This is a genomic window from Shewanella xiamenensis (assembly GCF_024971755.1).
Taxonomy (GTDB): Bacteria; Pseudomonadota; Gammaproteobacteria; order Enterobacterales; family Shewanellaceae; genus Shewanella; species Shewanella xiamenensis.
In genome coordinates this window covers 2,941,245-3,056,587 of record NZ_CP079718.1, presented here as the reverse complement: position 1 = coordinate 3,056,587, position 115,343 = coordinate 2,941,245, and the positions used below count along the sequence as shown (strand labels likewise).

The window sequence follows — 115,343 nt, the reverse complement described above, 5'->3', positions numbered from 1 at the left end:
CAGCACGCGGTTTTCGTCACTGTGGGTGCTGTGATAATTATCGAAGGCGATATTAAAATCGGCGAAATCCTGCTGATGCTCTTTATTGACTTGCGCGATCATTTCTTCTGGCGCCATGCCTAATTGCTGCGCCTTGAGCATAATCGGTGTGCCGTGGGCGTCATCGGCACAAATATAGTGGCACTCATGTCCACGAAGCTTTTGATAACGCGACCAGATATCCGTCTGGATGTATTCCAGCATGTGACCTAAATGAATCGGTCCGTTCGCGTAGGGAAGTGCGCTGGTCACGAGAATTTTACGTTGTGAAGTTGCCATCTTGTCTCAAATATCGTGGTGGGCCAAAAATAATGGTAGAGATACTAACCGATTACAGGATGATTTTCATCAAAACCTGAGTCGATTGGGTTAAATCTGCGCTAATGTTTTTGTCATTATCTGGTACACTTGGGCAAATTTATTGGTGGGGGTAATTCTTTTGTCTTCAACTCAAACTGATTATCGTTTAAGTGACGATCTTCTCGGGCCAGTTCTGGCCATTCTCGATGCATATATCGACCCGTATTTAGCGAAGGGTTTAGTGAGCGCAGGATGCGTGAATAAATTGGCGATTGAAGGTAAGCGTTTGCAGCTTGGCTTAGTCTATCCATACCCTTGTATGACTCAATACCGCGATACCGTGATGGCGCTGACCAACAAACTCGCTGTGCTGGATGCCATCGATGAGGTTGAGTGTGAAATCGATTTTCAACCTAAGGTGTATTCGGCGATTGCTTCTATCGCACCGATTGCCAATGTGAAGCAAGTGATTGCTGTCGCGTCCGGCAAAGGCGGTGTAGGTAAATCAACCACGGCGGTCAATCTTGCTTTAGCACTGGCCGCTGAGGGCGCACAGGTCGGTATTTTAGATGCCGATATTTATGGTCCTTCCGTCCCATTAATGCTTGGGATCCCCAACTTCAGGCCCGTTTCCCTCGATGGTAAACACATGAGCGCCGCCAGTGCCCATGGCATTGCCGCCCAATCGATTGGGTTTATGTTAAGTGGTGATGAAGCCGCAGTATGGCGTGGTCCCATGGCGGCGGGCGCGCTTGCGCAGCTGCTCAATGAAACCCAGTGGCCAGAGCTAGACTATTTAGTCGTCGATATGCCACCGGGCACGGGTGATATTCAATTAACCCTATCGCAAAAAGTGCCAGTAAGTGGCGCGGTGATTGTGACTACACCGCAGGACATCGCTCTCGCCGATGCCAAGAAAGGCATCACCATGTTCCAGAAAGTGAATATTCCCGTCCTCGGCATTGTTGAGAATATGAGTTTTCATTTATGTCCAGAGTGTGGCCATAAAGAACACCCCTTTGGTACGCACGGTGGCAGTAAAATGGCTGAGCGTTATCAAGTTCCACTGTTAGGCGCCTTACCGCTGCACATCAATATCCGTGAAGCCATGGATGTGGGTGCGCCGACGGTTGTGGCCGAGCCTGACAGTGAAGTGGCGGCACTTTATCGGGAAATTGCCCGTAAAGTGGGCGCCGAATTGGCACTTAAACAGAGCCAGAAAACAGTTTCTATTAGCGTATCAGATGACGAGTAAGGTTTAAGGGTATGAATTCTCAGCAGTGTGTCATTATTGCAATTGCTGGCGCGTCAGCATCGGGCAAGAGTTTAATTGCCAAGACGATTTTTGACGAACTTCGCCGCGATTTAGGCACAGATCAGATTGGGGTAATTAACGAAGACGCGTACTACCGCGATCAGAGTCATTTATCCATGGATGAGCGTGTGTTAACTAACTACGACCATCCCAAGGCGTTAGACCATCAGCTGCTATGCACGCACTTGCAGTTGCTAAAGTCTGGCGAAGCTGTTGATATCCCTTGCTATAGCTATACCGAACATACGCGTATGGCCGAAACTGTAAAAATGACACCTAAAAAAGTGATCATTTTAGAAGGCATCCTGCTGTTAACAGACCCTAAATTACGTGAATTGATGGATGCGAGCGTGTTTATGGATACGCCGCTGGACATTTGCTTCCTGCGCCGTTTAACCCGCGATGTGGCCGAGCGTGGCCGTACGATGGAGTCAGTGATTTCACAGTACAAGAAGACAGTGCGTCCTATGTTCCTGCAATTTATTGAACCTTCTAAACAATACGCTGATATTATCGTGCCTCGCGGCGGTAAAAACCGTATCGCGACCGATATTTTGAAGACTCGTATTCAACATTTACTGGCAAAATAACGACTAAAACTCAGGGAGTAAAAGGCAAGATGCGCTTAACCGATATCGAAATTGAACAGGCCCTTGATAACGGCACTATCGTTATAGAACCTCGCCCAAGCATAGATGCGATTTCTGGCGTCAGTGTGGATGTGCGCTTAGGTGGGCAATTTCGCGTCTTTAAGGATCATACTGCGCCTTTTATCGACCTCAGTGGTCCGAGTATTGAAGTGCAGGCGGCGCTCGATCGGGTGATGAGTGAAATCATCGAAATCCCCGATGGCGAAGCCTTCTTCCTACACCCCGGTGAATTGGCGCTCGCCGTGACCTATGAAAGCGTGACACTGCCTGCCGATATCGTCGGTTGGCTCGATGGCCGCTCCTCTCTGGCGCGTTTAGGCTTGATGGTGCACGTCACTGCGCACCGGATTGATCCGGGTTGGCAGGGTAAAATCGTGCTCGAGTTTTACAACAGCGGTAAGTTGCCTTTAGCGCTGCGCCCACGGATGACCATTGGTGCGTTAAACTTTGAACGTTTAAGTGGCCCAGTGGCGCGTCCGTATAACAAGCGCAAAAATGCCAAGTATAAAGATCAACAGGATGCGGTTGCTAGCCGTATCAGTCAGGACTAATACCCTTGATTTGGGTTAATGGGGTTTCACAGGCAAGTATTGCTCCTATGGACAGGGGACTTGCCTATGGTGATGGCCTCTTTGCTACGATGCGAAGTAGCGAGTGTGGTATTTTGTTTTTTGAGCAGCATCAAGCCCGTCTTACGGCTGGCGCTGCAAGACTTGGGTTTGACTGGCAAATGAGTTCAGCCCTTGCCGAGCAGCTCAATACACTTGCTGCACAGTACCCGCATCACTGTATTAAATTGATGATCACACGCGGTGTTGGAGGCAGAGGCTATGCCCCGCCTGAGCAGGTAAACGTTACGGAGATCGTTTCTGTTCATCCCATTCCTGCCCATTATGCTGCGTGGCAACAACAGGGTATTCGTCTTAAAACCTCCGCAGTCCAATTAGGTCATCAACCCTTATTGGCGGGGATAAAACACCTTAATCGCCTCGAGCAAGTGTTAATCAAATCCCAGCCCTTACCACAGGGTTTTGATGATTGGTTAGTGCTGGATTGTAATGGGCAGGTGATAGAATCTTCGATGGCGAATATCTTTTTTGTTAAAGGCCATCGAGTGATTACTCCATCTTTGGCGCGCTGCGGCGTTGCGGGTGTCATGCGCGAGCAAGTGATGTTAGCCTTACTTGCACAGCAGATGAATATTGATTGTTTGCCCTTTGGCGCCGAGCGTTTAGTGGAGTTTGACTCGGCATTTATCACTAACAGCATCTTAGGCGTGGTGGATGTACTGGCGATCGATTCGCACAGTTTCAAGCCTTCTCCTTTGACTGCCGATCTTAGACACACACTTTCACTCTCACTATGAAAAAACTCATTCTGATCGCAAGCTCTACCTTATTGGCCTTGCTGACCTTAGCTTGCTTGGCGGGTTATTGGGGTTACCGTACGATTATTGATTACAGTCAAACGCCATTAGCGTTAACCGAAGCCAAAGAATTAACCATTGCTCGTGGTACGAGTGTGCACCAGTTGGCGCAGCAGTTAGAAACCGATGGCGTTATCCAAGACAAATGGAAACTCAAATGGTTACTTAGATTGCGTCCAGAGCTGGGCAAGATCCGCACTGGTCTGTACGAGATGTCACCCTCGCAGACGCTTGCCGACTTACTTAACGACTTAGTCAATGGCAAGGTGAAAACCTTTAGCCTGACCTTAGTCGAAGGCAAAACCATTGCCGAGTGGGAACAACAACTGGCAAGTGCGCCCCATTTACAACTGACCCCAGAGGTTTTTAGTGCCGTATTAATGGAGCAGGGGGACGATTCGGCGTTGCCCGAAGGTAAATTCTTCCCCGATACTTACCATTACACCGCTGACAGTGATGCCAAGGTACTGCTGACCCAAAGTTATAAAATGATGGAGCAAGAACTCGCCAAAGCGTGGGCAGAGCGTGTGCCCGATTTACCGCTTAAATCACCTTACCAAATGCTGATCTTGGCATCGATTGTCGAAAAAGAAACTGGTCAAGCCTTTGAGCGTGATCAAATCGCCGGCGTCTTTATTAATCGACTGAATCTAGGCATGAAGCTGCAAACCGACCCCACGGTGATTTATGGCATGGGAGACAGATTTAAAGGCAATATCACCCGTAAAGATCTAATCGAAGAGACACCGTTTAATACCTATCGGATTTTCGGCTTACCGCCAACACCGATTGCGGCACCGAGCAAGGCCTCATTACAGGCCGTGTCGAAACCCGCCAAAGTCAGTTATTTGTATTTTGTGTCGCGTAACGATGGTACCCATGTATTTTCGACCACTTTGGAAGAACATAACCGCGCCGTCGATATTTATCAGAGAAAGAAAAAATGACCCAAGCATCCGCCAAATTCATCGTTGTTGAAGGACTGGAAGGCGCCGGTAAATCGAGTGCGATTGCCCTTATTCGCGATTTTATTGAAAAGCACACCGGGCTCGCGCCTGTTTGCACCCGCGAGCCAGGCGGCACGCCGCTGGCCGAGCGCATTCGTGATTTAGTGAAAATTGCCGACCCAAACGATCCTTTATGTGATGAGTCTGAATGTTTATTGATCTATGCCGCCAGAGCCCAGCTCGTCGCCAATGTCATCAAACCTGCATTGGCACAAGGCAAGTGGGTGTTGGGGGATAGACACAATCTGTCATCTTTAGCGTACCAAGGCGGCGGACGTGGCTTAATGCCTTTAGTCGAAGCCGTAAGTAACGCAACGCTCAAAGGGTTTAAACCCGATTTAACCCTCTATCTTGACCTTGACCCTAAGCTTGGACTGCAACGTGCAGCAAAGCGGGGCGAACTTGATAGAATTGAGCAGCAAGCCATCGACTTTTTTGAACGGGCGCGCGCAACTTACCTCAAGCTTGCCAGCGAAGATGAGCAAATTGTCGTGATCGACGCCAGCCAAACCATGGCCGAAGTCCATAAAGATATTCTGGCCGTGTTACAGGCGATGGCATGGTAGTGCAAAGCGGTTTTGATGTATTAACCCTGCCTTGGCTCGATGCGCCAAGACAGGCGTTTTTAACCCAGTTGCAAACTCAAAAAGTCCCTCACGCGCAGCTAGTGGGTATCGATTCTGCCTATGGCGGTGAACTTTTGAGTGTATTTATGGCGCGTGCCGCCATGTGTTCACAACCCACTCCCGCGGGCGGGTGCGGTTTTTGTAAGTCCTGCCAGTTATTTGATGCGGGTAATCATCCTGATTTTTATCAAATCGAGGCCGATGGCCATCAAATCAAAGTCGATCAAATTCGTGAGCTTTGTAGCCGCTTAAGTGCGACTGCCCAGCAAAGTGGCCGCCGTGTAGCCATTATCCACCATAGCGAGCGTTTAAACTCAGCCTCTGCCAATGCGCTACTCAAGACGCTCGAAGAGCCGGGTAAAGACACCTTACTACTATTACATTCCGATACGCCCGCACGTTTAATGGCTACGATCAGTAGTCGTTGTCAGCGGCTTCCCTTTGTGACGCCGTCTAAAATGTTGATCAAAAACTGGTTAATTCAGCAATGTCAGATCCAAGAAGATGTGACTTGGTGCTTGAGTGTGGTCGGCGGTCCATTAAAGTTGGCCGAAAGTTTGCTATCCGACGGTACGCAACCCAGTCGTTATCAAACCTTGTTAGGGTTTCGCAAAGATTGGGCGCAAAGTTTGTCGTCGGGCCATCTGTGTGCTAGTTTGTTAACGATAAGTGAACAACAAATCATTGATGCTCTTAAGGTTTTATACTTACTCCTGAGACAAGTTTTATTGAAGTACGGCGACCAAGATGCGTTTGTGCAAGCGCAAATAGGGAACTTGGCGGCGAAAATCATGGGAATGTGTCATAGCTTAAGTGCAATGCCGAGTGTCAATTATTTAGGCTTGTGTCAAAGTTATGTCTTAGAATATAAAGAAATAACAAATAAGTAACATACCATGGTCGATCTTGTCGTCAATTTTGATACCTTACATCAGCTTTACCGCGCCTATATGCCGTTTATCAAACCGGCAGGGCTGTTTGTCGCCACCGGGGAAACCCATTACCTCGGTGAGACCTTAACCATCGCCTATCGTTTACCCGGCGCGACCACCTCAAACGAATTTCGTGGCGTCGTTGTGTGGATCAATCCTTTGGGAGCATCAGGTGGACGTCCTGCAGGGATTGGTATCAAGATAGTCTCAGAGCCCGACAGCCATAAACACCATATTGAAAAATTGTTATCCCGTGAGCTCGCCTCTGGTGACTTAACCTGCACGATGTAATGCATAGAGTGGTCAGCTAGGGTCGACACTGAGTATTAAGTGCTGAGTGAAGCCTTAGCGAAATTTGACCTCGATCCCATCGCTGAGTATCCTTGTGCTCCTTTTTGTTTATCTGCTTGGACATTGTTGTGCTTATTGATTCACATTGCCATCTCGATCGCCTGAAAGCGGCTCCCGATCAACCCACCTTAGAACTCATCCTCGCCAACGCTAAGGCGCGCGGTGTCGACTATATGCTCTGTGTCAATGTGCGCCAGCAGGAATTTGAGTCGATGCGCGACAAGGTTGCGGGTTTCGAGCAGGTGTTTTTATCTTCGGGCGTGCATCCGCTGGATGTAAAAGACGGCCTCGATGTGGAGCAAATTCGCCGTTTTGCAATGGACCCCAAAGTGGTGGCCATTGGTGAAACTGGGTTAGATTATTTTTATGCCGATGAAACTAAAGCCCTGCAACAGCAATGTTTTGAGCAACAAATTGCCTTGGCGGTTGAAGTTGATAAGCCGCTGATTGTGCATACCCGTGATGCCCGTGAAGACACCATCAACATGCTTAAAGCGGGGCAGGCGGACAAAGTCGGTGGCGTGTTGCATTGCTTTACCGAAAACTGGGAAATGGCCAAGGCGGCGATTGACTTAGGTTTTTATATTTCCGTTTCAGGCATTGTAACCTTTAAAAATGCCGGTGAGTTAAGAACGGTGATCCGCAAAGTGCCGAAAGAGCGTTTATTGGTCGAAACCGATTCGCCTTATCTTGCGCCTATTCCACACCGTGGACAGGAAAATCAACCCGCCTATGTGCGTGATGTGGCCGAGTTTGTGGCAGAGCTGCGCGGAGAACGTTACGAAGATCTTGCTGAGTATACCAGTGAGAACTTCTTTAACTTGTTTAAGGATGCGGCGCGCTTGATTGGGCGTTGATTTAGGGTTGCCCCTCTCTTGTGAGCACAATTTTGCTCATATTCGTTAAAACGCAAGCCCATAAAAAAAGGCCCAAAACGATTCTAGCTGTTTGGGCCTAGGGGAATGGCTCGTTGAAGAGCCGTGCGCTACAGACGAAAGTGCCATACAGAGCACTTTACAATAGACTCAGTGTAGTTGAGTTTAGTATGAGTAACACTTTCTCTGCCCCGTTTTTTAGGTTATTTCTCGCTAAAAAATCATCTATTTATAACCATTATGTCTGCGGTGGTAGCAATAACACTTTATCTTTCACTAAGTCTCTGGGCAGGTTGTTTTTTAATTTATTGCCTAAGTGTTTCGCCATGCCTAAAGGCGCGCCGCCATAACAGACAATCACTTCACCCTGAGCTTTGCCAGCCGTATCGAGGGGAATATCTCGTCCCATCAAATACTCTTTTGCCTGCTCATCGCTCACTTCGACGACTTTAGCGCCGTTTTTTGCCCCCGCTTTAAGCGCTTTACCCGCTAGAGCAATAATCGCCTCATGGCGGACTTTAAAGCCATGTTTACTGTGATCGGCAAGCTTAACCCCAATCCGCTGAAAGCGCATTTTACCAATAAAGTCTTTAAATTCATGGGGAAATAGCCAAAACTCATCGTCGCGCACCATAATGAGATCATCGGGCAGTTCGATACCCAGATCATAGGTAAAATAGGCTTGAATGGCTTTGGCTTGTTTGGCACTCGCCTCCGTAAAGGGGAAATTCTTTTGCAATTTCGGCTCAGGCTGTAAGCGTGGTACCGAACGGGTTTTAGTCAACTTCGCGACAAAAAAGCCTTCGCTGTCGTAAATCTGTGGCCAAACGTGCAAAAAGCCTTCTGGCGTAGTGGCTTTTTTGGCACCATCAAATAATTGGCTTAAGGACTCAAATTGCACTGCATTGCCATAGGTTTGCTGCAAATATTCACATACACCTTGGTTTTCGTGCCGATTAAGGGTGCAGGTTGAATAAACCAAACTGCCACCCGGTTTTAAGGCCAAAAATGCTGATTCGATTAAGGCTTTTTGGGTTTCGCTAATCGCAAGAACCTCATCGAGCGACCAAGATTTTAACGCGTCCGCATCTTTACGGACCGTGCCTTCACCGCCACAAGGCGCATCAATTAATACCGCATCAAAACTTTCATACAGATACTCACCAAATACTCGGCCATCGAAGTGGGTTAGGGCGCAGTGACTCGCGCCCATGCGCAGCACATTGGCATGGAGTACTTTGACGCGGCTAGCAGAATATTCATTTGCCACCAATAAGCCTTGATTATTCATCAAGGCGGCCATTTGGGTGGTTTTAGAGCCGGGCGCCGAGGCTAAATCTAAGACACATTGCCAATCCGCATTCGGGGTAAATAGTGCTGTAGGGGGCAACATGGAACTGGCTTCTTGGATATAGAACAATCCCTGAATATGCTCTAGGGCATTGCCGAGCTGGTCTTCTTCATCATAGCTTATCCAGAAACCATCCTCACACCAGGGTATGGGCTCAAAGGTCCAACCTTTCGGCTGCATCAAACGCTTAAAATCTTCGCTGCTGATCTTTAAGGTGTTGACGCGAATTGAGCGACGAAGTGGTCTTGAACAGGCCGCAATAAAGTCATCCATTGACAGATGGGCGGGCAATTCTTGGGCAATTGTACTGATAAAATTTTGATTTAATTGAACCATAACGGAATTTGGCTGTGTATCAACTGCGGCAAGTATATCATAATCCCTTAGTGGGGCTGGGATTTTATCCCTCTACTATCGTTGGTTCAGATTTGCGTTAAATAAACAAAACGACACGAATAAACAGTTTGAATAACAATAAGGAAGGGGCAGAGTGCTAAATCGGGTGTGGTTAGTGTTTTTCCTCACATCGCTGTTGGCGATGGCAATACAGCTTTTTAATGGGCATATCGAGGTGCTCGCCAACGCGGTTGAGGCCTTGTTTGCCAGCGCTAAACTCGCCGCTGAAATCGCCTTAGGCTTAGTGGGTGTTTTGTCCCTGTGGATGGGATTAATGCGAATTGGTGAAAAAGCCGGTGTTGTTGGGGCGATTGCCTTTGTATTTGAGCCACTGCTGCGCCGCTTAATGCCCGAAGTGCCTAAAGGACACCCCGCATTTGGCAGTATGACGATGAACTTAACGGCCAACATTTTTGGATTGGATAATGCCGCTACTCCATTAGGTTTAAAGGCAATGCAGGATTTACAGAGTCTTAATCCGGTCAAAACCATTGCCACCAACGCACAAATTCTATTTTTAGTACTCAATACCTCCTCGGTGACGCTAGTGCCTGTCACGGTGTTTTTATACCGTGCTCAGCAGGGCGCGGCGGCTCCGGCAGACATTTTTTTACCGATACTCCTCGCAACCTCTGCCTCAACCTTAGCGGGGCTTTTGATCGTTGCTGTTGTGCAGCGCCTTTCACTACTCAATGCCGTGGTACTCGGATATGGCGCAGTGCTGCTGTCGGCATTAGTTGCCAGTGGTTTTTATTTGATGACCTTAACGGCAGACGCGATTGGCACAGTGTCGACCGCCTTGGGCAACGGGGTATTGCTACTGTTAGTCTTCAGTTTTGTGCTGGTGGCGGGCGTGCGAAAAGTAGCTATTTATGATGAGTTTATCGAAGGTGCTAAGGCGGGGTTTAACCAATCGATTCAACTGATCCCGTATCTGTTAGCCATGCTGCTGGCGATTGGTTTACTTAGGGCATCGGGCGCGTTGGATTACCTGCTGCAACTGATTGCGAGTTGCGTGAGTCTTTTCGGGTTTGATACCCGCTTTGTCGATGCTATGCCTACGGCGTTGATGAAACCCTTTAGTGGTTCGGGCGCGCGGGCGATGATGCTCGAAACCATGGCACACCACGGAGTGGACTCCTTTGCTGGTCGCTTGGCGGCGATTTTCCAAGGGAGTACTGAAACGACTTTCTATGTGCTGGCGGTTTACTTTGGTTCAGTGGGTATTCGTCATGGGCGCCATGCGCTCGCCTGTGGTCTAACGGCGGATTTTGCAGGGATCAGTGCGGCTATTGCTGTCTGTTATTGGTTCTATGGCTAAGCAGTGTTATATGAAAAAATCAGGCGCATTGGGATAAACCGAATGCGCCTTGTATTAATAGAGTTAACTGTCGGGTTTAAATGCGCTTAATCAATAGCGCGATTATTTATTGCATGGGAGCTATTGCGCCGGAGCCCATTCTTGCCATTCACGCTCGGCTTTATGCTGCAGTTTAATCACTGCGCCTTCGCTGAGGCGGTTACTCTCTTGAGTTGTTTCTTTGGTTGCGACATTAATGCCGCCCGCTAATAGGGTTTCGAGCGAACCGGCTTCAATTTGCGCACCAGAGAAAATACCTACATCGACCTTGATACCTGAGGCGTCCCAGAACTGGCTGCTCTGATTCACTAAGTGACTGTACTGGGGCTCAATGTGCGCTTGCATGAGTACACTGTTACCTTGAGACGACAGGCTATAACCATCGATTTGCCCGATTTTAATGCCACGGAAGAAAATAGGCGTGCCAACTTTCATCGAGCCAAGGTTGCTATCTTCTAAGGTAAATTTAAGCGCATCTTCGGCCACGTTAGCATAGCTACTCTCAACCAGTTTGGCTTGGAAGTGGGTGGCTTTTTGCGTGCTCTTACCCGGTAACACGCCAATATAAGGCCCGGTGATTAAGGTTTCTGGCGCTTTAATGCCTGCTAAAGATATTTGCGCTTCGACCATATGGTACTCAGTATCACTGCGGCTGAAATGCTCGGCATAGTCGCCATAGAGATAGGCGGTGGCTGTAAGGGTGGTTAAATTGGTATTGAGCTTAACTTGCGTCACTTCACCCACCTGATGACCTTGGTAACGAATGGCGGCTTTTGCAGCCAATTTTGCCGAGGCGGGTAAGGTGAGTTTGATTGCTTGAGCCTGCGCTAAGGCGAGCTGTTTACTTTCGTATAGTTTCAGTGCCGCATTAGGCTCAGTCGTTGAACTGTCCAATAAACCTAAGCTGATGCTGCCCTTTAACACGCCTTGTAGTGGAGCAACGGCGACATCAATACCCGCAAGACTGGCGCTGACATCCACGGCACTGTTACGCCAAAAGACTTTAGGTTTTTGCACTAAGGGTTGGAACTGCTTATCAATAGCGATCTTAATCGCAAAGTCTTCGGTTTTACCCTGCCAGTTGACCGACTCCACGCTACCAATTTGCATTTTTTTATAGTAAATCGGAGATCCTTGACTAACATCGGCGCCATCAGCACTGATGAGAGTAAAGTATAAACGCTGTTGACGGACAAAGAATTGCTTAGCTTCATCCATTGAGCTAAAGAGTGGCAAACGCGCATTTGCCGCCAGCGGGGTATTACTGGTACCAGGGATCAGACTCACCGCGCCTTTAGTTAATGTCGCTAGATCGCGTGCTTTGACCGATACACCATCAAGAGACGCATCGACGCTCAACGCTGATTCGGGAACAAAATAGCTATCACTGCGGATTAAGCTGGCAAATTCAGGTTGCAGCTCGAGTAGATATTCAACGGCCGACAGATCTTTGGTTAATTTCACCTCGAGCACCTGACCGATAGGTAATTGCTTGTAACGCACTTCGGCGCCAGCGGTTAAGCCCATGTTTTCGGCCGAGGTTATTGTTGCCTTAAGTTTTTTCGCTTGTAGCACATCAGGAGCTGAGGATTGCAAGGCAAAACTACTTGGCAGTGCCGAATTAGCATAGGTGCCGGGTAAAAAGTTAATCACGCTTCCTGTGAGTAAACGCTCGGGGTTTTTGATCCCAGAGAGCGAAATATCGGCGCCTTCAAGCCAAAACTGGCCGTCCCGAGTTAATAGGTTAGCGTATTCAGGCTCAAATTTTGCCACCGCAGTCACGCCTGCAGCGGTGAGTTGCTTGCTTTGAACTGCACCAATGGTGATGCCGCGATATACAATGCGAGTGCCTTTATCAATAGCATTGCCATCACTCATGGTCAGACTGACTTCAATCCCGCCAAGGGCGCTGGTTTCGGAATCATAGAGGGAAAAACTGTCGCCATTTTGTGCGGCAGGCGCTTTTTCATCGGAACTGAAACTCACACCACCCGCAAGGATAGAAGCAAGGCTTTCAGTGTTGACTTTAATACCCGCTAAACTAGCATCGACTTTAACGCCTGACACATTCCAAAAGTGAGAGTTTTTCTTCACTAAACGTGCATATTGCTCTTGGATAAAGGCGCTGATAATCACTCTAGCGTTGCCGTCTAAACGATAGCTGACCACGCTGCCCACAGGTATTTGACGGAAGAACACTGGCGAGCCCACATCTAATGAGCCGAGTTTATCGGCCGTCAGTTCAATCATTACCCCTTCGGAGCCAATTTGCATTGGTGGCGGTTGGCGTTCTGCCTCAAATAAGGTTGCGGCATTGCCTTTGCCTGGTTGGATTGCAATATAGTTGCCTGAAAACAGCGCATCCAGACCTTCAACGCCTGTGATGCTGGCCTTTGGGGTAACTAACCAGAAGAGGGTTTCTTTATTTAAGAAAGGCTTAGCGCGATAGTCCATCATCACCTTCACGTTAACGCCTTTAAGATCATCATCAATACCGATATCTTTTACCTTACCAACAGTTAAGCCTTGGTATTTGACTAAGGTTTTGCCCACGTCGATCCCCGTAGCACTGGGGAAGTGGATTTGAATTTCAATACCCGATTCTTTGATGCTCTTAATACCCAGCCATGCGCCAAGCGCGAGCGCCACAATCGGGAGCAGCCAAATCGGCGAAAAGAGCTTTTTCTTCACAACTTTTGGCGATTCAATTTGTGTCATCTTGAGGTTCCAGTCGATCCCAGAGTAAACGAGTGTCTAAAACTTTTGCGGCAAGTTGCGTCAGTAAAATCACCAATGCAAATGCCGTGGCCGCGGGTGCAGGCTTTGCATCGAGTAATTGCCCCATATTCACGAGGGCAACGGTCAGCGAGATCACAAATAAATCGAGCATCGACCAGCGGCCAATCCACTCAATAACATGAAATCCCACCATAAGTTTTTGCTTTGAAATTGGCAGGTTGAAACTGATAGCACACAGATAAGTGGCTAAGCCGATAATCTTTACCCAAGGCACTAAAATACTGGCAATAAACACAATAATGGCGATGGGTAACATATCCGATTGGACTAAATGAACAATTCCGGAAAAGATCGTATCGTGACGTACCTTTCCCTGATTGGTGAGCACCGTAATGGGATAGAGGTTGGCTGGAACCAATAAAATGGCGGCAGTAATAAGCAGCGCCCAACTTTTTTGTAAGCTGTTGTAATCGCGGACCTGTAATTCTGACTCACAACGACTACAGTGGTTATCCTCACTGCTATTGAGTTGCCTACAAACGCGGCACAAACACAGGCCTAAATCCTTTCCTTGCTGCTTCATATCAGTGATGTTCCTGCATAAGAAGACCCCACATATGCTCAATATCGTATTCACGCTGTAAAAACAGGGTGACTAAAAAAAGCATGGTGAAGCAAAAGGTACCCATTCCAAAATAAATATCCGAAAAATCAGATAATTGAAATGATGAGACGAGGAAGCTAATCACATAAATCTCAAGCATTGTCAGCTGCGAAAGGAACCCCTGAAATGTGAGTAATTGTTTGAGACTATGGCGCCAAAATGGGCTTGCAAGCCCCCATTTTATAATCAAAATTTGCGCAAGAATCGATAGGATCAATAAACCAGGGCCAACCACTGCGGCAGCAAGTACGGCTAATCCCACCACCCAATAACCTTGTTCGAAGACGGCAAAAGCGCCTTGAAATACCGTTGTTGTGCGAATACTGCCCAGAAAATGGATTTCTAGCACAGGAAAAAAGTTAGCAGGAAAATAGAACACCAACGCGGTAATGCACAGTGCCAACATGCCATTTACTGAACAGTATGGAGTGTCATAAAGTGCGGTGTTGCAACGCGGACACAATGCTCTGACCCCAGTTGGGAGGGCACGTTTCCGAATGGCCAAGTCGCAGGAACGACAGAGGATTACAGAGTTTTCTGCTGTATTGTCATGCATATAAAAATATTATATTAGCCCCAAAGCCACTGAGATTGAGCAAATAATCCGAAAACAACAAATTATAAGGTGAGATATCAAATTGATTGACCCATCTCCACAACATAAAGCGCAGTCATAATATCAGAATAATCAGAACACTTGCATCACTAGTTCACTTTATGTCATTCTGGTTACTGTATATAAAAACAGTGCGAGGGCGGTCATGGCAGTTATTACACAGTTTGTCGTGGTAAGAGAAGGGGTAGAAAAGATGACATTCACATCGAAAAAGGAGGCTGATGCCTACGATAAGATGCTCGACATCGCTGATAACCTCATTCCATTTATTCAGAAAGCGGAACTTGGGATTGATGAAAGTCTAACCGAACAGCTCGCATTCTATTTTGCTAACAATAAAGATGAGCTAACAAACTTGCTTAAAGGTGTGGTTCAAGTTAATAGTACGCCAACAAAACCAAACACAGCCAAAAAAGCGTCTAAGAAGGACGATGCTGCTGAATAATTTTTAGGAAGCATATGAAACCGCAATTTTATGAATCACTGAACCGTCAAGCGTTAGCGTTACTCGAAGGCGAAGATGATTTAGTGGCTGCCATGGCTAACTTTTCAGCCCTGCTTAATGACAACCTAACCGAACTAAACTGGGTAGGTTTTTACGTTATGCGCGGCGAACAGTTAGTATTAGGCCCATTCCAAGGTAAAGTGGCTTGTACCCGCATTCCGATGGGTAAAGGCGTGTGTGGCACTGCAGCACTGGCTAATCAAACTCAACGGGTTGCCGATGTGCATCAATTCGATGGACATATCGCCTGCGATGCGGCCAGTAATTCCGAAATTGTTATCCCTGTTCGCGCTAATGGTCAGGTGATTGCTGTACTGGATATTGATAGCCCTATTTTTGACCGCTTTGACGAAGAAGACCAAAAGGGCTTGGAATTATTGGTAAAAAGCTTCGAAAACTGCCTATTTGCTTAATTTGCGTACAATAACGCATAATTCATAGTCGCAATCGGTGGCGTGCGCCTTATAATAGCGCATGCCCTGATAAGGCTTGTTTGGGCATGGCCCGAATAAACCTGAGAGGTTTAGCCGTAAAAAATGGTTAACTGATATTTTTTAACTTTAGTTAACTCGGCGAGAATGTTAATTTGTACTTTGGCTCAATTGTGAGCTTAACCAAGATAAACGACACGTAAGAAGCTGATTTATATCACCTCGAATTCGATGTCCCTTTTTAACTGTGGAAGTAATGATGGAATCAACAGATAAGTTGACCGACACCAACGCAATTTTGGCGTATTTGTATGAAACATTTCCTTTGTGCTTTATTGCTGAAGGTGAAACTAAGCCATTAAAAATCGGATTGTTTCAAGATTTGGCTGAAAGGTTGGCTGATGATTCTAAAGTCAGTAAAACTCAACTGCGCGTGGCGTTAAGACGTTACACTAGCAGTTGGCGTTACCTCAAATCGGTAAAAGCTGGTGCCCAGCGTGTGGATCTTGATGGTCAGCCTTGTGGCGAGCTAGAGCAAGAACATATCGATCATGCTCAAGCCATGTTGAAAGAAAGCCAAGAAAAAGCCAAGGCTAAGCGTGCTGCTCAAGCTACCAAAGTGGCTCCGGCTGGCAAAGCTCCAGCGAAAAAGGCCCCTAAGAAAGTAGCTGTTCCTGCCCGCAAGACTGAGCGTCCTGCCAAAGTGGCTCCTAAGGCTGAACCTGCTGTTAACTTAGTCCAAGCGCAATTGACCGATTTAGCTAAGAAACAGCGTGTCAATGTTAAGTTAGGTATGACGCCAGTAGCCGGCGTGATCACTGACATTAACAAAGAAGACATTCATGTTCAGCTTGATAGCGGCTTAACGATAAAAGTGAAAGCAGAACATATTCTGCTGTAATCATTTAATCTAACGGAGTAACTTGTTGATGCGAAAACTCATTTTGGCTACATCCATCGCCACTGTTTTTGTCGGATTCTCGGCTTGGGCTGTGCCTCCTACGATTCAAATCAGCGAGTTACCCACTCTCAAGCAGGAAGCGCAGCATAAAGTGGCCAGTAAACGAGTGACAGATTTATACACTCGTTCGCATTACCATCGATTTGCGCTCGATGACGCGTTTTCTGCGCAGATTTTTGACCGCTATTTACAGCAACTTGATTACCGTCGCAATGTGCTGACCCAAGCCGATGTCGACAGTTTTAAGCCTTATATCAATCAGTTTGACGATATGCTGAGTTCAGGTGAACTCGACCCCGCCTACAAAATGTTTGATTTGGTTCAAAAACGTCGCTACGAAGGCTTTGTGTACGCGCTTTCTCTGCTCGATAAAGAAATGGATTTTACCGTTCCTGGTGATGCCTACGAGTACGATAGGGAAGATGTCGCTTGGCCAAAAGATCAAGCTGAAATCAATGAGCTTTGGCGTCAGCGAGTGAAATACGATGCGTTGAATCTCAAGCTTACTGGCAAAAAATGGCCTGAAATTGTTGAGATTCTGCAAAAACGTTATAACAACGCCATCAAACGTTTGACTCAGACCAATAGTGAAGATGTGTTCCAAGCGGTGATGAATGCATTTTCTCGCAGCATTGAGCCGCACACTAGCTATTTATCCCCCCGTAATGCTGAGCGTTTCCAAATGGAAATGAACTTGAGCCTAGAGGGTATTGGCGCGCAGTTACAGCTCGAAGATGATTACACTGTGATTAAGAGTTTAATCGCAGGTGGTCCTGCCGCTGGCAGTGAAAAACTGTCACCAGAAGATAAGATTGTCGGTGTTGGCCAAGAGGGCGGCGAGATCGTTGATGTTATCGGCTGGCGTTTAGACGATGTCGTTGAGCTCATCAAAGGACCTAAGGGCAGTAAAGTCGTTTTGCAGATTTTACCGAAGAAAGGTGGCTCAAATGCTAAGCCGTTTAACGTCACTTTAGTACGTGACAAGATTCGCTTAGAAGACCGTGCCGCGACTTCTAAAATCATCGAACCTAAAGACGGTGAATACGCCAATCGTAAAGTCGGAGTTATCCAAATTCCTGGATTCTATATGAATTTATCCCAGGATGTGGAAAAGGAACTCGTTAAACTCAACGAAGCAAAAGTCGAAGGTGTCGTTATCGATTTACGTGGTAATGGCGGCGGTGCATTAACCGAAGCAGTGTTACTGACCGGACTCTTTATTGACATGGGCCCTGTGGTGCAAATCCGTGACGCCGATGGCCGTGTGTCAGCTCACCGCGATAACGATGGCAAGACTACCTACGCAGGTCCGTTGACCGTGATGGTTGACCGTTACAGCGCATCAGCTTCTGAGATTTTTGCAGCAGCATTGCAGGATTATGATCGTGCATTGATTGTTGGTGAGTCCAGTTTCGGTAAAGGCACAGTGCAACAGCATAAGAGCCTAGGTCGGATCTACGATATGTACGAGAAGCCTATCGGCCATGTGCAATATACCATTCAGAAGTTTTATCGCATTAACGGTGGTAGTACACAACTTAAAGGTGTGACGCCGAATATTGCGTATCCAAGTGCGTTAGAGCCTGGTGAGTATGGTGAAGCTGAAGAGAAGAATGCTTTGCCTTGGGACAAAGTCCCGATGGCGCAATACGGTACGCTAAATGATATCACCCCTGAACTGGTGGCGAGTTTAGAGAAAAAGCACCTTGCCCGTATTCAAAACAGTGTTGAGTTTAACTATATCAATCAAGATATTGCTGACTTTAAAAAGCATCACAAAGAGAAAACGGTCTCCTTAGTGGAAAGTGAGCGTATTGCATCACGTGAAGCTGATGAGAAGAAAGTGCTCGATAGAACCAATGAGCGTCGCGTAGCCAATGGTTTAGCGCCAGTTAAATCGATGGAAGATATTAAAGATGATGTTGCTGCGCCAGATGCATTTTTAGATGAAACGGCTTATATCACTCTAGATATGGTGGATGCGAAAAAGCTAGCTAACGCTGGCACTAAATAGGCGGAAGTTACGTCTGTTTACCTTATCTTAAAACGCGCTTATGGCGCGTTTTTCTTATTTAAATCAGTGTTAAAGGGAACGAAATGACACAAGTTCAAGCAAAATACCTTAAAGACTACCAAGCTCCCCAGTTCACGATTGAATCCATCGACTTAGATGTTAATCTTAACGGTAAAAATACCGTTGTTAAGGCTATTAGCAAGGTTAAACGTAGCTCTTCCCACGCTAATCCTTTAGTGCTTGATGGTGAAGGATTAACCTTAGTCAGCGTGGCGATTGATGGTCAACAGGTAGCGTATCAAGTTGGTGAAGGGCAGTTGACAATCGAAACGACCCTAAATGAGTTTGAGTTGACCATCATCACCCAACTGGATCCTGAAGCCAACTCAAGCCTCGAAGGGCTTTATATGTCTGACGGTGCCTATTGCACCCAGTGTGAAGCTGAAGGCTTTAGACGTATCACTTACTTCCTCGACCGTCCTGACGTATTGGCTAAATATACTGTACGTATTGAAGCCGACAAGCTGGCGTTCCCGTTCCTGCTCAGTAACGGCAATTTGATTGACAAAGGTGAGCTCGATGGCGGACGCCATTATGTACGTTGGCAGGACCCTTTCCCCAAGCCGGCCTATCTTTTTGCCCTCGTGGCAGGTGATTTTGATCTGTTACAGGATGAGTTTATTACCCGCAGTCAGCGCAAAGTGGTGCTACAGGTTTTTGTTGATAAAGGGAATTTGCATAAGGCGCACCATGCTATGGCATCCCTTAAAAAGTCTATGGCTTGGGATGAGTCCCGTTTTGACCTTGAATACGATTTAGATATCTACATGATCGTTGCCGTCGACTTTTTCAATATGGGGGCGATGGAAAATAAAGGCTTAAATATCTTTAATACCAAATATGTCCTCGCCGATACTTTGACTGCGACTGATGAGGATTACCATGGTATTGAATCCGTTGTCGGCCATGAATATTTCCATAACTGGACGGGCAACCGTGTCACTTGCCGTGATTGGTTCCAATTAAGTCTCAAAGAAGGCTTAACAGTTTTTCGCGACCAAGAGTTTAGTTCGGATTTAGGTTCGCGCGCTGTAAATCGAATTCACGCCATTAAAGTCATCAAAAACCAGCAGTTCGCTGAAGACTCAGGCCCAATGGCACATCCAATTCGTCCAGAGTCCGTGATTGAGATGAATAACTTTTATACGGTGACAGTGTATAACAAGGGCGCCGAAGTTATTCGCATGATGCACACTTTGCTTGGTGAAGCCCGTTTCCAAGCGGGGATGAAGTTATACTTTAAACGCCACGATGGTCAAGCTGTGACCTGCGATGATTTTGTTGCGGCGATGGAAGATGCCAGTGGTATCGATTTAACCCAATTCCGCCTCTGGTATAGCCAAGCAGGTACGCCGGTAGTAACCGCAAGCGACAGTTTCGATGCTGCATCAGGGCGTTATCAGTTAACACTTAAACAGACTCTTACAGGCTGCACCTCGCCGCTACATATTCCTTTTAGTCTGGAGCTGTTGGATGATAAGGGACTATCACTGGTCAACCAAGTGCTCAGTTTTACTGACGCCGAACAAGTATTTACTTTTGAAGGACTCGGCCATAAACCTGTGGCGTCATTGCTGCAAGATTTCTCTGCGCCAGTTAAATTGCACTATCCCTTCGAAGTTGACCAACTTGTTAATTTGATGCGTTTTGCTTCGAGTGAAGTGGCGCGTTGGGAGGCATCTGTTACTCTCGTTAGCCAAGCAATTTGGAAAAATGTTGAACATTTACAGCAACATCAGACGATGACCTTAGATGAAAGAGTGAAGGATAGTTTTAAAGGGGCTTTACTCGATGAGAAACTCGATCAGGCATTAATGGCTGAGATTTTAGCGATTCCATCGGCTTCCGCTTTGATTGAGCAAACTGATACTGTTGACCTTGATGCGTTAGCGCTCGCGCGTGAATTTGTGCTCACCGAGCTTGCTGCTTACTGCGAAGATGAATTAACGGCACTTTATCGCTCATTAGTTAATTTGGATTACACTAAAGCCCGCGCCCTTAAAAACCAATGTCTAAATTGGCTTAGCCGAGTTAGCAATGATGCCGAAACCTTTGTGGTAGAGCAGTTTGCTAAGGCTTGTAATATGACGGATTCGCTCGGCGCATTAACGGCAGCCAATGTTGGCTCTTTAACTTGCCGTGACCAGTTAATGGCTCAGTTTGAGACGCGCTGGCGTGATACCCCGCTAGTGATGGATAAATGGTTTATGTTACAGGCGACTCATGATAGCGATGATGTGATTGATAAATTACGTCAATTACAACAACACGCGAGTTTTAGTATGAGTAATCCCAATCGGGTACGTTCGCTTATTGGTAGTTTTGCCGCTGGAAATATTTATCAATTCCACCGCGCCGATGGCAAAGGTTATGAGTTTTTAACTGAGTGCCTTATCAACTTAAATCAGCTTAACCCACAAGTTGCCGCCAGAATGGTGACACCGCTGATCCAATTCAGTAAATTCGATGAAACACGTCAGCGTAAGATTAAGGCCTGTTTAACGCGTTTATTAGACTTACCTGGACTCTCTAAGGATTTATTCGAAAAAGTCTCCAAAGCGTTAGCGAAGCCGTCATTAACCTGAGCTCGAGATAAGCAGAGCCGCTGAATAGGCTCTTTTCGAGCCTCTCTGCGTTGCTCTGTCTCACCATCGCTCGCTATGGCATACGACAGAGCGCCTTGATATGCGCACAAATCTGCGCATTCAGCCAGATAATAGATTTTTCGTTTCAAAATAATCATTTATAGCATTGATTTAGTTTATTAAATTTAGGTTTTTCGACACTCGTTACCCCGAGTTCAGGTTAATTAGAGGAGGAGGGCAGCATTTTGCTGCCCTTATCAATATGGAATTGTATTTTAAGTTAACCCTTAGCTATCAAGATTTTTTACCTTACTATCAAGGGCTGGCCGATAAAGTTGAAGTGCGTGAACGTCAAGGGCGGATCCTTTGGATTAGCGGGCGACATTTTAGGCGTTTTTTAACTGAAAATGGTATTCATGGGCAGTTTAAACTCGTGCTCGACGATAAAGGTCAATTTGTGTCATTGGAGCGGTTGTAGAAACAAATTGTTGATTTTATCTTAGAGTAATTACTTTAAACGGTCGACTAATTACAATTAATAAAACATGACAATTTCTTTGTGATTATGTTAATGAAATTTATGATTTTTTATCTTGTTTTGCCTCAGCATTCCAATCTTCTGCTTTACTAATTTAAATCCCATCTTTGTACTCGATGACATAAATGTGTCTACGTGCTTAATTCTTTAGAAAATTTTCTCTAACTGTGCCTTGCTCATAGGGATTAATTGCTGTAACAATGATGTTACCTGTGAGCTAACAAGATGTTGGTTGTAATTCCTAAAACAAAGAATCCAGCAGGGTACGGAGAGCTAAAATGAAAATTGTTAAAAAAAGTTTTAACAAGTCGGCGCTTGCTTTGGGGGTGGCGTCGGCATTGAGTTTGTTGATGATATCGAATGTTAATGCGGTTGCGTTCGATTGGGGGGAGGTACAAGGCACGTTTGACTCAACGTGGACTGCGGGTGCCAGTTGGCGTGTCGGTGAGCGCGATTGGGATGGACAAATTGGTAAAGTTAACCAGCCACAATTTGATTGGTCGAATTATACTGCGTTTGGCAATACTAAATACACATCTGCTGAGATTTGGGCACAGCCAGGTTCCTATTCAAGCAATAACGATTTAAGTAATTTGCTTTATTCTCAAGGTGATACTACTTCTGAGATCGTTAAAGGATTACATGAGCTGTCCCTGAAGTATGAGAATTATGGTCTGTTTGCTCGTGGCATGTATTTTTACGATCGTAAATTAAACGATGGTAACTATGACTTCAATGATCCGATAACAGGCAAAGAATTCGATCCTTGTGAGGATAATCGTGCTTCAGAAGTGCAATGTAAGGACATCCGTCTGTTAGATGCCTTTGTTTATGCGAATTTTGATTTAAATGACGGTGCCAACCCACTCTCTATCCGTTTAGGTAACCAAGTGGTTTCTTGGGGGGAAAGTACTCTTATCGCCCATGGTATTGGTGAGATTAACCCTGTTGATTTGAACATCCTTAATGCTCCCGGTGCAGAACTGAAAGAAGCCTTTAGACCTCAGGGCATGGTGTGGGCTTCTCTTGGGATCACAGAAAACTTATCGGTAGAAGCTTTCTATCAATATGATTGGGAACCTATTTGGGTGCCAACACCCGGTTCAATTTTTGCGACTAACGATTTTGCTGGCTTTGGTGGCTACAATCAAAACGCACAGTTAGGTTTTAACGCCAACCCTGATATCAACTTAGACTTTGTGATGCAGGAATATCAACGTCTAGCAGGGATGATTGCCAGTGGTCAGACAATTCCAACGCAACAGCTCGTCGCGATGGCATTAGCTTATCCTACTAAAGTCACTTTAGTGCAAGATGAACAAGAGCCAAGTAATGATGGCCAATATGGTGTCAAATTGGGGTATTACGCGCCTGAATTGGGCGATACCGAGTTTGGTTTCTATTTTATGAACTACCATAGCCGCCGTCCGCTGATCAGCGGTACAGCCGCCGATTTTAGCACCGGTGCACTGCTATCTGACTTAGCGGTTCTGGGGCAAAATGCGGGTGATATCAACCGCGAATTACTGCTCAGCTTAAAGAGTTTCTCTAAAGCGCAAATTGTGTACCCTGAAGACATCAAGCTTTATGGCTTCAGTTTTAACACTTCACTAGGCGATACTTCAGTTGGTGCTGAAATTGCCCACCGTCAAGATGAACCGCTGCAAATTGATGACGTAGAACTGCTGTTCGCAGGTATGCCTCAGCAGTTAGCAAATGCCGGTATTCGCCCCGATTTCGACGGTATTTCACAAATTGATGGAGTAAAGCCTGGTGATACCGTTGACGGCTTTATCCGCTTAGATACGACTCAGGCGCAAGTCACTTTCACTCACCTATTTGGTCCTACATTGGGCCTAGATAACCTGACGATGTTAGCTGAAGTTGGCGGGGTGTGGATCCATGATATGCCTGGGTTTGATGAATTGCGCTTAAATGGTCCGGGAACGGCGCGTTCTGGCGGTAATCCTGATATGCCAGGCATTATTCAAGCGTTGCATAACGGCCCTGAAACTAACCCATTCCCAACCGATTTCGCATGGGGATATCGCCTTGTAGCTAAAGCTGAGTTCAACAACTTGTTTGCGGGTGTGAACATGTCTCCACGGATGATTTTCTCGCACGATGTTGATGGTATTACACCAGATCCTATGTTCCTCTTCACAGAGGGACGCAAGTCAGTCGCTTTGGGTCTGAACTTTGAATACCAAAACCGTTGGGGGGCCGATCTGTCCTACAACAACTTCTTTGGTGGTGTAGGTACAACCAACGCGATGGCAGATCGTGATTATATTTCATTCAATATCAAGTATTCGATCTAAAGGACTATAACAATGAAGAAACTGTCGATATTGGCAAGTGCGGTCATTATGGCACTTGTAGCACCAGCAGCGATGGCTAAAGTATCCGAAGTCGAAGCCGCAAAACTGGGTAACGAATTAACCCCATTAGGTGCTGAAAAGGCTGGAAATGCTGATGGTTCTATCCCCGCATGGGATGGTGGTATTACTAAGCCAGTAGCGGGTTACACTAAGGGGATGCATCATCCTGATCCTTTTCCTGAAGATAAGATTGAATTTACCATTACCAATGCAAACAAAGTGCAATATAAAGATTTTTTGACCCCAGGTCAGATGAAATTATTTGAGCTTTATCCTGATACTTACAAGATGAATGTGTACAAGACTCGTCGTAGTGCTTCCGTACCGCAATTTGTCTACGATGCGACCAAAGCCAATGCGACCCGTGCCGAATTGGTGGCGCAAGGTAATGGTATTTCGGGTGCATCGATTGGTATTCCATTCCCTATTCCGGCTAACGGTTTAGAAGCGATTTGGAACCATATTCTACGCTTCCGTGGTGTGGATGTTGAAACCTCACGTAGCCAAGCGGCACCGACAGCTGATGGTAGTTTCACCTTAGTGGAAACTGCCGAGGAAATCCGTTTCGAGTATTCTCGTCCTGAGATTACTTTAGATCAGTTAAAAGCGAGCAACACCTTGTTTTATTTTAAACAAGTAGTGACTCAACCTGCACGTTTAGCGGGTACTGCGCTGCTAGTTAAAGAAACCATGGATCAAGAAGCTTTACCGCGCCAGGCATGGACCTATAACACAGGTCAGCGCCGCGTGCGTAAGGCACCCAACGTTGCGTTTGATACTCCGGGTACCGTATCCGATGGTCTGCGCACCACTGACGATTTCGACATGTTCAACGGCTCACCCGTGCGCTACAACTGGGAGCTTGTGGGCAAGAAAGAAATCTATATTCCTTACAACGACTACAAATTGCATTCAGATAAGCTGAAATATGATCAGATTTTAAAACCCGGTCATATCAATCCTGAGTTCGTCCGTTGGGAAAAACACCGCGTGTGGGAAGTTAAGGCGACACTGAAAGACGGTATGCGCCATATCTATAAAACCCGCGTGATGTATCTTGATGAAGACTCTTGGCAGGTATCGATTGCCGATCTGTATGACAACCGTAATGAACTTTATCGTGTGGCTGTTGCCCATGGTTTGAACTATTACGAAGTGCCTACCCAGTGGGATACCTTAGAAGTGTTCCATGATTTGCAGTCCCGTCGTTACTTAGCTATGGGCTTAGACAACCAGAGCGGTATGTATAATTTCGATGCCAAACTGAGTGAAGCGAACTTCACCCCAGATGCGCTGCGTCGCGAAGGTATTCGTTAATCAGCCACGATAAAAGGGGCGCTAAGCGCCCCTCATTAGTTTAAGGAAGTTTGTATGTCGTTTCGCATCCTTCAATGTGTCGCTGCGATAAGTGTTGGTTGTTTATTTTCTTCCCCGTTGTTTTCTGCTGTGCCAGAGCGTTTTCAACAAATCCAGCCGTTGGCCGCATCTTCTTTAGTGCTCGATATTGCACACGCTGGGCAGCATTTGGTTGCCGTTGGTGAGCGTGGTCATGTGTTAGTGTTAAATGACAAATGGCAACAAGTTCCGACGCCAACTTCAGTCCAGTTAACAAAGGTTTTCTTTTTAACTGAAAAACTCGGTTGGGCTGTTGGTCACGATGCCACCATTTTGCACACTCAAGATGGCGGCCAAACTTGGTCGTTACAAATGCAGTCGACTGAAATTGAAAAGCCTTTCCTTGATGTGTTGTTTTTAAATGAACAAGAGGGCATAGCGATTGGTGCTTACGGGCTTTTCTATCGCACCCGTGATGGTGGCGCAAATTGGGCTGAGGAATTCCATGAAGAGTTACTGGCCGAAGAAGATGTGTCCTATTTAGCTGAGTTAAAAAATAGCGACCAAGACGCTTATCTGACCGAGCGCGCCTCATTATTGCCACATTTTAATCGGATGATTGAGCTTAATGATGGCCGCTTATTATTAGTCGGAGAGCTTGGTTTAGTGGCGGTGTCGGCTGATAAAGGCCAAACCTTTACCCGCACAGGGTTTGATTACGATGGCTCTATGTTCAATGCTATCCAATTGCAGGATTCAGTATACGTAATGGGGCTTAGGGGGCATGTTTTTAAGGCGGATTTGAGTCTTGGCCAATGGGATGAGATTGAGATGCCAGTTAAATCATCCATCAACGGCGCCATGGTTAGCTCGGACACTAGCCTTTATCTAGTGGGAAATGCTGGCGTTGTTATCCAGTTAAATAAGGATGATAGTTCGAGTATTGTCACTCGTCGCCAAGGGGAAAACTTAGTTTCAATTGCCAAAGATAACCAAGGGAATGTGTGGTTATCGGGTAGCCAAGGGCTACTCACTCTGAAGCCATAAATTATAAAACAACAATAACAGGGCCGATAAGATGTTAGAAAAACTGGTCAACGGATTTGAGTCATTTTTATTCCGCAATCGTGCTTGGGTGGTGAGCATTTTTATTTTGCTGACGTTTTTTTTGGGCTACCAGGCAAGCCAATTAAAAATGGATGCGGCATTCATTAAAAATATTCCGCTCAATCATAGCTATATGCAAACCTACCTCAAACACCAAAAAGATTTTGGTGGCGCCAATAGCATTATGGTGGCGGTGGAAGACACCAGCGGCAATATTTTTAACCCTAACTTTTTTGATACCCTTAAAAACGTTCACGATCAGCTATTTTTTATTCCCGGTGTTGACCGATCGCAGGTGAAGTCCTTGTTTTCACCTTCGACTCGTTTTACTGAGGTTGTCGAAGATGGTTTTGCTGGCGGCCCTGTGATCCCCGCTGATTTTACGACCACTGAAGCGGGTTTGAATACGGTGCGCGATAACATCGAAAAAGCAGGCATTGTAGGACGTTTGATTGCCAATGATTACAGTGCTGCTATGGTGTCGGCCCAGTTGATGGACTTTGATCCACAAACGGGTAAACCCTTAGATACCATCGCCTTTGCCGCTCAGTTGGAGAAGGAGCTTCGCGGTAAGTATGAAACCGACAAGGTGAAAATCCATATCATTGGTTTTGCCAAGATGGCGGGTGACGTGGCCGATGGCGCCAAAGGCGTATTGCTGTTTTTTGTGATAGCCATTTTCGTTACGGCTGTAATGGTTTATCTGTTTTCTAAATCGATTATTCTGACAATATTCCCTCTCGTCTGTAGCTTAACTGCAGTGATCTGGCAGCTCGGTTTATTAACGGTAATTGGTTTCGGTCTCGATCCGATGTCGATTCTGGTGCCATTTCTGGTGTTTGCGATTGGTGTTAGTCACGGTGTGCAGATTATTAACGCGGTAAGACGTCGGGTGATGGATGGGCAAACGACCAAGGCGGCCTCGGCTTCGGCGTTTCGTAGCTTACTCGTCCCCGGTGGCGTAGCATTACTATCTGATACAGTGGGTTTTATTACGTTACTCTCTATTGATATTGGTATTATTAGAGAGCTAGCGATTTCGGCATCCTTAGGTGTCGGTGTGATTATTTTCACTAACCTTATCCTGTTACCGCTGGTGATTTCCTTTACTGAGCTCAAAGTTGCGCCACAAGGTGCTGCGCCATCATCGGATGAAGTGCGTGCCGAGACGATTTGGCGCTACCTAGCAAAATTTGCTACGCCTAGATATGCGATGGTAGTGATAGTGGCGACGATTGCCTTGTATTTTTTGGGGCTGCAGCAGGCAAACCAGATGAAAATTGGTGATCTACAAGGCGGCGCGCCTGCTCTGCACCAAGATTCACGTTATAACCTTGATACTTTCTTTATTACCGACCACTTCTCTATCACCACGGATGTAATGACTGTGATAGTTGAAGCTACTCCAGAAGCTTGTACCTATCACGATGTATTGACCCAGATTGATGAGTTTGAGTGGTTGGTACGTAATACTCCTGGCGTTGAGTCAACCGTTAGCTTGGCATCCGTGGCGAAAAAGGTAAACGCAGGTTTTAACGAAGGCAATCCAAGATGGGAAGTGTTGCCGCGTACAACGGCGAGTTTAGTGCAGGCGATTGGTCAAATTCCTACGACGTCAGGCTTGTTAAATGGTGATTGCTCGGTGATGCCAGTGTATTTATTTATGCAGGATCATAAAGCGGAAACCATTGAAACTGTGGTTGCCAAGGTGAAAGCGGTCGCGGCCAAAATGAATAATGATAAGCTGCAATTTAAGCTAGCCTCTGGCCCAGTGGGAGTGATGGCCGCAACCAATGAAGCCGTTGCTGAAGCCCAATTACCTATGATGATCTATGTGTATGGCGCAGTATTTGTACTTTGCCTTATCAGCTTTAAGTCATTTAAGGCAACGGTAGCGGTGATTATTCCACTTTATGTGGTCTCAACACTGGCGCAAGCGTTGATGACTCAGCTCAATATTGGCTTAGCTGTTAGTACCTTACCCGTTATCGCCCTTGGTGTAGGCATCGGGGTCGACTATGGTATCTATATCCTGTCGACCATGTCGTCCAAGTTGTCGAATGGGATGCCAGTTCAACAAGCCTACTATGAAGCCTTAGTCGAGCGGGGCAGTGCAGTGATATTCACCGGCTTAACCTTGGCGATTGGGGTAAGCACTTGGTTTTTCTCGGCGCTAAAGTTCCAAATGGATATGGGGATCCTGCTTACTTTCATGTTTGTGGTAAATATGTTGGGGGCAATAATTATCTTGCCAGCGTTGTCGGCAGTGTTTTGGCGACAAGCTAAGTAGTATCAATGAATGGGGAGTTTAACTCCCCATTTTCTTTTGCATAGATAGTCTGTTTTTACGATTGTTTGGTCATTTTGTGTGCTTTAATCGCGTGGCAACTGGATTTCAAGAGGATGTACCACTAAAATTTTCCTCGAAATACAGAGGATTTAGTAATAAACTTCGCGCGACGATCTAGATCACACTCGCTTTTCTCAGATTGTTAAGCCGAAGCATCCAAATAATGAAAAAAAGCGCTGCCATAGACGCTTAAGGAAACAGCAACATGGCCTTGAAAGATGCAATGCCTTCAGTACTACTTGAAAATGTAGTCAGTTTAATTCACGCTAAAGTCCCTAATTCACAAGCCAAGCAAGTTGAACAGTTCGCGACCTGCCTTTATGCCCACATGTCGAAAGACGACCTCAATGCGCGTAATGACAGCGATCTGTACGGTGCCGTTCTCAGTTTATGGAATGCACTGAATAAAACCCCGAAAGGGGAAACTCACCTCAGAGTATTCAACCCAAGTCAGTCTAAACACGGCTGGCAATCGACCCATTCGATCATTGAAGTCATCCAACCTGATATGCCATTCTTGGTTGATTCTGTTGGTATGGCATTGAATCGCATGGGTATTACGGCCCATATGATGTTACACACTCCGCTGGCGATTGAGCGTTCAGCGCAAGAAGTCACTAAAGTAACTTACTTGAAGCAAAGCCCTGACAGCACTGAGCAGGTCGCGGTTTTCCTGATTGAAATCGATCGTCAAAACAGTAGCGCGGATATCAAAGCCCTTGAGCGTGAAATCCAATCAGTGCTTGGCGATGTCGCCGCATCAGTTAATGACTGGGAAGCCATGTCAGCCAAGCTGAGTGAGACTATTAAAGACCTGCCTAAGCGTCCATTCCCCGGTGAGAAGCAAGAGTTAGAAGAAGCGATTAACTTCCTAACTTATCTTAATAATCATCATTTTACCTTACTGGGCTACCGTCAATACGATTTAAAACGTGTTGAAGGGGATGTTGAGTTGGTGCCGAATATGGCCTCGAGTTTAGGCTTAATGAACAAACACCATAAGGCTCAACCAGAGCAAGGTTTGTTGCTATCAAGCTTCTCTGATAGTGCGCGTAAAGAAGCCTTAGATCACAGTTTGTTGATCCTGACTAAGAGCAGCGCCAAGAGCCGTGTGCACCGTCCAGCCTATGTTGACTATATCGGTATCAAACGCTTCGACAAAAAAGGCAATGTGGTTGGTGAAGACAGATTCATCGGTTTATACGCTTCAAACGTGTATAACCGCAGCCCACGTGAGATCCCGCTGCTGAACGAAAAAGTTCAACGTGTATTAGATCGCTCAGGTTTAACGCCACGTTCTCACGATTACAAAGCCCTACTGAACATTCTCGAAAACTTACCGCGCGATGAGCTAATTCAAGCCAATGTGGAAGATTTAGCACACACAGCGCACGGTGTGCTCGAGATGCAAGACAGGGATAAACTGAAACTCTTTGTTCGTAAAGATGGTTTCGGGCGTTTCTTATCCTGTTTAGTGTATGTTTCTAAAGATCGTTACAACACTAAACTTCGCCAAGATACCCAGCGTATTCTGGCCCAGCATTTCAACAGCAAAGAAGATGTAGAGTTTACGACATATTTCTCCGAGTCAACCCTGGCCCGTACTCACTACATTGTCAAAGTTGATAACAATAATATGGATGTAGATGTGGCTGCCATAGAGAACAATTTAATTGAAGCGGCACGTTCTTGGGAAGATAAGTTAAATACTGCGCTAAATAACGCCTTAGGTGAAGAAGCCGGTACTCATCTGATGAAGCGTTACGCTAACGCCTTCGAACAAAGCTATAAAGAAGATGTATTGCCAAGCTCGGCCGTTGTGGATATGCAACAGCTTGAAGCGCTAGATGACGAACACAAATTAGGCATGTTGTTCTATCAACCGCAGGAAGCTGCGCTGAACGACAACAAAGTGCGTTTAAAACTGTTCCATAAAGATGAACCAATCCATCTTTCTGACGTACTGCCAATGCTGGAAAACTTTGGTCTGCGCGTGATCAACGAGCGCCCTTATGAAGTGACGACCTCAGACGGTTCAACCTTCTGGATCTTAGACTTCTTAATGACGGTCAAAGTCGCCAATACTGACAATATCGCCGATAGCCAAGACAGATTCCAAACGGCACTGTCTCAAGTGTGGCAAAAGAAATTAGAAGATGACGGTTTTAACCGTATCATTCTGGCGTCAGGTTTAACGGGCCGTGAAGTATCCGTACTGCGTGCTTACGCTAAATACATGCGTCAAATCGATGCGACATTCAGCCAAGCCTATATTGAAGAAACCTTCGGTCGTTATCCACAAATCGCTGATTTGTTGGTAAAAATGTTTATCCGTAAGTTCAATCCAAAACTGAAAACCCGCACATTGGGCAAGTTTATGGAGCAGATCAACCTACGTTTAGACGAAGTATCAAGCTTAGATGATGACCGTATTATCCGTCGTTACCTCGATCTGATTAACGCTACGCTGCGGACAAACTTCTATCAATTAGATGCTAAGGGTGAACCGAAGAGCTATATCTCCTTCAAGTTTATGCCTTCGATGATCCCTGAAATGCCACGCCCACTACCGAAATTCGAAATTTTCGTTTATTCGCCACGGGTTGAAGGTGTGCATTTACGTGGTGGTAAAGTGGCTCGTGGTGGTTTGCGTTGGTCTGACCGTCGTGAAGACTTCCGTACCGAAGTGCTTGGCTTAGTGAAAGCACAGCAAGTGAAAAACACCGTTATTGTCCCTGTAGGGGCAAAAGGTGGTTTCGTTTGTAAGCAGCTGCCAACTGAAGGGGGCCGTGAGGCGTTCTTCACTGAAGGCCAAGAGTGCTACCGCATCTTTATTCGTGCACTGCTCGATATTACTGACAACATCGTTAACGGTGAAATCGTACATCCAGTAGATGTGGTGCGTCATGATGAGGATGATCCATACCTCGTTGTGGCTGCGGATAAAGGCACTGCGACCTTCTCAGATATCGCTAACGCCATTTCCCAAGAATACAATTTCTGGTTAGGTGATGCGTTCGCATCGGGTGGTAGTAACGGTTACGACCATAAGAAAATGGGTATCACGGCTAAAGGTGGCTGGGAATCTGTTAAGCGCCATTTCCGCGAAGTGGGTATCGATTGCCAAACTACCGACTTTACCTGTTTAGGTATCGGCGATATGGCGGGTGACGTATTTGGTAACGGTATGTTGTTGTCTAAGCACACAAAACTTGTGGCCGCATTCAACCATATGCATATCTTTATCGATCCAAATCCGGATGCTGCTGCCAGTTATGAAGAGCGTGCCCGTTTGTTCGCACTGCCACGTTCAAGCTGGGAAGACTACAACAGCAAACTGATCTCTAAAGGCGGCGGCATCTTCCTGCGTTCATCTAAGTCGATTCCATTATCTGCTGAAATGAAACAAATGCTGGAAACTGAAAAGGCGTCGATGACACCAACCGAGTTGATGAAAGAGCTGCTGAAAATGCCAGTCGATCTGATTTGGAACGGTGGCATCGGTACTTACGTTAAGTCTTCCCGCGAAACCAATGCTGAAGTCGGCGACCGCGCTAACGATGCACTGCGCGTCAATGGTCGTGAACTGCGCGCCAAGATCGTGGGCGAGGGTGGTAACTTAGGTTGTACCCAATTAGGTCGTATTGAGTACGCGGCCAACGGCGGTCGTATCAACACTGACTTCGTGGATAACGTAGGTGGTGTAGATTGTTCTGACAACGAAGTAAACATCAAGATTCTGTTAAACGCGTTAGTGGCAGAGGGTGAATTGACACTCAAGCAACGTAACCGTTTACTGGAAGAGATGACCGAAGAAGTGGGTCAAATTGTTCTACAAGACTGTAAAGACCAAACTCGCACGATTTCGGTGACTCAAGTCCGTGGTGCAGAACAACTAAAAGAGCAAATTCGCTTTATCCAGTATCTGGAGAAAGAAGGCAAGTTAGACCGTGCGTTAGAATTCTTACCTTCGGAAGAAGAACTCGCAGAACGTCTAGCTAATGGCCGTGCATTAACGCGTCCAGAGCTATCAGTGCTGGTGGCTTACGCTAAGATGGTACTGAAAGAGCAGTTACTCACCCCTGAAATCACTGAAGATACATTGTTGAGCCAATTGTTGATTGCATACTTCCCGAAAAAACTTCAGGAACTGTACAGTCATAAAATGGTTACGCACCCATTGCGCGGTGAAATCATTGCTACATCGCTGGCCAACGAGTTGGTCAACGACATGGGGCTTAACTTTGTTCAACGTATGCAAGATGAGACAGGTGCCTCAGTTGCCGATGCGGCGATTTGTTACACTATGGCTCGCGAAGTCTTTGGTTTAGCTGAACTAACTAAATCAATCACTGACTTAAACGGTATTGTACCTGCTGTGGTTCAAGGTGAAATGTTGCACCAGTTACGTCGTAATATGCGTCGTGCATGCCGCTGGTTCCTGCGTCACCGTAACCGTAGTTGGAGCATTGAGCAAACTGTTGCTTTCTTCAAACCTGTATTTGAACAACTCAAAGCGAATGTTCATTCATACTTAGTCGAAGAAGAAGCGGCAGGTATCCAAGCTGAGATCAATGCTCTGATTAAAGAGAATGTGCCTCAGGATGTTGCCTCTACCGTTGCTAATATGAGCACACTGTTCTCTACACTTGATATTGCGCAAATTGCGCAGACAGAAGAGAAGACAGTTGCGCTTGTTGCCGAGACTTATTTCAAACTCGGTGCCCGTGTTGAGCTGCACTGGTTCCTAGAACAGATCAGTGCGCAACCAGTTACTAACCATTGGCAAGCACTGGCCCGTGCAGCCTTTAGGGAAGAGCTGGATTGGCAGCAACGTGCGTTGACGTCAGTGGTTTTAAGAACGTGCAGTGCAACCTGTAACGCACAGAGCGTGATTTCCCAGTGGATTGATACTAATCAAGCCTTACTGGAAAGATGGTTCCATATGCTAGCTGACTTTAAAACGTCGCAAAGCCATGAGTTTGCTAAGTTCTCTGTCGCCCTACGTGAACTTAACCTTCTGATCCTTCACTGCGAAGGGCAAAAGTAAACTTTTATAACAATCAGAAGCCCTGGCGATCGCCGGGGCTTTTTTTAGGTCGAGGAAAGTACATGTTTTATAAAATCGCACAGAAAGTCATGTTTCAGATGGATCCTGAGCGAGCGCATAATTTAGCCATTGGTAGCCTGAGACTGACAGGTAATAGCCCTCTGAATGCTTTTTATGCTCAGCATATTGCTCCTGCGCCAGTGAGTTTTATGGGGCTGACGTTTCCAAATCCTGTGGGTTTAGCCGCAGGTATGGATAAAGATGGTGAGTCGATCGATGCTTTTCATGCGATGGGATTTGGTCATGTGGAAGTGGGAACTGTTACTCCAAGACCACAACCCGGTAATGATTTACCCCGTTTATTTAGATTAAAACCCGCCAAGGCGATTATCAATCGCATGGGCTTTAATAACAAAGGTGTCGATAATCTGGTCAAAAATTTGATCGCAAAGAAAACCGATATCATGGTTGGGGTCAATATAGGTAAAAATAAAGACACGCCAGTAGAGCAGGGGAAAGACGATTATTTGATCTGCATGGATAAAGTTTATCCTTATGCCGCCTATATTGCGGTGAATATTTCATCACCCAATACGCCAGGATTACGATCGTTACAATATGGCGATCTATTAGATGAATTATTAAGCGCATTAAAAACCAAGCAACTTGAGCTAGCAGAGAAGCATAAAAAATATGTACCAATAGCCCTTAAAATTGCTCCCGATTTAACCACAGAAGAAATTGAAAATATTGCTCAAGCATTAATTAAAAATCAGTTTGACGGTGCAATTGCGACCAATACAACCTTAACTCGTGACGGTGTTAGCGGGCTTACCAATGCTAATGAAAGCGGTGGTTTAAGCGGTAAACCTTTAACAGAACTGTCAACAAAAGTGATTAAACAATTGGCGACTTCTTTACAGGGAAAACTCCCAATTATTGGTGTGGGCGGGATTAATAGTGCTGAAGATGCCTTAGCAAAATTTGATGCCGGTGCGACAATGGTTCAGATTTACTCTGGTTTTATTTATCAAGGTCCAAAGTTAATTAAAGAGATAGTTGAAGCTTATCGCTTAAAATAATGATCTTTAAATCTCACTAAGGATCTAAAACAAGATCTTTTATCATAACCGCGATCTAAAACGATCATCAGATCGCGGTTATGATCTCTAAATAGATCTTCTAAGTAATTGTTAATTAATTTGTATTTTATTATTTTTATTTTGATATTGCATAAAATATCTACTATGATGTGGCAGTGTTCAAATAGTAGGTAAACGTTATGTTATTATTGCCACAAAAGGATTGGCACTGGAAATATAACGATTCGTATGGTGTATTAGGCGTTTCGTTAGGTTCCGAGATAGAATTTCTGACGGCTTATAAAGCGAAATCATTAATTCCTGATGCCTTATCAAGCATGGAATTTAATATCGCGCACGCCAAATTCTATATGAGCTTACTCGACAAGTTGCCAAAAAACTTATCTCTAACCGATGCCGCAATAGTGCAAATTGCCCTTAATGCGACAGCGGCCCATTTTATGCTGACTCCCCAAATGCCTAAATCTTGGTTTTTTGATACCAGCGATGTATGCGTTTACAGTGATGTCGGTAAAGTCTTTGAGCTTAAATGCCAAAAACAACGTGCATTAGTGTTAGTCGTCGAAAACACCTTACAATCGGCGTTAGTGATGTTGCTATCACCTGAATGTGTGTTATCCGGTGCTAAAACTATGGTGCAGTTCGAAACTATTAAAGTAATGCATAATCGTTTACACCCACTTCGCGCACAGCGGCATGTGGTTGCAGCATAATCATTATGATTAGTTTGTGATGTTATTTATGTCGTTATCAAAGCCAAAGCCGCATTTCGATGCGGCTTGGTTGTTTCTAAGCCTCTAAAAAGCCAAACAAAAGCGCGATATGTGAAGTTAACGGCTTGTTTTTACAGCAGTGACTCGCTAAGGTAGCGGCAATATGCACGGGTTGCATGGGCCTGTGTGCAGTAAGGATACGGTAGGGAAACAGATGAAAACAAAATTCATTGCGCTTGTAGGCGCGCTGGCATCGATTAGCATCTTGCTTAGTGGTTGCAGTGCTTTTTTTAACGGTAACACCACCGAAAAAAACGTGGTTTCCAGCAGTCTGGTTGAATATCTCTATCCCGACGATAAACAGCGTGAGGCGCAGCAGCCCAGTATTCCCGTGTTACGTCTTCCCATCGCGGTCGGCATCGCCTTTTTACCTTCCACCCATTGGCAATCCGAAGCCCTCGATAGCAGCTCGCAAATCGCCTTGCTGGATAAAGTAAAACAGTCTTTTGTGAAATACGACTTTATTGACCGTATCGAATTAATCCCCAGTACTTACCTTAAAAATGGCAAAGGTTTTAGCACCTTGCAGCAGGTTGCCCGCTTACACGATGTCGATGTGATGGCACTGGTGTCTTACGATCAACTGTTACAAAGCAGCGAGAATAAGGCTTCACTGCTGTATTGGACTATAGTCGGCATGTATATGGTGCCCGGCAATGAAAACGCGATCCAAACCTTTGTCGATACCGCAGTATTTGATATGCGCAGCCAAAAAATGTTGTTTAGGGCGCCCGGCATCAACCAACTGACCGACACGTCAACCGCGGTGAGCGTCACCAACGTGCTACGTGAAAAATCCACCGAAGGCTTTGAACTAGCGGTAAACGATATGATCACTAACTTAGACGCTGAATTAGCCCGCTTTAAAACCCGCGTGAAAGAAGAACATATTGCAACCATTGAACATAAACAAGGTTATAGCGGCGGTGGCAGTTTATCCCTATTAATCCTCTCGCTACTGAGTATATTTGCGATTCGTCGTTTAACTATCTGCCGAGAATAGTTGAGTTGATTGGTTTGAGCCTATTTAGTCGATAGGGAAGGTGGGATAGTGAAGGTTAGTTAGGATGATATTTATGCCTTTAAGAACAATGCGTTATTGATGGCAATCTTAACTAACCATTACACGGTTAATCCGGTTAAAGGCTTTTGCCCCAAGTAAGATAAGTTTGTCGTCAGGTGTGTAGGATGAATTGTCATTGTTTCCCCTGTGACAGGCCGCCATTTTATTTCACAAGAAGCATCCCTGAGGGCTCGACGGCGGCATCCATGCCGCCAACGGTCACAGTTGCAACAATGCCAATCTTAACGACCATTGAACTGTTCATCTGGCTAAAAGCTTTTGACCCATTATGTGTTTCGGGTCGTTAGCTCAACCGAAAATTCCCACACCTGCTACCATACATATTCTTATCTATTTGCCTATGTTTGGCCTTACCAGAAATCGACTAACAATGTATGGGTATATGGGCTATCCAGTACACCTGACGACAAATTTGTCTTGAATTGAGGAATAAACTGTTAAGCCGCGAAACCATTCTATTGGACTATAAAGCAGGCTCAATGGCGATAAAAATAAAAATGCTTATCCGATCTTGAGTCTTAAGCTGAATTTAAATGGCTAAACTTTCTTTGAGCTGGTTTATTCCGCATCACAGACTCGATTTCTGCCTGTGCGTTTCGCTCGCATCATGGCCTGATCAGCATTATTAAATAGAGTCTCCAAGAGTGCTTGTGCTTCATCGGGATGATTGATTTGAGGCAAGATCAAGGATGATATGCCGAAGCTTGCGGTGCAATGAATGGTGTGTCCATCAAGGTAAAGTGGCTGTGTATCAAATCCATGGCGAATCGACTCTGCAATTTGCCATGCTTGTTCATGTTGGGTGTTGGGTAAAATCAGCCCAAATTCTTCGCCACCTAAACGAGCAAGAATATCATTTGTTCTCAGTTTAGTTTGCGTCAGCTGTGCGATATGGATAAGGGCTGCATCGCCTGTAGCATGTCCCCATTGATCATTGACGCGCTTAAAATGGTCAATATCAAACATAATAAACGCTAGCGCTTGGCCTGACTGATGTGCTGTAGGGTGCCCAAAATGGAAAAAGGCGCGGCGATTGTAGAGTTTTGTGAGTTCGTCGGTATTGGCAAGGCGTTCTGCGCTGAACTTAGCTTCGATTAATGCCTGTTCCATGTGTTTACGTTCAGTGATATCAGTGGCGATTTCTATCCGAACTAGGCGGCCATCGGTCCAACGAATCGCTTGATCTCGACACTGGTACCAACGCTTATTTTGGGTATTTTGAAACTCCCATACATGTACACCAGTGGCGTCGCCCTCGGGACCAATTAGTTTGTGGTTGGTGCAAAAAGCACAGGGACTATTTTGGCCTGCTTGGAGGAGTTGATAGCACTTTTTACCCGCGGGTTTGCCCCAAATGGCCGTTCCATAATCGTTTAAATACAGTAGCTCATAGTTGTGTAAATCAGAAACGTAGACCAGCGCATCTAGGCTGTTAAGGATGGTATGAATGGCGTCAAAGGCTTGATTCTGATCGTTTTTAATAAGAGTCATGGAATGAAATCAGCCAAATAAAAATATCATTTATGAGTCATATAGTTATTTTAGCATTTAATGGACTAACTGTCTGATATTAGTTTAGTAATGGTGTGATTAATGTGATCAAGTTGTTGGCTTTGCAACACGCTACTCGCAATGAAATTGTTAAAACAAAAAGCCCTAAGTGATTTAGGGCTTTGAGGTAAAATACTTTTTAGTGATTGTAAAGGCGCCTGCCTTCTCGCATTACTTGTATAAGCTCAGGCGCACTCATCTTCTTATGCAGTCTGTGCTCAAAGTTTTCATCGTAAATGCGGTATTTACCATGGCGGTCGATGACGGTGATTTCCGACTGTTGGTAGATAGCAAAAATGCGACTGTCACCGATGTAAATCCAGGTCTCTTGGCTCGGTTGCAATAGGCTACGGCCTGCACTGTAGTCGGTGGGGTTATTGGTGCACCCTAAGATATGGGTCATCAAGGTAGGCACTACGCCATAGTGACTGGTGCGGTATTTAACCTTACTGGCACCGACATTGGGCCAATGAATGACCATAGGCACTCTAACACTCTCGGGTGACAGATTGCGCTGGGCTTCATCGCTGTTGCTGGTGAATATCTTGCCATTAACGCCAGTGATCACCACTAAGGTATCACTGGGCAACTCACTCACAATCGCTTGGATTTGTTTATCAATAAAATTCAACGATTGGCGATATTGGTTAAATAATACCTTTTGCGCGGGTTGTAAATTGGCATTGGCTTTGACGGTTTCAATGCCAAGGAAGCCCACTGGAGTATCAAAATTCTCTGGTGCCTTCAGATTGACGAGGGCAAACCATGGTCTCTGTTGTACGCTTTGCCATTGCTTAAAGTGGCCTACGCTGCGTAAGTCCGCATCGGCACTGCCATTGGTTTCTTTGGCGATGACGGGGGTAAAGTCATTAAACATGGCCTGGGCGGAGCGTAAATTCAGATTGGTTTCTGGGATAAACAAGCCTAGTTCATAACCTGCTTGCTTAAAGCTGCGGGTGATGATTGGACTTGTAGTATTGAAGATGCGTGCATCGCCATAGCTGCCTTGTAAACCATAAAGTAGGGAGAACATGCCCGTCTTAAATTGATTGCCGCCACTGTAGTGGTGAGTAAAATGCTGATTCTGCTCGGTGTATTGATGCAAAAACGGCATGGTCTTGGCGTCCACCATGTCGGCACGTAAGCTGTCGATGGTTAGCATTAATACGTTTGGTTTATTATCCGCTTGGCATTGCAGTGGCTGGATAGGGTAGCTGAGCACATTAGTGGCATGATTCGCGTCATCATCGATTTGGGATGAACCGTCAATGCCGTGGCTTTCCATAAAACTACGAGCCGTTGCGGGGTACGACAGCGGATACGTGTCATCGAAACGGGTGATTTCGGTGATATCAGCGGCATCGGCCCAAATATGGATCAAATGGCTGCTAACAAAGCATACTCCAACAAAGGCTATGACTTTATTGCCAAGATTGAGTTTTTGGATTTTTTCAATCCGTTTCCACAGGAAGTTCGCCGCCGTTAGCTCAATCACCAAAATGGCGATGGGCGTGACGATATAGGACGTACCGTGGAGTAGGGCGCTCAAATCGGCCCAGGCTAAATCAAAGGCGAAGGGACTTAAGTGCATGCCGTAATCGGCATAAACAATCGTGTCATACAATAAAATACACAGGCTTAAGGTGGCGATAACCGCTGCTAAGCCCCTTAAAATCTTGGAGTAAGGCAAGATTAAGGTCAGCGGGAATAGGCAGATCAAGTAGGCGATAAAAGCAAGAAAACTGAACTGGCCAATGGTGCTGACGGCGAGATAGCCCCAACCAAACCAGGTTTCGGGATAACCCACACTACTTAAATAGCGTGTGCCGACGATCATAGCCAATAGGCCATTAAAGAAGGCGAACCAATGTCCCCAGTTGATGAGTCGCGATACGCGATCGCGGCTCATTTGTTTTTTTCGCTCGACCATAGTGATCCGCTTATTCCTAAAAGGCGTTGTATCTTATGCTGTTTTAATCATTGTTACTCGACTAACTTAATTGGATTTCACCGATTGTGCGAGCGCTTTCGCAAATTGTTCGGCGACCGCTTGGCGAGATTCGCTTGGCACTTTGCGCTCGAGCAGGTGAGTGACACAGTTGCCTAGCGCCATCAGGCTTAAGTCAGTAGGAGCTTTGTGCTTTTCGAGTACCGCTAAAATTTCGGCGATTAATGATTCAACTTGTGTGTTTGAGTATTTCGATTGGATTGCCATAATCAAAAAATGTTTCACTTTGGAATGGATTAGCGGCATATAATAGCGGATTTATTCCAGCATCACTATCAGGGCTTATGAGTATTAACATCGAACAAGCAATTATTCACGAGATTTCCCAGGACAATCAGGGTCAATTACGCTGCCGTTTACGTCCTCAACCTCTGCTGAACGGTCAGGCTGTCGAGATGATGCTCGAAGAGTTGCATCAGACTTATACCAGCAAATCCGGCAAAGGATTCGGTTATTTTGGTATTCACGGTGATGATGGTGAGGCTAATCCGGCGTTTGCCAATGCACTAAAGGAATACCGTGCAGGGGATTTAGGTTTTGTCGAATTTACCGGCCAAGCCAGTAAGTTGTTGCAGGAAGAGTTGGCAAAATATGATTTTAGCCAAGGCGGATTCTTGTTGATGTCCTGCTATACCAACATGGCGAGTGATTATTTGTTTGTGGCGCTGCTCAGTGCAAAATCGTCAATGACGGTACTGGATGATATGGAGCTGTCACAAAATAACCATTTGGATTTAAACAATATCCAATTGGCAGCTCGAATCGATCTCACCGAATGGCAGGCCGATAAAGATTCTCGCAAGTACATCTCCTTTATCCGTGGGCGTGCGGGCCGTAAAGTCGCTGACTTTTTTCTCGACTTTATGGGCTGTGTCGAAGGGGTGAATACCAAGGCGCAAAACAAAACCTTGATGAACGCGGTGGAAGACTTTGTCGCCAGTAGTGACCTGACCAAAGAAGAACGTCAGCAATGTCGTAATAAAGTGTTTGAATATTGCTCCGAGCGGTTCGATGAAGGCGCCGATATTGAGATCAAAGATTTAGCGGATGAGCTTGCCGATCAAGGTATGGAGTCTTTCTATGACTTTGCCCGTGGTGGCAGTTATGAGCTGGATGAAGAATTTCCCGCCGATAAATCGACCTTAAGACAATTGAAGAAGTTTTCGGGTACCGGTGGCGGTGTCACCATTAGCTTCGATGGTGGCCATTTAGGTCAACGGGTGATTTACGATCCGATTTCCGACACAATTTTGATTAAAGGCGTGCCAGCAAACTTAAAAGATCAGCTAGATAGACGTCTTAAGGGCGAATAAGCCGCTTGGGATAATATCGCTTAAGCTTTAAGCGTCAGCTTTTAAGCACCAAGCATTAAACAAAAAGGCCGAGGAGTTTATCCTCGGCCTTTGTTTTATGCTAAATGCTTCTTAGGTTTAACCTTTATTTTGCTCCCGTCGCAAAAGGTACTGGGCGCGGCGTCGCTTTATTCGATGGCGGTAGGATCGGCAGGGTGATCTGTGGCTGTTCGCCTGTCAGTGAATTTAAGAACGCCACCATTTCCTTGGTTTCTTTGTCGGTAAGCTTTTGCCCTAACTGAATATCCGCCATGGTATTTACTGCTTCTTCGAGCGTCCATACGCTGCCATCGTGGAAGTAGGGATAGGTGAGTTCGATATTGCGCAGTGTCGGTACCTTAAACACAAACTTATCCGCATCCTTACCCGTTACGCCTTTACGCCCTTCGGCGGGGTTATTGGTGTGGAATGGTTTGATTAAGCCCATCTTCATAAACATAGTGCCACCGACCGCAGGGCCGTTGTGGCAGCTGACGCAGCCTTTGTCCTTAAACAGTTGGTAACCCGCTTTGGCTTCGCTGCTTATCGCATCCTGTTTACCTAATAGATATTGATCGAATGGGCTATTTGGCGTGACTAAGGTTTTTTCGAAGGCGGCAATAGCATCGGTTAAGCGGTCAATATCGACTTTTTCATCGCCGTAAACCTTGGCAAAGCGGGCACGGTAAGCGGGCATTGAGGCAATGGTTTCGGTGGCGAGTTCATGGGTAAAGCCCATTTCTTTGGGGTTGGCAATTGGGCCCGCGGCTTGTTCTTTTAAGTCGCTAGCGCGGCCATCCCAGAATTGCGCCAGCATAAAGTCAGCATTTAGCACGGTCGGAGAGTTTATTGGGCCTTCTTGCCAATGGTGACCAATCGATGTGGGCAGGGCATCCACGCCGCCGGTGGAGAGGTTGTGGCAAGAGTTACAGGAAATAAAACCTGATTTAGACAACCTTGGTTCAAAAAACAGCATTTTACCCAGCTCCACCTTTTCGGGTTCAGTGATTTTTGCTGGGGAAATGACTTCAATCGGTTCGGCGGCAACGGCGTAGCTACTCGCTACTATAGCTGTGAGGGTTATCGCGATAGCGGTAAGTTTTGTCATCTGGTTTTCTCCCTTATTAACCTTGTTAATTGTATGGTTTATGGGGCGATAGTAACGACTAAAATAGCTTAGGGATAACGCCTTGTTTCGATTGGGTCTATCGCTGTTGTGGATTAGGTTTTTGTGAGCTAATTCGCTGTTTTTACTCGATTAACTCTGTAGGGTTTGCGGTGTTTCGTTTAGGGTTTTGCTTGCTAATCTGTAGCGTCTATTAGTGTGCGGCTGAAACTATCTGTCGGTCACGATATGGCCGATTAAACGGTTTGCGTTATTTTGTGTTTGTTACTCATGCGATAGCAAACTATGGTGGGCTAAGTTCGTTTACACATGTCTTAAGATAAAAAGTATCTAAGAAAGGATTCATTTGTCGCGGGGCGAAGCAGAATTGATTAGAATCCTTATTATTTGGGTAAGCTTGGTGTCTGTCCAAGTGAGCGTGCTCGGCCATCGCTAAGTGGCGCAATCCCTATTAAGGCGGACTGTTTTTCTGCCGAGGAGAGTCAATGCAACTGTTTGTAAAAGATTTAACCGTGATCGATTTTTCTTACCTGTGCCCAAAGCGTGGCATGGTGGGGGAAAGCTGGATTGTCGATGTAGTATTAGAAGGCGGTCTAGACGAGCAAAATATGGTGCTCGATTTTGCCAAGGTCAAACGTGCTATTAAGCACACGATTGATGCCGTGGCGGACCATCGTTTATTGGTGCCTACCGCCTGCAGCGGCGTGCGTTGGCAGCAGCAGGGTGATCGGGTGTGGATGGATTTCGATAGCGCGCTCGGTGAGATCCACTTAGCTTGTCCTTCCCAAGCCTTTGCACTCGTTCCATCGGAACAGATTGATATTCCAAGCGTTAACGCCTTTTTACAAAAAGCCCTACGGGAAACTCTGCCTGATAATGTTGAAGGAATTAGCCTCACTTTAAGGCATGAGATCCTGAACGCGCCTTACTATCACTACAGCCATGGTTTGCGTAAACACGATGGTAATTGCCAGCGGATTGCCCACGGTCATCGCAGCCCAGTTCAAGTGTTTGAGAATGGAGTGTCCGCGCCGAAATGGGATGAGTATTGGGCCAAGCGTTGGCACGATATCTACCTCGGTAGCGAAGAGGATTTAGTCTCGGTGAAGACGTTAAACCTATCGCCACAAACGCGGATCAGCGATGACAGCCATTATGGTTTCCATTATCAAGCGCCTCAGGGGGATTTCCAACTGGCGATGCCCAAGGAATGTTGTGATTTGATCCCGCACGATACCACGGTCGAATTGCTGGCAGGCTATATGGCAACCACTTTAGCCACGAAAGTGCCTTCAAGCCAGTTTACTGTGATTGCCTACGAAGGTGTGGGTAAAGGCGCCATAGTGACCAAAGGGAATTAACCCTGTCGATTTTTTTAACGCCCTAATCTTTAGGGCGTTATTGTTTGAATAAGGAATTTTGAAAATATGCTAAACGCTGTACCTAATGCTCTACCTAAGTTGTTAAAAACGTTGCCGAACATGCTATCGCGCACTTGTAAGGCGGCGTTATTGCCACTTTTGACCCTGTTTAGCTTATCGACTCAAGCACAAGTGAGTTTTGACGGTAAATTTGAACAAGGTGCGTTAATTCGTGGTAAAGCACCAGCGGGTACGCAGGTAAGTCTTAATGGCGAGGCCGTTAAAGTGACGCCTGATGGTCATTTTGCCTTTGGTTTTGATAGGGACGCAGAGCTTATTCAACAGCTTACCTTAGTGTATCCCGATGGCTTAACTGAAGTTAAACCGTTAAATATCAAGAAGCGAGAGTACAATATTCAGAATGTTAAAGGGATCAGCAATAAGATTATGAAGCCCGATCCCGTGGCGCAGGAGCGAGCAGCAAAGGATACGGCGCAGGTCAAAGCGGCACGCGGGACTTTTAGTGAACAAACCGCGTTTTTACAATCGTTTATTTGGCCATTAACCGGCAGGATCTCGGGTGTATATGGTAGTCAGCGTATTTATAACGATGTGCCTGGCAACCCACATTTTGGTGTGGATGTGGCGGCGAAAACCGGCACTGTGGTGATCGCGCCCGCCGATGGGGTGATTAGCCTGTCGGTTCCCGATATGTTTTATTCAGGCGGGACTATGGTTATCGACCATGGTTATGGCGTGAGTTCAAGTTTTTTACACTTAAGCAAACTCTATGTGAATGCGGGTGAAACCGTTAAGCAAGGGCAAGCTGTGGCTGAAGTTGGGGCGACAGGACGAGCGAATGGTCCTCATTTAGATTGGCGATTGAATTGGTTCCAAATGCGCCTCGATCCGACAACCATAGTGCCACCGATGGCCACTGTGTTGGCGGCGGAAAAAGCACAGAAAGTGCAAAAAGTCGCGAAGTAACTCCCGCGTCTATTTCTTATTTCCACACAGGGCACCCAATCATTGGTGCCCTGTTTTTGTGTTTGAGTGCTTATTGCAATAAAGGATGATCTGTCGGCAGATGGCGGATGATCCACAGTACCAGTTTGTGTTTCATATTCGGGCCGTCTTCTTTATCTTTTGCTAAAGGTTGGATCAGATTATCGGTCACTAAAAGTCGATAAATACATTCCACTTTATCCTTGGGCGACACACCCTTGTCAAAGTCATCAAAACCGCGTTTTTTGGCGTAGCCGATCCCAATTTCGAGGGCGAGTTTGAGTAGCTGTGCCTCGTGCTTATGTGGCTTCATGTGCTGCATCCTTATGGGTATCACGGCAATGCGCATCGGCGACTCCCGTGGTCGATAACACAAAATCGAGAAAATCTAATGACTAACCAAAGTGTTAATAGCTTGAATCTAGGCTATTTCAACCGTTATTGCTGCTGATTTTTTCGCAAACTGCCTGTTTCATGCAATCCATTATAAGTAATTGGAATTGCTGTCACATTCCTAATGTTAACGGTTTGCGCCTCGATTGATCTTATATCTCCGCCTGTTCGCTGGCGATAACCGCTTTAATGCTGTGCGGGTGGATTTTGATACAGATATCGGCTCGTTTAAAGGCGATGGTGGGGTTAGCTAAGCGTTCTTTATCGCCCTTAGGCGAGCTAAATTTCACTTTTATTGGCGCTTCGGTTAAGGATGCCGAATGCCCTTGGAGTAATGGCACAAGTGAGGGGCTCAAATGAGTCAGTTCTTGGCTTAGACTGTCGCAGTCCTGTGCAGTGGATGGCAATACCAGCTCGATATGCTCCCAGCCTTCTTGAGGATAAATGGTATCGCCAGGATAGGGGAGTTCGACACAGTCGATGCTAAAGTTGCCGAGTCTTAAGGGCTTATCCAGTTCAATGATCAGGATTGTGCGACCATTAATTTGATTATCCGAGATGATCTGCCCGCGGGCACTTAAGGCTTGCTTGAGTGCATCGGCAGCGGCGATACTGTTCACCCTCAGGGCGACATGATCGCAATGCAATGCTTTATCTGCTAAGCCCAATTGGTCTAGAAACGCCAATATCTTCGCCTCAAATTCAGGCCATGTCTGTTCTAATGCTTCGAAGCTCAATACCTTAGCTTCTGTGTTTGCTGTTGACATCAAAAATCCTTAAAGCAGGTAACACAAATAAAAACGCCCATTTAACTGGGCGTATTCTGTGATGGCTTAGGGCCAAATCTCGATGGGTGTGCCTTCATCAACTGCTTTCCACACTTCGTCCATCTCGGCGTTAGTAATGGCGATACAACCATCGGTCCAGTTGTATTGCTGTGCTTGCTCAGGAGGGAGAGGCGAGCGTGGGTTCTGGCCATGAATCATGATCATGCCACCGGGTCTGATCCCTAGCGCTTTGGCTCTTAGCTTATCTTCTTCATTCGGATAAGAAATATGGATGGACTTATAATAGGCGCTATCGGACTTTTTATAGTCCAGAATATAACGGCCCTGTGGTGTACGTTGGTCGCCTTCAGTCAACTTATGGCCTGTCGGCAAGTCACCCATAGCAATGCGATATTGTTTCAGGACTTTGCCATCCCTTAATAAGGCCATATTGGATTCAGACTTAGTGATTACCACTAAATCGACTTTGCCAATACTCGATGAGGCGAGCACTTGGGGAGAAATCAGTGCGGCGAGAGTTATTGCCACAGTAATGGATTTGGAAAGTAGTGGTACGCGCATGTCTTCCTCTAAAATGACGCTATTAACGCTTTTTTTGCGCATCATACCGCAAATTTTTGCCAATGTGAGTAGATAATTTTGAGCGAGTAGCAATTGCATGGCAGACTTTGGCAATTAGGAGCAGATAACGCTATTTACCGCAAGGATGTTTTCCCCTATGTCAAACCATTCGCTTGAAAAACTGGACACTGAAAGCCCATTTAAACGTAAATTACGCATCATTATTTTTGGTACCGATACACCCGCTGGCCGTTATTTTGATCTTGGTCTGATCATTTGTATTGTACTGAGTGTGGCGTTGGTGTTTCTTGACACAGTTGAAGCGTTTCATCGGGATTATGGGCACATTATTCGGGTGTTAGAGTGGGTGTTTACGCTAATTTTTACCGTTGAATACGGTTTGAGGCTTTATTGCGCGACCCATCCAGTACTGTATGCCCGCAGTTTTTATGGGTTAGTGGATTTATTATCGGTACTGCCTAGTTATCTCGCGCTCTTTATTCCTGGAGCAAATTTTACCTTAGTGATTCGTGTGCTGCGACTTTTTCGGATTTTTAGGGTGCTTAAATTACTGCGCTACTTAAGCGAGGGTAATTTGCTGCTTAAGGCGATGATGCAATCTAGCCGTAAAGTGTTCCTATTTTTCTTTTCGGTGAGTTTAATCATCATGGTATTAAGTGCCGTGATGTATGTCGTTGAGGGGCCTGAGAATGGCTTTAGCTCTATTCCTAAGTCAGTATATTGGACTATTGTGACCATCACGACGGTAGGATACGGAGATATCACGCCGAAAACCGAACTAGGCCAAGCGATTGCCGCATTTACCATGTTGCTGGGTTACTCCATTATTGCGATCCCTACGGGCATTTTAACCGCTGAAATTTCCCAAGAAGCGGGACGGCATAGGGATCTGCGTACTTGTAATCAATGCCATAAAATGGGTCATGATTTAGATGCAACCTACTGTAATCGCTGTGGTTGTGAGCTTGATAAGCTCGAGATACCTCAAGGGAAGGGGGATAAATAGCATAAGGCGTTTATCAGCTCATCCCTTAGAGCACTCAATGTCTCTGAGGGATGAAATGCTTTTATTCACTGGCGATGCTGTTTAGCATGCCACTTTTTACTTCTTACGGTTTCTCTTGGCGCTGCTCAAGGCTTGAAACAAAACGCAGTTGCATCCCTAGGGACGCCATTTGTTTCTGTTCCCGCTGCAAATCCTTCATAAACAGGCTAATTTTACGTTTATGGCTGGGTAGCACTAGCATGAGGCCATCTGGAACCACTTGGATTTTCTCAAGCACTAAGGCTTTAGCAATACGGCCTAAATGCACTAATACTGCCAAGCGCAGTAGACAGGCGAGACGAATGAGGGTGAGTTTGTGGCTAGGCTCTAATTCGGCCAGTAGCAATTCATTGGGTTTCTTACGATGGTTAGCAATCAGTCTGGCTAAATCCTGTTGCAGCGCCTCACTAAAACCCGGTAAGTCACTGTTACTAATGATATAAGCACCGTGTTTATGTAATGCCTTGGAGTTGATGTGTAACCCAATTTCATGCAGGGTCGCAGCGTAGGAGAGTAAGCGTGCATGGGGTCTTAATCCCCATTCATCGGCGACTTGCTCAAACAGCGCCATGGCGGTGTCACGCACTTTAGCCGCATGGGGCATATCCACATGGTAAAGCTGGGCAATACTGTCAACGGTGCGGTGGCGAATGTCTTGATATTGGCCGATTTTGGCTAATTCGTAGAGCACGCCTTCGCGCAGGGCGCCTGGACTAAACTCCAATTGCTCAATGGGTAAGCGTCTAAAAAAGCTGATTAAAATCGCAAGGCCAGCAGGCACTAGCGGCGTGCGTTTATCATCGACATTAGCAAAGTGCACTTGGCTGATGTGTCCGCACTTAATCAGTTTCAGCTTTAATTGTTTGAGGCGGGCGAGGGTGACGACTTCATCACCATGTTCTTCTTGGATTGCTTCGCAAATAGCTTTTACGGTGCCTGAGCTGCCGAGCACTAAGTCCCAATCGCCACTGAAATATTCCTTCGACAGTGAAGCAAATTGTTTGTCGGCAGCGCTTTGCGCCCCGCGAAACGACGCTGGAGTAATTTGTCCATCGATAAAAAAGCGTTCATTAAAACTCACGCAGCCACAGCGTAGGCTCGATAAATGGGTAGGGGTATTTTTTTGCCCGAGCACCACTTCGGTAGAGCCGCCACCGATATCGATAACGATATTACGTTTCCCAAGTACTTGGCTTTGGGCAATGCCGTTATAAATGAGCCGCGCTTCTTCATGGCCAGAAATTACCTCCACTGGGTAAGGCATAATACGCAGCGCTGCCTCAATAAACTGCTCACGATTTTTAGCCACTCTTAAGGTGTGGGTGGCGACTAAGCGTACCTGTGCTTGGTCAAGGTTTGAAAAACGCTGATTAAAGTCCCGTAGGCAATTTAGGCCGCGTTCGATTGCATCAGCACTGAGAATATTTTGCGCATTGAGGCCTGTCGCTAACTGAACTTGCTGTTTTTCTTTGTGTAATATCTGCAAACTGCCGTCTTGCTCTCGGGCGATAACCAAGTGAAAACTGTTTGAGCCCATGTCGATGGCGACAAAGTGTCGCGGCTGTGAATGTGTGGCAACCAATCGGATTATCCTTAGGCAATCGAGACTAAAATAAAGCCAGCGTTAGCTGGCTTTGGCCTGTAATGCGGGATCGAGAGTCAGCGCTTGTGTTTGCTCTGCTTCAAGCTTTGCAGCTTCCCGTTGGGCGTTTAATTCTTGCTGCAACCGCTTTTCATAATTAATCAGATATTGATAAATGGCAATTTGAGAACGCACTTTACGTTTATTACCGCGATTACGATAAGGATTACTCTGTTCCTTATTGATAATGCGAGCCTTAGTATTATCGTTGAATTGTAACGATAAAATATCCATCACCATTTGTTTTAGACGCGGATCATAGATTGGTACGCTCACTTCAACACGGTTATCAATATTGCGGCTCATCCAATCGGCGGAGCAAATAAACAACTTATTTTCGCCACCCGCGTGAAATAGCATCACCCGAGAGTGCTCCAAAAAGCGGTCGACAATACTGTAGACTTCGATGTTATCGCTGATCCCCGGAATTTGCGGTATCAGCGAGCAAATTCCGCGGATCAATAATTTGACTTTGACGCCCGCAGCTGATGCTTCATAGAGCTTTTGTACTAGAGACTCATCGAGTAAGTTATTCAATTTTAAAGTAATCGCCGCCTTAATATGGCTTTGGGCGTTAACAATCTCTTTATCAATCAAATGGGTGAGCTTTTGTCGCGCATCATAGGGTGACACAATCAAATGCTGGAAGTTATCACGGCGGTAGGGATGTTCAATTAAGTCGAACACTTGCTCCACTTCGCGGGCGATTTCCTGATTGGCGGTAAAGAGGGACAAATCGGTATAGACCCGTGCCGTGCCTTCGTTAAAGTTGCCTGAGCCGACATGGCAGTAAAGCTTCATTTCGCCTTGCTCTTCACGGCCAATTAAGCACAACTTAGAGTGTACTTTTAAGCTGGTGATCCCATGGTGGACCTTTACGCCGGCTTCGGCGAGTACTCGCGTCCATTCAATGTTGGATTGCTCGTCAAATCTAGCCCGTAGTTCTATTACCGCAGTGACTTGTTTACCATTTTTGACTGCATCGATAAGTGACTGCATCACATGGGATTTTTTCGCTACCCGGTACAGATTGATGCGAATAAACCGTACCGCAGGATCGTAGGCGGCTTGACGTACCATTTCCGTAAAGTGGGAGAACTTATGGTACGGATAATTAAGCATAATATCGCCCATTTTGATCGCATCGAAACTGTTGGCACTGCGGCCAAAGCCCGAGCTATTCAGCGCGGGCAGTTTCTCGTTTTCGAGGTAATCACGGCTGGGATTGGGGAAGCCAATAAAGTCTTTGAAACTGTGGTAACGCCCGCCTGGGATCAAACATTCAGTAGAGCTGATATTTAAATTTTCCTTTAGCATTTCAAGCATATGTTCGGGCATTTCTTTGTCGTATACCAAACGCACAGGTTCAGCCGTCAGGCGCTTTTTCAGGCCCTTGGTCATTTTTTCTAGCTGAGTTTGTTCTAGCTCATCGGTAATATCAAAATCCGCATCGCGGGTGAGCTTCATCGAATAAACTTCAATCGCATCGTATTCAAAAAACGGTCCAAACAACTCATCCACACAGTGGCGGATAATATTATCCAGCAGGATCAGGTATTTTTTGGCTTTAGATTTCTCTGCTGGTAACTCAATAAAACGCGGGACATTTTTGGTGGGTACCTCTACGAGAGCATATTGTCTGCGCAACTTAGTGTATAAGCATACGCAAAGGTAAGTTGCATCATCGTTGATATGTTTTACGAGGTCGCGATTGTTATTGACGATAAGCGGCGCTATATGGCGTTTAAAATGATCGCGAAAATGCTTTTTAAGCCAGTTACTATGGAAGTCGCTTAATTGTTTTTCATTAATTAACAATATATTACGGCGAACTAATTCGCGCATCAGCTCGGCATAGATACTGTCGAAACGCTCCTGCAGTGCCATCACTTTGGATTGAATTTTTGCCATTAAGTGACGACTATTACTACGCCCTTCCTGCAGGGAAGACAGTAATATAGAGCGCCTAACTGCTGCGACCCGCACCCTGAAAAACTCGTCCATATTATTGGAGAATATACCCAAAAAGCGCACGCGCTCAACAATCGGCACATTGGGGTCGCAGGCCTCTTGCAGCACTCGCTCATTAAATGACAACCAAGAGAGTTCTTTATCAATCGACAGTTTATCGGTATTCGGGGACACTGCACAGCTCCTTTAAGCAAGCGTCATGGCGCAGTATACAATAGCATTCATACATCGGAGTGCAATCAGATTTACTGCTACAAATGAAGGGGTTTAAAGGCAAATTCCCCTTCGGGCGAAAGTCATTAGTCCATAAAGATACGAACGGAATATGTCAGATTGATGACCATTGTGACAAAAATGTGACTTTAACTTAACGTTGGCTAGTCGTGAGTTTACAAGGTAAAGGGTAGGATATGCACTAGGCTTTCTTTGGGATTGAGGCAAACTGTGTTAACGTGCTCGGCTTTTTATTGTGGTATGACTTAGAGGTAAGCGGATGTTTGTTGGATTTGATTATGGCAGTGCCAACTGTGCCGTTGGGATCATGCAGGGAGATGAAGTATCACTCTTACCAATATCCACCGATTCAACTTATTTACCGTCAACGCTATATGCGTTGGACCGAGAGTTAATTGCCGAAGCCGTTTATCGCGCTCTTCCCACAGAATTAAAAGCCGATTATGCCCAAAAGCGCGCCGCGCAATTAAGCCGCGCCCGTATGGTACGTCATGAATTAGATCTCGATGCCGAGACGCCAGCGGTGTTTGTGGGTGAGCAGGCCGTGGCCGCGTATCTTGAAATGCCGGAAGAAGGTTTTTATGTCCGTTCGCCAAAATCCTTTTTAGGTGCAACCGGCCTTAGACCCGAGCAAGTTGCCCTGTTTGAAGACATAGTCACTTTAATGATGCAGCATATTAAAATGCGCGCCGAAGCCGTACTCGCCGAAAAGGGCGTAACATCCGCAGGCGAAGCCAGCATTACCCATGCAGTGATTGGTCGCCCAGTGAACTTTCAGGGCATTGGTGGTGAAGAGAGTAACCGCCAAGCCGAGGCCATTTTAACCTTAGCGGCGAAACGGGCGGGGTTTGTCGATGTGGCATTTCTGTTTGAGCCGCTTGCCGCGGGTATGGACTATGAAGCCAGCCTCAAATCCGATCAAACCGTACTGGTAGTCGACGTCGGTGGCGGTACCACCGACTGTTCTGTAGTTAAAATGGGGCCTAAGCATCAGGCGAATTTCGATCGCAGTGCCGATTGTCTTGGCCATAGCGGCCAGCGTATTGGTGGTAATGATCTGGATATCGCATTGGCGATGAATGCCTTTATGCCGCACTTTGGTTTAGGTTCGCTTATGGGGAATGGTAAACCTATGCCGAGTAATCCCTTTTGGAATGCGGTGGCAGTAAACGATATTAGTGCCCAGCGTGAGTTTGCCACCTTAAGCACTCGCAAGTTGATAGATGAACTGATCAAAGAAGCTGAGCAGCCACATTTATTAAAAAGATTGCTCAAAGTGCAGCAACAACAGTTAAGCTACCAAATTGTACGTTTAGCCGAGCGAGCTAAAATAGCCTTGTCTGAGGCTCAAACAACTGAAAGTTCACTGGAATTTATTGAGGCCAAGCTCAATGTTCAAGTGAGTCGCGATTGTTTTGAAAATGCCATTGAACCGTCATTGACTAAGATAGAAGCCTTAATGCACCAAGCACTGACTCAGGCGGCCAAGAGTCTTGCTGGCAATGGATTAGCACCAGAAGAACTGGCTGTCGAGGCTGGAACCTATGAGTGCCAACCCGATGTGATTTATGTGACGGGCGGTACCGCGCGTAGCCCAGCGATTTACGCTAAAATCACTAGCCTTTATCCCGACACCCCCGTGGTCGTCGGTGATCACTTTGGCTCGGTGACGGCGGGGTTAACGCGCTGGGCACAAAAGTGTTTTGCTCATAAGGAAGGATGATGAATAAGGATAAACAGATGAAAAGAGTCAATAAAGTTGTAATGTCTTTGCTGACTGTGACGCTAGCTGGGACGGTACTCACGGGTTGTGGCGATGACGTAGGTAAAGTGAGCCTTGGGTTATTTACCACTAAGGATGTGATTATCGATGCCAAGCAGGATCCTAAAATCCCTGGGGTGACCTGCCATATTAGCCGTATCGAAGCGAACCTCGATTTTGCCGATCCTTCGGATATGGGCATAAGTTGTCGTCAAACAGGGCCGATTTCCGCCGCCGATATCGCCAACATCGATAAGAGTAAACACGGCGAAGTGGTCTTTACCGAATCCTTAAGCATCTTATTTAAAAGCTTAAAAGTGCGCCGAATTTACGATGCACCCAATCAAACCCTGCTGTATTTGTCCTACTCGACCAAAGAGACGAATGGCAGCCACAAGCATGCCTTATCGACCGTGCCTTTGTACGGCTCTCAGGCGTGGATTGACCCCGCAATAAGCGCGGCGCAGCCAAAATAGTAAAAGTGGATTAAGCCGAAGTAATACGATAGTGGGGCACAGTGAAGGCGGGTAAGCTCTCGCCTTCACTGTTTAGCACATAATCTGTTTAAGCCTTATTTGGCCTTGGCAGCGAGTACGGCATTAAAGCGCTCGAAGCCTGCGCTGAGATCGGCAATTAAATCATCGGGATCTTCTAGGCCAATATGCACACGGATCAACGGCTTGCTTGCATCCCATTGGGTAGCACTGCGGATTTTTTCAATCCCGAAAATCCCTAGGATCAGACTCTCATAACCGCCCCAAGAAAACCCCATTTTAAAATGCTGCATATTTTCAACAAGGGCGGTGACAGCCTCCTGATCCCCTTGCTTTAGCACGAAGGAGAACAGACCATTGGCTGCGCTAAAGTCGCGTTTAAAGAATTCATGTCCTGGGCAGGTATCAAAGGCGGGGTGACGTAAATGGTCAACCTCGGGTCGCGTTTTCAACCAGTTAGCCACTTTTAGGGCATTTTTCTCATGCTGCGCCATGCGCACGCCTAGGGTACGTAATCCGCGTGTAGCGAGATACACATCATCGGGAGAAGTCGTTTGCCCCAATAAATAACTGCGCTCACGCAGCTGCGGCCAGTGGTTTTCGTTGGCGGTTGCGGTGCCAATCATTACATCAGAGTGACCGACGATATATTTGGTCGCGGCTTGAATCGACACATCGACACCCATCTCGAAGGGCTTGCTATTGATTGGCGAGGCCCAAGTGTTGTCGAGAATGGTCACTAATCCATGTTCATGGGCGATACGGCAGAGGGTCGGGACGTCCTGCACTTCCATGGTGATGGAGCCGGGAGACTCCAAAAACAGTACCTTAGTATTGGGGCGAATAAGCGCGCGGATGCCTTCACCAATCAGGGGATCGTAATAGGTGGTCTCAATATTAAAACCCGCCAGAATATGGCTACAAAGATCGCGGGTTGGCTCGTAAACACTGTCGACCATCAGCAGGTGATCGCCCGCCTGTAAAAACGATAACAAAGCCGCGCTAATAGCCGCCGCACCCGAGGGATACAGCGCTGTACCTGCGCCACCTTCGAGCTCACTGATCGCCGCTTGAAACGCAAAATGGGTTGGGGTGCCGCGGCGGCCATAAAACATTTCGCCATTGGTTTTGTTTTTAGCGGCGTGACGCATGTCTTCCATGGTGTCGAAGACGATAGTGGATGCGCGAAATACGGGCGGATTAATCACGCCCTTGGTCCATTTTTTATCTCGACCGACGCTGACGATTTGGGTGGCTAGCTGATGTTTATCTGTCATAGGGCTTACCTTGGCAAGTCAGTTTTTATGTTGTTATCCATTGTGATGGCCGTCATCTTAGCATCTGCCCGTGAAAATGGCAGGAGGCAAACAGATGAGTTTGCCTCAAGTTGTAAGTCTTTGTATTAGCTAAGCGGCAGGGTGACCAGAATATCGACCCCATCGTTTTCGCTGCGATTACGGGCCAAAATTTTCCCTTGGTGGAATTCGGTCACAAGCCGCGCAATATATAAACCTAAGCCAAGGTGAGGTTTATCTTGGGCTTGATTGGCCCGCACCGAGACCATGGAATCGAAGATCTGCTCCGACATATCCACTGGCAACTGTGGTCCTAAGTTACTGATAAGCAGAGTAGCCTGTTTGCCAACTTGGGTGAGAGTCACTTCAATTGCACTGCCTTGATGACAAAACTCGATGGCGTTAGCGATAAGTTTGTCCATCAATTGGGCGATGTATTCGGGCACGCCCTGCATCATCAAAGGTTGCTCGGGCACTTTGACGCTAAATTGCTGCTCAGGGTAGGTCATTTGATAGCCTTGCATACAACCGCTCACCACTTGGGATAGCGGGAACTTAGTCACATCGGCCTGAGTTAAGCTCTGCTCGAGGCGCGTTGCCTCACTCATATTGTTCAAAATCATGCTTAAACGGCTTACCCCTTCTTGGGCGCGGTCGACATATTTTTGGGTGTCTTTATCTAAGGTTTGCAGATTTAAGTGCTCTAAAGAGGAGCGCACCACTGCCACCGGCGTGCGTAGTTCATGGGACAGGCGTGACGACATATTCTCTAAATAATGAGTGTATTGACCCAAACGACCGACAATGCTGGCAAAACTGCGGGATAAGTCGCCAATCTCGTCCCGCGCCTTGGAGGGTTTTAAATGGTTACGCACCCGGCCTTGGCTGTCGATAGCATTCTCGGCTTCATCGCGCAGTTTGCGGATACGATTCGAAATACTCGAGGCGAAGAAAAACAGCGCTAAGGTGCCCATGCTCATAATGGTCAGGATCACGTTAAACAGTTTTTCCAGCGCGCGGTTACGCAGGGTGCGAATACCGTGGGTGGTTTCTTCGGCCACCACGGCGCCCATCACATTGTTATCAATCCAAATGGGGCTGGCGGCCGCCAACACCACTGCTTTATTGTCCGGCGTCAGTCGCCAGGTCGAGCTTTGTTGTCCCGCAAGGGCTTTTTGAATATGGCTACCGTCGAGTTCGGTCGAGTCCTGTAGGGAATCGATAAAATCCTTCGGCGGTTTAGTGAGGATTTTATAGTAGAGTGGGTGTAGGTAGTCGCGCTGAAACCGCTGCCATAGTGAGTTGCTATTTTCATCATCGAGGGTGCGCGTCCACACACTGTTGCTGTCACGGATATCGCCAGACTTCGCGAGCACGCGGCCGTGTTTATCGACCACCCAAATCCGCGAGCTATAGTGGCTCATCCCTTTGATAATACTTTCAATTTCGGGTGAGGGCACCAACACTGTGCCCAGCTTGTCGACGGTATCTAAGGCTGAGGTGCCAACCACTGCGGTCACATCACGGTATTTGCTGTCGTTGACATCGGCAATGGCAAATCCTAGTTTGCTGCCCACCATATCCAAGGGGATACGCAGTTCGATATTGTAGCCCACATCCGTGGTGGCCCATTGCCCTTGAATACGCACCTCGGGTGTCACTGGCACGGTTTGTTTAGGATTTGCGGGCAGCTCGAAGGCACTGATCCAACCGGGCTGGGTCGTAGCCACGATATAACGCTTAAATTTATTGTCGGGAGCAAGGGTCGCAATCGACAGGTGATCGTTTCTATCGACGCTTAAGGCATTTTTACCCCGAAACACCACATTGGGATCGACCACCTGAAAAAAGGCATACAGATAACCATCGTACTGACCCACCATATGGGTAAAACTTAAGGTGAGCGGCGCGCTGGGATCTGCACGCATGATGAGATTCGCCTCACCGTACTGGATAAATCTGTGCTGATATTCCTGCCATTCATTGAGTTTGCCATCGAGCAGAATCGCGCCCGCTAAGGGGTAAGCATAGAGATCGCGACTCTTTTCCACCTGCTTTAAAAAGCTGGCCTGACCGTCGAACAACTTGGGGCGCTCATGCAAGGCGGTCGCTAAGGCTTGGGTGGTGCCCTCTAAGGTGCGTTCCTGACCGTGGCGCAGGTATTTTTCCATCTCCCACACATATTGGTACCCCAGCCAAGGTAGACAGAGTAAAAACAGGCTAAGGCCAATAACTTTAGTGCGAAGACCGAAGGGAAAACGTGTCATAGAATGCTGGCTAATCTGCTATTTGGCATGGTTTAGGCTAGGCTGTCCCAGCGATAGCCCATACCATAAACGGTATCAATACAATCAAATTCGGGCGCGGCGGCCATAAACTTCTTACGGATGCGCTTCACATGGGAGGTGATAGTACTGTCATCGACAAAAATCTTCGCCTCCTGCATCAGCTCATGGCGGCTACGAACGTGCCCCGGGTGCTTGGCAAGGGCGTGCACCATCCAAAACTCGGTGACTGTGAGTTCAATCGGGATCTGGTTCCAAGAAACCTGCATCCGATTGGCGTCGATAGTAAGCGGTCCGCGCTCCAGTAAATTTTCCTGCGGCGTTTGGCTGGTGGCTAGCTCAGAGCGGCGAAACAGCGCGGCTAAACGCGCCGTCAAATGGGGGAAGCTCACTTCTTTGCTCAGGTAATCATCGGCGCCTAAACGCAGGCCGCAAACTGTATCAAAATCGCTATCCCGCGCGGTTAAGAAGATGATCGGCAAAGTGTTCGACATGGCGCGCAGGGACTGACACAGCATAAAACCGCCGTCAATCTCGTTGCCAAGGCCAATATCGATAATGGCTAAATCCGGCAGACGGGTATTAAACGCCAACATGGCAGATGGCCTGTCGGCATAGGTTTGCACACTGTAACCGTGTTGTTGCAACACATCCTTGTAATTTTCGCGAATGGCCGCTTCATCTTCCACAATGGCGATACGTTTCATTAGCCATCTTCCTATTGACTGCTGGGGATAAGTTTTCGTGACTATACAGGAATTTATTTCTGAGAAAAGCTCCCGAATGCAATTGCCATTTTGTTGCCACAATTGATAGTCGCATTGCCATTTTCCATCCCCGCTTATGCCATGGCACTTGTGTTTAATACGCTCATTCCGTTTTACCGGCCGCGCTAATGACTTAGGCGGGTAAACGCAGCACAAATCAAAAGGAATGAGATGATGAAAAAGACGCTGATTAATATCTTGGTACTGAGTGTACTCGCCGGGCCCATCGCCAATGTATCGGCAAAGGTGTCGCTACAAAATCAACCTCTGCTCATAGAGCCACAGACAGAGCTAATGATTGAGCAAGAGGAGGATGACGGCGAAGCGCTGATAGGTCTTGGCGGCGGAGCGCTACTTGGCGCCCTAGTGGGCGGCCCGGTTGGCGCCATTATCGGCGGATTTACTGGCTCCTTAATCGGCCAGTCGGTATCTGATACCGACACGGTTAAAACTCAGCAACAACATATTGCCTTGCAGCGTCAACAATTGACGAGCTTATCGGCCAAACAACAGGCTAGCGAGCAACGCGCCGCCGAATACGCCTTAACCCAAAAGCAACTCGATGAACTGCTCGCCGAGCAACAACAACTGTTTAGTGAATTGGCGCTGGGTATGAATGTGCAGTTTCGTACTGGCTCTGCGGAGCTTGAAAGCCATTTTTTGCCCCAATTAGACAATGTCGCCAAGGTGATGAAGCGCTTGAGCGAGTCCAATCTCGAGCTGAAAGGTTATGCCGACCGCCGCGGTGATCTGGCCTACAACCAAGCGCTCTCGGAGCAACGTTTGTTAGAAGTGCGGGGCTACTTGATTAAACAAGGCGTTGCCCCCGAGCGGATCACCACCCAAGCCTTCGGCGCCGGAATGCCACTCAATGATCAGCAAGACAGTGAATCCGATGTGTTCGATCGCCGAGTCACTCTGACCATGCAGCCTAACCAAGGGCTGATGGCGAGCCGCGTGACCGAATAATTCAACAATATCAATCGAATTCAATCAAGATCAGGAGCCTTTGTGATGATCACTGGGAAAAGGGTAAAAGAAGTTTGTCAAACACTGGCGATGCTAATGATCGGCGCCTCCATCTGTTGGGGGCTCCCCTTTGCGGTGTTAGCCTCACCTAATAGTGTGGGCACCTTATCGGCACCACAAAATATTGCGGCGACCTTCGATGAACACACGGTAAGTACATTGCCAGCTTTTAGTTTCGATGATGTCACCCAAGGGATGTTGGTGTATCAAACCGCCAGCGGCCGTTTAATGCCATCCTTACCTGTAGATACGCAAGTGTCGATGCAGGTCTCTGGGTTAACCAATAGGGTGAGCGTAAAGCAGGTTTTCAGTAATCAAACCGGATTTGTCCTCAATGGCCGCTATCTGTTCCCTTTACCCAATGAGGCGGCGGTAGACTCACTGCGTTTGCACATTGGTGAGCGGATCATCGAAGGTCAAATTCACCTAAAACAGCAAGCAAAACAGATTTTTGAACAGGCCAAAGCCGAAGGAAAACGCGCCAGTCTAGTCAGTCAAGAACGGCCCAATATGTTCACGACCGAAGTCGCTAACCTTGCTCCCGATGAGGAGTTGGTGGTCGAAATCAGCTATCAAGAAACCATTCACTATGAAGATGGTCTCTTTAGCCTACGTTTTCCGCTGGTGGTGGCGCCGCGCTATATTCCAGGCCTAACACTCGGTGGAAACCAGAGTGAGCGTGTGACCAGCAGCCAAGTCTTCGATGCCGACCGGATTATCGCCCCGATCCGCGATGCCAATAGCGAGGCGGATCCCGTACTCAAGGCCGATATTAAGGTCAAGCTTGGTGACGACGTGGAAAAATCAGCCGTGGTGAGTCCGTATCATCCCATTACGATAGAGGAAAAACAGGGCCAACTGACGGCGGCCTTAGCTAATCGCGTGCCCGCCAATCGTGACTTTGTGCTGCAATGGCGTCTTAAGCAGGGCACGAGTCCCGTGGCTTGGGTATTCAACCAAACGGGCAAAACCCATGTGTCACAGGACGACAATGCGAGTGCAGACAGTGGTTCAACTGCCAGTATTAATGCCAATAGCAATAGCAACAACACCGATAACTACAGCTTAGTGATGGTCCTGCCGCCCAAAGTCGAGGCGAGTGAACAACTTAACTTGCCCCGTGAGCTTATTTTAGTGATTGATACTTCGGGGTCGATGGCGGGGGATTCTATCATTCAGGCAAAAAATGCCCTGCGTTATGCGCTGCGCGGTTTAAGGCCACAGGACAGTTTTAACATTATCGAATTTAACTCTGATGTGTCTTTATTATCGCCAACACCACTGCCCGCGACCGCGAGTAATCTCGCCATGGCACGTCAGTTTGTGAATCGTTTGCAGGCCGATGGCGGCACCGAAATGGCGCAGGCTTTAAATGCCGCGCTGCCAGGGCAGGCGTTTAACACAGCGTCGGCTGAGGATAAGTCGTTAAGACAAGTGATCTTTATGACCGATGGCTCCGTCGGCAATGAGTCGGCGTTATTTGAGTTAATCCGTAATCAAATTGGCGACAACCGTCTTTTCACCGTCGGTATTGGCTCGGCGCCGAACTCGCATTTTATGCAGCGTGCGGCTGAACTTGGGCGCGGTACTTTTACTTACATTGGTGATGTGGATGAGGTGGAGCAAAAGATTAGCCAATTACTGGGCAAAATCCAGTATCCGGTACTCACCGATTTACAGGTGCGCTTTGACGATGGATCTGTACCTGACTACTGGCCAGCGCCAATCCCCGATCTATACCGTGGTGAGCCGGTATTGATCAGCCTAAAGCGCCACCCACGTGAGCCTCAGGAACTGGTGATCTCCGGTCGTCAGGGCCATAAAAACTGGCAACAGTCGTTATCTTTGCAAGCCAATGACGCAAGCCATTCTGCAACTGATGCTGCGCAGCCTGCGGCGGGGCTCGATTTACTCTGGGCGCGCAAACAGATTGCGGCCTTAGAGCTGAGTAAAAACGGCGCTAACGATGACAAGGTCAAAGAGCAGGTCACGGCGCTGTCGCTGAATTATCACTTAGTCAGCCCCTATACCAGCTTGGTCGCGGTGGATTTAACCCCCATCACCACGAATGCGATAAGCCGAGATGCGGTGGTGCGCCAGCATTTACCCTTGGGTTGGCAGCCAATGGGTGTTCTACCACAAACATCGACCTCGAGCCGTTTCGACATGCTCTTAGGGGGCGGCGTGTTACTGCTTGCCTTGATGTTGGCGCTGTCGATTCGTCGCCAGCAGCGGCAGCAACGCGCGCTGTCATTAGCGCTACACACTTGAGTCATGTCCATGAGTATGCGCGTGACTCAACAGATACAAATAGGGTTGCTGGTGGGATTGGTATTAATCGGCATCACGTTGTTTGGAAAAGGATTCTATATGCAAGCGAAAGCACACTTTGCCCAATATTTGATTGAACAAGCTTGGGCTAAAACCTTAATCGATGGTCAATCCCATAAACCTTGGTCTTGGGCCGACACCTATCCCGTGGCTAAGCTCTCCATTGAACAGGCTAAAAGACCGAATCACTTCGATGGTCCGGCATCCAACGACAGCTTATATGTGCTGGCGGGCGCATCTGGCCGTAATTTGGCCTTCGGGCCTGCCTTAGTACTATCGAGTGCGCCCGCTGGCGCGCAAGGCAACACAGTGATTGCCGGGCACAGGGATACGCATTTCGCGATGTTAAATGGTATTAGTGTTGGACGCCGCTTAGCGCTGCAAACCGCGACGGGCAAGGAAATTGTTTATCAAGTAGTGGCGACTGAGGTGGTGCACGAATCGCAAACCGAGTTAATGGCGGCAACTGACGATAATCGTTTAACGCTCATCACTTGTTATCCCTTCGATGCGTTGCAAGGTGGGGCGGAACTGCGATTTGTAGTGCAAGCAGTGCCGATTACCTCACCGACGAATGCTCCGCAACTATTTGATCAAAGTAAAGATATGGTCCAAATACCGCAAAAGGTAGCTTAATAATCGCTAAAGCAGGCTGAGTAGTCACTCGGGCTGCTTATTGTTTGATGAGTTATCGTTACCATAGAATGAACGTGGCATTAGCTGTTGATCGGCATGACTCGATTACGGCCTAGACGTTTGGCTTCGTAAAGCAATTTATCTGTTTTTTCAATCAGCTGTTCAACAGATTGCTTTTCTTGCCATTGGGCAACGCCAAATGATGCAGTAATATTATCGACTCGCTGGTCTTTGCGCCTATCTTTAAGGCTTAGTTTTTCAAGCCCGCGGCGCATCGCTTCGGCCAGTTGTCGCGAAATTCTCAATTGGCTTTTGGGCACTAGAATGGCAAATTCTTCACCGCCAAAGCGGTACAACTTACAGCCATCTCGACAGGCTTCCTGTAAGCGTTTCGCGACCGCTTTTAATACTTGATCGCCCAACTGGTGGCCATAGTTGTCATTGAACGCTTTAAAATGATCGATATCAACTAAGATTAGGCAGGTTCCTTCCGCGGCTTGCGCTAGCATTCCGGCGATATCGGCATCAAAGGCGCGGCGGTTTAAACAGCCTGTCAGCGCGTCATAAAGCATATCTTTTTCTGTTTTCTCAAGCTTTTGCTTCAGTGCATCAATCTCTGTCTGAGCTTTTTGCAATTGAGCGGTAAAAAACTCGGTGCTCGAGCGAATATTGTCGGATTCTTTGACCAAATTACGTACTAAATCGAGCACTTGATCAACGCTGAGCGTACCTTCTTCGATACCATTCAGTTTGGCAAAGTTATTATGAATACAGGTTTGAAACTCAGTCGCATCCAGATTGGTATCCTTAATCGACTGCGATAACTCAGTGGCCATGGCCTCAAGATTTAGCCGCATATCCCGCACATTCAGTTCTATGGGGTCTGCCACATATTGACGATATAACAGCTCACTACTCACGGGAGGGCAGGTATTGTAATGGGCGATAACCGTATCGAGCTGTGCATTTAATGCCGGATTTTGTTCACCTACGTAGGTATACCAAAGAGCGTAATTAATGGGAGTCGTGGGGATTTGATGCTTGAGCATTAAGGGAACCGCTTTTTTAAGATTTAAGGCTGCGGTTTGTAATAAATCTCGTGACATGGATTAATCCCAATAAATATAAATCGATAAACTATGTGCACCACATAGGGGTAAGTATTTTGCTCGTCAAATCCCGTTACAACTCAAGCCAAAAGCGGGTTGAATAAACCTGCCAAAAGGCAAAGGGGATATGTTAGAGTTTATCGCTAAAACTAAATAATGATAATAACTTGGGAGAAACTCTTGAAAAATTTCATCCTTACGAGTGCCTTAAGCGCCTTACTGTCCTTGCCCGCTGTTGCCGCCCAGTCGTTGAGTGACAGCATGGATTTGAACCAATATCGTACAGATGTAAAAACCTTAGCCAGTGACGCCTTCGGCGGCCGAGCGCCCTTATCCGAAGGCGAGCAACTCACCATTCAATATCTTGAGAAAGCCTTCAAAGAAATGGGGCTTAAGCCTGGATTTGGCAATAGCTACTTGCAGGCTGTGCCACTGGCGAAAATCACCGCCGATCAAAATATGCAGCTTGATATGGGAGGGCTTAAGTTTGCCAATGGCAGCGAGTTTACCGCCAGAACCCAGAGAATTAGCGATAAGGTTAACCTTAGTAATAGCGATGTGGTGTTTGTTGGTTATGGTATTAATGCGCCTGAATATGGTTGGAATGACTATCAGGGACTCGATGTAAAAGGTAAAACCGTGATAGTGCTGGTCAATGACCCTGGTTTTGCGACTCAAGATCCCAAGGTCTTTAAAGGCAATGCCATGACCTACTATGGCCGCTGGACTTACAAATACGAAGAAGCTGCTCGTCAAGGCGCTGAAGCTGTTTTTATTGTGCATGAAACTGAACCCGCAGCCTATGGCTGGGGTGTCGTGCAAAACTCTAACACAGGTACCAAGTTTACCCTCATCGATGCAAACAATAATCAAGGGCAGGTTGGCGTGATGGGTTGGGTGCAACATGATGTCGCCCAAAAGATTTTTGCTAAGGCTGGTATGGACTTTGATACCTTAAAACAACAAGCCGCTAAGCCAAACTTTAAGGCCATTCCCTTAAAGCTAAAGGCGAATGTTAGTTTAAATAATACGATTGAACGCGCCGAATCCCACAATGTGGCGGCACTATTACCTGGAAAAAGCCGCCCTGATGAGGTGGTGATGATGCATGCCCATTGGGATCATTTAGGTACAGTGATAGAAGACGATAAACCAGAAATCATTAATGGTGCGGTCGATAATGCCAGTGGTGTGGCAGGTGTGTTAGCGCTTGCGCGTTACTTTGCCAAACAAGCAAAAACGGCGCCGCTTGAGCGCTCGATTCTGTTTAGTGCCTTTACCGCCGAAGAAACAGGACTGATCGGTGCTCAGCATTTTGCGCAGCATCCCAGTGTACCGACCAAAAACATTGTCGCCTTTTTAAATATTGACGGCATGAATATGAACCAAGGGGTAGATTATATTCTGCGCTATGGTGAGGGAGTGTCTGAGTTAGAAGGTTATTTAGACAAGGCCGCCAAGGCACAGGGACGGGTTGTCAAGGCTGATCCTAGACCGCAAAATGGTTTGATGTTTAGATCGGACCACTTCGCTCTGGCCCAGCAAGGCGTGCCCGGCTTGTTATTTATGAGCCTTGGGGATACGGATCCTGACTACATTGCCCATAAATACCATAAAGGAGCCGATGATTATGATCCAAATTGGTCGCTCGAAGGTGTGAAGCAGGATTTAGATCTGATGGCGAGTATGTTAACCACCTTAGCCAATGGTAAAGATTGGCCGCATTGGTTAGAAGCGTCGGATTTTAAGACTAAGCGTGAGCAGGATGGCCGTAAAAAGTAATTCCGATTAAGGTAAAAAGGACGCTGCTGCGTCCTTTTTTATGTTTATTCAATTAATTAACCTGAGCTCGGGATAAGTAGAGCCGCTGAATAGGCATCTTTTCGTGCCTCTCTGCGTTACTCTGTCTCACCATAGCGCGCTATGGCATACGACAGAGCGCCTTGATATGCGCAAAAATCTGCGCATTCCGTTAGAAAAAAGATTTTTCTTTTCAAAAGAATCATTTGTAGCATTGATTTAGTTTGTTAAATTTAGATTTTTTCGACACTCGTTATCCCGAGTTCAGGTTAACTAGAAGGTGTAGCTAACAGAAAGCATGGGGCCGATAAAACTGTAGTAAATATTGTAATCGGCAATTTGAGTCTCTTTATTTGGGGACTTTTGTGCGATATCGACGTCAACTTTGTAATAGTTATAGGCAACACTCATACGCCAATTGGGAGTAATTTGCGCATCTATGCCTAATTTAATATCAACCAACTCGCCTTTGACATCATTGAGGTTGATATAGAAATACTGGGCGTGAGTGGTTAAATCCCATCCAGAAATAAATTCGTAATTAGCATAGACGCCAAAGTCCGGCAGTGGTGCAGTGATATTCTCATCGACAATTTGCGGTATTGCCTGGCTCGCACAGACATTATTCAGTAACTCAGAGGCTTTACAGACGCCGATAATGCCTTCAAATCCTGTCTTGATAAACATTGTGTGTAAACCAAGAGACAAACCAACGTCATAGTTGCTGCCTTGAATTGCATCAAAACCGTAACCGACACGCAGAATATCGATATTTAGGGTGGAGCTGAGTTTTCCGCCTGCTTTAATATCGTAAATTGTATCGTTAATTTCAATTTGGAAGGGTTTGGAAAGGGCTTGGGTTTCGGCTGTGCGGTGTAGTTGTTTCCAGTCGAGGTAAAGATGATGGCGTTCGTTGAAGTGATAATTTAGCTCAACAAAGGGCAAAAATTCGTTTTCGGCCAGTTGCAGATCGGACTCATAGTTTAAGGTGAAGTTACTCGCGGTATTCGGGTTAGTCACTTCCATATTGGTATCTGACTGCGAATAAAATCCCCCTAGCTCCAAGCTGAATTCGCCCGCCAGCACAGGAGTGCAAGTGAGAAGGGCGATCACTAAGGGGGTTAGACGAGTGGAAATCAACGCTACTCCAGTATTCTTCTTATTATATCCAGCGATAACATCAGACTTAAGTGCCATAAGTTATGACCATTTGGAGTGTATCAGTAAATCTTTAAATGTGAATAAAATGTTTTGAAAAGTGTGAATTTTTGTGATTTAAAACAAAAGTTGTATGGTTAATCGCTTTGGTATCGCAGGCTTGAGGGAGGGATCACAGTAATTTACATCTTGGTGATTAGGGCGTGTTGAGGTTTCTGCTGCGTTATCGTCCGTTTATGTAGAATCACTACACTGTACGGACTTTGCCTTGCATAAAAGCCAGCCACATTGCTGCAAAAATAACCCTGAAACGTCAACACGCCCTAGTGAAGAGAATATGTCGTAAAGCCTAAAAAAACGGCCCAGTAGAGACTGAGCCGCCGATAAGAGCTTAACGAGACCGCATCAATTGTTATGCATGTTAGCGGCCGATGTTGGCTCGCTGCTTTTCTCGTCCTTGTTAAACATGCCTAAACGGATGCGGATAAAGTGCAAAATTTGCGCAGCAATATCCACATTTAAGCACGATTCTAATCCTTCAAACCCAGGTGATGAGTTGGCTTCGCAGATTTTGTAATGGCCGTTATCGAACAACAAATCTATACCTGCCACATCTAAATCGAGAATATTGGCGGTTTGCGTCGCGAGCCATTCGATTTCAGGGGTGATTTCAAAGGGCCTCGCCGAGCCACCCGCGCTGACATTAGCTTTAAAGCTATCTTCTTGCCCACGTCGCTCGTAGCAGCCTGCAACGCGTCCGCCAATAGTAAAGACTCGCAAGTCGCGGCCATGACTATTGGCGATGAACTCTTGCAAAATAATGTTGGCGTTTTTATTAGTCGCTTCAATTAGTTGCATTAAGTCATCAAACTCACGGGCTTTGTGTGATAAGAATACACCACTGCCTTGAGAGCCTGAGAGCGTTTTAATCACTACGGGAAAACCTAAATGTCGCTCAACCAGATCAATATCAACCGGGAATTTGACCAACATGGTTTTTGGTGTCGGTAAATTCTTCTCGGCCAACAATTGCTGGGAGAAGAGCTTATCTTTAACAATCTCAATGGCTTTTGAAGGATTTAAACAATAGACCCCTAAGCGTTCTAAATGGCGAATGATTGCCAACGCAAAGTAGGTGGTGCCAGAACCCATGCGCGGAATGATAAAATCCGGCAATTCAACGGGTTGTCCATTTAACAAAATACTTTTGTTATCTTCTCTCGTCACGGTGAGATCAAACTCATCCGGCGCATAAACGGCTAATTCAATATTGTCGGCCTTAGCTGCCGCCAACAGACGTTCGATTTCATACCATTCAGGTTTTAGCTGAGTCGCGGTTTCTTTATATAAAATCCAACCACGCATTTAATCGCAAACCTTCATTTTCATGCTTTGTCCTCGGGTTCAGCTTCATCCTGAACATCATCTTCAATTTCAACATCCACATCTACATCGAATGCCGCTTCTGGCTCAACCTCAGGTTTGGTTGCTGGTAAATGAACCGTGCCAACCACTGCATAAAAGGGCTTACCCCGGGCGAGTTTGCGGTACTTTAACCAGATCTGCTCTAACAAGCTACTCGGAGCGATGTTTCCTTTGATGACTTCGACAAATTGTGCTTCGTCGGCGGTCACTGGGAGTGTTTTGCCTTCAGCAAGGTTTTTCATGGCATGACCATGTAATTCGAGCAGTTCGGCTTCTTTACTAGTGAAGTCGCCACTGCGCTTAAAACCTTTGGGGAAATTAGTATCGTCGTAAAAGCGTTTGTGAGATACAAAACTGGCAGCTGAGCCGTTCAGCGTCTCAGAACCCCTGTTAGCGTTTGAAAAAGACTGTTCAGACATGGCTGTTACCTTCTAGATTTTGGTATACAAAGATTTGCAAGTGGAGTATTGGCTAGTATTATTGATTTATAAATCAAAAAAATTTGCCTATGTTGGTCAAGAATTTTTATGGATACCGATTTACTAAAGACCTTTCTGGAAGTCTCTCGTACCCGCCATTTTGGTAAGGCGGCGGAAAACCTCTACCTTACCCGTAGTGCGGTAAGTTTTAGAGTTAAACAGCTTGAGAGCATTCTTGGTGTTGCCTTGTTTGAGCGCCAACGAAATAATATTCAGCCGACCCCAGCGGGGGAACGGATGTTGGGCCATGCGGAAGCGGTATTGACAGCATGGGAGCGCGCCAAACAGGATGTTTCGCTTAGTCAGTTACAATCGACTCAATTAGCGATTGGCGCGGGCCCCAATATTTGGGATGCCTATTTACAGCGGTATTTACAGCATCTGCATGTGGGACTTCCTGGGGTTGCATTGCGGACCGAGGTTTTGCCACTCACCGTAATGACACGGCAATTGATGGATAGGACTCTCGATCTGGCGATCTCTTTTGATCCACCCAAACTTGACCAATTTGAATTAATCCAATTAGGCCAAATCAATTTGCTGCTGGTATCTAAATCCCGGGATGTGTCCGTTAATGAGGTGCAAGCTGGACAATATGTCAAAGTCGATTGGGGGACGGCTTTTAATATTATTCATGCGCAGGAATATGCGGCTTTACCTGTGCCAACTTTACATACCAGTTCGGCTCGAATCGCCTTAGATTTTATCTTAAATAACGGCGGCTGCGCATTTTTACCCGAGCATTTGGTGCAGCCTTTACTTCAAAGAGGCGAACTGAATTTGGTCGCGGGGGCGAGTGCGATTTCACGCAGTGTGTATGTCGCCTATTGGGCTGAAAATGACAGACTAGAGCAAATTAAGCAGGCGATAAGTTTTTTAGCGGATAAGCTCGTAATTGAAGATAACTAAATATGTTGAGTTGGATAAAAAACGCCTTTGGGATAATTCCTAAAGGCGTTTTTTATCAGCGAATTTAATGACCTAAATCAGTGTTAATGCGCACAAAGGATTATATCAAGCGCGGTAATAACACCACGAGCCAAGTGATCCCGCAGAGCGCTAAACTCATGAACACCGCAGCAGAGGCGATATCCTTTGCTTGACCACTCAGGGGATGGATCTCACTTCCAACACGGTCAACAACTGCTTCAATAGCAGAATTTAATAGCTCTACAATTAACACGATAAACAGCGTTAAGATCAGCATTAAGCGTTCCATGGTGCTGATATCGACCAATAGGGCGATGGGGAGCATCACCACCGCAAGCATCAATTCTTGTCTAAACGCAGCTTCATGGACCCACGCCGCTTTTAAGCCCTTCATTGAAAATCCCGTCGCTCTAAAGATGCGTTTTATACCGTGGTTATTTGCTGGTTTCATAATTATTCCATCGACTTGGGCGGTTGTTCGTGAGCATTTTCGTTCAAACTGAATGCGACATGTGTGCCGGCTTTTGAACGAGCTTAAAAAAGAGGCCGCAGTATAGCCCGATAATTTATGTGTATAAATAGTTAACTATACAAATTGCTCGCTCTGTTAGGGGGATCATATTGCGGCCGGATTAGCGGCAGTCAAGGCTAAATACTAAGCTTGCAGTGGGATGACTTATAGAGAGACAAAGGAATGACTCTGACAATTCGCGTACTTTTTTTAAGAAATGCACTTGCCAAGTGCTTTGGGCTTCTCATTGGTCTTTGCAGCTTATTTATTGCGGTTAGCTATGCAAGTCCTGCACCGAATATTCAATTAGCAACGGAATATGCACTCGACGATCATACTCAAATCGGCGCGTTTTTGGTCAGTGAAAAACTTGATGGTGTGCGTGGTTACTGGGATGGGCAACGTTTGTTTACCCGTCAGGGGAATCCCATTCTGGCCCCAAGTTGGTTTACCGCCGAGTTTCCCACTATCGCAATGGAAGGTGAGTTATGGCTCGGGCGAGGGCAGTTTGAGGCGATTTCAGGATTAATACGTCAAACATCGCCAAAGGATACGGACTGGCAAAAGGTACGCTTTATGGTATTTGATTTACCGACAACCAAGGGGAGCTTTGAAGACCGTTATCTGCAAATGCAAACTCTTATCGTGGGAAAATCGGCTTATCTCCAAGTTATTGAGCAATTTAGTGTCGACAGTGTCGAGGCCCTCTATGACACTTTAAATACCTTAGTTGCCCTTGGCGCTGAAGGATTAATTTTACATCGACGCACAGCGGTATATACGCCGGGACGTAATCCTAATGTAATGAAGTTAAAGCCCTATTTAGATGCTGAAGCGACGGTGATTGGTTATGTTGCTGGCAAAGGGCAATTTGCTGGGAAAATGGGTGCCTTAAGAGTGCAAACACCAGAGGGGCGAATTTTTAGTATTGGCACAGGTTTTAACCTTGCAGAGCGTCAGTATCCCCCTGCTATCGGTACACTTATCACTTACAAGTATCTAGGATTAACGGTGAATGGCTTGCCGCGATTTGCTAGTTATTTACGGATCAGGATAGACATTGTGCCTGAGGATAAAGAAGTTAAAGAATAAGTTGCGAAATTGTTGGATATTGATAAAAATCGAACGCTATCAATAAGGGTTTTGCCGAGTATCATACTGATTATTAATAGGCAATAACACCAAGGAGTAGGTTTTGGTTGATATTCAATTTAGTGAACATTCTTTGAAGCAACGCTTGGCTAAAATCTTAACGGTCCCCAAATGGACTAAGCAGCCCATTGTCACCGCTAAAGCGTTTTTGCAAAGTTTAACCATTGCCCAGCGCTGTTATCTATTAGCATTAATTGCTTTATTGCTATTTCAGTCAGACATTTGGCTAGCCGCTATTATCACTGCGGTTGCGTTAATCATTGAGTTTTGGCCAAAATTTGCAATGGCGTGGCATTCATTGGCTGGAAAAGCCATTTTCCTACTCTTTTATGCCGTTATTGCCAACTTTGCCTTGGCCGCCAGTGGTAGTGTGGTTAATGAAATCACAGGTGTTTCAGCTTCACATTTGTCTTACACCCACAACTTTGCCATTTTGCTGTATTTACCCATTTGGTTCGTGTGTATTTCTATTCTCGCGTTACTGCTTCTGCAAATTGTGATCCCTTGTTATTTATTATTCCATATCGGTTTACGGATTTTAGGGTTAGAGACCAACCAACAGGATAATAAAAAACGCTTTGTGGTAACAACGGCATTTTTACGTATGGTGTTATCTGTGGTGTTATTAATGAATCTTGTTGCCATCTCCGATGGTGAAACTTTATTGGAGAACGTTGCTAACAAAATACAAAAAAATGAAAAAGTGAGTCTTGCAAACACTGTTGTTGAAGTCAAAATAACCGAAAAAGCCCAGACTGAAGCAGAGAAAGCGGCTAATGATCTCACCATGCAATCTGCTGATGGCACTATCGAATCCTTAAGAACTTTTGGGCACACATACTACAAGGGGATCCGAGAATTAATCGCGTTATTTGCCTATAAGTTTGAGGCCGATGGCCGTAGTCGTTGTGAAAAATTAGCCAATTCAGTGGTGGTTGAGTTAAACGATTACGAAATACTGGAAATCACCGAGTCTGCTAACGAGAAATACGGTTATCATTTTGAAGTGAAAAAATGTATTTCTCCCGCCTTTGGGCAAATCGCATATCCCCCTAAATAGCGCTGCCAGAGGATGCTAAGTTGTTAGAAGATAAAGCGTTAAAAGCAAAAAATATAAGACGAATTTTAATGGTCTGTATGGGGAATATTTGTCGTTCGCCCACGGCAGAGGCCGTTTGCCGTGCAAAAATTCGTGAACGTCGCCTCAATATTGAAGTCGATTCTGCTGGCACCATTGGTTATCACCAAGGAGATAAGCCTGACAATCGCGCCATGGCTGCGGGTATAAAACGCGGGTTAAGTTTCGATGGTATGCGCGCAAGACAAATTGTTGATGCCGATTTTGAGTATTTTGATCTTATTTTAGCAGCCGATAATCGTAATTTAGTGGATTTACGTAGTCGTTGTCCGCTTGAGTATCAATACAAACTTCAGCTAATGTTGTCTTACGGAAATAGTGAAATTGATGAGGTCCCCGATCCCTATTATGGCGGTACTCAAGGATTTGAATTAGTCCTCGATTTGCTCGAACAGAGTATCGATAGCTTGTTAGATCAATTAGCAGGAAAAACGAATGACACAGATTAATGATTAAGGCGGAGTAGGTGCCTTTGAACTGGTGCCTTTGAACCTCGATGAGTCAAAGTATCAACCCCTGCTTACCTATGCAATAGAACGTAAAATCATTGGATTAATTTCATTTAGCGCTAACTAAGCTTTTTTCGGAATACTAAATCTATCTCAAACAGTTCTTACCGCTATAACCTTAAAACGTCAACATGCCCTAGTCGTCAGATAAGCTCAATCGATATTAATTGCTTAACTCTTGCGAGATTTTGACTAGACTCAAAGCTCAGGTAAGTGAGTTTGTTACAGGTAAGTTTGGGGAGATTGCTATGGATTCAATCAAAATACGCGACCATATGGACCGTCAGCCTGTGTTGCTCAGTGCAAATATGTCACTGGCTACTGCGGTTGAGAAACTGTTAGATAATAACAAGATGGGTGCAGCTGTCGTGGATGACAGTGGTAATTTGGTGGGGTTTTTATCCCAGCAAGACTGCTTAGCTGTCATGTTAAAGAGCAGCTATCACTGTGACTTAACCTCAGTGGTGAAGGATTGTATGCGCACTGAAGTGCTGTATGTCGGTCCTGATGAGAGTATTTTACAACTCGCGGAGCAGATGCTGGGCGCTAAACCAAAGACCTATCCGGTGGTGGATAATGGCAAAGTCATCGGCACAATCAATCGCACCAATGTGTTGAAGGCGATGAATGTATACATGCAACAATGTTATCTTACACCCGCTTAAGCCGTTATTTGGGGGGCTAATTTCCCGCGGTTTACGGTGTGTTTTGAACAATTAGCCATACCAATAAACCAGGTTCCTTGCTAGGATCGCCTTTTTCGATGCTAGCAATGGAATTTGGTTTTGAACTCTGACAAACATCCGCTATCGAGCGCTTTTCTCCAGCAGTGCTTTCAAAGTGATGCCTCGCGGATCCGCCGCCGTTTATTTAAGCTCCATAAAGAAGCCGATTCTGACAAAAAAACACAAGAATTAGCCAAACTTGCTGAGCAGGCGCAAGCAGCGTTCGAGAAAGTAGAGCAGCGTCTGAAGGCTCGCCCTAAGATCAATTATCCTGACAATCTGCCCGTCAGTGGCATGCGCGAAGACATCGCCAAAGCCATCAGTGAAAACCAAGTGGTGATCATTGCGGGTGAAACCGGCTCGGGTAAAACCACTCAGTTACCTAAAATCTGTTTAGAACTGGGCTTAGGCAGCCGTGGTTTTATTGGTCATACCCAGCCGCGGAGATTGGCTGCGCGCAGTGTCGCGTCAAGGGTGGCTGAAGAATTACAAAGCCCGCTCGGCGAAGTCGTGGGCTTTAAGGTGCGTTTTGCCGATGCGCTTAAGAGTGAATCCTATATCAAGTTGATGACCGACGGGATTTTACTGGCGGAGCTGACTTCAGATCGTTATTTAGATCAATACGATACTATCATTATCGACGAGGCGCATGAACGTAGCCTCAACATCGATTTTATCTTGGGTTACCTCAAGCAAATTCTGAAAAAACGCCCCGATCTTAAGATCATCATCACCTCGGCGACCATTGATGTTGAGCGTTTCTCTAAGCATTTCAATAATGCGCCGATTATTGAGGTGTCAGGGCGTACCTATCCGGTCGAAACCCGTTATCGCCCATTGTTACAAGATACTGAGGCCGATCTCGACCAAATTGAAGGGATTTTTGCCGCCGTTGATGAGCTGGTTGCCGAAGGCTTAGGCGATATTTTGATCTTTATGAACGGTGAGCGTGAAATTCGCGATACCGCTGAGCAGCTTAATCGGCGTAATTACCGCGATACTGAGATTTTGCCGCTCTACGCGCGCCTCTCCTACGGCGAGCAATCCAAGGTCTTTAGCAGCCATACAGGGCGTCGTATTGTGCTTGCGACTAACGTGGCGGAAACCTCGCTGACTGTGCCGGGTATTCGTTATGTGATTGACCCAGGAACAGCACGCATCAGCCGTTACAGTTATCGCACTAAAGTACAGCGTTTGCCGATCGAGCCGATTTCACAGGCCAGTGCCAATCAGCGCCAAGGCCGCTGCGGCCGTGTTGGTCCGGGGATTTGTATCCGTTTATACGATGAGGCGGATTTTAATAACCGCCCAGCCTTTACCGATCCCGAAATCCTACGTACAAACTTAGCCTCGGTGATTTTGCAGATGCTCGCTATCGGCCTTGGCGATATCGCTGCTTTCCCGTTTATTGAGCCACCCGATCCGCGCCATATTCGCGATGGCTTCTTACTGCTTGAGGAATTACAGGCGGTTAAGCAGCAGAAGGGCAATATAGTGTTAACGCCGCTGGGGCGGCAGTTATCGCAAATCCCCGTCGATCCACGTTTAGCGCGTATGGTGGTCGAGAGCCACCAACTTGGTTGCTTAAATGAGGTGTTAGTGATCGCCTCAGGGCTGTCTATTCAAGATCCCCGTGAGCGGCCCATGGATAAAAAGCAGGCGTCCGATGAGGCCCATCGTCGCTTTGCCGATCCCCAATCTGATTTTGTCAGTTGGGTAAACCTCTGGCAGCACTTAAAAGAGCAGCAAAAGGAATTATCCGCGAGTCAGTTCCGTAAAAAGTGTCGTGATGAATATTTAGCCTACCTGCGTGTGCGCGAATGGCAGGATTTATATACTCAGTTAAAACAAGCGGTTCACGATTTAAAGTGGCGCTTAAATGACACGCCTGCCAACTACGATGCGCTGCACCGTGCGCTGTTATCGGGTCTGCTCAGCCATATTGGCTTTAAGGACAATAACAACGAATACTTAGGCGCGCGCAATCGTAAGTTTTTTGTGTTCCCAGGTTCACCGCTGGCAAAAAAAGGCCCGAAATGGATCATGGCGGCGGAGCTGATGGAAACCTCTAAGCTGTTTGCTCGCTGCTGCGCCAAGATTGAGCCTGAGTGGCTCGAGCCGTTAGCGGCGCATCTGATTAAAAAGAATCACCTAGAGCCACATTTTGAGGCGAAACAGGGCAGTGTGATTGCCTTTGAAAACCAAGTGCTTTACGGTTTGACCGTAGTACATCGCCGCCGCGTGCAATACGGGCCGATTAATCCTGTTGAAGCGCGGGAAATCTTTATCCGTAGCGCGCTCGCCGAAGGGCAATTACAAACCAAAGAAGCCTTTTTTATCGCTAACCAAAAGTTATTGGAGGACGTCGAAGCGCTCGAGCACAAGTCCCGTCGCCGCGATATTTTGGTCGATGAACAAGTGTTGATGGACTTTTACGAGCCACGCATTCCCGAAGGCATCTATAACGCGCCTAAGTTCTTTAGCTGGTGGAAAGAAGCGCGCCGAACTCAACCCGATTTACTCGATTTTAATAAGTCACTATTGATGCAGCGCAGTGCCGATCATATCTCGGCGCTCGATTTCCCCGATACTTGGCACAAGGGCAATATTCGTTTGCAACTGAGTTATCACTTTGATCCTGCGGCGAGTGATGATGGCGTCTCTGTGCATATTCCAGTGGCGCTACTCAATCAAATCGATGATACGGATTTCGATTGGCTCGTGGCGGGGATGCGTGAGGAGAAATGCGTCGCCCTGATTAAGTCTTTACCTAAGGGACTACGACGTAACTTTGTCCCAGCGCCCGATTATGCCCGTGCCTGCGTACAGGCGATGCAGCCCTTTAGCGCCAGTTTACTCGACGCCATGTGCAAACAGCTGCTGCGTATGAGTGGCACGCGCGTCAATCCTGAAGATTTTGATGTTTCGCAGATGCCAGTGCATTTGCTGATGAACTTTAAGATTGAGGATGACAAGGGCAAGTTAGTGGCACAGGGGCGGGTGCTCGATACCTTAAAGGCCGAGTTACAGGGTATGGTCGCGAAGGCGATTCGTCAGGTGGCGGATAAGGGGATTGAAAAGGAAGCACTCACCGAGTGGTCCTTTGGCGACTTACCTAAGCAATTTGAGCAGCGTAAGGGTAACTATCAAGTGCGGGCATACCCCGCATTGATTGACAATAAAGACTCAGTTGCCATCAAATTATTTGATGATGAATTTGAGGCGCAGGCAGCGCATCGTCAAGGTCTACGTCGCTTGTTGTTACTCAACATTCCTTCACCTGTAAAACACCTGCAACAGGCGCTGCCCAACAAGGCCAAACTGGCGATGTATTTCAATCCATTTGGCCAAGTGCAAATTTTAATTGATGATATTATTGCCGCAGCCGTGCAGCAGTTGCTTGATGAGAAGGCGCTGGATGTGCGCGATGCCGCCCAGTTTGATGCGGCCAAGGATTGGGTGCGCCAAGAACTGAATCCAACTGCAGAGCAAATCGCCCTAAAAGTGGAGCAGATTTTGACGCTTTACCAAGGCATTAAAAAGCGGACTAAGGGCAAAATTAGCTTAGATATCGCTTTTGCGATGAGTGATATTCAAAGCCAATTAGACCAATTAGTCTTTAAGGGGTTTGTTGAAGCTTGCGGTTGGAAGCGTTTGGCCGATGTGGCGCGTTACTTAAAGGCGATTGAAATCCGCATCGATAAATTACCTGTAGACCCGACACGTGACCGCTTGCATATGCAGAGTATCACTAAAGTGCAGGAGGCTTTAGCGGCTCAACTCGCTAAGGTGCCACGCTCACAGCCCGTGCCTGCGGCACTGATTGAAGCCCGTTGGATGATTGAAGAGTACCGGGTGTCATGCTTTGCCCAAGCCCTAGGAACGGCTTATCCCATCTCGGAAAAGCGGATCTTAAACCATATCCTGCTGAGTTAATGATGTTGATGCATAACTGACTGAAACTGTAGATTCAGTCAGTTATGCATAATGCATCATCTTTAGCATTAACAGCCGAACCTTAGGGTTCGGCTTTTTTATTGCTCATTTTCACCTAACTATAATTAGCCGCGATCAGCATGTCGTTGCAGGCGTGATTGTTTGCTATGGGGCTATTACAGGCTAACCCCAAAGGGCAAAGTAGGTAGCGAATGAATGGCCCCTAATGGCTTTTAATTGATAAACAGTTAGCGATATATCTTGAGCGAGTTAACGATTTGACGAAGATGTTAAGCCAATTTCGCTGCAGATAATCGGTAATTTGTGCCTTCCTTTACCATCCCCTAATACTCCTTAAGGAATATTTTGTTTAAATCTTGTGCGGTTTAGTTGCCTAACGCCTATCTCTTTTCCATGCTTTAGCAATTGGTTAATAAAAAAACATAACTAATCAACCTGTTTACAATCTGAAAAAACGCTCAAAAACCATGATCTAATTAAATCTATCGCCAAATTGATGATCTGGATCAAGCATCAAAGGGTTTACCGATTTTGAGGTATACAGTTTGTTAACACCTTAACGCTATGATCAATTGGTGGATCAAAGATGCAATAGAGATACCTATAAATCCTGTAGTGATCAGAGTAATCCATCACAGGAACGAACCTCTTGGAGGACGCATGAGTGCTAACAGCGCAGCAGAAAAATCCTTAGAACTGAAAATTTTTATCTTTTTAACCGTATTTCTCGCCCCCCTCTTATCCGTGTTGTTGGTGAGTGGATTGGGATTTGCCATATGGTTTAGCCAAATCTTCACCGGCCCACCTGGGGCTGGTTGAGTCAATACAAAATAATAACAACAGAATTAAAGCGGAGTGTCGGATGAGCAAAGAGCTGCATATCACAAGTCTCGTGGTGCAAGTCATGCCAAATAAGATGGCGGATGTTAGGCAACACATTATGGCGATTGAGAATGCCGAACTCTCTGTCAATAACGAAGTAAAACTCGTCGTTGTACTTGAAGGTAACTCCCAACGTGCCTTGATGGACGGTATCGAACAGATTAATGCCATTCCTGGCGTCTTGTCCGCCACTATGGTTTACCACCAGAGTGAACAGCTCGAAGAGGGTGAAGAATGAACATGAATAGACGTGACTTTATTAAAGCCAATGCGGTGATTGCAGCAGCGGGCGCCGCAGGCTTAGCGCTGCCGGCATCAGCCAGCAATTTAATTACTAGCTCAGAGCAAACCAAATTAGAGTGGAACAAAGCGCCTTGCCGTTTCTGTGGTACGGGCTGCTCTGTGATTGTTGCGACACGTGATGGCAAAGTGGTTGCGACCCACGGCGATGCAAACAGCGAAGTGAACCGCGGCCTTAACTGTATTAAAGGTTACTTCCTGTCGAAAATTATGTATGGCAGCGATCGTTTGACCACGCCAATGCTCAGAATGACCGATGGCAAGTACGACAAGCACGGTGAATTTACTCCCATTAGCTGGGACAGCGCTTTTGATATCATGGCGCAAAAATGGAAAGAAACCCTCAAGGCCAAAGGCCCTACCGCAGTTGGAATGTTTGGCTCGGGCCAGTGGACCGTCTGGGAAGGCTATGCCGCGGTTAAACTGATGAAGGCGGGCTTTGGCTCTAACAACATTGATCCGAATGCGCGTCACTGTATGGCGTCAGCCGTGGTCGGCTTTATGCGTACCTTCGGTATCGATGAGCCTATGGGCTGTTACGATGATATGGAAGCGGCCGATGCCTTTGTGCTGTGGGGCTCCAACATGGCTGAAATGCACCCGATCCTATGGACTCGAGTGACTGACCGCCGTTTAAGCGCATCCCATGTGAAGGTTGCGGTACTCTCGACGTTTGAGCATCGCTCCTTCGACTTGGCGGATTTACCGATAGTATTTACGCCACAAACCGACTTAGCCATCCTGAACTTTATCGCCAACTACATCATTCAAAACGATAAAGTAAACTGGGACTTTGTTAAGAAGCACGTTAACTTCCGCCAAGGTACCACGGATATCGGCTATGGTTTACGTCCAACCCATCCGCTGGAGCAGAAAGCCAAAAACGTGAAAACGGCAGGGGATTCGACTCCGATTGATTTCGATACCTTTAAGGCCTTTGTCGCCGAATATACGGTGGAGAAGGTCAGCAAGATGTCGGGTGTGCCTGAGGCTAAACTTATCGAGTTGGCCAAACTCTATGCTGATCCCGATACCAAGGTCACCTCGTTCTGGACCATGGGCTTTAACCAACATACCCGTGGTGTGTGGTGTAACAACCTGATTTATAACATCCACTTACTAACAGGTAAGATTTCAACTCCCGGTAATAGCCCATTCTCGTTAACCGGTCAGCCTTCTGCCTGCGGTACGGCTCGCGAAGTGGGAACCTTCTCCCACCGTTTACCCGCGGATATGGTGGTAACTAACCCTGAGCATCGAAAACACGCCGAAGAAATTTGGAAGATCCCCAGTGGCATTATTCCGCCAAAACCAGGTTATCACGCCGTAGAGCAAAACCGCCGCTTAAAAGATGGCGACTTGAACTGCTACTGGGTGCAAGTGAACAATAATATGCAGGCTGGCCCTAACATCAATGAGGAAGGCTTACCTGGCTATCACAATCCTGCCAACTTTATTGTGGTATCCGATGCGTATCCCACAGTGACGACCCAAGCTGCGGATTTAATTCTGCCAACCGCCATGTGGGTTGAAAAAGAGGGTGCCTATGGTAATGCCGAGCGTCGCACTCAATTTTGGCATCAAATGGTGCAGGCGCCGGGCGAATCACACTCAGATCTGTGGCAGTTGATGGAGTTTTCTAAACGCTTCACCACCGACGAAGTCTGGCCGAAGGAAGTCTTAGCCGCAAACCCGCAATTTAAAGGCAAAACCCTCTTTGAAGTGCTTTACCAAAACGGCAATGTTGATAAGTTCCCGTTGGCAGATACTGATCCTAAGTATCTGAACAATGAAGCGAAACATTTCGGCTTCTATGTTCAAAAAGGGTTGTTTGAAGAATATGCCACCTTTGGTCGTGGTCATGGTCACGATTTGGCCCCGTTTGATGCTTATCACGAAGCCCATGGCCTTCGCTGGCCAGTTGTTAATGGCAAAGAAACCCAATGGCGTTTCCGTGAGGGAACGGATCCCTATGTAAAATCGGGTAAAGGCTTTGAGTTTTATGGACATCCTGATGGTCGTGCGGTGATTTTTGCGCTGCCCTATGAGCCACCAGCAGAGTCTCCTGATGAAGAGTTTGATATTTGGTTATCCACGGGTCGTGTACTTGAACACTGGCATTCGGGCTCGATGACCCAACGTGTGCCTGAGCTTTACCGTGCCTTCCCCGATGCTGTGTGTTTTATGCATCCAGAAGATGCCAAAAAACGTGGTTTACGCCGTGGTGATGAAGTTCGAGTAGTGTCTCGCCGTGGTGAAATCAAAACCCGTGTCGAAACCCGTGGTCGTAACAAGCCGCCAGTGGGTCTGGTGTTTGTACCTTGGTTTGATGCCAGTCAGCTCATTAATAAAGTCACCTTGGATGCGACAGATCCGCTGTCGAAACAAACCGACTTTAAGAAATGCGCCGTGAAAATCGTCAAGGTATAAGGAGTACAGGATGAAAACATTCAAATTAGCTTCAGCATTTAGTGCGCTTGTCTTTTCAGCCCTGATGATGACCAGTGTGACTGCAGCCAGTATTCCTGAGGATAAGATCGATACCTTACGTCAGGCGCCGATTAACGTTGAGCCAACACCGCCCGCGATGCAAGCGGTGCTGAATAAAGATATCAAAGAGGTGCGTAACTACCCAATGCAGCCACCCGTGATCCCACATAAGATCGATGGCTATCAGCTCGATCTTAAGGTCAATAAATGTATGGCGTGCCATGCAAGACAACGCACTGGAGATTCGCAAGCACCCATGGTCAGCGTGACCCATTATATGGATAGGGATAACAACTTTTTAGCTGAGCTTTCACCAAGGCGTTATTTCTGTACTCAGTGCCATGTGCCGCAACTGGATGCCAAATTACTGGTCGAGAACGACTTTGTGGATATGGATCATCTGATTAAAGCGAACATTGAGCAGAAAAAACACTAGGAGTCAGCATGTTAGATAAACTTAAAAAGATCTGGCAAGTTCTCAATCGTCCGAGTGTGCACTACAGTTTAGGGTTTTTAACCTTAGGTGGCTTTGTGGCAGGGGTGATCTTTTGGGGGGGCTTTAACACTGCGCTTGAAGCCACGAACAGAGAAGCCTTTTGTATTGGTTGTCATGAAATGGAAAATAACGTCTACCAAGAGTTACAGTCGACTATCCATTTCACTAACCGTAGTGGGGTGCGTGCAACTTGCCCTGACTGCCATGTGCCACACAACTGGACCGATAAAATTGCCCGTAAGATGCAGGCATCGAAAGAAGTGTGGGGTAAAGTGTTTGGTACCATCAATACCCGCGAAAAGTTTGAGAGTAAACGTCGCGAGCTGGCTGAACATGAATGGGCAAGGTTAAAGGCAAATGACTCGCTCGAGTGTCGAAATTGTCATAACTTTACCTATATGGACTTTACTAGGCAGTCACCACGCGCCGCGCAGATGCACTCCACATCGCTGGCCAGTGGTGAGAAGACCTGTATTGATTGCCACAAAGGTATTGCCCATCATCTTCCCGATATGGCGGGCGTTGAAGGTTTCTAATCGCGTGTAATATTTCATCTCCAGTCAAAGGCCAAGTGCTCTCCACACTTGGCCTTTTATTTTTATATTGCAATCTATGATTTATCTATCTGAAAAATATATACTATTCAGCATTAAAGATAACGACAACGAGTTGTGATGAACAATACCAAATGGCGTGAATGCATTAGTCTTTTAGCGTCACACTGTGTTTACCTACAATTACGACTGGTAGGTGAGGCTGATTTTCCATTGGATTATGAAGTATCAGATGAAGTGATATCTCAAATACAGGCAAAAGACTGCGTATTTGTAAGACGGGTGATTGACTATAAGTCCATCGCGGCTATACGGATTGTTAAAATACATTTACCGCCTTCAGCTAAACAGATGGATATGATGATCAAACTCAAACAAGAATTATCACAGTTAGGCCAATTACCTATTATCGAAAATACTGAATTTATCACTATTAATGGATATTAGGTCGATTAGCTGTTTGAGGTGCTGCTGTTTTTGCTTAGGTTAATGCTGCGAATGTGACCACTGGCAGTATCTGCAAACTACCAGCGGTATGATTAACGGAGAAAAGGGGATTAGCTAAGGTATGGATCTTAAATGGACTGCTAATTAACACTGGATTAATTGTTAAAGTTGCACCGTAAAAATAGGATCTTTGCCCGCAGTGACACTCCCCTGAGCTTTGTCTAAATACTTCACATCTTCCATATTGGCAAGCACCACGGGCGTGAGTAAGCTGTCTACTTGGTCTTTAAGATACTCAATATCAAATGACAAAATCGGATCGCCTACTTTGACCTCTTGACCTTCTTCGGCTAAACGACTAAAGCCACGCCCTCTTAGCTCGACAGTACCAACACCAAAGTGAACAAATAGTTCTAATCCTTGAGGTGATTCAATACTAAAGGCATGATTAGTTTCGAATATTTTACCGATAGTTCCATCAATAGGTGCAACAATCGTGTCGCCCTTAGGCGCGATAGCAATGCCATCACCGACAATCTTTTCTGCAAAAACGACATCGGGGACTTTTTCAATCGCGACTATTTCCCCATTGACGGGGGCGTAGACCATAATGCCACCTGCAAGTTGTGGCTGTCCTGATACCAATCGCCTTATGCGGCTTAAAAATCCCATACTGTGGTGCCCCTTTGCTTGTTTTTGTTGTTCTGTGTTGGTCTGTAAAGCAGCATAACCAATTAAATGTACTATTTACAGTTTGTTATACACTGTTGCAGATCTGAAATTCTATTTTGCTGCATCGCAGTGTGCGCTAACGCAGAAAATTTCGCCAGTTCACCTTGGCAAATGGCTGCTTTCACTTCTAGTAATGAGCTTAAGTTAACACTGAGTTCATCCAGCCCCATTCCCACGAGTAGCGGAGCGATGTGTGGCGAGCTGGCTAATTCACCACAGAGTGATACTGTGACCTCGGCTGCTTTGGCTTGAATGATTGTCATGTTTATCAAGCTTAAAATCGCAGGTGAAAGGGAAGGGTAATCCCGTGTCAGTTGTGGGTTGGTGCGGTCTGCTGCCATGGCATATTGCGTTAAATCATTGGTGCCTATGCTGACAAAATCCAGCCTTGGTAGCATAGAGGCTAAATTCAACACCGCCGCGGGCGTTTCTACCACTATGCCATAACTCAGTTCACCATAGCCTTTTTCTTCGTCTTCGAGGGCATCCTGGCATTCCGCGATAAGCGTAAATATCTCATCTAACTCTTCAACTTGATTGACCATAGGAAACATTAAGCGAATCGGACCGTGATTTGCTGCCCGTAAAATGGCACGAAGTTGGGTCTTAAATAATTCTGGGTGCGCTAAGGTGTATCTCACCCCACGTTGTCCTAAGGCGGGATTATCTTCTATGTCTTGGCATAAACAGGGGAGTTCTTTATCGGCGCCAATATCTAAGGTTCTGATCGTAAACGTTTTACCACCTAGAGCATGCAGAGCCTCGCAGTAAAGATTGTACTGGGCTTTTTCATCCGGCAGGGTGCTGGTATGCATTAACATAAATTCAGTGCGGAATAAGCCTATTCCATCGGCCCCTTCATCTTTGACATGGGTGATCTCATTCAAATTGCCGACGTTTGCCAGCAGGCGAACCTGATGTCCGTCCTGTGTTTGAGCCGGAACATCGCGATAAGCTTGAAGTGCCTGACGTCTTGCTTGTTCATGGTGCAGGGTCACGGTTAAACGAGCTTGTTGCTCAGGCTCCGGATTGACATAAAGCGCCCCACTTATTGCATCGAGCACTAATGGGGTGCCATTAGGGATGAGCTCAGCATCGAACTGACAACTTAAAATAGCGGGTATACCTGCTGTACGGGCCAAAATAGCGGTATGACTGGTGAGTCCACCGGTTTTAAGCACAATACCGCTGATGTGCTCTTTAGGGAGCAAGGCAAACTCTGCTGGGGTGAGATCCTGTGCTAGCAGTATCGTCGGTTCACTCAGGTGAGTTAAACCTTGGTCCAAACGGCCATTAATCGCGGTGACTATGCGCTGGCCAAGGCATCGAACGTCTTGGGCACGATTGGCTAAATAGGGATCGTCTAGGGACTCGAGTTCATTGGCTTGATGGGCAAATATTCGCTCAACGGCAACACTGGCGGAAAGTTGTAAGGTGCGAATGGCTTCTTTGACTTGTTCTATCAGTTCTTCATCATCAAGGAGTAATAAATCGGCTTCAATCAGTTGGTAGTTTTCACTGTCAGGATCGAGCTTAGTTTGGCTTAGACTGAGCTGTTGTTTCAGTGTTTGTAATGCCTTAAGAAACTTACTTTGTTGCTGCGGGATCCTAGAGAGCGGAATTGGGCGATAGTCGAGGTGGTTTTCGCAATGATTAAGGTGTAAAGCCTTACCGAAGGCTATACCCGATGACACAATAATCCCCGTTATCGACATAGTCATTCCTAATGATGTTGGGCGGTTCGCTAACTTAAGGTGATTAACAAGGTCGAGACTTTTTCAACGGCTTCCTGCGCCTGCTCCCCCTCGGCGAAAACTCTCACGGTAACACCATGGTATAAACCTAAAGTTTGTAGCTTAAATAAGCTCTTAGCACTGGCTTGCTTGCCGTTACATTCAACCAAAACGTCGCAATCGAAGGTCTTTGCTTCTTTCACCAATAGTGCCGCAGGGCGGGTATGAATACCATGTTTTGCGGTGATAGTGACAGATTTTTCGTACATAGTGGCTTAACTCTTTATGAATATTATGGCGCTTCGTTCGACTCTATAATCTTATAACCGGCCTTTTTTAAGGCAGCAATGGCGCCTTGGAGGCAATTTTTCTTCACGAGAATATAGTCAGTATCAAAGGTTGAAAGGGCGAAAATACTGATTTGCACATCGGCTAAGGTGCTGGCAATTTTCGATAAAATACCCGTTAATGAAAATCCTAGAGGGCCTAACACTTCTAGACAGCTCCAGTTAGTTTCTTGCTCTAAGCTATCAAGCGAAAGCTCACTAGGCACAACCAAGGTCAAACCTTCTTCTGTTTTGCAGATAAAATACACTTCTTCAGCAAAAACTTCGGTAGGAATTTGCGCCTTAGGGCTAAAACTGTGAATGGTATATTGCCGGGTATGTACGGCTAAGGTCATACGCATAGGCGGTTCTCCTTTGGCGAGGTGAATGCAAGTTAGGAGTTTACCTTATAACATGGATTCCTGTTTAAAGGACATGGTTCTCAACTTCATCCTCAATCCGCCTGCATTTCGTATGCTCGGGTTGATTGTGTCGTTTCATTAGCTAATTTTAAAGGAAGAGAGGACGTTTTAATACGTCCTCTTGTTTGCTATTGAAAACATCCGCTAGGTTAGATTTTAAATTGTCCTAAGGTATGGGACATATCCTGGCTAATATCCTGTAATGATTGTGCTGCTCGGCTATTACTGTCATTGGCTTTTACAGACACTTCGGTTAGCTCTGAAATATTACAGATATTACGGTTAATTTCCTCTGTCACGAGGGATTGCTCTTCTGTCGCACTCGCTAACTGAGTGTTCATATCGCTGATGTGGGCAATTAGCCCCAGAATTGCGGCCATGGCTTGCCCAGCCTCTTGAGCCTTAGCTTGCAATTCTTCTGATTGATGTTGGGTTTGGCTATTGCTTTGCATCACTGAGCCCACACCGGTTTGAATTTCTGAGATAATTTTTTGGATCTCATTGGTCGAGTCTTGGGTGCGATTGGCTAAGGCTCTTACTTCATCTGCGACAACGGCAAATCCTCGGCCATGACTACCCGCACGAGCAGCTTCAATGGCGGCATTAAGTGCCAACAAATTGGTTTGTTCAGCAATGCCCCGAATCACATCCAAAATACTGCCAATTTGACCAGAGGCTTGTCCCAATTTTTGAGTGATTGCTTCTGATGCTTTCAGCTCTTGGACCAACTTCTCTGTATCGCGCACCGTATTGTCAATCACAGCTTTACTTTGCTGTGCCTGATTTTTCACTCTGGTGGCGGCATCGGCGGCCTGCTGGGTATTGCTCGCCATCTCATGGGTCGTAGAGAGCATTTGATTAACTGCCGTTGCTACGCTACCGGTTTCACGGTGGATATGTTCCGCACTTTGGTTCGACTCCTCAACGGCAAGCATTAACTGTTTAGCATCGTTGTCGAGCGATTTTCCCAGGGGTTGCAAATGTCCCACCATATCGCCAATTTTTTGGGCGAAAAGGTTAAAGGCTTGGGCGAGATGAGCAACTTCATCTTTGCCTTGAGTGCTTAAACGCTGGCTTAAGTCGCCTTCGCCTTGAGCGATATCTTCAAGGGCTTCAATAGCATCATTCAATGGTGAGGTAATCGAATGATTAAGAACAAGGAAAAATGCAAAAATAGGTACAGAAATCAAAAACATGATAATCAGATAGTCGATCATCACATTGTAAAGACTCTCTTTTACGTCACTGAGATAAGCCCCTGTGATCACAGTCCAGCCCCATTGTGGGTAGTAGCGGGCTTCGGCCAATTTGTCCTCAACAATTTTTGAAACAGGATTAGCAATCGGATATTCCAGCATGGCTTTGTCATGTTGCCGAGCTTGAGACAGCATCGTAGTCAGCGGATTAGTGCCATCGGGGAGTGTGAAATTTTGTGCAGAGGTACCGATTAGGCTGGCATTTTCACCATGGGCTAGGATTTGGTTGTTGTCATCAATCAGAATAAAGTAACCAACCTCGGCATAACGGGTTTGGTTAATGAGGTTCGCAGCAGCTTTTTGAGCCTCTTGCTCGCTCATTTTTCCGTTAACAGCATCTTGGCGATAAACGTCTATCACACTGAGGATACTGCCAAGTTGACCATCGATTTGTAACCATTTTTGTTCGATCAAATTACTGTATTGTTCTTTAATCGAAAAACTTGCAAAACAAACAGTTCCAATGGCCGCCATCACTAACATCATCATTAGACGTTTTAAAATGGTGAATTGGCGCAAAAAAGTGATCATCTGGAGTCCTCGGGCGCAAAAATAATGTTCAACAATATACCTGCGAATGTTTTTTAATAGAATATTAGCGGGTTAAATTTCATATAAACTGGTAAACAATATGGGGTTTCTTTGATCTTAAGCAGGATCTTTGCAGGCCTTCTCCTGAGTGATGATTTTATGGCTTATTTTGAGGATATTTCATCAGTCTAATCGCATGTGATGAAGTATTTATTAAATTCAATAACTTACCATTTATTAACAAATTCAATCATGATAACTATATCTAATTAGTTGTTTTAATTTTGATTTTTTACCGTTTTACGCGCAAGATTAATCAACTGTTATGTTTGAGAATCAATTATGACTACAAATACGATTGTGACTTCTGACGATATATTGTTGAAGTTATGCCACTCTGTTGCCCATGTATTATCGAGTACCAGCGCAAGCCATGTGAGCCATGCAGGTATGGTACAAAGCATTACCCGTACCCGCTTAAAACCCGACTTAGGATGTTTTTCGATTTTTGATGGGGGATTTTCAGGGCTTGTTGTTATTAACTTTTCCGCTGCTGCGGCTATCGAAATCTACCGTCGCTATATGCTCAATATGGGCATGCCTGAAGAGGAATTAGCCTTTTCCCATACTTCTGATGAAGTGGGTAATGTGATGGGGGAGTTAATGAACCAAATCTTAGGTGACTTTATTAATAAAGTCTCTAAGGAACTACAAACTTCCATCAGCCAAAGTCAGCCAAAAATGTTAACGATAAACAAAGAGTTGACTATCTCTATTGATGCAAACTTGGATGATGCCGTAGCAAGGCGAGTGTCCTTTAAGACCGAAAATAATCACATTTTCTACCTTGAATTTGCGATGGATAAGACCGAGTTTATCAAACTGGATGAGTTTGAATATGATGAGGAGTTTGACCCTGATAGCTTACTCGAACAGCACGGCGTGAGTGGGACGCAAGCTTCAAATGTTGAAAGCACTCCTTGGAGCCGAATGGCGGACAAGCCCGCGATAAGTCAACATCATACCAATGTGGACGCCGATGATTTACTCGATGAATTAGGGATTTAACTTCTATCTGGCTAAGAGAAAATAAATGCGACTCAGCTAATTATTAGTGAATGCAAAGCTGTGAATAGCGTTAGCGTTTTTTTTGAAGCATTTATTTTCTCTAGTCTGTGTTTTTAGTCACACAATCATAAGCCGCATTATCGTGGTTAAACACCCAGCGTTAAGGTGTGCGGTTAAGTTAGTTTAGCTTTCAATAGGTTAAAGCAGATTAACTCGGTTAACTTGTTAGACAGTTGTAAACCCTTCGGCTATACAAGTCATTAGAACTGTTTTAGTATCCCCCAAAATAATAATTATGGTGACCTCCGTTATGGCATCGAAAGCGACCTCAATTGATATTGCTTATCGTGCTGGTGTATCCCAGTCTACGGTTTCCCGAGCCCTCAGAAATAGCCCGCTTGTCAACTTAGATACCCGTCAGCGGATCCAAGCAATTGCAAAGGAACTTAACTACAAGGTTGATAAAAACGCCAGTAATTTGCGTACCCAAAATAGCCATACTCTGGCGCTGTTATTGTGTGAAGACCCGACTAATGATGATTCCCTTATCAACCCATTTTTTCTGTCGATGTTAGGCTCAATAACAAGGGCAACTGCGCAACAGGGGTATGATTTACTCGTTTCATTTCAACAACTTTCTAGTGATTGGCATGCCGACTACGAAGACAGTAATAAAGCTGATGGCATTATTTTGCTGGGCTACGGCGATTATATGGATTACGAGCAGAAGCTTGAAAAGTTACTCGCTCAGCATACTCATTTTGTGATTTGGGGCGCCGAGCATAACAATAAATCCGTATTATCCATTGGTTGTGATAATCACCAAGGTGGCCTGATAGCCACTGAACATTTGATTTCCCTTGGCCGTAGCGCTTTTGCCTTCTTAGGTGACGCCTCTAGTCATAGCCCAGAATTTAGGGACAGATATTTAGGTCATGTCAAAGCCTTACAAACCGCAGGATTACTAGTGGTGGCTGAGCGGCAAATTTCAGCCATTAGCACCGAAAGTGCTGGTTATGATGCGGCGATGGCATTAATAGAAAAAAGGCTTACGTTTGATGCGATTTTTGCCGCTAGTGATTTGATTGCTATTGGTGCCATTCGCGCCTTAAAAGAGAAGGGGATATTAGTGCCAGAGCAAGTGGCTGTGGTGGGCTATGATGATATTCCTGTGGCAAGTTTTGCTAATCCACCACTGACGACCATCAAACAAAATACTCAGTTAGCGGGTGAGATTTTAGTCGAGAGTTTGCTCAAGCTTATTCGCGGTCAGGCGGTAGGCCCTCAATTGATTCCAACCACCTTAGTCGTTCGCAGTTCCTGCGGGATTGACCACGCATTGCTAGGCTAAGCTGTCTCTGTATTGATTTACGCGATTAAGCCAAGTGTTTGCTAGCACTTGGCTTTTTATGACAAGTTTGGCTGGTGTATGGTGTAAAACTGGTCAACGCTGAGTGGATTAACCTCTGGCATATTGACGCAGAAACTTAGGCACCTCAGCTTTACTCTTGCTCATCACTTTTTGCATTAGACTGAAGGGTGGTTCGGCTATTGCAAAGTCCTGTTTCAGATCCGCTAACATTCGTAGCCATAAGTGTCCCGTCATTTCCGCATCAGCAAGCGCGCGGTGAAAAGTCCCCTCGGTCGGCAGTTGTTTATAGCGTACTAATGTTGCCAGTTGATGATTAATCGCCTCTGGGTACAAGCGCCTTGCCAACAGGAGAGAACAGCCAAACTGGCCGGAATATTGGTGACCAATTTGAGCAAATTCAGCATCAAGAAACCGCTGATCGAATGCGGCATTATGGGCAACCAAATGGTGCTTGCCGATAAACTTGGCAAATCGTGACATTACCTCGGCGCAGGGCGCTGCACGTGACAGCATTTGATTGCTGATCCCGGTGTAATCTTCAATAAAGGTGTTTATCCGAAAACCTGGATTCATTAATTCTGAAAAACGCGCAGTGATTTGGCCCTGTTCAATCAATACCGCCCCAATCTCAATAGCTCGAGCACCTTGACTGGGCGAAAGACCCGAGGTTTCAAAATCGAGGACCACAAGGGTATTAGCGGGCGAGTGGGCGGGTGTTTTAGGCATAAAAGTGACTACTTATTGGTATGGCAATGTTTGTAATATGCGTTTGTTGCATGGCCTATTTCACAGTTGGTGGCATATTAGACTAAACAAAAGTGGCTATCCATCAGATTGTCAAATTGCGATGCAATTTTTACTGGCATAAAGGGTGCGATAAGCGCATTTAGCACATCAATAACCCTTGTATAACAGGATGCTGCATTGATGGACGTCGACTTATACTCCTGTTGATTTTATTCAAGAAAAGAGAAGCAAGTTCGCATCTGTGTATCTAAATCAACATGTAACCACTGAGTGGTAACGCTTCACGAATAGACCTGCTGCTAAGGGTTATTATCGACGATGTTATTAACGGCTTGGCTATGACGTCATTACTTGATGACTTGGGTTTAGAAACATTCAACACGCCCTAGCAACTTCGCATAAAAATACTGGTGAACATTAAGATTGCTGCTATTACTTTATAGGTAATGTATAGGACAAATGTGACACTAACCTGCTAGCTCGACTTGGTCACCCCATGAGGTGTGTATGAAAGGAATTATTTTTAATGTGCTTGAAGATATGGTCGTGGCTCAGTGCGGTATGTCAGTGTGGAACGATTTGTTGGAAAAACACGCTCCTAAGGATCGCGTGTATGTGTCTGCCAAAAGTTATGCTGAGTCCGAGTTATTTAGCATTGTTCAGGACGTGGCTCAGCGGCTTAATATGCCGATACAGGACGTAGTCAAAGCATTTGGCCAGTTTCTGTTTAATGGACTGGCCTCACGCCACGCTGGTGTTGTTGAACATTTTGAAGATTTTACTTCGTTAGTGATGGGGATCCACGATGTGATCCATTTAGAAGTCAATAAGCTCTACCATGAACCCTCATTGCCGAATATTACTGGCCAGCACTTGTCAGAGAATCAAATTGCGTTAAGGTACTCATCCCCCCGCCGACTGTGTTTTTGTGCTGAAGGATTGCTGTTTGGTGCCGCAGAGCATTTTAAACAAAAGATCCAGATCACCCACGATACTTGCATGCATACTGGCGCCGATCATTGTATGTTAATCATCGAGTTACAAAATGACTGACAGCGAAAATCCTTACTACGCAGCCTATCTGCGGGAAAAAAGGGCAAGGCAAGAGGTGGAGCAGTTGCTCGAAGACAGTACTCGCCAACTCTATGAGAAAAATCTGTTGTTACAGCAACAAATCGATCTGATTAAGCAGCAACAACAATCAATTATTCAGCAGGAGAAATTAGCATCACTTGGCACAGTGGCTGCTGGGGTTGCCCATGAGATTAATAATCCACTTGCATATATCCTTTCAAATGTCAGGAGTTTAACCAGTTATGCTCAGGACTTATTGGCGAGTATTGAGCCGGGCAATAAACAACAGATTGATCAGGCTCAGCTACAGTTTATTAAGGAAGATTTGCCTGAGCTGGCAAGCGATACTTGCCAAGGTTTAATGCGTATCAAAGATATTGTTAACCATTTACTCTTTTTTGCTCGAACAGATTCAACGGGGAAGTCCTACATTCAATTAGCCGATGCCCTAGAGTTTACCCTTAAATTATTGCGACCAATGCTTAATAATGTTTTGATAAAAAATGAGATTTCGCATGTGCCTATGGTTTTATTTAATGTTGGCGAACTCAATCAGGTATTAATGAACATTATTGTGAATGCTTATCAGGCCTGTAGTGTGGTCGATGATAGATCTGCTGCAATAGAGCTTTACCTCACCCAATCCGATACAAACATATGCTTAAGGGTCGTTGATAACGGCTGCGGTATGGATGAGTATACCCTCACAAGAATGTTTGATGCCTTTTATACCACTAAACCCGTTGGGACTGGGACCGGAGTGGGAATGTCTATTGTGCTTCAAATTTTGCGTCAGCACGATTGTACGATTGACGTCGCATCTGAGTTAGGCAAGGGAACTGAGGTAAAAATATATTTTCCAATCGATCCACAAGCGGTTTCAATGTCGTCTAGCACTAAAATCTAAATAGGGTAGTTTGCTTCGAGATTGATCTTCAGCCCTAATTGATAGGCGTGATCTTGCATAAGAGATGTCATCAACTCGGTATCACGCAACTGTGATAATAAGAGTGGCCGGGCTTCCCATCTTGGTGCATGGCCAGCATCATTCAAATGAGCAAGGTACACACGTTTCGGGCTCTGATGCAGGGCAAAAAAACGCATGTTACAGCGTTCTGCAATTGATAAATAAGGCTCAAAATCAAGCTCATACACTTGCATTGCCTCAAATTCAGACCAACGAATATAGCGTGTGCTTTCATAGTATTGCGCGGGTAACTGCGCTTCAGGCTTGATGCTATCAAATAAATTGATGACATCTTGCATCTGTTGCAGTTTTATCATTGTTTGTTCCATCAACTCCTTGCTCCTTTTTTTTGCTATTTTTATTTATTAATCAATTTTTTAAATGTTAATTGATTATCGACTTATCGCGCCAGAGTCTATCCGCTAAACCTGAGGCGCGCTGGGTAGCTTGCAAGCTAGCACGCTCGAAGACTTGCTGTGTACCTAAACAGCTAAAGTGTTGTTTTGCACGGGTAATAGCAGTGTAAATCAGCTCTTTGGTGAGCAATTGCCACTGAACGAGACTAGGATTTGGCGGGAGCACTAGGGCGACTCGATTAAATTCACTGCCCTGACTTTTATGTACCGTCATGGCGTAACAGGTTTCGTGGCTAGGTAGCCTTGCGGGTAGCACTTTTAGCAGTTTGCCATCGGCCTTTATAAAGTGGGCCATCAGTCGGTCAGCTCTCTCTTCATCCTGCAAAATCAAACCAATATCGCCGTTAAACAGACCTAAGTTATAGTCGTTGCTTTGGATGATAATCGGTCGGCCGAGGTAAAATTCCTGCTGCGGCTGAATAAGTTTGGCCTGCGCTAACGCCTTAGTCACCGCAAGATTAATCCCTTCGACACCATAATCGCTGGTTCGCATGGCGCACAAAATGCGATATTGATTAAATTTGGCAATCGCCTCCATGGCGCTTGGCGGGCAAAATGGCTCACTCGTGTGTATTGTGGTGGCGTGCGTTGGTTGTAATAGGCGCAAATAGTCACCGTATTGCTCACAGGCCTGTGCAAGTAGCGCTTTAAGTCCGGTATTGCTGCTAGGTTCACTGACTTTTGCTTGAGTTTGGCTGTGATCTACGCTGTGTTCTAGCCAGGTTAATTCGGCCAGCCCTCTTTGCCATACCGCTAAAATGCCCGCGATATCGGCACGATTGACTGCGCTGGCCAGCAAGCCAATCCCCGCATCGCCTTTAAATCGATGGCTGTGGGTTAACATACACAGGCTATCGCCAATTTTAGGCACAGCGTGGATAAAGGGGGTTAAATTAAAGCCCGTGAGTGCGGTTAATTGTTCGGCCTGTGCTTGGCTATAACGCATTTTCCATTCGGTATGTTGCATCGAGGCTTGCTTAAGTCCAGCGCAAATATCGGCAAGTACAGCGCCTGCCTCAACTGAAGCGAGTTGGTCCTGATCCCCTAGCAATATTAAGCCTGCGTGTTCCGGCAATGCGCTAAGCAGCTTGTACATCATTGGTAAATCGACCATGGAGGCTTCATCCACAATCAAAAGATCGAGCCGTAATGGGTTACCTTGATGATGGCGAAAATGCGCTGAGTTGGGGATGACACCCAGCAGGCGATGTAAGGTTGATGCCTCTTCCGGTACTTGCTTAAGCGCGGCTAACAGGGCTTGGGTTTCGTGGTTTTGCACTAGTTCGTTTGTCGCTTGAGCCTGCTTAAGTTCCTGCTCGAGTCTGGCTTTAGAGGCCTTGATTGATTCACTTAAACGGGCGGCCGCTTTGCCTGTCGGGGCGACAAGTCTTATCTGCTTTGGTAACCCTAATTGTTGTAACAACAGTAATTTAGTCACTGTGGTGGTTTTACCTGTGCCGGGGCCACCAGTTATCACCGCCAGCTTTCTACCGAGCGCCGTTGCAGTGGCGACCTTTTGCCAATCGATGTTTACTTCATCGGTGTGGGCTGCGCTTGGAAATAAGCAATCCAGTTGCCTGCGTAGCGGCAAAAGTGACTGATTACCCGATGCTAAAGGCTGCGAGGGCGTTAATGAAAGCGCCGTCGCCGATAACCTTGTTAAGGCGCTGGCGACTTGGGTTTCAAAATGATGATAACGCTCAAGATAGAGTCTACCATCTTCAAAAATCAGTGGTTTATTGCTATTTGGTGCACCAATGGCGTCAAAGTGTTGCAGTGCGTCAATCAGTTCAGTAAGGCTTAAACGGATTTGACAGCGGTTTACTGGCTCTGCCATCGGATTGGTTGGCACTATATATTCGAGCACTAGACAAGTATGTTGGGCCGACAGTTGCTGACTCAACAGGGCGCACAGCAGCATAAACAGTGGCTCTTGGGCGTCATTGGGGTGAAGACGGGCCATCTCGAGGGCAAAATGGCGATCAAGTGCAGTGATAAGCCGCTCTTTTTCCCAATATTTGAGCAACTCAGCCAGTGGTGCTTTAAGTCTCAGCGCGCCTGTATTGTACCAATTGGCTGCAAGGGCTGTGGCGTTATTCATTTCGGTGCTTTTCATATCGGTGCTGTGGTTCATGCCATCGCTTCCGTATTATGTTGACTCATATGGCTTTCATCTTGGCTGCGGTTAAATAGCGCATCTAAGGCGAGAATGAGTGCCTTAGGTGGCTTATCGTAGTAAACCCCAAAGCCGGGATACTGAACCGACATTCCCCGTAAAAATAAGTAATAACAGCCGCCGATATGGGTATCGTAGTCATAGTTTGGCAGTCGCATCGCTAAATAACGATGCAGGGCGAGGGAGTAGAGAATATATTGCAAATCGTACCTATGATCGCTAATCGCCTGCTTAAGCGCACCATAATGGTAAGCCTGAATCGTGTCGCCTAAATGGTTTGATTTATAGTCGGCGATATAAAACTGACCTTGATATTCAAAGGTTAAGTCGATAAAGCCCTTGAGCATGCCCTGTAATTCATCAAAATGCAGCGCGGTATCGTAACCAAATTGCCCGAGGAGTTGATTAAGCTCTGCATCTCTTAATTGATTTAAAGGCAGGTAAAACTCCATCTCCACTAAGGTGTGTTGTGGAGCGAGCGCGGCTAAACACAGCTCGGGATTGATGAGCTGATTATCCTGCGCGATTAATGCCAGCGGAGCCTGCAATATTTCCATATACCAGTCTTGCAATACGGTTTGCCACTCGGGGGCGATACCATATTGCAACATGGCCTTAGGTAGCTCTCGCGGTAAGTCGGTTTTAGCTTGGGTAAAATCAATTAACTCAAGCACTAAGTGCATAAAACTCCCCGCATTGGCACCGCGCTCAAAGCTAAAGCGATTGAGTAGCGGCAGTTGTGGCACATCAGCGGTATCTTGCCATGAGGATTCACTTAGGCTATTGGCTGATTCTGCGCCAAATACCGCGCTAACTTCATCATCGGCGCCCGGACTGGCTTTGGCGTGGGGTGCATTTTTGACTAAGCCAGAATAACTGCCTACTCGCCATGGGGTGCGATACTGACGGGTGACGTTACGGGCATTTAAGGTGTGGGATTGCATTTCACCCGTGTGCAGCTTGCTATCAGCAATGTTGTCAGCCACACACTCAACGCTGATCGCTTGTGCATTCGACTCGACACCATTAAGCAGCGCCTGCGCCGCATTGTGCAGACGAGCAAAATCACAGTCGGCATCGGTAATGCCTAAAAGGTAACCGATAGCGGTTTCATGCAGTTGGCTTTTGATCCCAGCTTTTAACATCCGGCTATGGTTAGCGATGTACAAATAACACAGGTATACGGGGCGGGTGAGCGCCACATAAAGTAGGCGAAGATCTTCGGCTAAGGTTTCTTGCTTTGCCTGCTCCCAGCCTTCGTCTGTGCCTTCAATATCCCATACCAGCTCTTGTGCCCCATCCGCATCGGTTCTGTGATAGAGCATGGGTGTCGGGCGGCGGCGATTATCCCGCGCAAGGCTAACAAAGGGGATAAAACACACAGGGTATTCCAGCCCCTTACTCTTATGGATAGTCACGATTTGCACCAGATTTTGCTCACTTTCAAGGCGAAGCTGCTGCTCATCTGTCCCTGTATTATCAATTAGTTGTTGCTCATACCAATTGAGCAGGGCACTGATGCCATCAATCTCAGTCGCCTTTTGCTGCAACAGCTCGGCTAAGTGGCGAAAATCTGTTAGTCGCCTCTCGCCATTACTCGCCTCATCGGGCTCTTCGCTATCTTGGTCGGCAGTGGCTCTAACGCTGGGTGTTTGCAGTAGGCGTGCCACCATATGGGTAGCGTTGGCTAAGCTCAGCAGCGCCGGTATAATGCCGCGCTTTTGCCAGATCTGATGTAGCGCAAAAAACTGTTCGAGCAGCATTTGGCGCTGCTCTTCATCTTGGTTAAAGGCATGAATTTGCTCGGCACTATAGCCAAGTAGCGCGGTGGCGAGAGCGCTGCGCAGGGCGCGCTCATCCTTGGGACTGGCCAATGCGCGCAGAATGAGCGCCATTTCCCGCGCTTCAACGGTATCAAACACACTATCGCGGCTTAAAAATACCGCGCCAATCTGGCGTTTACTGAGCGCCGTTTTCATGACCGCGGCTTCGTTTCTATCCCGCACTAAAATGGCAATATCTTTGGCAATTAACGGCCCTTTTGGCGTATGGCATTGTCCATTGGCGGCCTCTGTGAGAAAACGGGTGATCTCGGCGGCGGTATCTTCGGCCAAGGTTTGTCTGGCGCTGGCTTTATTCAGCCCCGTTTCGCCCTCGCGTAACAGTTTTAACCGCAGTGCGGCACTATTGGCTGTACTTTCGATTAACTGTTTTGCCGCCGCACTGGCGGGTGTTTTTACCCTGTCAAAGGGAATCGATTGACTAATAAAAGGATTGGAATGCTGGGCAAATAGATGATTCACTCCCGCTACCAGATTACGACTCGAGCGATAGTTAGTGTCGAGAAAATAGTGCGCCTGGGTTTGCCTACGCGCCTCGATATAGGTGTAAATATCGGCGCCACGGAAGGCATAAATCGCCTGTTTAGGATCACCAATCATCAGCAGGCTTAATTTGCTATCCGTGCGAGTCTTAGGTTCGACAGCCGTCGAATTTTGCGCTTCAACCCCCAAACGGGTTTGATAAATCCCCGAGAAAATCGCAAATTGCAAAGGATCGGTATCTTGGAATTCATCGATTAAGGCTACAGGGAAGCGACTTGCCACCGCTTTGGGCAACGTATCGGGATTGGCCTGCATCGCTGCGGCTAAGGTAGTCAGCAAGTCATCCGGTGTTAGCACATTTTTAAGCTGTTTTTGCTTAGCAAACCGTTCGCTGATCCCTTGCTTAGCACTGAATAAAAACGCGGGTTTAATCGCGTTAATTAGCGTGGCTAATTGCTCCATATGGTCAAGCAGTGGTGCTTCACTGGCACTTGGGAGTACGCCGCCCTTATTCAGCTTAAGCTCGGATAGCGATAGGGATTCGAGCACTTTGAGCGGCGGTAAGCCATGGCCAAAGGCGATAAAGTTATCCAGTTGGTCGAACATTTCAGCCAATTTGGGGTAATTGTCGCTCGCCTTACCAAAGCGCTGGCCATTAAGCGGCAGGCTATGAAGTACCTCTAACAGCGCGTCGCGCCCACGCGGCCAAGCGAGTTTAAAGCGTTGCACACTCTGGCTTAAGGACTCAGCCAAACGAGCAAAGGGCTGTACGGGTTGAAGCGGTTTAGCCTCACTGGCACCGAGCAAGGCCCGAAGCTGCTTGACTAAACCATCGGGATCGCCAAATTCGCTGGCAATAATCTGGGCTAAATATTCCGGCAGCGGATAGCAGGCTTCACGCCAAAAGTCCCGCACCGCATGGTGCAAAAACTCGCTGTCGTCTAAGGTAAAATCTGACTCGAACAGTAAAGAGGATTCGAAGGCGAGATCGGCTAAGATCCGTTGGCAAAAACCGTGAATGGTAAAAATCGCTGCTTCGTCGAGGGATTTGAGCGCCAAGTCGAAGCGTCTTAGGGCGATGGAGCGCTCAGATTCTGGGGTTTTATCGTACAACGCCTGTACAAAGGAATCGTTAATTTCAAGCCCTAAGAAACACTTAAAAGCCACTTGTATACGGCGGCGAATTCTGTCCCGCAGCTCCTCGGTGGCGGCATTGGTAAAGGTTACTACCAGAATTTGTTCACAACTCAGTGGTTCGCTTAAGCCATCCCCAAGCAGTAGTCGCAGATACAAGCCCGAAATCGTATAGGTTTTACCTGTGCCCGCACTGGCCTCTATCAATCGGCTACCACCAAATGGCAGGGTGAGCGGATCTAACGGCAGCGCCTGTGATGTAGTCGCAAGTATCATATTGTTTGATAGTTCACTCATTGCTGCGCTCCCTCTGATATTGCGGCTTGTGGTTCTGCATTGAGTACAAACTCCTCAAGTTGGGCGAGGGTGTCTTTATGGTACAAGCTCAGCATGGGTCGATAGATCTCGTCTGCCAGTTTGCCAAAATTTGCTTCGGTAAAATCCTGCGGAAACCGAAATAGCCGCTGGTAATGGGGATCGGTGCCTTCGCCAAGCTCACCTTGTTCGTCCATCCATTCGCTTTGCGCCGCCTCTAGCCGCACACTGTGTTGACTATCGTGCTGGCCATCAAGTTGACTGGTTTCATCCTCATTGATCTCTGCACTGGCGTAGGCAAGGGAGGTTTTGGGCATAAAACACAGCGGATGCAACTGTCCCTGATAAAAATGTTGTAACAAGTGAGCCAGTTGATCATGGGCCTGCTTTGGCGCGATGGGCGAGAGGGCGTGAAAATGCCCCATATCGAGGAGATAGCTAGGTTGTAGATGATCGCTAGGTTGAGTTAGACCTGCGGCCATTAAACATAAATGGCGCAGATACAGCGCTAAAATATCCCGCCCATGGGCACTGCCGGGGCGACAACTGACCAAGCCTTTTGGACTGATATCATCAATGCGACCTTCGAGGATCACGCGCTTTACCGACACCTTAGTCGTTGCAGCGCCCTGAGATAGAGGTAACTCAAAGGCGAGCCTAATATCCGCATGGCGCGGGGGGACATCGCCACGCATAAATAAGGTTCTGCCGACAAGCGGCGCGATATCATGGCTATATTGGCGCAGCAGCAGATCATCAAAGGGCTGCATGGGTAAATTACCACTGGCTTTTAAGCGTTGTAATAGTTCGCTACTGGGCTGCGCCTGTCCTTGTTCAAGAGCGCCTTGTTCGAGAGTTCCTTGTTCGAGCGCATCATCGAGCAACCTTGCCTGTAACAGATAACGCTCAAGCGCATTTAGGCTAAAGGGTTCATCATTATCATCCGCTTGAATATTCAGGTTTAAATCAACCTTTAATGTGCGGTTAAAGAAATATTGCGCGGGATTGCGAAAGAATCGGATAAAAGCGGAGATATCGACATGGTCTTCTTCGCTTAGTGGCTCAACATCTTGTTGAATATCATTATCCCCAATCGTGTCATCTTCGAGCACGATCAGCGTCTTGGCATCAATAAAACGACGCTGGAGTGATTGCGTGCTGATGTCCGGTGGGCACCATTGCTGGCTGTAACTTTGTTTTATCGCCTGCGCTTGCGGCTCTGTTGACTGATACAGTTTAGGATCAAAAGGTTGTAGCGGCTGGTGGCTTATGATGGTCTCAAGCAATGCCTGTTGGGCGGCTTCATTACCCACGGCTGGAGTTTCTGCTGTAAGTGATTCTGGCACATAACACAGCTGGCAATATTCAATCAGCTCGGAGACTAACATAGAGGGAATGCGCTCCGAGTTATCCCGCTCACTGCGGCCAATATAGCTGATGTAAAGCTGTTCCCGTGCCGAGAGTAGTGCTTCTAAAAACAAGTACCTATCGTCTAATCTGCGGGAGCGATCGCCTTTGCGAGCACCAAAATGTGCCATCAGATCAAAGCCCACAGGATGTTGCATGCGCGGATATATGCCATCATTCATGCCGAGCAGGCACACCACCTTAAATGGAATCGAGCGCATCGGCATTAAGGTACAAAAGTTTACGCTACCCGCCAGATAACGCTGGCCAACCCGTGACTCGGTTAAGCGCTGATTAAACCATTGTGCGAGTACTTCGATGCTTAAGTTCAAGGCGTTTGAATGTAAGCCACTTTGGTCTAAAAAAATGGGGTTAACGTCGTATGCCGATGTATAGCTGTCAGCAGGGCTGGCGGCCAGTAACTCTTGCTCTAAGGTAGCAATGGCGTCGCGGATTTCCTGTAACTGTTCACGCTCATCCTCATCGGGGGCGTAAAAAGCATTTAACAGTTCAGTCAGTTCAAATAAACGCTGGCAAGGCGCTTGAGGCTGGGCTAATTGCAGCGTGGTTTCATCGAGGACTTCAATAAAGTTCAACAGTTTGCCAAGGGCCTGCGCCGATTGGCCTTCTACCCCTGAAACCACTAAATAGTTTGGTGCCTGTGGGCTTGCTTGATACAAGGGAGCATCGTCCCTTAAGGCATAGCCCAAGATTAACCGTTTGATGCCAAAGGCCCAGGAGTTTTGCTCAAAGGCAGGCACACCCTGTTTAACACGGCTTTGCTCATCGCGCCCCCAACGCACACCGGCTTCATCTAACCAACGGCGGATCAGTGGTAGCTCGTCTTCTTCGAGTTGAAAACGCCGTAAAATCGCTGGCACTTCTAAAATGCTTAAAATATCGGTCAGTCCGAAGCGGCTCTGATTAATATTGAGTAAATTCAAAAAGCTATTAATGAGTGGCGATTCCTGCGCCGCACCGCGGTCGGCAATGGCGTAGGGGATATATTCGAGCCCCTGTTTGGCGGCAAACACCGCATCGATATAGGGCGCGTAGGCGGCGACATCTGGCATCATTACCACAATATCTTTGGGCGTGAGTTGGTTGTCGCGATCCAGCAGGTCGAGTAAATGATCGTGTAAGGTTTCGACTTCGCGCAGCGGGCTGTGGCAGCTCTTGATTTGAATCGAATGGTCGCTGTTTTTTAACACTCTTCGATTGGCAACATCTTGATATAGCTCGGCATCAGGCCCGAGTACGCGGTCGAGGGTTTGCATTTCTAAGATATCGTATTGCACCCCCGCCAGCATGCTGGCGTTGCTATTAGGATCGTTAGGATCGCCGCAGGGCTCGCAGTACACATCGTCACCAAAATCGCAGTGTTCGGGCGGGAGTTCGAGCAGCATATCGAGTAATTCGCGGCCCATTTTGCCATTGTTGGCAAGCAGCGGATTGCCGACCTCGAGTTTATCTTCCCATTGCTCGGCCAATTGGCGTTTGCCAGCATATTGCAGTGCCATTCGCGCTCGATGCCGAGGATCGATAATATCGCCCCAATAATGCTGGCAGGGGCTGAGGTTAAGGATGATGACATCAATTCGGCCCGCGAGCTGGTGGAGCACGTCTATGGTTTGTGGGGCCATAGACGAAATGCCAAACACAAATAAACGCTCAGGCAATTTGGCAATGGAATGGGTGCTATCTGCCAACGCGGCAATTAAATCCTGATGTAAATTGGCCCTGTGGTAATGGCTTTGACGCAGCTCATCACGGTTGAAGGCAATCAGCGCCCGCCAAAGAATAGGTTGCCAGCGTTGTTCCTCATTTAATTTGAGTGCATCGAGTGGTTCATTAGCTTCCCATGCGGCAATCCAGTCGGGGCGGTAAACTAAATATTGGTCGAAGATATCGGCGATACGGCCGCAGAGCTGATAAAGCTTAATATTATCGGCGGCGATTGAGTTTGACGCTTCAAGTTGATTATTTGTTGTGCTCGAGTCGGGGCTGCTTGACTCAATATGACCTAAATAATGCCGCAGTGGCCCAAAGGATTCCTCCTCAAGTAGGCGAGGCAGTAGCTGCATTAATTTCCAGGTCATTGCCGCTTTAGTAAAGGCGTTTTCCTTGGGGACATTGGGCAGTAAATCGTGGCACAGTTGCCAAATAAAACTGGAGGGCAAAGGGAACTCAAGTGCGGCGGCAATGCCATTTTGTTTTGCAATTTCAAGGCGTAACCAAGTCGACATCCCAGGGCTTTGCACCAAAATATGCTCGTTTTGCAATAACGCTGTGCCGGGTAGTGGTTGGCGTAAATACGCAGCGAGATGGGCACAGAGCACTTCCATTTGGTTGGATTGGATTAACTTCAGCATATTCGACTCACGATTTGGGATTGCTGTTATGCATAGCAAAGTGGCTTGGCAATTCTATGTGTTTGATTTATAAGATTCAACAATCTTGTCTTTGAGCTGTTTCTGGCGTCTATTTTAACTGTTTACTTGGGCCAAATAGCAGCCAGTTGAGGGCTTTGGCCGCGGCATTAAAGCGCTTTAGCGCCACTTGATAGTCGTTATCCGCCAGGTTTGGGTATTTCAGTGCGACGTAGCTTTGGGTGAACGTGTCAAACTCACGACAAAACAGAGGGGATTGCTGCTGGTGCGTGTCAATAAGCTGCGCGTCAAAGGCGTTCGGGCCTAAGTGGGCTGGGCGGGCGATGCCAAATTTACTGAGTCGCTGGCAAATGCGTTGGTACTTAGCGCTGATGGGATCTTGTTCCCTTTTAAAGCGAAATAGCCCTACGCTGTAGGCGATATAGAGGCCAATAAGCCCAATACACACACTCATAAACATCGCGACTTTGGCCTTAGTGACTTCTCCTAAAATACCGCTTAGAACTTTGTTTTGTCGTTCTTGATTAAAACCGAGCACCCACAAACTCCAGTAATAATCAACGCTAGCAAAGCGTTGCCTCAACTCGTTGAGCCAAGGCATAGATTTAAACCGTAAACTGCTAAAAGGGCTTTCTTGCAGATAACTTTGCTCAGGGGAAAACTCGGCATCAAAGCCTTGTTCAATCCGATTAGGTGCCACCATGGCGGTCGGATCAAAACGCACCCAGCCTTCATTCTCGAGCCACACCTCGGCCCAGGCGTGGGCCATGTATTGATACACGCTGAGGTAATTGGCCTGTGGGTTGTATTCGCCTCCTTGATAGCCTGTCACCATCCGTGCTGGTATGCCGCTGGCACGCGCCATAAAAATAAAGGCAGAGGCATAATGGGCGCAAAAGCCGGCTTTGTTTTCAAACAGAAAGTCATCGACTTGCTGGCGGCCAATCGGTGGGGGCGTGAGGGTATAGAAGAACGGCTGTTGATTAAAATAGCCCATCATGGCCCAAAGTCGCTTATGGGGTTCTGGATATTTAGCCTTAAATTCAGCGGCGAGTTGGCGCGCTCGGGGATTGCTGTCCGCTGGCAGATTGAGGTTTATTTGTCGCTGTTTGGCACTTAAGGTGAGATCCATTTTCGCCTGCGGCCACGAACTGGCATTGTAGCCCATTCGTTGATCGACATTACGCAGTGCATAGAGCCGATAGTCGGGCAAATTCACCAGCTTATCATCTTGGCTGTAGGCCACATCAAGGCCAAATAGCCAAGGTTGATGACTGGGTTCGGCAATCACTTGGTAACGGTAAACCCTTGGTTGGCTATTGCTGGTACTGTTTTGTGTTTTTGGCGTTAACGAGGGCAACTGCCGCGCAGGATCTGGCCTTGAGGGCGGAAAGAAAAACGCATCCTTTTGAATTTGTTTGATACCCGCATCTTGGCGCCATGTTAAGCCGTCATAATCTTCCAGCACTAGGGCGCGCCAGTAGAGTTCGGCTTGCGTGGGGCTGGCATCGGTAAAACTCACCCTAAATGCCAAGGCCGATGAGCGAGTGAGTTTACTTATATCGCCCACGGCAAGGGAGTCCGACAGCCCGGTTTGGGCTTCCTTCATATTGGGTACAAGCCAAAGCGGTGCAAAACGGGGCAGCACCAAAAAAAGTAATAACGCTAAGGGCATACTTTGCAGCAATAACTTAGCCCCAATCCATGCCGTGTATTGCCAGCGATGTTGGCTTTGGTAGAGGGTGACCAGTACGCAGGTATTGATAATCGTGACGCCAATAAGGTGCACGGTATTGAGCATGGATTGGTGGTCAATAAAGGTGAGGGCAATTAAAAAATAGCCGACAATCACGACGGCTCTTACATCCCTAACACTTCGCATCTCAATGTATTTTAATGCATAACCTAAAATGAGCAGGTTGACTAAAGCGTTTAATAGCCCAATTGTGCCCGAGACCAGTGCCAGCGTGATTGCCGCGCCGACAGCAAGGCTTGTGACAAGATAACGGGGAGGTTTAGCGACTTTGCCGACATAGATACCAATGCGCCACAGCAAGCAAATGGCGCAGATCCCAAGGGTCCAAGGGGTGGTTTTATCAAATAACGGGCTGAGCACCGCTAAATTGGTGAGCAATAGCCAAAACAGGGTTTGACGACTGATATTATCCCCAGTTTGAGGTCCATTAGCACGATAGGCATTTAGCTGAGCTGCACTTTCAGTGGCCATTGCATTGGTCATTGATTTGAGGCTCATAGGCGATCCTCAACATCTGATGCTGTTTGAGTGCTATGCCTGTGGGGAGGAATATGTGGCTTATGACTAAATCCATGATTAACATATAATTTATCGCTTTTATCTTGCGTTTGTGTATGTGTTCCATAAAGCGCCAGTGCCCGTTGGCAGGCGATTCGGTGCGAGTTACCGAGGGCGGGCGCTAGAATAATATCTTCCCCATTAGGCTGTTGCAGCCAAAGGCCAAAATATTGCTCAAGCTGACTTAAGCGGTTCACCTGCCAGCTTAATTGGCTGAGCTGCTGTTCGAGGTGCGTAGGATCAGAGGCTAATTTTAACCAGACCGGATCACCTTGAGGCTGTTCAAACTCCTTGGTTAACATGCCACGCCCTTGGGCCCATTGCTTCCATGCCACTTGCTTTAATGACTCACCGAGCACATGGGGTTTAAGGCCTTTATATTCATCAATGCCAGCAATATATTTGCCTGCCCGCTCAAGCGGTTCGTCCTGTCCGGATTCCGTTGCTGCTTCAAGTTGTAAGGGGCTTTCAAGCGGCTGGGCATAGACAATATGGGCGTTATCAAGGTCGATATGCGACCAAGCACGGCAGAGTCCTAAAGGGTAGGTGGATTCAATCTTCAGCCGTCCAGCGGAGACTATTCCACGCTGTTGATTTGCAAACGACACTAGCGCTTGCTCGTCCTGCGTGCCAACGTGTTTGACTAAATAACCTAAATTATTCGGATAATTTAGGCTGATATGATGGCTGCTGTGGTTTGAGTTAAGCAAAATAGGAAAAGTGATCGTCTCGCCCGCATACACCTCCGGCGGCGTCAGTGCCCGTAGTCGTAGCCCTGCTAAGTTTTTGTAACTATAGAGAATGCAGGTATTGAATAAGCTGAGCAGCAAAATACTCAGGCCAATCACGAGATTGTTCTGATAGTTAGTACCAAACAAGTACAGTAGCAATACCAGCCCCAGCCAAACAAACCCAAAGCCACTGGGCAGAATAAAGATACTGCGATGGCTTAAGGTGAACTCAGAACTGGGTGGCATGCGCCTTGCCAACCAGCGCTGCCAAAAAGCAGAAAACACGCGTTTCACACTGTCCTCATCTTCTTATCAATATTCACATTTAATGGCTGATTGAGCCGTTACATGATCGGATTCACACCAGCGAGTATCCGCTCTGAGAGCGCTTCTCCCTGTAATTGACTGCTGGTTCTAAGCCGGTGTTCGGCGACGCTGCAAAATACCGCCTGCACATCTTCGGGCACTAAATAGTGTCTACCTTCTAAAAATGCCCAAGCCTTAGCTGCTTGTAACAGGGCTTTGGTTGCCCGTGGCGACAGGCCAATGGCGTCCGTTTGGCTGCGAGAATCATGGATTAAGGCCAAAATATAATTAAGCAGCGCATCGGATGCAGTGACCTTATCGCATTGCTCCTGCAATTGGGTTAACGCCAAAGGGGTTAAACATTGCGGCAGATTATCCAGAGTTTGCGGCGTTTGCACTGTTTTGAGCATCGCAAGCTCGGCATCGTGGCTCGGATAACCAATGGAAATCCGCATCATAAAGCGGTCGAGCTGGGATTCGGGAAGTGGGAAGGTGCCTGATTGCTCCGTCGGGTTTTGCGTCGCAATCACAAAAAATGGATTGGGCAATCTGTGGGTTATACCATCGACAGAAATTTGCTGCTCGGCCATGGCCTCGAGCAAGGCGCTTTGCGTCTTAGGACTGGCGCGGTTAATTTCATCGGCCAGCACCATCTGCTTAAAAATCGGGCCGGGATGAAACACAAATTGCGCTTGGTGTTTATCAAAAATTGATACCCCGAGAATATCGGCGGGCAGCATATCACTGGTAAATTGAATGCGTTGATAACTAAGGCCGAGGCTCTGGGCGAGGGCATGGGACAAGCTGGTTTTGCCCATACCGGGTAAATCTTCAATTAACAGGTGCCCACGAGCGAGAATACAGGCGAGGGCTAAGCGAATTTGCCGTGGCTTGCCCAATAATACCTGTTCAAGTTGTTGTAATAGTTGGCTTAAACCAGAATGTGCCACTGGAGACTCCTTGTGCATGGATGAGGTCATTCGCTCTACCACTATGGCGGAATATGTCGCGCTTAGCCAGTCGCTTTTACTGTGAAATCAAACGGCTTAGTGAAATTCCTATTGTCCATAGAGAGGTGATTCATGGCATTCGATTATCTGCACACTGTATGATTTGAGGCTGAAAAGCGTTAATAGAGTAGATAAAACTGCCAATTAGATGTTGGGTTTATTCGCTGTTTAATTTCTTTTTTGCTCAGGGCTATCGGCGACCCATGGCATTGACTCGACGACACGGTGAATAGAAACCTAAGGTTTCTTAGTTTATGAACGAGAGCTATGGTCGTTCTCATGCGTCCCTGCATTGCACGACATTCAGGCGTCCTGCCTATCAGATGGCGAACTGGCCGTTAAACAGGGATGTTGTTCAAGTCCATCCGTTGACGCAGGGCAGCCCGTCTTATGTGAATGGATCCACGAATACTGCGATGGTATGGATGCAAAAAAGTGGCCGGGGGCGGACGGTCGTCTCGCTAATCACCACGACTCACCCTCCTTGCATCGGTGTCGCCTGTAGGTTTTAAGAAATACGGAGTAGCTTTGGGACGAAAGCGAGCTAGGTTATAAGCTTTAATACATAAATTTAGAATAGAAACTTAAAAACGCAGGCTAGAATAATAGCTTAACGAAGGGAGCCTGCATGTTTGTGCCTCAATGAACTCGATCGAGAGTGGTTTGTTATGTGCTTATCACTCGAAAACCTTCTGATTCTAGGCGCACGGTTAATAGCTTTTGTGCTAAAGGGTGCAACTTAGCTTGATCTATAGATTTTAATCTGCGTTTTCCCAAGCGTTTATCAAGCATTGCAAGTGACTGAATTAGAGGATCTTCAGAAGATATAGACTCATCAATACTAAGATCGTGCACAAAACTCCAGCAAGCCTCATAAACATCTTGCCTTGAAAGTTCACCGTACTCCATCTCGCCATAAGACTTTTTCTGATGTGCAGATACATGCTCAGGAACTGGTGAGTCAGTAACCCACCGTCCATCCTTAAAATGGTAATTGCCAGCAGCGCGATTCCAGAATGCTCTTGTACAGAAATTAGCGATAACTTCCTTATCAAGGGTCAGCCAAGCGTGACCACAAGTACAATTACCATATCTTGTGCTGAAAATAGAAACTCTCCCACCAAGTGATTGTGAAAACTGGTCTTCTACCAGCGATTTCAACTTACTCCATTTCACAGATAAAACTCCTTTAAACACATAACGCCCGCTTAAGTTGTGAGCAACGTAATATGATGTTTCCGCACACCACCTTACCGAAAGATATGGCTGTATATTTTAAAGACAGGGTCATCTTTGTCTAATCTCTCAAGTCTCACATTTAACTGTCCAAATTTGACAGTTAGTTCTTCTTGCTTTGTTGCAAAACTTTTTACTAGTTTTCGTTATTGGATCTAAGCATAATTTTTTGTGCCCAAATATATTAACGCTAACCCTTGCGGTGTAATCAGTATCTCTGCTTTTTAAACCACCTTTGTAAACAACTCGAAAGTTCCATAACAACAAATAAATCTAGCCACCCAATATAAATCAATAACATAATGCACTTTCAGTTTGCCTACAACTTGTAAAAGTTAACATTGTTGGAAAAGAACCATCAAAAGTCATAGGGACAGCATCTGAGACAATAAATTGCGCTAATCCCTTAAAAAATGGGGCATTTCAGACGAGGTAAATCATCCCAGTTCTTAGGAAATACTCAGCAAGGGCTATTTTCGAAGTTATATAAGTCGTTGTCAGTTGCAGCGCAAGTGCTGGCAGCTTGATGCAAAGTGCCGTCGTCGCTTTTCGAGATGTTCGCAGTAATCGCTCAGTTCTTGCAAGGTGCCCACTGGACCATGAAATAGTTTACCAAATTCGGTTGTCAGCTTGAGCCAATTGTCAAGGGGAATATTTAATCTGTTCAGTATCTTGGCGCTACTTTCGCTGATGCATCCACGTTTATCATTGCGAATGATTCGGCCGGTATCATCGACTAATTCTAGATAATCCGTTAAGGAAAACGTAATGCCATTGGGTTGGTTGTCGCACTCATTACCAATAAAAGGCAGGAGATTGCTCGGCTGCTCACCTTGCACTGTCGATATCCACCCGCAGCACCAAATGCAGATGATTCGACATCACCGCAAATGCTGCCACATCAATAGCAAAAACCGCTTCAAGTTCAAATAATAATGACTCGACCCAAGCACGGCGATGGTCATAGTTTTTACCCGAGTAACTATCATCGCCACATAAAAAAGCCCGCCGAACAACTCGGCTACAGCAATGGTAATAAGGTGTGTCTTCAAGGCTTATCTGAGTTCTGCGAGGGCGCGGCATACAAACCTCCTTGTTCAATGCTTAACCAAAGCATAGTCGGAGGTTAGCTACCGCGCTATTAAGGCTGGGTGTCCAGTTTTGTTTCCAGTTTTGTTTCCAGTTTTGTTCGGGTGTCCAGTTTTGTTCGCAATTGGATCCGTCGTCGAGTACGTATGTGCTACTGGCGTCAATGGCGAAAGCCACGGACTAAGGTGCAGAATTTACTTAAACGAGGCGTCAGGATCCAAGCAGCCGTTGCTTGTGGGATCACAAATAAAGGCCCATGGCGGAGCTCGAAAACACCAGGAATACAGCAATCGCTGAGTAATGAGAATCTTAAGAAAGCAGGATTGTATTCACTGAGAGATAGATGGATCGCGGTTCACTATCCGAACCAGAAAACAGGTTAGGCGTTCTAAATGAACCTCCCTGTGCGGAGCCGCATGTAGGGTGGTGTGGGGGCTGGAGGCTAGATACCTCCGGCTACCCGATTATATACCAACTTGCTCTGCTGTCATTTGGCGAAATTCAGCATAATTATCAGCGTATTCCCATATGGAGAACAAATGCTGGCCTTTTGAGTCAATTAAGCAAAAAATTTGACAGCTTGTGTACTCTTTGGATTTTTCTAGTTCACTCCAGGAATAAACTTCAGTTTTTCCATTGTTTGTTAGGGAAATGCCATTTTCATCAAATGTAAAACTCACCTTTAGAGTCTTTAAGAACCTAAACATTAAGTAGGCAAACTTTCCAAATACGAACGTCAATATGCCGCAAATAGCAATTAGGAACATTGAGGTTGAAATGTCAGCTTCTGGAATCCGCTTTGCTGAAAGGTAGATCATCGAAAGAGGGCCACCGATGTAGAGAGGCATAAGTATCACTGCACAAATGTATGCAACTACTCTTATTTTTTTGGAATGTTGAACCATATCTTCCTTGGCATATAACGTTTGGTTAAGGGGCGGGCTTTAGCCCGGCCCAGCGAGCGGAGCGAGCGATTTGAACCAGTTGTTATGTGTTACCGCAATTTCGAGGTATAACCTCGGTTGACATATCTTTTTATGTAACTATTAAGCCCGTGGCCGGCGATGGCCAAGGACTTCATTTGCTCTATGTGTTGCTGGCCCGCGCTTCGGTAGTTGTATAGGTATGTTGCGCCAGTTGTGAATTGCACGGTTATCGAGTCGTGCCCTATCTCATAAAAAGCCACGCCAGAATCGCCGCCTAGATTCTTGTACCTTTCCATAGTCATTGCTCCTGATTTTTATTTGAATGCACTTAGGCCAATAGGTGTCCTACAAGGCCGCCGACTCCAATAGCCCATGTTGTTTCAAAAAGCGAGCTTATGAGAACACGAGTACGAGCAGTTAATGTTTTTACCATAGACACCTCCTTAATGTTGTTTTGATCCGAAGGAACCAAATTGATACTTGCGTAGCGCAACAAAACCAGCAGAAGGGCTACAGAGCCAACAAGCGCCACAGGGATTGTCAGTCCCCCACCTATTACCCCTATCGGCCTAAATGCACTCCTTAACACATAACGCCTACGTAAGCGGCGGCGCGCAGCGCCGTCCGGTTGGGCCGCGCAGCGGACCAACAACCTTTACGTGATTGTTAGGCGCATACCGGCTCGATTGAAAAAACCAAATCATCAAAATTTTCGTCGGGATGGCCATCGTTGCAGTGATATATGCGGCGGCCATTTTCTTCAACCTCAACATAAATCGCAGCGCCATTATGCCAAGAATGGGTAACGCCATCTCCGGTATCCCAAGCGTTTGACACTTGCAGCAAACTATCCTTGGCGTCGACCTGAAGCACAACCTCTTTGGGCATTGTGTCTTCCCAAAGCAGCACACCCTTCGTGAGGGTCTGACCGGCTATATAAATTGCTCCCTTAGCACCAAGCTTGATGCCTTGTTTCCATGGACTATTACTGGAAATTAGCGACAGGAGAAACTTTCTTCCATGCTGCACAGGGTAGCGATCCATCATTATTAAGGTGCGCCCTTTGTACTCAATTGCGCCACCTTTTGCTGCAACAAATAAACTCGAGAAATCCGGCATATTTCGTTTGCGCCTAACATTTTATTCGTGCGCATGCGCGTTTACCTCGTTGGACCAGTGAAAACGCGTACGGTTAACTATCTGTATGCAAAGAACTTATCAGCTTTCTGCCAAATACACCATCTGGAAAAACGCGCATGCGCGTTTTCCAAACCTATTAACTAAAATTCAATTACAATATTCAACTGATTTTATAGAGTTTTATTTATTGCGGATAGAGTTAGTACGCATCGTTCTTGTCTTCAAATCATCCCAAAATACCTAAATTTAAATACGACTGTATACCCATACATTGTTAGTCGATTTCTGGTAAGGCTAAACACAGCAAATAGATAAGAATATGTATGCAGCATGTGTGGGAATTTTCGATTGAGCTAACAAACCGAAACTCGGAATGGGGCACCCAAAAGCTTTTAGTCTGATGAACAGTTCAATGGTCGTTAAGATTGCCACTGTTGTAACAGTGACCGTTGGTGGCATGGCCGCTCTTTCACATCTGACCTATAAGGATATGGGAAATGCCACTATGATGCATAGGCCATGTGATCGCTGCATTAGTACATCCATGTACAGCAGATGCCGCCGTCGAGCCCTCAGGGATGCTTTTTGTGAAATAAAAGGGCGGCGTGTCACAGGGGAAACAATGACAATCAATATCTGCACTATGTGACTATAAAATTCGAAGAACCCCTAACATTATTAATGGCGGCAAACAATATGCACTCTGCCATTTTTGTATAACACTTTATTCTTCCTAACAAATTAACTTTTCGCTTTGCTCTGGGCGGATAAACCAAGGTTTAAATAAAAATCCCTGTACTAGATCGACATTAAGCTCGCGGGCTAGCTGGAGCTGGGCATCGGTTTCTATCCCTTCGAGGATGCATTGCTTGCCAGTGCGTTTGCCAAATTCAATCAATGCACTAAGTAGTGCGATGCCGTGAGGTTCGGCAACTAAATTTAGCCAGTGACGATCAAACTTCAGATAATCCACATTCATGATTAAATCGACCGACAGCATGGAGTGGGGCGCACCGATATCATCAAGTGCCACGTTAATATTGGCTGCTTTAAATTGATGAAACAGTTGATTGGCAAGCTCGGCGTCATTAATGCAGGTATTCTCAATAATCTCTACTGTGACTTGCGGGTGACTGGAGAGTAGGTCGAGTAACTTTTGGGTATGCACGCCGTTAGCTGCATGGGGATCGACATTCACAAATAAGCTTTGTTCAGCAGGAGCGTGTTTAAGCTGAAAGGCTTTGGCCTGAAACTCGATTGAAGCAAGTGCATCGCTGTTTTCGTGTAACTGCTCAAATACCAGATTAGGAGCGATGGCTTGACCTTGCCCAAGGTAGAAACGGGCGAGTGCTTCATAACCATGAATGTGTTTAGTGTGAGGGCAAACGAAGGGTTGGTATTCGCAACTTAAGGATAAACCGCTGAGCTTGAGCATGTAGCAACGCATGGATAATGACTAATTGCTAATTATTCGCATTTAATAGTGCTAAGTGCAAATAAGTTTGCCTGAGTGATGTGCGTTTGCTGATTTTATATACATAGCTTAACGGTATGAATTTGAAACGGTATTATGTTAGTGAATGCAATAAAGGTGGCCTTGGCCACCTTTATTACATTTAGTCTTGTCCTTAGTAATGGAACTTCAGCTCAGCCTCGTTAAATAAAGGCTGTGGCTGTTGTTTTTGCGCTTCGTAAATCAAGCGATAACTTAACACGGCTTGTACATATTCACGGGTTTCGGTGAAGGGAATAGACTCGATAAAACTCATCGCATCGAGTTGACCATTTGATTCAGCTAACCAGCTGCGAACCCTTGATGGGCCTGCGTTATAAGCGGCTGTGGCTAATACTCGGTTTTGATTGAATTCCTTCAATAATTGGGCGTAATAGGCGCTGCCTAAGTTTAAGTTAAGTTCGGCACTGTAGAGATCCTTTGGATCGTTGTACTTAGCACCGTGTTTCTTCGCAGTCGCCTTAGCGGTAGCGGGCATGATCTGCATTAAACCGCGGGCACCAACGCCAGACGTTGCATAGAGGAAAAACGCACTTTCGCGTCGGCTAATGGCGCGGATTTCATCGATATTAACCTTGTGCTTTTTGCTCGCATGTTCAAAGCCCGATTGATGCGCCATTGGGAAGCGTAGGGGGATGTCGTCCCAAAGTTTGCCTTGAATACTGGCTTCGACGCCAAAGTCATACCAGCCTTGATCATGGGCATAACGACCATAGCGGGCGCGCATGTCATTATTGCTGCGTTTAAGCAGGGCAACCCATTCATAACGGGCGTCGAAGTAACGATCGAGCGCCATCAGTTCCTGTACGCGCACAAAACCCAAATCATCTTCCATTTTCGGACTGGTAGCATCAACGACAGGCTCTGGGCTTTGATTTAAAGACACGGGTTTATTGAGTAATTGCGAGGCGGCAAAACCGTAAAAACCACGCTCATTGCTAACGGCAGCAAGGGCTTTGGTCGCGCTTTCTGGGGCGTGTTTGGCATTGGTGCGATACAGCCAATATTGCCAGCGCTCTTTGGATTGCGTTTCAGGTGATAATAAATCTAAATAGCGAGCAATATGGGTGTTGTCCTGCTCGCGAATCGCCCAACGTAAACGACGTTCGAACATATCGTCGCTTTTCATCTCTGGCAGCAGATTATCTGCCCAGTCTTTAAAATTATCATCCTGCTCAATCAATACTCGGCGCACCAGATACTTTTGCAGCTGTAGATCTTGCGCGGGACTAAAACGTTTGGCTTTTTGATACCGAGTATATAAATCGATGGCTTGGTCGAGATCTTTACGGGCAAGGCGTTTTAACCCAGCAGCAACGATATCGCCAACAATAGGATTTTTGTCTTTAAATTTTTCAGTATGGCGCAGGCTATTGGGATCTTTAAATACCGCGACTAAGCGTTTGGCTTCGGCGCTATGGACCGTAATTTTTTGCGATAGAAAGCTCAAAAGACTGGTTTGGCCTTCATCGAAGCTCACTAACATCCGTGCCCAAATCACCTCTTGAGTGCGCTTGCCCGCTTTGGTCCAAGCATTGAACAGAGGGTCACATTCTTTCGGACGGGAATCACCATAGACCCATAGCGACTGCGCGGCGGTATAGGCGGTTTGAGTTTCACCTTTGGCAAGTTTTGCCTCATAAAAATAACACTGTAGCCTGACATCGGTTGGCGCATCTTGAGCCAGCGTCAGAAAATCGTTCCAGCGCTTTTGGCTACCAGCATTCAATAAATATTTCGAACGCAGTCTTTGGTACATTGGTGTTGTTTGATATTTATCTATCAAAAACTTAGCGTCATTACCGCGTAAATCATTGAGCCGACCTATATCGATATCATGGTCTAAGTAGATCGCCAGCGGATATTCACCTAACTTAGCACGCAGGGGTTTATAGGTTGCATAGTCTTGTTTCTTCAAGGCTTTTTCAGCCTCAAGAAAAGTCTTTTGGGTCGACGTTAAAGCAAAAGCCGCAGAGGCATTAAATGCACCTGCGATAATAATTGCGCTGGATAACACCATCTTTGTGAATGGGTTGCACATGCAGAACTTGCCTCCGGGCATCAAG

General features: G+C 46.5%; 91 protein-coding genes and 1 pseudogene (1 of these 92 only partly in view). 51 read left to right on the top strand and 41 right to left on the bottom strand.

Features of this window, described 5'->3' with window-relative positions; all coding sequences use genetic code 11:
- On the bottom strand, window positions 1-318 hold the 5' end (the start) of the coding sequence (metG, locus tag KXJ80_RS14640; RefSeq protein ID WP_037426495.1) for a methionine--tRNA ligase. 1,713 nt of this gene lie to the left of the window's left edge; 318 of the gene's 2,031 nt are visible here — the first part of the coding sequence; the start codon lies at window positions 316-318; the stop codon falls past the left edge of the window.
- 160 nt (window positions 319-478) lie between these two features.
- Here metG and apbC point away from each other — a divergent pair, with 160 nt between their 5' ends.
- From apbC to KXJ80_RS14595, 9 genes are all read left to right on the top strand, one after another.
- Window positions 479-1,594 carry an iron-sulfur cluster carrier protein ApbC gene (gene apbC / locus KXJ80_RS14635; RefSeq protein WP_037419322.1) on the top strand — a complete coding sequence of 372 codons (1,116 nt, stop codon included), beginning with the start codon at window positions 479-481 and terminating at the stop codon, window positions 1,592-1,594.
- Window positions 1,595-1,605: 11 nt separating this feature from the next.
- Window positions 1,606-2,244, top strand: a complete 639-nt coding sequence (gene udk, locus KXJ80_RS14630) for a uridine kinase (RefSeq protein WP_011072566.1) — start codon at window positions 1,606-1,608, stop codon at window positions 2,242-2,244.
- 29 nt (window positions 2,245-2,273) lie between these two features.
- A complete protein-coding gene (dcd, locus tag KXJ80_RS14625) occupies window positions 2,274-2,855 on the top strand; it encodes a dCTP deaminase (protein ID WP_037419254.1) in 582 nt (193 codons plus the stop codon).
- 5 nt (window positions 2,856-2,860) lie between these two features.
- Window positions 2,861-3,670, top strand: coding sequence for an aminodeoxychorismate lyase (gene pabC / locus KXJ80_RS14620; RefSeq protein ID WP_069455120.1), 810 nt, complete (start codon window positions 2,861-2,863; stop codon window positions 3,668-3,670).
- Window positions 3,667-4,677, top strand: a complete 1,011-nt coding sequence (mltG, locus tag KXJ80_RS14615; RefSeq protein WP_218738727.1) for an endolytic transglycosylase MltG — start codon at window positions 3,667-3,669, stop codon at window positions 4,675-4,677. Before pabC ends, mltG begins: the two co-directional genes overlap by 4 nt.
- On the top strand, window positions 4,674-5,303 hold the full coding sequence (gene tmk, locus KXJ80_RS14610; RefSeq protein WP_218738726.1) for a dTMP kinase: 630 nt from the start codon (window positions 4,674-4,676) through the stop codon (window positions 5,301-5,303). The genes mltG and tmk overlap by 4 nt, the downstream gene beginning before the upstream one ends.
- A complete protein-coding gene (gene holB / locus KXJ80_RS14605) occupies window positions 5,297-6,253 on the top strand; it encodes a DNA polymerase III subunit delta' (protein ID WP_144346512.1) in 957 nt (318 codons plus the stop codon). The genes tmk and holB overlap by 7 nt, the downstream gene beginning before the upstream one ends.
- A 6-nt stretch (window positions 6,254-6,259) precedes the next feature.
- Window positions 6,260-6,586, top strand: coding sequence for a PilZ domain-containing protein (locus tag KXJ80_RS14600; RefSeq protein ID WP_037419265.1), 327 nt, complete (start codon window positions 6,260-6,262; stop codon window positions 6,584-6,586).
- A 128-nt stretch (window positions 6,587-6,714) separates the two neighbouring features.
- Window positions 6,715-7,503 (top strand): TatD family hydrolase, encoded by a 789-nt coding sequence (locus KXJ80_RS14595; RefSeq protein ID WP_218738725.1) that lies wholly within the window; start codon window positions 6,715-6,717, stop codon window positions 7,501-7,503.
- Window positions 7,504-7,759: 256 nt separating this feature from the next.
- Here KXJ80_RS14595 and rsmF read toward each other — a convergent pair whose 3' ends face one another.
- Window positions 7,760-9,208, bottom strand: a complete 1,449-nt coding sequence (rsmF, locus tag KXJ80_RS14590; protein ID WP_218738724.1) for a 16S rRNA (cytosine(1407)-C(5))-methyltransferase RsmF — start codon at window positions 9,206-9,208, stop codon at window positions 7,760-7,762.
- A 154-nt stretch (window positions 9,209-9,362) separates the two neighbouring features.
- Between rsmF and KXJ80_RS14585 the strand changes: the two genes are divergently transcribed.
- Window positions 9,363-10,589, top strand: a complete 1,227-nt coding sequence (locus tag KXJ80_RS14585; protein WP_099458237.1) for a spore maturation protein — start codon at window positions 9,363-9,365, stop codon at window positions 10,587-10,589.
- Between the two features lie 120 nt (window positions 10,590-10,709).
- Here KXJ80_RS14585 and KXJ80_RS14580 read toward each other — a convergent pair whose 3' ends face one another.
- From KXJ80_RS14580 to KXJ80_RS14570, 3 genes are read right to left on the bottom strand one after another with little or no spacing between them, the layout of a single operon-like run.
- Entirely contained in the window at window positions 10,710-13,346 is a 2,637-nt protein-coding gene (locus KXJ80_RS14580; RefSeq protein WP_218738723.1) for a PqiB family protein, read from the bottom strand.
- Window positions 13,333-13,950 carry a paraquat-inducible protein A gene (locus KXJ80_RS14575; RefSeq protein ID WP_172590268.1) on the bottom strand — a complete coding sequence of 206 codons (618 nt, stop codon included), beginning with the start codon at window positions 13,948-13,950 and terminating at the stop codon, window positions 13,333-13,335. Before KXJ80_RS14575 ends, KXJ80_RS14580 begins: the two co-directional genes overlap by 14 nt.
- Window position 13,951: 1 nt before the next feature.
- The gene (locus KXJ80_RS14570) at window positions 13,952-14,587 is read right to left on the bottom strand and encodes a paraquat-inducible protein A (protein ID WP_037419282.1); all 636 of its coding nucleotides are present in this window, start codon (window positions 14,585-14,587) and stop codon (window positions 13,952-13,954) included.
- Between the two features lie 205 nt (window positions 14,588-14,792).
- Here KXJ80_RS14570 and KXJ80_RS14565 point away from each other — a divergent pair, with 205 nt between their 5' ends.
- The 14 genes from KXJ80_RS14565 (at window position 14,793) to rhlP (ending at window position 36,843) form a co-directional block, all read left to right on the top strand.
- Entirely contained in the window at window positions 14,793-15,092 is a 300-nt protein-coding gene (locus tag KXJ80_RS14565) for a YebG family protein (RefSeq protein WP_037419285.1), read from the top strand.
- 14 nt (window positions 15,093-15,106) lie between these two features.
- Window positions 15,107-15,565: a free L-methionine (R)-S-oxide reductase MsrC gene (msrC, locus tag KXJ80_RS14560; RefSeq protein WP_037419288.1), complete on the top strand. Its 459-nt coding sequence runs from the start codon at window positions 15,107-15,109 to the stop codon at window positions 15,563-15,565.
- A gap of 277 nt (window positions 15,566-15,842) precedes the next feature.
- Entirely contained in the window at window positions 15,843-16,484 is a 642-nt protein-coding gene (gene proQ / locus KXJ80_RS14555) for an RNA chaperone ProQ (RefSeq protein ID WP_139122669.1), read from the top strand.
- A gap of 28 nt (window positions 16,485-16,512) precedes the next feature.
- On the top strand, window positions 16,513-18,558 hold the full coding sequence (prc, locus tag KXJ80_RS14550) for a carboxy terminal-processing peptidase (RefSeq protein ID WP_037426471.1): 2,046 nt from the start codon (window positions 16,513-16,515) through the stop codon (window positions 18,556-18,558).
- Between the two features lie 83 nt (window positions 18,559-18,641).
- Window positions 18,642-21,203, top strand: coding sequence for an aminopeptidase N (pepN, locus tag KXJ80_RS14545; protein WP_218738722.1), 2,562 nt, complete (start codon window positions 18,642-18,644; stop codon window positions 21,201-21,203).
- 262 nt (window positions 21,204-21,465) lie between these two features.
- A complete protein-coding gene (locus KXJ80_RS14540; RefSeq protein WP_037419300.1) occupies window positions 21,466-21,681 on the top strand; it encodes a DUF2835 domain-containing protein in 216 nt (71 codons plus the stop codon).
- 338 nt (window positions 21,682-22,019) lie between these two features.
- The gene (locus KXJ80_RS14535) at window positions 22,020-24,062 is read left to right on the top strand and encodes a DUF1302 domain-containing protein (protein ID WP_037426466.1); all 2,043 of its coding nucleotides are present in this window, start codon (window positions 22,020-22,022) and stop codon (window positions 24,060-24,062) included.
- A 12-nt stretch (window positions 24,063-24,074) separates the two neighbouring features.
- Window positions 24,075-25,439, top strand: a complete 1,365-nt coding sequence (locus KXJ80_RS14530; RefSeq protein WP_218738721.1) for a DUF1329 domain-containing protein — start codon at window positions 24,075-24,077, stop codon at window positions 25,437-25,439.
- 54 nt (window positions 25,440-25,493) lie between these two features.
- Window positions 25,494-26,504 (top strand): WD40/YVTN/BNR-like repeat-containing protein, encoded by a 1,011-nt coding sequence (locus KXJ80_RS14525; RefSeq protein WP_218738720.1) that lies wholly within the window; start codon window positions 25,494-25,496, stop codon window positions 26,502-26,504.
- Window positions 26,505-26,535: 31 nt separating this feature from the next.
- Complete coding sequence (locus KXJ80_RS14520; RefSeq protein WP_218738719.1) at window positions 26,536-28,854, top strand: efflux RND transporter permease subunit; 2,319 nt, start codon at window positions 26,536-26,538, stop codon at window positions 28,852-28,854.
- A 265-nt stretch (window positions 28,855-29,119) separates the two neighbouring features.
- Window positions 29,120-33,964, top strand: coding sequence for an NAD-glutamate dehydrogenase (locus tag KXJ80_RS14515; RefSeq protein WP_037419313.1), 4,845 nt, complete (start codon window positions 29,120-29,122; stop codon window positions 33,962-33,964).
- 62 nt (window positions 33,965-34,026) lie between these two features.
- Window positions 34,027-35,046: a quinone-dependent dihydroorotate dehydrogenase gene (gene pyrD, locus KXJ80_RS14510; RefSeq protein ID WP_037419316.1), complete on the top strand. Its 1,020-nt coding sequence runs from the start codon at window positions 34,027-34,029 to the stop codon at window positions 35,044-35,046.
- Window positions 35,047-35,246: 200 nt separating this feature from the next.
- Window positions 35,247-35,780 (top strand): cell division protein ZapC, encoded by a 534-nt coding sequence (locus KXJ80_RS14505; protein WP_037419319.1) that lies wholly within the window; start codon window positions 35,247-35,249, stop codon window positions 35,778-35,780.
- A 214-nt stretch (window positions 35,781-35,994) separates the two neighbouring features.
- Window positions 35,995-36,843: a rhombotarget lipoprotein gene (gene rhlP, locus KXJ80_RS14500; protein WP_218738718.1), complete on the top strand. Its 849-nt coding sequence runs from the start codon at window positions 35,995-35,997 to the stop codon at window positions 36,841-36,843.
- Between the two features lie 639 nt (window positions 36,844-37,482).
- Here rhlP and KXJ80_RS14495 read toward each other — a convergent pair.
- The 3 genes from KXJ80_RS14495 to KXJ80_RS14485 form a co-directional block, all read right to left on the bottom strand.
- Window positions 37,483-38,415, bottom strand: coding sequence for a GGDEF domain-containing protein (locus tag KXJ80_RS14495; RefSeq protein WP_218738717.1), 933 nt, complete (start codon window positions 38,413-38,415; stop codon window positions 37,483-37,485).
- Between the two features lie 199 nt (window positions 38,416-38,614).
- Window positions 38,615-40,405: a DUF3413 domain-containing protein gene (locus KXJ80_RS14490; protein WP_218738716.1), complete on the bottom strand. Its 1,791-nt coding sequence runs from the start codon at window positions 40,403-40,405 to the stop codon at window positions 38,615-38,617.
- A gap of 66 nt (window positions 40,406-40,471) precedes the next feature.
- Complete coding sequence (locus KXJ80_RS14485) at window positions 40,472-40,690, bottom strand: YejL family protein (protein WP_109285825.1); 219 nt, start codon at window positions 40,688-40,690, stop codon at window positions 40,472-40,474.
- Between the two features lie 77 nt (window positions 40,691-40,767).
- On the opposite strand from KXJ80_RS14485, the gene yejK reads away from it, so the two are divergent.
- Complete coding sequence (yejK, locus tag KXJ80_RS14480; RefSeq protein WP_218678578.1) at window positions 40,768-41,796, top strand: nucleoid-associated protein YejK; 1,029 nt, start codon at window positions 40,768-40,770, stop codon at window positions 41,794-41,796.
- Window positions 41,797-41,920: 124 nt separating this feature from the next.
- On the opposite strand, the gene ccpA is transcribed toward yejK, so the two are convergent.
- On the bottom strand, window positions 41,921-42,922 hold the full coding sequence (gene ccpA / locus KXJ80_RS14475) for a diheme cytochrome c5 peroxidase CcpA (RefSeq protein WP_218738715.1): 1,002 nt from the start codon (window positions 42,920-42,922) through the stop codon (window positions 41,921-41,923).
- Window positions 42,923-43,425: 503 nt separating this feature from the next.
- Between ccpA and KXJ80_RS14470 the strand changes: the two genes are divergently transcribed.
- Together KXJ80_RS14470 and KXJ80_RS14465 are read left to right on the top strand one after the other, a co-directional pair.
- On the top strand, window positions 43,426-44,301 hold the full coding sequence (locus KXJ80_RS14470; protein WP_218738714.1) for a 6-pyruvoyl trahydropterin synthase family protein: 876 nt from the start codon (window positions 43,426-43,428) through the stop codon (window positions 44,299-44,301).
- A gap of 66 nt (window positions 44,302-44,367) precedes the next feature.
- The gene (locus KXJ80_RS14465; protein WP_172589242.1) at window positions 44,368-45,288 is read left to right on the top strand and encodes a M23 family metallopeptidase; all 921 of its coding nucleotides are present in this window, start codon (window positions 44,368-44,370) and stop codon (window positions 45,286-45,288) included.
- Between the two features lie 70 nt (window positions 45,289-45,358).
- On the opposite strand, the gene KXJ80_RS14460 is transcribed toward KXJ80_RS14465, so the two are convergent.
- From KXJ80_RS14460 to KXJ80_RS14450, 3 genes are all read right to left on the bottom strand, one after another.
- Window positions 45,359-45,619: a DUF5062 family protein gene (locus tag KXJ80_RS14460; protein ID WP_011626406.1), complete on the bottom strand. Its 261-nt coding sequence runs from the start codon at window positions 45,617-45,619 to the stop codon at window positions 45,359-45,361.
- 232 nt (window positions 45,620-45,851) lie between these two features.
- Entirely contained in the window at window positions 45,852-46,466 is a 615-nt protein-coding gene (locus tag KXJ80_RS14455; RefSeq protein WP_218738713.1) for a VOC family protein, read from the bottom strand.
- A gap of 66 nt (window positions 46,467-46,532) precedes the next feature.
- A complete protein-coding gene (locus KXJ80_RS14450) occupies window positions 46,533-47,048 on the bottom strand; it encodes a L,D-transpeptidase family protein (protein ID WP_080612373.1) in 516 nt (171 codons plus the stop codon).
- 157 nt (window positions 47,049-47,205) lie between these two features.
- Between KXJ80_RS14450 and KXJ80_RS14445 the strand changes: the two genes are divergently transcribed.
- Window positions 47,206-48,075: an ion transporter gene (locus tag KXJ80_RS14445; RefSeq protein WP_037418109.1), complete on the top strand. Its 870-nt coding sequence runs from the start codon at window positions 47,206-47,208 to the stop codon at window positions 48,073-48,075.
- A gap of 103 nt (window positions 48,076-48,178) precedes the next feature.
- On the opposite strand, the gene ppx is transcribed toward KXJ80_RS14445, so the two are convergent.
- On the bottom strand, window positions 48,179-49,696 hold the full coding sequence (ppx, locus tag KXJ80_RS14440) for an exopolyphosphatase (protein ID WP_218738712.1): 1,518 nt from the start codon (window positions 49,694-49,696) through the stop codon (window positions 48,179-48,181).
- 42 nt (window positions 49,697-49,738) lie between these two features.
- On the bottom strand, window positions 49,739-51,901 hold the full coding sequence (ppk1, locus tag KXJ80_RS14435) for a polyphosphate kinase 1 (RefSeq protein WP_055648431.1): 2,163 nt from the start codon (window positions 51,899-51,901) through the stop codon (window positions 49,739-49,741).
- Between the two features lie 319 nt (window positions 51,902-52,220).
- On the opposite strand from ppk1, the gene yegD reads away from it, so the two are divergent.
- Both yegD and KXJ80_RS14425 read left to right on the top strand, forming a co-directional pair.
- Window positions 52,221-53,684, top strand: coding sequence for a molecular chaperone (gene yegD / locus KXJ80_RS14430; RefSeq protein ID WP_218738711.1), 1,464 nt, complete (start codon window positions 52,221-52,223; stop codon window positions 53,682-53,684).
- 41 nt (window positions 53,685-53,725) lie between these two features.
- The gene (locus KXJ80_RS14425) at window positions 53,726-54,199 is read left to right on the top strand and encodes a CreA family protein (RefSeq protein WP_161629219.1); all 474 of its coding nucleotides are present in this window, start codon (window positions 53,726-53,728) and stop codon (window positions 54,197-54,199) included.
- A 95-nt stretch (window positions 54,200-54,294) separates the two neighbouring features.
- Here KXJ80_RS14425 and KXJ80_RS14420 read toward each other — a convergent pair whose 3' ends face one another.
- The 3 genes from KXJ80_RS14420 to pdsR form a co-directional block, all read right to left on the bottom strand.
- The gene (locus KXJ80_RS14420) at window positions 54,295-55,494 is read right to left on the bottom strand and encodes a cystathionine beta-lyase (RefSeq protein WP_259474456.1); all 1,200 of its coding nucleotides are present in this window, start codon (window positions 55,492-55,494) and stop codon (window positions 54,295-54,297) included.
- Between the two features lie 125 nt (window positions 55,495-55,619).
- Window positions 55,620-57,779, bottom strand: coding sequence for a proteobacterial dedicated sortase system histidine kinase (gene pdsS / locus KXJ80_RS14415; RefSeq protein ID WP_218738709.1), 2,160 nt, complete (start codon window positions 57,777-57,779; stop codon window positions 55,620-55,622).
- Between the two features lie 32 nt (window positions 57,780-57,811).
- The gene (pdsR, locus tag KXJ80_RS14410) at window positions 57,812-58,504 is read right to left on the bottom strand and encodes a proteobacterial dedicated sortase system response regulator (RefSeq protein ID WP_011622965.1); all 693 of its coding nucleotides are present in this window, start codon (window positions 58,502-58,504) and stop codon (window positions 57,812-57,814) included.
- Between the two features lie 231 nt (window positions 58,505-58,735).
- Here pdsR and pdsO point away from each other — a divergent pair, with 231 nt between their 5' ends.
- The 3 genes from pdsO to KXJ80_RS14395 are packed head-to-tail and all read left to right on the top strand — an operon-like array spanning window position 58,736 to window position 62,560.
- Complete coding sequence (gene pdsO / locus KXJ80_RS14405) at window positions 58,736-59,533, top strand: sortase-associated OmpA-like protein PdsO (RefSeq protein ID WP_218738708.1); 798 nt, start codon at window positions 58,736-58,738, stop codon at window positions 59,531-59,533.
- A 45-nt stretch (window positions 59,534-59,578) separates the two neighbouring features.
- A complete protein-coding gene (locus KXJ80_RS14400) occupies window positions 59,579-61,864 on the top strand; it encodes a marine proteobacterial sortase target protein (protein ID WP_218738707.1) in 2,286 nt (761 codons plus the stop codon).
- A 9-nt stretch (window positions 61,865-61,873) separates the two neighbouring features.
- Window positions 61,874-62,560: a class GN sortase gene (locus KXJ80_RS14395; RefSeq protein ID WP_226770087.1), complete on the top strand. Its 687-nt coding sequence runs from the start codon at window positions 61,874-61,876 to the stop codon at window positions 62,558-62,560.
- A gap of 80 nt (window positions 62,561-62,640) precedes the next feature.
- On the opposite strand, the gene KXJ80_RS14390 is transcribed toward KXJ80_RS14395, so the two are convergent.
- Window positions 62,641-63,666, bottom strand: a complete 1,026-nt coding sequence (locus tag KXJ80_RS14390; RefSeq protein WP_099457961.1) for a GGDEF domain-containing protein — start codon at window positions 63,664-63,666, stop codon at window positions 62,641-62,643.
- Between the two features lie 159 nt (window positions 63,667-63,825).
- Between KXJ80_RS14390 and KXJ80_RS14385 the strand changes: the two genes are divergently transcribed.
- Window positions 63,826-65,451, top strand: coding sequence for a M28 family metallopeptidase (locus tag KXJ80_RS14385; RefSeq protein WP_218738706.1), 1,626 nt, complete (start codon window positions 63,826-63,828; stop codon window positions 65,449-65,451).
- Window positions 65,452-65,742: 291 nt separating this feature from the next.
- Here KXJ80_RS14385 and KXJ80_RS14380 read toward each other — a convergent pair whose 3' ends face one another.
- From KXJ80_RS14380 to KXJ80_RS14370, 3 genes are all read right to left on the bottom strand, one after another.
- On the bottom strand, window positions 65,743-66,606 hold the full coding sequence (locus KXJ80_RS14380; RefSeq protein WP_037418173.1) for a hypothetical protein: 864 nt from the start codon (window positions 66,604-66,606) through the stop codon (window positions 65,743-65,745).
- Between the two features lie 426 nt (window positions 66,607-67,032).
- A complete protein-coding gene (locus tag KXJ80_RS14375; protein ID WP_218738705.1) occupies window positions 67,033-67,992 on the bottom strand; it encodes an ATP-grasp domain-containing protein in 960 nt (319 codons plus the stop codon).
- A gap of 20 nt (window positions 67,993-68,012) precedes the next feature.
- Complete coding sequence (locus tag KXJ80_RS14370; protein ID WP_037430721.1) at window positions 68,013-68,471, bottom strand: MaoP family protein; 459 nt, start codon at window positions 68,469-68,471, stop codon at window positions 68,013-68,015.
- 108 nt (window positions 68,472-68,579) lie between these two features.
- On the opposite strand from KXJ80_RS14370, the gene hdfR reads away from it, so the two are divergent.
- Window positions 68,580-69,440, top strand: a complete 861-nt coding sequence (gene hdfR / locus KXJ80_RS14365) for an HTH-type transcriptional regulator HdfR (RefSeq protein ID WP_037418139.1) — start codon at window positions 68,580-68,582, stop codon at window positions 69,438-69,440.
- 100 nt (window positions 69,441-69,540) lie between these two features.
- Here the strand turns inward: hdfR and KXJ80_RS14360 are convergent, their stop codons facing one another.
- Window positions 69,541-69,912: a diacylglycerol kinase gene (locus tag KXJ80_RS14360; protein ID WP_037430715.1), complete on the bottom strand. Its 372-nt coding sequence runs from the start codon at window positions 69,910-69,912 to the stop codon at window positions 69,541-69,543.
- A 243-nt stretch (window positions 69,913-70,155) separates the two neighbouring features.
- Here KXJ80_RS14360 and KXJ80_RS14355 point away from each other — a divergent pair, with 243 nt between their 5' ends.
- The 11 genes from KXJ80_RS14355 to KXJ80_RS14305 all read left to right on the top strand — a co-directional run bounded on the left by KXJ80_RS14355 (window position 70,156) and on the right by KXJ80_RS14305 (window position 82,622).
- Window positions 70,156-71,064, top strand: coding sequence for a DNA ligase (locus KXJ80_RS14355; RefSeq protein ID WP_218738704.1), 909 nt, complete (start codon window positions 70,156-70,158; stop codon window positions 71,062-71,064).
- A gap of 103 nt (window positions 71,065-71,167) precedes the next feature.
- The gene (locus KXJ80_RS14350) at window positions 71,168-72,184 is read left to right on the top strand and encodes a hypothetical protein (RefSeq protein ID WP_218738703.1); all 1,017 of its coding nucleotides are present in this window, start codon (window positions 71,168-71,170) and stop codon (window positions 72,182-72,184) included.
- 68 nt (window positions 72,185-72,252) lie between these two features.
- Window positions 72,253-72,711 carry a low molecular weight protein-tyrosine-phosphatase gene (locus KXJ80_RS14345; protein ID WP_259474824.1) on the top strand — a complete coding sequence of 153 codons (459 nt, stop codon included), beginning with the start codon at window positions 72,253-72,255 and terminating at the stop codon, window positions 72,709-72,711.
- Between the two features lie 308 nt (window positions 72,712-73,019).
- Window positions 73,020-73,436 carry a CBS domain-containing protein gene (locus KXJ80_RS14340; protein ID WP_218738702.1) on the top strand — a complete coding sequence of 139 codons (417 nt, stop codon included), beginning with the start codon at window positions 73,020-73,022 and terminating at the stop codon, window positions 73,434-73,436.
- Between the two features lie 114 nt (window positions 73,437-73,550).
- Window positions 73,551-77,432 carry an ATP-dependent RNA helicase HrpA gene (gene hrpA / locus KXJ80_RS14335; RefSeq protein WP_218738701.1) on the top strand — a complete coding sequence of 1,294 codons (3,882 nt, stop codon included), beginning with the start codon at window positions 73,551-73,553 and terminating at the stop codon, window positions 77,430-77,432.
- Window positions 77,433-78,113: 681 nt separating this feature from the next.
- The gene (locus KXJ80_RS14330) at window positions 78,114-78,272 is read left to right on the top strand and encodes a periplasmic nitrate reductase, NapE protein (RefSeq protein WP_011716898.1); all 159 of its coding nucleotides are present in this window, start codon (window positions 78,114-78,116) and stop codon (window positions 78,270-78,272) included.
- 43 nt (window positions 78,273-78,315) lie between these two features.
- Entirely contained in the window at window positions 78,316-78,573 is a 258-nt protein-coding gene (locus KXJ80_RS14325) for a chaperone NapD (RefSeq protein ID WP_047537299.1), read from the top strand.
- Between the two features lie 2 nt (window positions 78,574-78,575).
- Entirely contained in the window at window positions 78,576-81,065 is a 2,490-nt protein-coding gene (napA, locus tag KXJ80_RS14320; protein WP_218738900.1) for a nitrate reductase catalytic subunit NapA, read from the top strand.
- 10 nt (window positions 81,066-81,075) lie between these two features.
- Window positions 81,076-81,561: a nitrate reductase cytochrome c-type subunit gene (locus KXJ80_RS14315; RefSeq protein ID WP_218738700.1), complete on the top strand. Its 486-nt coding sequence runs from the start codon at window positions 81,076-81,078 to the stop codon at window positions 81,559-81,561.
- Window positions 81,562-81,569: 8 nt separating this feature from the next.
- Entirely contained in the window at window positions 81,570-82,157 is a 588-nt protein-coding gene (locus tag KXJ80_RS14310; protein WP_037418266.1) for a cytochrome c3 family protein, read from the top strand.
- 138 nt (window positions 82,158-82,295) lie between these two features.
- The gene (locus tag KXJ80_RS14305) at window positions 82,296-82,622 is read left to right on the top strand and encodes a hypothetical protein (RefSeq protein ID WP_055648445.1); all 327 of its coding nucleotides are present in this window, start codon (window positions 82,296-82,298) and stop codon (window positions 82,620-82,622) included.
- Window positions 82,623-82,784: 162 nt separating this feature from the next.
- Here KXJ80_RS14305 and crr read toward each other — a convergent pair whose 3' ends face one another.
- From crr to KXJ80_RS14280, 5 genes are all read right to left on the bottom strand, one after another.
- A complete protein-coding gene (crr, locus tag KXJ80_RS14300; protein ID WP_037418261.1) occupies window positions 82,785-83,294 on the bottom strand; it encodes a PTS glucose transporter subunit IIA in 510 nt (169 codons plus the stop codon).
- Between the two features lie 71 nt (window positions 83,295-83,365).
- Window positions 83,366-85,069 carry a phosphoenolpyruvate--protein phosphotransferase gene (gene ptsP / locus KXJ80_RS14295; RefSeq protein WP_218738699.1) on the bottom strand — a complete coding sequence of 568 codons (1,704 nt, stop codon included), beginning with the start codon at window positions 85,067-85,069 and terminating at the stop codon, window positions 83,366-83,368.
- A gap of 29 nt (window positions 85,070-85,098) precedes the next feature.
- The gene (locus tag KXJ80_RS14290; protein WP_011072255.1) at window positions 85,099-85,356 is read right to left on the bottom strand and encodes an HPr family phosphocarrier protein; all 258 of its coding nucleotides are present in this window, start codon (window positions 85,354-85,356) and stop codon (window positions 85,099-85,101) included.
- A gap of 23 nt (window positions 85,357-85,379) precedes the next feature.
- A complete protein-coding gene (locus KXJ80_RS14285) occupies window positions 85,380-85,775 on the bottom strand; it encodes an ACT domain-containing protein (RefSeq protein ID WP_172590834.1) in 396 nt (131 codons plus the stop codon).
- Window positions 85,776-85,984: 209 nt separating this feature from the next.
- On the bottom strand, window positions 85,985-87,622 hold the full coding sequence (locus KXJ80_RS14280) for a methyl-accepting chemotaxis protein (RefSeq protein WP_218738698.1): 1,638 nt from the start codon (window positions 87,620-87,622) through the stop codon (window positions 85,985-85,987).
- Window positions 87,623-87,964: 342 nt separating this feature from the next.
- On the opposite strand from KXJ80_RS14280, the gene KXJ80_RS14275 reads away from it, so the two are divergent.
- Together KXJ80_RS14275 and KXJ80_RS14270 are read left to right on the top strand one after the other, a co-directional pair.
- Window positions 87,965-88,690 carry a DUF3334 family protein gene (locus KXJ80_RS14275; protein ID WP_047537307.1) on the top strand — a complete coding sequence of 242 codons (726 nt, stop codon included), beginning with the start codon at window positions 87,965-87,967 and terminating at the stop codon, window positions 88,688-88,690.
- Window positions 88,691-89,000: 310 nt separating this feature from the next.
- Window positions 89,001-90,041 (top strand): LacI family DNA-binding transcriptional regulator, encoded by a 1,041-nt coding sequence (locus tag KXJ80_RS14270; protein WP_218738697.1) that lies wholly within the window; start codon window positions 89,001-89,003, stop codon window positions 90,039-90,041.
- Window positions 90,042-90,149: 108 nt separating this feature from the next.
- Here the strand turns inward: KXJ80_RS14270 and KXJ80_RS14265 are convergent, their stop codons facing one another.
- Window positions 90,150-90,788: a 3'-5' exonuclease gene (locus KXJ80_RS14265; RefSeq protein ID WP_169547950.1), complete on the bottom strand. Its 639-nt coding sequence runs from the start codon at window positions 90,786-90,788 to the stop codon at window positions 90,150-90,152.
- A gap of 528 nt (window positions 90,789-91,316) precedes the next feature.
- On the opposite strand from KXJ80_RS14265, the gene KXJ80_RS14260 reads away from it, so the two are divergent.
- Window positions 91,317-91,862, top strand: coding sequence for a heme NO-binding domain-containing protein (locus tag KXJ80_RS14260; protein ID WP_172589225.1), 546 nt, complete (start codon window positions 91,317-91,319; stop codon window positions 91,860-91,862).
- On the top strand, window positions 91,855-92,790 hold the full coding sequence (locus KXJ80_RS14255) for a sensor histidine kinase (RefSeq protein WP_172587327.1): 936 nt from the start codon (window positions 91,855-91,857) through the stop codon (window positions 92,788-92,790). The genes KXJ80_RS14260 and KXJ80_RS14255 overlap by 8 nt, the downstream gene beginning before the upstream one ends.
- Here the strand turns inward: KXJ80_RS14255 and KXJ80_RS14250 are convergent.
- From KXJ80_RS14250 to KXJ80_RS14210, 9 genes and pseudogenes are all read right to left on the bottom strand, one after another.
- Window positions 92,787-93,179, bottom strand: a complete 393-nt coding sequence (locus KXJ80_RS14250) for a hypothetical protein (protein ID WP_047537319.1) — start codon at window positions 93,177-93,179, stop codon at window positions 92,787-92,789. The genes KXJ80_RS14255 and KXJ80_RS14250 overlap by 4 nt on opposite strands.
- A 55-nt stretch (window positions 93,180-93,234) precedes the next feature.
- Window positions 93,235-95,400 carry an exodeoxyribonuclease V subunit alpha gene (gene recD, locus KXJ80_RS14245; protein ID WP_218738696.1) on the bottom strand — a complete coding sequence of 722 codons (2,166 nt, stop codon included), beginning with the start codon at window positions 95,398-95,400 and terminating at the stop codon, window positions 93,235-93,237.
- Window positions 95,397-99,197 carry an exodeoxyribonuclease V subunit beta gene (recB, locus tag KXJ80_RS14240; protein WP_259474455.1) on the bottom strand — a complete coding sequence of 1,267 codons (3,801 nt, stop codon included), beginning with the start codon at window positions 99,195-99,197 and terminating at the stop codon, window positions 95,397-95,399. The genes recD and recB overlap by 4 nt, the downstream gene beginning before the upstream one ends.
- A complete protein-coding gene (gene recC / locus KXJ80_RS14235) occupies window positions 99,194-102,994 on the bottom strand; it encodes an exodeoxyribonuclease V subunit gamma (protein ID WP_218738694.1) in 3,801 nt (1,266 codons plus the stop codon). Before recC ends, recB begins: the two co-directional genes overlap by 4 nt.
- Before the next feature lie 109 nt (window positions 102,995-103,103).
- Complete coding sequence (locus tag KXJ80_RS14230; protein WP_259474823.1) at window positions 103,104-105,239, bottom strand: transglutaminase TgpA family protein; 2,136 nt, start codon at window positions 105,237-105,239, stop codon at window positions 103,104-103,106.
- 23 nt (window positions 105,240-105,262) lie between these two features.
- On the bottom strand, window positions 105,263-106,351 hold the full coding sequence (locus KXJ80_RS14225) for a DUF58 domain-containing protein (RefSeq protein WP_218738693.1): 1,089 nt from the start codon (window positions 106,349-106,351) through the stop codon (window positions 105,263-105,265).
- A 50-nt stretch (window positions 106,352-106,401) separates the two neighbouring features.
- On the bottom strand, window positions 106,402-107,313 hold the full coding sequence (locus KXJ80_RS14220) for an AAA family ATPase (RefSeq protein ID WP_047539638.1): 912 nt from the start codon (window positions 107,311-107,313) through the stop codon (window positions 106,402-106,404).
- 726 nt (window positions 107,314-108,039) lie between these two features.
- The gene (locus KXJ80_RS14215) at window positions 108,040-108,549 is read right to left on the bottom strand and encodes an SF0329 family protein (RefSeq protein WP_172587331.1); all 510 of its coding nucleotides are present in this window, start codon (window positions 108,547-108,549) and stop codon (window positions 108,040-108,042) included.
- 557 nt (window positions 108,550-109,106) lie between these two features.
- Window positions 109,107-109,692 (bottom strand): annotated as a pseudogene (locus KXJ80_RS14210) (transposase).
- Between the two features lie 68 nt (window positions 109,693-109,760).
- On the opposite strand from KXJ80_RS14210, the gene KXJ80_RS22430 reads away from it, so the two are divergent.
- A complete protein-coding gene (locus KXJ80_RS22430) occupies window positions 109,761-110,081 on the top strand; it encodes a hypothetical protein (protein WP_375164116.1) in 321 nt (106 codons plus the stop codon).
- Window positions 110,082-110,162: 81 nt separating this feature from the next.
- On the opposite strand, the gene KXJ80_RS14205 is transcribed toward KXJ80_RS22430, so the two are convergent.
- The 4 genes from KXJ80_RS14205 to KXJ80_RS14190 all read right to left on the bottom strand — a co-directional run bounded on the left by KXJ80_RS14205 (window position 110,163) and on the right by KXJ80_RS14190 (window position 115,318).
- Window positions 110,163-110,603, bottom strand: a complete 441-nt coding sequence (locus KXJ80_RS14205) for a hypothetical protein (protein WP_144346626.1) — start codon at window positions 110,601-110,603, stop codon at window positions 110,163-110,165.
- Window positions 110,604-111,290: 687 nt separating this feature from the next.
- Complete coding sequence (locus KXJ80_RS14200) at window positions 111,291-111,743, bottom strand: hypothetical protein (protein ID WP_218738692.1); 453 nt, start codon at window positions 111,741-111,743, stop codon at window positions 111,291-111,293.
- Between the two features lie 754 nt (window positions 111,744-112,497).
- Window positions 112,498-113,199 (bottom strand): EAL domain-containing protein, encoded by a 702-nt coding sequence (locus KXJ80_RS14195; RefSeq protein ID WP_218738898.1) that lies wholly within the window; start codon window positions 113,197-113,199, stop codon window positions 112,498-112,500.
- Window positions 113,200-113,392: 193 nt separating this feature from the next.
- The gene (locus tag KXJ80_RS14190; RefSeq protein ID WP_218738691.1) at window positions 113,393-115,318 is read right to left on the bottom strand and encodes a transglycosylase SLT domain-containing protein; all 1,926 of its coding nucleotides are present in this window, start codon (window positions 115,316-115,318) and stop codon (window positions 113,393-113,395) included.
- Window positions 115,319-115,343 lie beyond the last annotated feature (25 nt).

Excerpts from the sequence above, each read along its gene's own strand:
- KXJ80_RS14340 (WP_218738702.1), top strand. The coding sequence starts at position 73,020 with ATGGATTCAATCAAAATACGCGACCATATGGACCGTCAGCCTGTGTTG.
- KXJ80_RS14495 (WP_218738717.1), bottom strand. The coding sequence starts at position 38,415 with ATGACTCTTATTAAAAACGATCAGAATCAAGCCTTTGACGCCATTCAT.
- KXJ80_RS14265 (WP_169547950.1), bottom strand. The coding sequence starts at position 90,788 with ATGCCTAAAACACCCGCCCACTCGCCCGCTAATACCCTTGTGGTCCTC.
- KXJ80_RS14230 (WP_259474823.1), bottom strand. The coding sequence starts at position 105,239 with ATGGCCACTGAAAGTGCAGCTCAGCTAAATGCCTATCGTGCTAATGGA.
- KXJ80_RS14325 (WP_047537299.1), top strand. The coding sequence starts at position 78,316 with ATGAGCAAAGAGCTGCATATCACAAGTCTCGTGGTGCAAGTCATGCCA.
- KXJ80_RS14530 (WP_218738721.1), top strand. The coding sequence starts at position 24,075 with ATGAAGAAACTGTCGATATTGGCAAGTGCGGTCATTATGGCACTTGTA.
- KXJ80_RS14190 (WP_218738691.1), bottom strand. The coding sequence starts at position 115,318 with ATGTGCAACCCATTCACAAAGATGGTGTTATCCAGCGCAATTATTATC.
- KXJ80_RS14570 (WP_037419282.1), bottom strand. The coding sequence starts at position 14,587 with ATGCATGACAATACAGCAGAAAACTCTGTAATCCTCTGTCGTTCCTGC.
- tmk (WP_218738726.1), top strand. The coding sequence starts at position 4,674 with ATGACCCAAGCATCCGCCAAATTCATCGTTGTTGAAGGACTGGAAGGC.
- KXJ80_RS14470 (WP_218738714.1), top strand. The coding sequence starts at position 43,426 with ATGCAACTGTTTGTAAAAGATTTAACCGTGATCGATTTTTCTTACCTG.
- KXJ80_RS14200 (WP_218738692.1), bottom strand. The coding sequence starts at position 111,743 with ATGCCGGATTTCTCGAGTTTATTTGTTGCAGCAAAAGGTGGCGCAATT.
- KXJ80_RS14345 (WP_259474824.1), top strand. The coding sequence starts at position 72,253 with ATGGTCTGTATGGGGAATATTTGTCGTTCGCCCACGGCAGAGGCCGTT.
- napA (WP_218738900.1), top strand. The coding sequence starts at position 78,576 with ATGAATAGACGTGACTTTATTAAAGCCAATGCGGTGATTGCAGCAGCG.
- KXJ80_RS14270 (WP_218738697.1), top strand. The coding sequence starts at position 89,001 with ATGGCATCGAAAGCGACCTCAATTGATATTGCTTATCGTGCTGGTGTA.
- KXJ80_RS14280 (WP_218738698.1), bottom strand. The coding sequence starts at position 87,622 with ATGATCACTTTTTTGCGCCAATTCACCATTTTAAAACGTCTAATGATG.
- KXJ80_RS14565 (WP_037419285.1), top strand. The coding sequence starts at position 14,793 with ATGGCAGTTATTACACAGTTTGTCGTGGTAAGAGAAGGGGTAGAAAAG.
- KXJ80_RS14455 (WP_218738713.1), bottom strand. The coding sequence starts at position 46,466 with ATGTCAACAGCAAACACAGAAGCTAAGGTATTGAGCTTCGAAGCATTA.
- KXJ80_RS14525 (WP_218738720.1), top strand. The coding sequence starts at position 25,494 with ATGTCGTTTCGCATCCTTCAATGTGTCGCTGCGATAAGTGTTGGTTGT.
- KXJ80_RS14490 (WP_218738716.1), bottom strand. The coding sequence starts at position 40,405 with ATGGTCGAGCGAAAAAAACAAATGAGCCGCGATCGCGTATCGCGACTC.
- pdsR (WP_011622965.1), bottom strand. The coding sequence starts at position 58,504 with ATGAAACGTATCGCCATTGTGGAAGATGAAGCGGCCATTCGCGAAAAT.
- KXJ80_RS14420 (WP_259474456.1), bottom strand. The coding sequence starts at position 55,494 with ATGACAGATAAACATCAGCTAGCCACCCAAATCGTCAGCGTCGGTCGA.
- KXJ80_RS14370 (WP_037430721.1), bottom strand. The coding sequence starts at position 68,471 with ATGTCTGAACAGTCTTTTTCAAACGCTAACAGGGGTTCTGAGACGCTG.
- KXJ80_RS14400 (WP_218738707.1), top strand. The coding sequence starts at position 59,579 with ATGATCACTGGGAAAAGGGTAAAAGAAGTTTGTCAAACACTGGCGATG.
- KXJ80_RS14390 (WP_099457961.1), bottom strand. The coding sequence starts at position 63,666 with ATGTCACGAGATTTATTACAAACCGCAGCCTTAAATCTTAAAAAAGCG.
- proQ (WP_139122669.1), top strand. The coding sequence starts at position 15,843 with ATGGAATCAACAGATAAGTTGACCGACACCAACGCAATTTTGGCGTAT.
- KXJ80_RS14505 (WP_037419319.1), top strand. The coding sequence starts at position 35,247 with ATGTTATTATTGCCACAAAAGGATTGGCACTGGAAATATAACGATTCG.
- KXJ80_RS14250 (WP_047537319.1), bottom strand. The coding sequence starts at position 93,179 with ATGGAACAAACAATGATAAAACTGCAACAGATGCAAGATGTCATCAAT.
- udk (WP_011072566.1), top strand. The coding sequence starts at position 1,606 with ATGAATTCTCAGCAGTGTGTCATTATTGCAATTGCTGGCGCGTCAGCA.
- yegD (WP_218738711.1), top strand. The coding sequence starts at position 52,221 with ATGTTTGTTGGATTTGATTATGGCAGTGCCAACTGTGCCGTTGGGATC.
- KXJ80_RS14195 (WP_218738898.1), bottom strand. The coding sequence starts at position 113,199 with ATGCTCAAGCTCAGCGGTTTATCCTTAAGTTGCGAATACCAACCCTTC.
- KXJ80_RS14515 (WP_037419313.1), top strand. The coding sequence starts at position 29,120 with ATGGCCTTGAAAGATGCAATGCCTTCAGTACTACTTGAAAATGTAGTC.
- prc (WP_037426471.1), top strand. The coding sequence starts at position 16,513 with ATGCGAAAACTCATTTTGGCTACATCCATCGCCACTGTTTTTGTCGGA.
- KXJ80_RS14375 (WP_218738705.1), bottom strand. The coding sequence starts at position 67,992 with ATGCGTGGTTGGATTTTATATAAAGAAACCGCGACTCAGCTAAAACCT.
- pdsS (WP_218738709.1), bottom strand. The coding sequence starts at position 57,779 with ATGACACGTTTTCCCTTCGGTCTTCGCACTAAAGTTATTGGCCTTAGC.
- ccpA (WP_218738715.1), bottom strand. The coding sequence starts at position 42,922 with ATGACAAAACTTACCGCTATCGCGATAACCCTCACAGCTATAGTAGCG.
- KXJ80_RS14305 (WP_055648445.1), top strand. The coding sequence starts at position 82,296 with ATGAACAATACCAAATGGCGTGAATGCATTAGTCTTTTAGCGTCACAC.
- KXJ80_RS14450 (WP_080612373.1), bottom strand. The coding sequence starts at position 47,048 with ATGCGCGTACCACTACTTTCCAAATCCATTACTGTGGCAATAACTCTC.
- pepN (WP_218738722.1), top strand. The coding sequence starts at position 18,642 with ATGACACAAGTTCAAGCAAAATACCTTAAAGACTACCAAGCTCCCCAG.
- KXJ80_RS14460 (WP_011626406.1), bottom strand. The coding sequence starts at position 45,619 with ATGAAGCCACATAAGCACGAGGCACAGCTACTCAAACTCGCCCTCGAA.
- ptsP (WP_218738699.1), bottom strand. The coding sequence starts at position 85,069 with ATGTCGATAACGGGGATTATTGTGTCATCGGGTATAGCCTTCGGTAAG.
- KXJ80_RS14290 (WP_011072255.1), bottom strand. The coding sequence starts at position 85,356 with ATGTACGAAAAATCTGTCACTATCACCGCAAAACATGGTATTCATACC.
- KXJ80_RS14315 (WP_218738700.1), top strand. The coding sequence starts at position 81,076 with ATGAAAACATTCAAATTAGCTTCAGCATTTAGTGCGCTTGTCTTTTCA.
- KXJ80_RS14275 (WP_047537307.1), top strand. The coding sequence starts at position 87,965 with ATGACTACAAATACGATTGTGACTTCTGACGATATATTGTTGAAGTTA.
- KXJ80_RS14310 (WP_037418266.1), top strand. The coding sequence starts at position 81,570 with ATGTTAGATAAACTTAAAAAGATCTGGCAAGTTCTCAATCGTCCGAGT.
- pyrD (WP_037419316.1), top strand. The coding sequence starts at position 34,027 with ATGTTTTATAAAATCGCACAGAAAGTCATGTTTCAGATGGATCCTGAG.
- yejK (WP_218678578.1), top strand. The coding sequence starts at position 40,768 with ATGAGTATTAACATCGAACAAGCAATTATTCACGAGATTTCCCAGGAC.
- mltG (WP_218738727.1), top strand. The coding sequence starts at position 3,667 with ATGAAAAAACTCATTCTGATCGCAAGCTCTACCTTATTGGCCTTGCTG.
- recD (WP_218738696.1), bottom strand. The coding sequence starts at position 95,400 with ATGAACCACAGCACCGATATGAAAAGCACCGAAATGAATAACGCCACA.
- KXJ80_RS14255 (WP_172587327.1), top strand. The coding sequence starts at position 91,855 with ATGACTGACAGCGAAAATCCTTACTACGCAGCCTATCTGCGGGAAAAA.
- hdfR (WP_037418139.1), top strand. The coding sequence starts at position 68,580 with ATGGATACCGATTTACTAAAGACCTTTCTGGAAGTCTCTCGTACCCGC.
- KXJ80_RS14395 (WP_226770087.1), top strand. The coding sequence starts at position 61,874 with ATGAGTATGCGCGTGACTCAACAGATACAAATAGGGTTGCTGGTGGGA.
- msrC (WP_037419288.1), top strand. The coding sequence starts at position 15,107 with ATGAAACCGCAATTTTATGAATCACTGAACCGTCAAGCGTTAGCGTTA.
- recB (WP_259474455.1), bottom strand. The coding sequence starts at position 99,197 with ATGAGTGAACTATCAAACAATATGATACTTGCGACTACATCACAGGCG.
- dcd (WP_037419254.1), top strand. The coding sequence starts at position 2,274 with ATGCGCTTAACCGATATCGAAATTGAACAGGCCCTTGATAACGGCACT.
- KXJ80_RS14575 (WP_172590268.1), bottom strand. The coding sequence starts at position 13,950 with ATGAAGCAGCAAGGAAAGGATTTAGGCCTGTGTTTGTGCCGCGTTTGT.
- KXJ80_RS14540 (WP_037419300.1), top strand. The coding sequence starts at position 21,466 with ATGGAATTGTATTTTAAGTTAACCCTTAGCTATCAAGATTTTTTACCT.
- KXJ80_RS14445 (WP_037418109.1), top strand. The coding sequence starts at position 47,206 with ATGTCAAACCATTCGCTTGAAAAACTGGACACTGAAAGCCCATTTAAA.
- KXJ80_RS14385 (WP_218738706.1), top strand. The coding sequence starts at position 63,826 with ATGATAATAACTTGGGAGAAACTCTTGAAAAATTTCATCCTTACGAGT.
- holB (WP_144346512.1), top strand. The coding sequence starts at position 5,297 with ATGGTAGTGCAAAGCGGTTTTGATGTATTAACCCTGCCTTGGCTCGAT.
- KXJ80_RS14520 (WP_218738719.1), top strand. The coding sequence starts at position 26,536 with ATGTTAGAAAAACTGGTCAACGGATTTGAGTCATTTTTATTCCGCAAT.
- KXJ80_RS14485 (WP_109285825.1), bottom strand. The coding sequence starts at position 40,690 with ATGGCAATCCAATCGAAATACTCAAACACACAAGTTGAATCATTAATC.
- recC (WP_218738694.1), bottom strand. The coding sequence starts at position 102,994 with ATGCTGAAGTTAATCCAATCCAACCAAATGGAAGTGCTCTGTGCCCAT.
- KXJ80_RS14600 (WP_037419265.1), top strand. The coding sequence starts at position 6,260 with ATGGTCGATCTTGTCGTCAATTTTGATACCTTACATCAGCTTTACCGC.
- crr (WP_037418261.1), bottom strand. The coding sequence starts at position 83,294 with ATGGGATTTTTAAGCCGCATAAGGCGATTGGTATCAGGACAGCCACAA.
- KXJ80_RS14360 (WP_037430715.1), bottom strand. The coding sequence starts at position 69,912 with ATGAAACCAGCAAATAACCACGGTATAAAACGCATCTTTAGAGCGACG.
- pdsO (WP_218738708.1), top strand. The coding sequence starts at position 58,736 with ATGATGAAAAAGACGCTGATTAATATCTTGGTACTGAGTGTACTCGCC.
- KXJ80_RS14580 (WP_218738723.1), bottom strand. The coding sequence starts at position 13,346 with ATGACACAAATTGAATCGCCAAAAGTTGTGAAGAAAAAGCTCTTTTCG.
- KXJ80_RS14285 (WP_172590834.1), bottom strand. The coding sequence starts at position 85,775 with ATGCGTATGACCTTAGCCGTACATACCCGGCAATATACCATTCACAGT.
- KXJ80_RS14535 (WP_037426466.1), top strand. The coding sequence starts at position 22,020 with ATGAAAATTGTTAAAAAAAGTTTTAACAAGTCGGCGCTTGCTTTGGGG.
- rhlP (WP_218738718.1), top strand. The coding sequence starts at position 35,995 with ATGAAAACAAAATTCATTGCGCTTGTAGGCGCGCTGGCATCGATTAGC.
- KXJ80_RS14425 (WP_161629219.1), top strand. The coding sequence starts at position 53,726 with ATGTCTTTGCTGACTGTGACGCTAGCTGGGACGGTACTCACGGGTTGT.
- KXJ80_RS14465 (WP_172589242.1), top strand. The coding sequence starts at position 44,368 with ATGCTAAACGCTGTACCTAATGCTCTACCTAAGTTGTTAAAAACGTTG.
- KXJ80_RS14355 (WP_218738704.1), top strand. The coding sequence starts at position 70,156 with ATGACTCTGACAATTCGCGTACTTTTTTTAAGAAATGCACTTGCCAAG.
- rsmF (WP_218738724.1), bottom strand. The coding sequence starts at position 9,208 with ATGGTTCAATTAAATCAAAATTTTATCAGTACAATTGCCCAAGAATTG.
- KXJ80_RS14205 (WP_144346626.1), bottom strand. The coding sequence starts at position 110,603 with ATGGTTCAACATTCCAAAAAAATAAGAGTAGTTGCATACATTTGTGCA.
- KXJ80_RS14330 (WP_011716898.1), top strand. The coding sequence starts at position 78,114 with ATGAGTGCTAACAGCGCAGCAGAAAAATCCTTAGAACTGAAAATTTTT.
- KXJ80_RS14260 (WP_172589225.1), top strand. The coding sequence starts at position 91,317 with ATGAAAGGAATTATTTTTAATGTGCTTGAAGATATGGTCGTGGCTCAG.